Source organism: Trichormus variabilis 0441 (assembly GCF_009856605.1).
Classification (GTDB): Bacteria; Cyanobacteriota; Cyanobacteriia; order Cyanobacteriales; family Nostocaceae; genus Trichormus; species Trichormus variabilis.
Map to the genome: position 1 here is coordinate 2,300,001 of NZ_CP047242.1, position 115,343 is coordinate 2,415,343.

103 protein-coding genes and 2 riboswitches (1 of these 105 only partly in view) are annotated in these 115,343 nt (G+C 41.3%); of the genes, 39 read left to right on the plus strand and 64 right to left on the minus strand.

What is annotated here, in order from left to right:
• On the minus strand, positions 1 to 711 hold the 5' portion of the coding sequence (locus GSQ19_RS09370) for a class I SAM-dependent methyltransferase (protein WP_011317678.1). 72 nt of this gene lie to the left of the window's left edge; only the first 711 of its 783 coding nucleotides appear in the window; it begins with the start codon at positions 709 to 711; its stop codon lies beyond the left edge, outside the window.
• 107 nt (positions 712 to 818) lie between these two features.
• Here GSQ19_RS09370 and GSQ19_RS09375 point away from each other — a divergent pair, with 107 nt between their 5' ends.
• On the plus strand, positions 819 to 1,706 hold the full coding sequence (locus GSQ19_RS09375) for a LysR family transcriptional regulator (RefSeq protein ID WP_011317679.1): 888 nt from the start codon (positions 819 to 821) through the stop codon (positions 1,704 to 1,706).
• Here the strand turns inward: GSQ19_RS09375 and recJ are convergent.
• The 3 genes from recJ to GSQ19_RS09390 all read right to left on the minus strand — a co-directional run bounded on the left by recJ (position 1,703) and on the right by GSQ19_RS09390 (position 5,604).
• On the minus strand, positions 1,703 to 4,021 hold the full coding sequence (recJ, locus tag GSQ19_RS09380; protein ID WP_011317680.1) for a single-stranded-DNA-specific exonuclease RecJ: 2,319 nt from the start codon (positions 4,019 to 4,021) through the stop codon (positions 1,703 to 1,705). The two genes, GSQ19_RS09375 and recJ, sit on opposite strands and share 4 nt — an antisense overlap.
• 20 nt (positions 4,022 to 4,041) lie before the next feature.
• Positions 4,042 to 4,683, minus strand: a complete 642-nt coding sequence (locus GSQ19_RS09385) for a GNAT family N-acetyltransferase (protein WP_011317681.1) — start codon at positions 4,681 to 4,683, stop codon at positions 4,042 to 4,044.
• A gap of 72 nt (positions 4,684 to 4,755) precedes the next feature.
• On the minus strand, positions 4,756 to 5,604 hold the full coding sequence (locus GSQ19_RS09390) for a PD-(D/E)XK nuclease family protein (RefSeq protein WP_011317682.1): 849 nt from the start codon (positions 5,602 to 5,604) through the stop codon (positions 4,756 to 4,758).
• Positions 5,605 to 5,710: 106 nt separating this feature from the next.
• Here GSQ19_RS09390 and GSQ19_RS09395 point away from each other — a divergent pair, with 106 nt between their 5' ends.
• Positions 5,711 to 7,915, plus strand: a complete 2,205-nt coding sequence (locus tag GSQ19_RS09395; protein ID WP_011317683.1) for an EAL domain-containing protein — start codon at positions 5,711 to 5,713, stop codon at positions 7,913 to 7,915.
• Between the two features lie 181 nt (positions 7,916 to 8,096).
• On the opposite strand, the gene GSQ19_RS09400 is transcribed toward GSQ19_RS09395, so the two are convergent.
• The 4 genes from GSQ19_RS09400 to GSQ19_RS09415 all read right to left on the minus strand — a co-directional run bounded on the left by GSQ19_RS09400 (position 8,097) and on the right by GSQ19_RS09415 (position 10,634).
• Positions 8,097 to 8,300 (minus strand): hypothetical protein, encoded by a 204-nt coding sequence (locus GSQ19_RS09400; RefSeq protein WP_010997231.1) that lies wholly within the window; start codon positions 8,298 to 8,300, stop codon positions 8,097 to 8,099.
• 12 nt (positions 8,301 to 8,312) lie between these two features.
• On the minus strand, positions 8,313 to 8,876 hold the full coding sequence (gene def, locus GSQ19_RS09405) for a peptide deformylase (protein WP_011317684.1): 564 nt from the start codon (positions 8,874 to 8,876) through the stop codon (positions 8,313 to 8,315).
• A 94-nt stretch (positions 8,877 to 8,970) separates the two neighbouring features.
• A complete protein-coding gene (locus GSQ19_RS09410) occupies positions 8,971 to 9,975 on the minus strand; it encodes a DUF2278 family protein (RefSeq protein WP_011317685.1) in 1,005 nt (334 codons plus the stop codon).
• 494 nt (positions 9,976 to 10,469) lie between these two features.
• Positions 10,470 to 10,634 (minus strand): hypothetical protein, encoded by a 165-nt coding sequence (locus tag GSQ19_RS09415; RefSeq protein WP_011317687.1) that lies wholly within the window; start codon positions 10,632 to 10,634, stop codon positions 10,470 to 10,472.
• Between the two features lie 187 nt (positions 10,635 to 10,821).
• Between GSQ19_RS09415 and psbP the strand changes: the two genes are divergently transcribed.
• Positions 10,822 to 11,367 (plus strand): photosystem II reaction center PsbP, encoded by a 546-nt coding sequence (gene psbP, locus GSQ19_RS09420; protein WP_041456005.1) that lies wholly within the window; start codon positions 10,822 to 10,824, stop codon positions 11,365 to 11,367.
• 146 nt (positions 11,368 to 11,513) lie between these two features.
• Here the strand turns inward: psbP and GSQ19_RS09425 are convergent, their stop codons facing one another.
• Entirely contained in the window at positions 11,514 to 12,125 is a 612-nt protein-coding gene (locus tag GSQ19_RS09425) for a PEP-CTERM sorting domain-containing protein (RefSeq protein WP_011317689.1), read from the minus strand.
• Between the two features lie 89 nt (positions 12,126 to 12,214).
• Between GSQ19_RS09425 and GSQ19_RS09430 the strand changes: the two genes are divergently transcribed.
• A complete protein-coding gene (locus GSQ19_RS09430; RefSeq protein ID WP_011317690.1) occupies positions 12,215 to 12,808 on the plus strand; it encodes a nucleoside triphosphate pyrophosphatase in 594 nt (197 codons plus the stop codon).
• 185 nt (positions 12,809 to 12,993) lie between these two features.
• Here GSQ19_RS09430 and lpxD read toward each other — a convergent pair whose 3' ends face one another.
• The 20 genes from lpxD to mutL all read right to left on the minus strand — a co-directional run bounded on the left by lpxD (position 12,994) and on the right by mutL (position 39,114).
• A complete protein-coding gene (gene lpxD / locus GSQ19_RS09435) occupies positions 12,994 to 14,043 on the minus strand; it encodes a UDP-3-O-(3-hydroxymyristoyl)glucosamine N-acyltransferase (protein WP_011317691.1) in 1,050 nt (349 codons plus the stop codon).
• Positions 14,044 to 14,108: 65 nt separating this feature from the next.
• The gene (locus GSQ19_RS09440; RefSeq protein WP_011317692.1) at positions 14,109 to 15,083 is read right to left on the minus strand and encodes a glycosyltransferase family 2 protein; all 975 of its coding nucleotides are present in this window, start codon (positions 15,081 to 15,083) and stop codon (positions 14,109 to 14,111) included.
• A gap of 129 nt (positions 15,084 to 15,212) precedes the next feature.
• Positions 15,213 to 16,484 carry a lipopolysaccharide biosynthesis protein gene (locus tag GSQ19_RS09445; protein WP_011317693.1) on the minus strand — a complete coding sequence of 424 codons (1,272 nt, stop codon included), beginning with the start codon at positions 16,482 to 16,484 and terminating at the stop codon, positions 15,213 to 15,215.
• A 53-nt stretch (positions 16,485 to 16,537) separates the two neighbouring features.
• Entirely contained in the window at positions 16,538 to 17,494 is a 957-nt protein-coding gene (locus GSQ19_RS09450; RefSeq protein WP_011317694.1) for a glycosyltransferase family 2 protein, read from the minus strand.
• 39 nt (positions 17,495 to 17,533) lie between these two features.
• Positions 17,534 to 18,490, minus strand: a complete 957-nt coding sequence (locus GSQ19_RS09455; RefSeq protein ID WP_011317695.1) for a glycosyltransferase family 2 protein — start codon at positions 18,488 to 18,490, stop codon at positions 17,534 to 17,536.
• A gap of 23 nt (positions 18,491 to 18,513) precedes the next feature.
• Positions 18,514 to 19,695 (minus strand): glycosyltransferase, encoded by a 1,182-nt coding sequence (locus GSQ19_RS09460; protein ID WP_011317696.1) that lies wholly within the window; start codon positions 19,693 to 19,695, stop codon positions 18,514 to 18,516.
• A gap of 229 nt (positions 19,696 to 19,924) precedes the next feature.
• Positions 19,925 to 20,875, minus strand: coding sequence for a glycosyltransferase family 2 protein (locus tag GSQ19_RS09465; RefSeq protein ID WP_011317697.1), 951 nt, complete (start codon positions 20,873 to 20,875; stop codon positions 19,925 to 19,927).
• A gap of 54 nt (positions 20,876 to 20,929) precedes the next feature.
• The gene (locus tag GSQ19_RS09470; protein ID WP_011317698.1) at positions 20,930 to 21,874 is read right to left on the minus strand and encodes a glycosyltransferase family 2 protein; all 945 of its coding nucleotides are present in this window, start codon (positions 21,872 to 21,874) and stop codon (positions 20,930 to 20,932) included.
• Between the two features lie 42 nt (positions 21,875 to 21,916).
• The gene (locus GSQ19_RS09475; protein WP_011317699.1) at positions 21,917 to 23,047 is read right to left on the minus strand and encodes a polysaccharide pyruvyl transferase family protein; all 1,131 of its coding nucleotides are present in this window, start codon (positions 23,045 to 23,047) and stop codon (positions 21,917 to 21,919) included.
• A 10-nt stretch (positions 23,048 to 23,057) separates the two neighbouring features.
• Entirely contained in the window at positions 23,058 to 24,323 is a 1,266-nt protein-coding gene (locus tag GSQ19_RS09480; RefSeq protein WP_011317700.1) for a lipopolysaccharide biosynthesis protein, read from the minus strand.
• Positions 24,310 to 25,722, minus strand: a complete 1,413-nt coding sequence (locus GSQ19_RS09485) for a glycosyltransferase family 4 protein (RefSeq protein ID WP_011317701.1) — start codon at positions 25,720 to 25,722, stop codon at positions 24,310 to 24,312. Before GSQ19_RS09485 ends, GSQ19_RS09480 begins: the two co-directional genes overlap by 14 nt.
• Positions 25,719 to 26,711: a glycosyltransferase family 2 protein gene (locus GSQ19_RS09490; protein WP_011317702.1), complete on the minus strand. Its 993-nt coding sequence runs from the start codon at positions 26,709 to 26,711 to the stop codon at positions 25,719 to 25,721. Before GSQ19_RS09490 ends, GSQ19_RS09485 begins: the two co-directional genes overlap by 4 nt.
• Positions 26,712 to 26,745: 34 nt before the next feature.
• On the minus strand, positions 26,746 to 27,711 hold the full coding sequence (locus GSQ19_RS09495; RefSeq protein ID WP_011317703.1) for a glycosyltransferase family 2 protein: 966 nt from the start codon (positions 27,709 to 27,711) through the stop codon (positions 26,746 to 26,748).
• Positions 27,712 to 27,820: 109 nt separating this feature from the next.
• Positions 27,821 to 28,900, minus strand: coding sequence for an acyltransferase family protein (locus GSQ19_RS09500; protein WP_011317704.1), 1,080 nt, complete (start codon positions 28,898 to 28,900; stop codon positions 27,821 to 27,823).
• Between the two features lie 172 nt (positions 28,901 to 29,072).
• Entirely contained in the window at positions 29,073 to 30,482 is a 1,410-nt protein-coding gene (locus tag GSQ19_RS09505) for an O-antigen ligase family protein (RefSeq protein WP_011317705.1), read from the minus strand.
• 2 nt (positions 30,483 to 30,484) lie between these two features.
• Positions 30,485 to 32,668 (minus strand): GumC family protein, encoded by a 2,184-nt coding sequence (locus tag GSQ19_RS09510; RefSeq protein WP_011317706.1) that lies wholly within the window; start codon positions 32,666 to 32,668, stop codon positions 30,485 to 30,487.
• 105 nt (positions 32,669 to 32,773) lie between these two features.
• Positions 32,774 to 33,964, minus strand: coding sequence for a glycosyltransferase family 4 protein (locus GSQ19_RS09515; RefSeq protein WP_041456617.1), 1,191 nt, complete (start codon positions 33,962 to 33,964; stop codon positions 32,774 to 32,776).
• A 71-nt stretch (positions 33,965 to 34,035) separates the two neighbouring features.
• Positions 34,036 to 35,250: a glycosyltransferase gene (locus GSQ19_RS09520; protein ID WP_011317708.1), complete on the minus strand. Its 1,215-nt coding sequence runs from the start codon at positions 35,248 to 35,250 to the stop codon at positions 34,036 to 34,038.
• A gap of 618 nt (positions 35,251 to 35,868) precedes the next feature.
• On the minus strand, positions 35,869 to 37,164 hold the full coding sequence (hisD, locus tag GSQ19_RS09525) for a histidinol dehydrogenase (protein ID WP_011317709.1): 1,296 nt from the start codon (positions 37,162 to 37,164) through the stop codon (positions 35,869 to 35,871).
• A 258-nt stretch (positions 37,165 to 37,422) separates the two neighbouring features.
• Positions 37,423 to 39,114 carry a DNA mismatch repair endonuclease MutL gene (mutL, locus tag GSQ19_RS09530; RefSeq protein WP_011317710.1) on the minus strand — a complete coding sequence of 564 codons (1,692 nt, stop codon included), beginning with the start codon at positions 39,112 to 39,114 and terminating at the stop codon, positions 37,423 to 37,425.
• Between the two features lie 354 nt (positions 39,115 to 39,468).
• Between mutL and GSQ19_RS09535 the strand changes: the two genes are divergently transcribed.
• A complete protein-coding gene (locus tag GSQ19_RS09535) occupies positions 39,469 to 42,576 on the plus strand; it encodes a DUF4912 domain-containing protein (RefSeq protein WP_011317711.1) in 3,108 nt (1,035 codons plus the stop codon).
• A 211-nt stretch (positions 42,577 to 42,787) separates the two neighbouring features.
• On the opposite strand, the gene GSQ19_RS09540 is transcribed toward GSQ19_RS09535, so the two are convergent.
• A complete protein-coding gene (locus GSQ19_RS09540; RefSeq protein WP_011317712.1) occupies positions 42,788 to 43,084 on the minus strand; it encodes a hypothetical protein in 297 nt (98 codons plus the stop codon).
• 118 nt (positions 43,085 to 43,202) lie between these two features.
• Positions 43,203 to 43,985, minus strand: coding sequence for an ABC transporter permease (locus GSQ19_RS09545; protein WP_011317713.1), 783 nt, complete (start codon positions 43,983 to 43,985; stop codon positions 43,203 to 43,205).
• 48 nt (positions 43,986 to 44,033) lie between these two features.
• Here GSQ19_RS09545 and GSQ19_RS09550 point away from each other — a divergent pair, with 48 nt between their 5' ends.
• A complete protein-coding gene (locus tag GSQ19_RS09550) occupies positions 44,034 to 44,444 on the plus strand; it encodes a DoxX family protein (protein WP_011317714.1) in 411 nt (136 codons plus the stop codon).
• 79 nt (positions 44,445 to 44,523) lie between these two features.
• On the opposite strand, the gene aroF is transcribed toward GSQ19_RS09550, so the two are convergent.
• Entirely contained in the window at positions 44,524 to 45,396 is an 873-nt protein-coding gene (gene aroF, locus GSQ19_RS09555) for a 3-deoxy-7-phosphoheptulonate synthase (RefSeq protein WP_011317715.1), read from the minus strand.
• 1,064 nt (positions 45,397 to 46,460) lie between these two features.
• Here aroF and GSQ19_RS09560 point away from each other — a divergent pair.
• The 3 genes from GSQ19_RS09560 (at position 46,461) to GSQ19_RS09570 (ending at position 49,233) form a co-directional block, all read left to right on the plus strand.
• A complete protein-coding gene (locus tag GSQ19_RS09560) occupies positions 46,461 to 46,955 on the plus strand; it encodes a hypothetical protein (protein WP_011317717.1) in 495 nt (164 codons plus the stop codon).
• A gap of 425 nt (positions 46,956 to 47,380) precedes the next feature.
• Positions 47,381 to 48,034 (plus strand): pentapeptide repeat-containing protein, encoded by a 654-nt coding sequence (locus GSQ19_RS09565; protein ID WP_011317718.1) that lies wholly within the window; start codon positions 47,381 to 47,383, stop codon positions 48,032 to 48,034.
• A gap of 254 nt (positions 48,035 to 48,288) precedes the next feature.
• Positions 48,289 to 49,233 (plus strand): class I SAM-dependent methyltransferase, encoded by a 945-nt coding sequence (locus GSQ19_RS09570; protein ID WP_011317719.1) that lies wholly within the window; start codon positions 48,289 to 48,291, stop codon positions 49,231 to 49,233.
• Between the two features lie 179 nt (positions 49,234 to 49,412).
• Here the strand turns inward: GSQ19_RS09570 and GSQ19_RS09575 are convergent, their stop codons facing one another.
• Positions 49,413 to 49,904: a hypothetical protein gene (locus GSQ19_RS09575; protein WP_011317720.1), complete on the minus strand. Its 492-nt coding sequence runs from the start codon at positions 49,902 to 49,904 to the stop codon at positions 49,413 to 49,415.
• Between the two features lie 301 nt (positions 49,905 to 50,205).
• Between GSQ19_RS09575 and GSQ19_RS09580 the strand changes: the two genes are divergently transcribed.
• Entirely contained in the window at positions 50,206 to 51,723 is a 1,518-nt protein-coding gene (locus tag GSQ19_RS09580) for an FAD-dependent oxidoreductase (protein ID WP_011317721.1), read from the plus strand.
• 184 nt (positions 51,724 to 51,907) lie between these two features.
• On the opposite strand, the gene GSQ19_RS09585 is transcribed toward GSQ19_RS09580, so the two are convergent.
• Positions 51,908 to 52,111, minus strand: a complete 204-nt coding sequence (locus tag GSQ19_RS09585) for a chlorophyll a-b binding domain-containing protein (RefSeq protein ID WP_011317722.1) — start codon at positions 52,109 to 52,111, stop codon at positions 51,908 to 51,910.
• A 44-nt stretch (positions 52,112 to 52,155) separates the two neighbouring features.
• Positions 52,156 to 52,359, minus strand: a complete 204-nt coding sequence (locus GSQ19_RS09590; RefSeq protein ID WP_011317723.1) for a chlorophyll a-b binding domain-containing protein — start codon at positions 52,357 to 52,359, stop codon at positions 52,156 to 52,158.
• A 512-nt stretch (positions 52,360 to 52,871) separates the two neighbouring features.
• Between GSQ19_RS09590 and GSQ19_RS09595 the strand changes: the two genes are divergently transcribed.
• A complete protein-coding gene (locus tag GSQ19_RS09595) occupies positions 52,872 to 55,994 on the plus strand; it encodes a hypothetical protein (protein WP_011317724.1) in 3,123 nt (1,040 codons plus the stop codon).
• A 242-nt stretch (positions 55,995 to 56,236) separates the two neighbouring features.
• The gene (locus GSQ19_RS09600; protein ID WP_011317725.1) at positions 56,237 to 57,775 is read left to right on the plus strand and encodes a phytoene desaturase family protein; all 1,539 of its coding nucleotides are present in this window, start codon (positions 56,237 to 56,239) and stop codon (positions 57,773 to 57,775) included.
• A gap of 25 nt (positions 57,776 to 57,800) precedes the next feature.
• Here the strand turns inward: GSQ19_RS09600 and GSQ19_RS09605 are convergent, their stop codons facing one another.
• Positions 57,801 to 58,751, minus strand: a complete 951-nt coding sequence (locus tag GSQ19_RS09605; RefSeq protein ID WP_011317726.1) for a class I SAM-dependent methyltransferase — start codon at positions 58,749 to 58,751, stop codon at positions 57,801 to 57,803.
• A gap of 131 nt (positions 58,752 to 58,882) precedes the next feature.
• Positions 58,883 to 60,073: a sensor histidine kinase gene (locus GSQ19_RS09610; protein WP_011317727.1), complete on the minus strand. Its 1,191-nt coding sequence runs from the start codon at positions 60,071 to 60,073 to the stop codon at positions 58,883 to 58,885.
• A 357-nt stretch (positions 60,074 to 60,430) separates the two neighbouring features.
• A riboswitch (cyclic di-AMP (ydaO/yuaA leader) is annotated at positions 60,431 to 60,655 on the plus strand.
• Positions 60,656 to 60,752: 97 nt separating this feature from the next.
• On the opposite strand from GSQ19_RS09610, the gene ntrB reads away from it, so the two are divergent.
• The 10 genes from ntrB (at position 60,753) to GSQ19_RS09660 (ending at position 71,366) form a co-directional block, all read left to right on the plus strand.
• Positions 60,753 to 61,604, plus strand: a complete 852-nt coding sequence (gene ntrB, locus GSQ19_RS09615) for a nitrate ABC transporter permease (RefSeq protein ID WP_011317728.1) — start codon at positions 60,753 to 60,755, stop codon at positions 61,602 to 61,604.
• Between the two features lie 37 nt (positions 61,605 to 61,641).
• Positions 61,642 to 63,084, plus strand: coding sequence for an ABC transporter substrate-binding protein (locus tag GSQ19_RS09620; RefSeq protein ID WP_011317729.1), 1,443 nt, complete (start codon positions 61,642 to 61,644; stop codon positions 63,082 to 63,084).
• A gap of 63 nt (positions 63,085 to 63,147) precedes the next feature.
• Positions 63,148 to 63,984: an ABC transporter ATP-binding protein gene (locus tag GSQ19_RS09625; RefSeq protein WP_011317730.1), complete on the plus strand. Its 837-nt coding sequence runs from the start codon at positions 63,148 to 63,150 to the stop codon at positions 63,982 to 63,984.
• A 16-nt stretch (positions 63,985 to 64,000) separates the two neighbouring features.
• Positions 64,001 to 64,227: riboswitch (cyclic di-AMP (ydaO/yuaA leader) on the plus strand.
• 126 nt (positions 64,228 to 64,353) lie between these two features.
• The gene (locus GSQ19_RS09630; RefSeq protein ID WP_041456007.1) at positions 64,354 to 64,986 is read left to right on the plus strand and encodes a universal stress protein; all 633 of its coding nucleotides are present in this window, start codon (positions 64,354 to 64,356) and stop codon (positions 64,984 to 64,986) included.
• A 109-nt stretch (positions 64,987 to 65,095) separates the two neighbouring features.
• Positions 65,096 to 66,433: an ArsB/NhaD family transporter gene (locus GSQ19_RS09635; protein WP_011317732.1), complete on the plus strand. Its 1,338-nt coding sequence runs from the start codon at positions 65,096 to 65,098 to the stop codon at positions 66,431 to 66,433.
• 148 nt (positions 66,434 to 66,581) lie between these two features.
• A complete protein-coding gene (locus tag GSQ19_RS09640) occupies positions 66,582 to 67,175 on the plus strand; it encodes a hypothetical protein (RefSeq protein ID WP_011317733.1) in 594 nt (197 codons plus the stop codon).
• A 209-nt stretch (positions 67,176 to 67,384) separates the two neighbouring features.
• Positions 67,385 to 69,178, plus strand: a complete 1,794-nt coding sequence (locus GSQ19_RS09645; protein ID WP_011317734.1) for an OmpA family protein — start codon at positions 67,385 to 67,387, stop codon at positions 69,176 to 69,178.
• Positions 69,179 to 69,193: 15 nt separating this feature from the next.
• Entirely contained in the window at positions 69,194 to 69,691 is a 498-nt protein-coding gene (locus GSQ19_RS09650; protein ID WP_011317735.1) for a Rab family GTPase, read from the plus strand.
• On the plus strand, positions 69,692 to 70,102 hold the full coding sequence (locus tag GSQ19_RS09655) for a hypothetical protein (RefSeq protein ID WP_011317736.1): 411 nt from the start codon (positions 69,692 to 69,694) through the stop codon (positions 70,100 to 70,102).
• Positions 70,103 to 70,271: 169 nt separating this feature from the next.
• Positions 70,272 to 71,366, plus strand: coding sequence for a TRAP transporter substrate-binding protein (locus GSQ19_RS09660; RefSeq protein ID WP_011317737.1), 1,095 nt, complete (start codon positions 70,272 to 70,274; stop codon positions 71,364 to 71,366).
• Positions 71,367 to 71,604: 238 nt separating this feature from the next.
• On the opposite strand, the gene GSQ19_RS09665 is transcribed toward GSQ19_RS09660, so the two are convergent.
• Together GSQ19_RS09665 and GSQ19_RS09670 are read right to left on the minus strand one after the other, a co-directional pair.
• A complete protein-coding gene (locus GSQ19_RS09665; RefSeq protein ID WP_011317738.1) occupies positions 71,605 to 72,942 on the minus strand; it encodes a TRAP transporter large permease in 1,338 nt (445 codons plus the stop codon).
• Positions 72,926 to 73,480 carry a TRAP transporter small permease subunit gene (locus GSQ19_RS09670; protein WP_011317739.1) on the minus strand — a complete coding sequence of 185 codons (555 nt, stop codon included), beginning with the start codon at positions 73,478 to 73,480 and terminating at the stop codon, positions 72,926 to 72,928. Before GSQ19_RS09670 ends, GSQ19_RS09665 begins: the two co-directional genes overlap by 17 nt.
• Positions 73,481 to 73,617: 137 nt before the next feature.
• Between GSQ19_RS09670 and GSQ19_RS09675 the strand changes: the two genes are divergently transcribed.
• From GSQ19_RS09675 to GSQ19_RS09690, 4 genes are all read left to right on the plus strand, one after another.
• Positions 73,618 to 73,854 (plus strand): hypothetical protein, encoded by a 237-nt coding sequence (locus GSQ19_RS09675; RefSeq protein WP_011317740.1) that lies wholly within the window; start codon positions 73,618 to 73,620, stop codon positions 73,852 to 73,854.
• A gap of 94 nt (positions 73,855 to 73,948) precedes the next feature.
• Complete coding sequence (locus GSQ19_RS09680; protein ID WP_011317741.1) at positions 73,949 to 74,443, plus strand: GNAT family N-acetyltransferase; 495 nt, start codon at positions 73,949 to 73,951, stop codon at positions 74,441 to 74,443.
• 121 nt (positions 74,444 to 74,564) lie between these two features.
• Positions 74,565 to 75,059, plus strand: coding sequence for an ureidoglycolate lyase (locus GSQ19_RS09685; protein ID WP_041456620.1), 495 nt, complete (start codon positions 74,565 to 74,567; stop codon positions 75,057 to 75,059).
• A 137-nt stretch (positions 75,060 to 75,196) separates the two neighbouring features.
• A complete protein-coding gene (locus GSQ19_RS09690) occupies positions 75,197 to 75,646 on the plus strand; it encodes a hypothetical protein (protein ID WP_011317743.1) in 450 nt (149 codons plus the stop codon).
• 256 nt (positions 75,647 to 75,902) lie between these two features.
• On the opposite strand, the gene GSQ19_RS09695 is transcribed toward GSQ19_RS09690, so the two are convergent.
• From GSQ19_RS09695 to GSQ19_RS09710, 4 genes are all read right to left on the minus strand, one after another.
• Positions 75,903 to 76,895 carry a mechanosensitive ion channel family protein gene (locus GSQ19_RS09695; protein ID WP_011317744.1) on the minus strand — a complete coding sequence of 331 codons (993 nt, stop codon included), beginning with the start codon at positions 76,893 to 76,895 and terminating at the stop codon, positions 75,903 to 75,905.
• 235 nt (positions 76,896 to 77,130) lie between these two features.
• Complete coding sequence (locus GSQ19_RS09700) at positions 77,131 to 78,420, minus strand: DUF389 domain-containing protein (protein ID WP_011317746.1); 1,290 nt, start codon at positions 78,418 to 78,420, stop codon at positions 77,131 to 77,133.
• Between the two features lie 430 nt (positions 78,421 to 78,850).
• Positions 78,851 to 79,534, minus strand: a complete 684-nt coding sequence (locus tag GSQ19_RS09705; protein WP_011317747.1) for a uracil-DNA glycosylase — start codon at positions 79,532 to 79,534, stop codon at positions 78,851 to 78,853.
• 171 nt (positions 79,535 to 79,705) lie between these two features.
• The gene (locus tag GSQ19_RS09710; RefSeq protein ID WP_011317748.1) at positions 79,706 to 80,800 is read right to left on the minus strand and encodes a tetratricopeptide repeat protein; all 1,095 of its coding nucleotides are present in this window, start codon (positions 80,798 to 80,800) and stop codon (positions 79,706 to 79,708) included.
• Positions 80,801 to 80,980: 180 nt separating this feature from the next.
• Here GSQ19_RS09710 and GSQ19_RS09715 point away from each other — a divergent pair, with 180 nt between their 5' ends.
• Positions 80,981 to 81,643, plus strand: a complete 663-nt coding sequence (locus GSQ19_RS09715) for a class I SAM-dependent methyltransferase (RefSeq protein ID WP_011317749.1) — start codon at positions 80,981 to 80,983, stop codon at positions 81,641 to 81,643.
• Here GSQ19_RS09715 and GSQ19_RS09720 read toward each other — a convergent pair.
• Positions 81,636 to 81,989, minus strand: a complete 354-nt coding sequence (locus tag GSQ19_RS09720; RefSeq protein ID WP_011317750.1) for a hypothetical protein — start codon at positions 81,987 to 81,989, stop codon at positions 81,636 to 81,638. The genes GSQ19_RS09715 and GSQ19_RS09720 overlap by 8 nt on opposite strands.
• Positions 81,990 to 82,184: 195 nt before the next feature.
• Here GSQ19_RS09720 and GSQ19_RS09725 point away from each other — a divergent pair, with 195 nt between their 5' ends.
• Positions 82,185 to 82,547, plus strand: a complete 363-nt coding sequence (locus GSQ19_RS09725; RefSeq protein WP_041456009.1) for a VOC family protein — start codon at positions 82,185 to 82,187, stop codon at positions 82,545 to 82,547.
• A gap of 140 nt (positions 82,548 to 82,687) precedes the next feature.
• Positions 82,688 to 83,431, plus strand: a complete 744-nt coding sequence (locus tag GSQ19_RS09730) for a DUF561 domain-containing protein (RefSeq protein WP_011317752.1) — start codon at positions 82,688 to 82,690, stop codon at positions 83,429 to 83,431.
• A gap of 315 nt (positions 83,432 to 83,746) precedes the next feature.
• On the opposite strand, the gene GSQ19_RS09735 is transcribed toward GSQ19_RS09730, so the two are convergent.
• The gene (locus GSQ19_RS09735; protein ID WP_011317753.1) at positions 83,747 to 84,895 is read right to left on the minus strand and encodes a DegT/DnrJ/EryC1/StrS family aminotransferase; all 1,149 of its coding nucleotides are present in this window, start codon (positions 84,893 to 84,895) and stop codon (positions 83,747 to 83,749) included.
• Between the two features lie 265 nt (positions 84,896 to 85,160).
• Between GSQ19_RS09735 and GSQ19_RS09740 the strand changes: the two genes are divergently transcribed.
• Together GSQ19_RS09740 and GSQ19_RS09745 are read left to right on the plus strand one after the other, a co-directional pair.
• Complete coding sequence (locus tag GSQ19_RS09740; RefSeq protein WP_011317754.1) at positions 85,161 to 85,937, plus strand: ABC transporter permease; 777 nt, start codon at positions 85,161 to 85,163, stop codon at positions 85,935 to 85,937.
• A gap of 58 nt (positions 85,938 to 85,995) precedes the next feature.
• The gene (locus tag GSQ19_RS09745; RefSeq protein ID WP_011317755.1) at positions 85,996 to 87,837 is read left to right on the plus strand and encodes a tetratricopeptide repeat protein; all 1,842 of its coding nucleotides are present in this window, start codon (positions 85,996 to 85,998) and stop codon (positions 87,835 to 87,837) included.
• 134 nt (positions 87,838 to 87,971) lie between these two features.
• Here GSQ19_RS09745 and GSQ19_RS09750 read toward each other — a convergent pair whose 3' ends face one another.
• Together GSQ19_RS09750 and GSQ19_RS09755 are read right to left on the minus strand one after the other, a co-directional pair.
• Positions 87,972 to 88,769: a hypothetical protein gene (locus tag GSQ19_RS09750; RefSeq protein ID WP_011317756.1), complete on the minus strand. Its 798-nt coding sequence runs from the start codon at positions 88,767 to 88,769 to the stop codon at positions 87,972 to 87,974.
• Positions 88,770 to 88,960: 191 nt separating this feature from the next.
• The gene (locus GSQ19_RS09755; protein WP_041456622.1) at positions 88,961 to 89,323 is read right to left on the minus strand and encodes a four-helix bundle copper-binding protein; all 363 of its coding nucleotides are present in this window, start codon (positions 89,321 to 89,323) and stop codon (positions 88,961 to 88,963) included.
• 653 nt (positions 89,324 to 89,976) lie between these two features.
• On the opposite strand from GSQ19_RS09755, the gene GSQ19_RS09760 reads away from it, so the two are divergent.
• Positions 89,977 to 90,732, plus strand: coding sequence for a TspO/MBR family protein (locus tag GSQ19_RS09760; RefSeq protein ID WP_011317758.1), 756 nt, complete (start codon positions 89,977 to 89,979; stop codon positions 90,730 to 90,732).
• Between the two features lie 247 nt (positions 90,733 to 90,979).
• Here GSQ19_RS09760 and GSQ19_RS09765 read toward each other — a convergent pair whose 3' ends face one another.
• The 4 genes from GSQ19_RS09765 to GSQ19_RS09780 form a co-directional block, all read right to left on the minus strand.
• The gene (locus GSQ19_RS09765) at positions 90,980 to 91,291 is read right to left on the minus strand and encodes a clan AA aspartic protease (protein ID WP_199312886.1); all 312 of its coding nucleotides are present in this window, start codon (positions 91,289 to 91,291) and stop codon (positions 90,980 to 90,982) included.
• A 50-nt stretch (positions 91,292 to 91,341) separates the two neighbouring features.
• A complete protein-coding gene (locus GSQ19_RS09770) occupies positions 91,342 to 91,614 on the minus strand; it encodes a hypothetical protein (RefSeq protein WP_011317760.1) in 273 nt (90 codons plus the stop codon).
• Between the two features lie 143 nt (positions 91,615 to 91,757).
• Positions 91,758 to 91,958 (minus strand): hypothetical protein, encoded by a 201-nt coding sequence (locus GSQ19_RS09775; protein WP_011317761.1) that lies wholly within the window; start codon positions 91,956 to 91,958, stop codon positions 91,758 to 91,760.
• 275 nt (positions 91,959 to 92,233) lie between these two features.
• Positions 92,234 to 92,416 (minus strand): hypothetical protein, encoded by a 183-nt coding sequence (locus tag GSQ19_RS09780; protein WP_011317762.1) that lies wholly within the window; start codon positions 92,414 to 92,416, stop codon positions 92,234 to 92,236.
• Between the two features lie 249 nt (positions 92,417 to 92,665).
• On the opposite strand from GSQ19_RS09780, the gene GSQ19_RS09785 reads away from it, so the two are divergent.
• Positions 92,666 to 93,643 carry a hypothetical protein gene (locus GSQ19_RS09785; protein WP_011317763.1) on the plus strand — a complete coding sequence of 326 codons (978 nt, stop codon included), beginning with the start codon at positions 92,666 to 92,668 and terminating at the stop codon, positions 93,641 to 93,643.
• A gap of 96 nt (positions 93,644 to 93,739) precedes the next feature.
• Here the strand turns inward: GSQ19_RS09785 and GSQ19_RS09790 are convergent, their stop codons facing one another.
• The gene (locus tag GSQ19_RS09790; RefSeq protein WP_011317764.1) at positions 93,740 to 96,211 is read right to left on the minus strand and encodes an ATP-dependent Clp protease ATP-binding subunit; all 2,472 of its coding nucleotides are present in this window, start codon (positions 96,209 to 96,211) and stop codon (positions 93,740 to 93,742) included.
• Between the two features lie 473 nt (positions 96,212 to 96,684).
• Positions 96,685 to 97,239, minus strand: a complete 555-nt coding sequence (gene rimI, locus GSQ19_RS09795) for a ribosomal protein S18-alanine N-acetyltransferase (RefSeq protein ID WP_011317765.1) — start codon at positions 97,237 to 97,239, stop codon at positions 96,685 to 96,687.
• Positions 97,240 to 97,331: 92 nt separating this feature from the next.
• Between rimI and lysA the strand changes: the two genes are divergently transcribed.
• The 3 genes from lysA (at position 97,332) to uppS (ending at position 100,617) form a co-directional block, all read left to right on the plus strand.
• Positions 97,332 to 98,726, plus strand: a complete 1,395-nt coding sequence (gene lysA / locus GSQ19_RS09800) for a diaminopimelate decarboxylase (protein ID WP_011317766.1) — start codon at positions 97,332 to 97,334, stop codon at positions 98,724 to 98,726.
• A 179-nt stretch (positions 98,727 to 98,905) separates the two neighbouring features.
• Complete coding sequence (gene cdaA / locus GSQ19_RS09805; RefSeq protein WP_011317767.1) at positions 98,906 to 99,871, plus strand: diadenylate cyclase CdaA; 966 nt, start codon at positions 98,906 to 98,908, stop codon at positions 99,869 to 99,871.
• Positions 99,868 to 100,617: an undecaprenyl pyrophosphate synthase gene (gene uppS, locus GSQ19_RS09810; RefSeq protein WP_011317768.1), complete on the plus strand. Its 750-nt coding sequence runs from the start codon at positions 99,868 to 99,870 to the stop codon at positions 100,615 to 100,617. The genes cdaA and uppS overlap by 4 nt, the downstream gene beginning before the upstream one ends.
• Before the next feature lie 80 nt (positions 100,618 to 100,697).
• Here the strand turns inward: uppS and GSQ19_RS09815 are convergent, their stop codons facing one another.
• Positions 100,698 to 100,970, minus strand: a complete 273-nt coding sequence (locus tag GSQ19_RS09815) for a DUF3143 domain-containing protein (protein ID WP_011317769.1) — start codon at positions 100,968 to 100,970, stop codon at positions 100,698 to 100,700.
• A 20-nt stretch (positions 100,971 to 100,990) separates the two neighbouring features.
• Complete coding sequence (locus GSQ19_RS09820) at positions 100,991 to 101,503, minus strand: J domain-containing protein (RefSeq protein ID WP_011317770.1); 513 nt, start codon at positions 101,501 to 101,503, stop codon at positions 100,991 to 100,993.
• Positions 101,504 to 101,686: 183 nt separating this feature from the next.
• On the opposite strand from GSQ19_RS09820, the gene GSQ19_RS09825 reads away from it, so the two are divergent.
• Positions 101,687 to 102,580 (plus strand): RpnC/YadD family protein, encoded by an 894-nt coding sequence (locus GSQ19_RS09825; protein WP_011317771.1) that lies wholly within the window; start codon positions 101,687 to 101,689, stop codon positions 102,578 to 102,580.
• An 18-nt stretch (positions 102,581 to 102,598) separates the two neighbouring features.
• Here GSQ19_RS09825 and GSQ19_RS09830 read toward each other — a convergent pair whose 3' ends face one another.
• Positions 102,599 to 103,594, minus strand: coding sequence for a DnaJ C-terminal domain-containing protein (locus GSQ19_RS09830; protein WP_185478827.1), 996 nt, complete (start codon positions 103,592 to 103,594; stop codon positions 102,599 to 102,601).
• A gap of 199 nt (positions 103,595 to 103,793) precedes the next feature.
• Entirely contained in the window at positions 103,794 to 105,860 is a 2,067-nt protein-coding gene (dnaK, locus tag GSQ19_RS09835; RefSeq protein ID WP_011317773.1) for a molecular chaperone DnaK, read from the minus strand.
• A 398-nt stretch (positions 105,861 to 106,258) separates the two neighbouring features.
• Here dnaK and GSQ19_RS09840 point away from each other — a divergent pair, with 398 nt between their 5' ends.
• The gene (locus GSQ19_RS09840) at positions 106,259 to 107,107 is read left to right on the plus strand and encodes a M28 family peptidase (protein ID WP_011317774.1); all 849 of its coding nucleotides are present in this window, start codon (positions 106,259 to 106,261) and stop codon (positions 107,105 to 107,107) included.
• A 6-nt stretch (positions 107,108 to 107,113) separates the two neighbouring features.
• Here GSQ19_RS09840 and GSQ19_RS09845 read toward each other — a convergent pair whose 3' ends face one another.
• From GSQ19_RS09845 to tyrS, 5 genes are all read right to left on the minus strand, one after another.
• The gene (locus GSQ19_RS09845) at positions 107,114 to 107,680 is read right to left on the minus strand and encodes a Uma2 family endonuclease (protein ID WP_011317775.1); all 567 of its coding nucleotides are present in this window, start codon (positions 107,678 to 107,680) and stop codon (positions 107,114 to 107,116) included.
• Positions 107,681 to 107,701: 21 nt separating this feature from the next.
• The gene (locus GSQ19_RS09850) at positions 107,702 to 108,625 is read right to left on the minus strand and encodes a bestrophin family protein (RefSeq protein ID WP_011317776.1); all 924 of its coding nucleotides are present in this window, start codon (positions 108,623 to 108,625) and stop codon (positions 107,702 to 107,704) included.
• Positions 108,626 to 108,791: 166 nt separating this feature from the next.
• A complete protein-coding gene (locus GSQ19_RS09855; protein WP_011317777.1) occupies positions 108,792 to 109,442 on the minus strand; it encodes a hypothetical protein in 651 nt (216 codons plus the stop codon).
• Positions 109,443 to 109,522: 80 nt separating this feature from the next.
• Positions 109,523 to 110,239, minus strand: coding sequence for an orotidine-5'-phosphate decarboxylase (gene pyrF / locus GSQ19_RS09860; protein WP_011317778.1), 717 nt, complete (start codon positions 110,237 to 110,239; stop codon positions 109,523 to 109,525).
• A 102-nt stretch (positions 110,240 to 110,341) separates the two neighbouring features.
• Complete coding sequence (gene tyrS / locus GSQ19_RS09865) at positions 110,342 to 111,538, minus strand: tyrosine--tRNA ligase (RefSeq protein WP_011317779.1); 1,197 nt, start codon at positions 111,536 to 111,538, stop codon at positions 110,342 to 110,344.
• Positions 111,539 to 111,714: 176 nt separating this feature from the next.
• On the opposite strand from tyrS, the gene GSQ19_RS09870 reads away from it, so the two are divergent.
• Positions 111,715 to 113,637, plus strand: coding sequence for a transglycosylase domain-containing protein (locus tag GSQ19_RS09870; RefSeq protein ID WP_011317780.1), 1,923 nt, complete (start codon positions 111,715 to 111,717; stop codon positions 113,635 to 113,637).
• Positions 113,638 to 113,730: 93 nt separating this feature from the next.
• Here the strand turns inward: GSQ19_RS09870 and GSQ19_RS09875 are convergent, their stop codons facing one another.
• Entirely contained in the window at positions 113,731 to 114,054 is a 324-nt protein-coding gene (locus GSQ19_RS09875) for a DUF1825 family protein (RefSeq protein WP_011317781.1), read from the minus strand.
• Positions 114,055 to 114,166: 112 nt separating this feature from the next.
• Positions 114,167 to 115,129, minus strand: a complete 963-nt coding sequence (locus GSQ19_RS09880) for a J domain-containing protein (RefSeq protein WP_011317782.1) — start codon at positions 115,127 to 115,129, stop codon at positions 114,167 to 114,169.
• Between the last annotated feature and the right edge of the window lie 214 nt (positions 115,130 to 115,343).

A 115,343-nucleotide genomic window follows, 5' to 3' on the forward strand; every position in this document is an offset into this window, starting at 1 on the left:
GTCTTGGAGAGTAGCTTCTACCTTACGAATTAATTGTACTTGTTGGTCTGGAGTTAGTCCTACTAAAAAAGCACTGGCGAACATTTGAATCCAGTTTGCCATACCGAATTCACCTTCTGCTAAGGTAGTGGGACGGTTAAATAAAGCTGCATAGGTAACATCAAATCCTTGTTTTTCTAGTATATTAACGTATTCACCAATGCTGGGAAAATACCAAGGATTTAGTGCTTGTGGGTTATGAATACCAAGGGTTTCTAAAGCATTGTATAAAGCCTCAAGAATGTATTTTATATTACCCTTGCCACCAAACTCAGCTACAAAGCGGCCTCCTGATTTTAATGCTTGATGTATGCTGGCGATCGCTGCTTCTGGCTCTTTTACCCAATGCAGCATCGCATTGGAAAATACGGCATCTAATGGTTTATCTACTCGAAAGTTTCGCGCATCAGCAACATCGAAATGCAAATGAGGATAGTTTTGTCTAGCCTTCTCAATCATTGTGGCTGCATTATCAGTTCCCAAAACCTCTGCACCAGATTGGGCAATTTTTTCCGTCAGTTGTCCAGTACCACAACCTAAATCTAAAATAAATTCTCCTGGTTGGGGATTGAGTAATTGCAGCAAGTCTTCGCCATATTGCCATACGAAACTGTGTTTATCTTGATACAAGGTTGCATCCCAAAAATTTTTTGCTGTCCCAAGATTAGTCATAATTTATGAATTAATGCTTAATAATCACAGTAAAAAATAATTTTAATTATGTCCAATATATTTTTATGGTGTTATTAATATTTAAAAGATATTAATTGCCCTCAAAGATGGAATTACGACACCTACGCTACTTCGTCACTTTGGCAGAAGAACTTCACTTTGGCAAAGCAGCAGAGAGACTGCATATTGCCCAACCTCCCCTCAGCCAACAAATTCGCCAGCTAGAGATAGAATTAGGGTTTGACCTGTTTCACCGTACTAAAAGAACTGTGCGGTTAACAGAGGCAGGACAAGTGTTTTTAGGTGAAGTGCAGCAAATTCTCCAGCAGTTGCAGCAAGCAATTCAATTAGGGCAAACAAGCAGTCGGGGCGAAGTTGGACAGTTGATTGTTGGTTTTGTTAGTTCAGCCGCGTATAACATTTTGCCAATTATTCTCCGAAATTTTCGTGCTTGTACTCCAGCAGTCAAATTAGAATTACACGAAATGACGACAGACCAACAACTAGAATGGTTGAGGGAAGGTGGTATAGATATAGGTTTTATCCGTCCCCCTGTTGAAGAGAACATATTTAACTGGGAGACAATTTTTCAAGAGTCGCTAATGGTAGCTTTACCTGAAACACATCTACTGGCAAATCAATTCAATATTCCTTTAACATCTTTGGGGAATGAGTCATTTATTCTATTTCCGAGAAAAATAGCGCCCGGACTCTACGATTTAATTATCAGTCTTTGTCAACAAGCAGGTTTTAGTCCTCATGTCGCCCAAGAAGCCATCCAAATGCAAACTACCGTCAGTTTAGTAGCAGCAGATATGGGGATAGCTATTGTCCCTGCATCTTTGCAAAATCTACAACGAACCGGAGTAGTTTATAAAAATATCCAAGAAGCCACTGCAAAAGTTGCATTAGCAATGACTTGGCGCAAAAACGAAACATCGCCAACTTTACAGAGATTTCTGCACACAGTTCGAGCGCTTCGGGAGTGTTTTTAAACCCTATTTACCATTGCCATGACTGTAGACAAAGGTACTTCGGCAAAATATTTCTGCTGAAATTGTTCTTCGCTGACGGTGGCTAAAAACTCTGCAATAGCAGTATCGGCGCTGCTGTCAATGATAGTATTAGGACTCCATATAAATTGCAAAGAACGATCTTGTCTTGTGACTGTAAAGCCCCAATATTTTAAAGCTTTGATGCCTAGAAGTAAGCTTCTGTCGCTAATTTTCAGTTTTTCTAAAATTTGTATACGGGTTGCTAATTGATTTGTGCGACTGAGATATTTAGCAATACCAACTAGGGTTAGCCAAATTTCTTGTGGTGGTTGCAGACTGGGTTTAGACCAAGCAAGGACTAATTGTTGATTATTATAGAGCGATCGCCGCCACCAGGCGCGTAAATCATCCCAATTCATGGGGCATTCTTCTAGGATGAGGGACTGGGTATTGGGTGCTGGAGATTGAGGACTAGGGAGGTTGCGCCAGTCGAGAATTTGGGTTGAGTGTTGGGTTTTGAGTTCTGAGTTAGGGTTGGGACGGACGGCGATTAATCTGATTTCGTAGCGTTTTTTAAAGGTGTTGTAGTCTAATTCCGCTATGCAATCACATCTACCTATGGGTAATTCATCTTTGTAATGTCCCCACCAAATACCGGGAAAGGGATTTTTGCTGGAGTCGTCACGGATATCAAATTCGGCTTTAATATACTGTACTTTTTTGCCTTGCGAATCTTGTTGATTGCGATGCCAAGCATTTTCAAACCAGCAATTTTGAATCAAGAGTTTGGGAACAGGGTTGCCCATACCGCAAGGTTCTAGCAATTTTAATTCTAAAAATAACTCTTTACCTAAGTCTGCAACTGTGACTGCTATATCTGCTTGTACTGTTGGGGTGAGATTGACACTACCTAAGGTTTGCCGTAGTTGCTGATTAATTGCTTGGGTAAATAGGGGAATATTTTGGGCTAACAAACTCAACCCAGCTGCAAAGGGATGTCCGCCAAAACGATGTAATAGATGTGCTTGGTGCTTCACCAATTGATATAAATCAACAGAATTCACTGAACGGGCTGAACCACGGGCGAGGGATGGGGAAGAATCTTGCTCATTCTCTAGTCCCTCAGTACTTAATAAAATTGTGGGGCGACCTGTTTCTTGGGCGACTTGTCCGGCGACTAGGCCTAATACGCCTGCTGGCCATTGGGGGTCTTCGAGGACGATGACGCTGGTGGTGGATAAGTCTAACTGTGTAAGTTTTTGGGTGACTTGTGCTTGTACGTCTTTCTGTAAAGATTTACGCCTGGTGTTGGCTAGTTCTGTGACTTCAGCTAATTGATGACAGCGATTGATATCACGACTGGTTAATAGTTCTACACAGAAGCTAGCATCACCTTGAATACGGCTGACAGCGTTAATGCGTGGCCCTAAACCAAAAGAAATATCTGTGGGGCGATCGCCACTCCTCTGGCACAATTCTAATAATCGCCCTACCCCTGGTCTACGCCTGGCTGCTGGTGGTTGTTGAAAATCGGCTTGCAGTCTCTGAATACCCAACTGTGCTAAATAACGACAATCTCCACTTAGTTGTACCAAATCAGCGATTAATCCGACTGCAACTAAATCGAGTAAATCTTCTAAAGGATTTTGGGGTACATCAGGTAAGGATTTATAAAGGGCTTCTATTAATTTATAAGCTACTCCCACACCTGATAAATGAAATAGCTGATGTTCGTTGGGTAAATAACGGGGGTTAATAATTGCTGTGACTGGTGGACGTTCTGGGGGTAAGGTGTGATGGTCTGTCACTATGATATCTATACCTAATTTTTGGGCATAGATAATTTCATCAATATTTGTACTACCTGTGTCGCAGGTGACGATTAATGTACAACCTTGCTTGGCTAAATTAGCAATACCAGCTTCATTCAATCCGTGGGATTCTTTGAGTCGATTAGGAATGTAATAATCTAACTGTTGATGTTGCTGAAAAAATTGCCCTAAACCATCCCACAAAACAGCAGTTGCAGTAATTCCATCAGCGTCAAAGTCTCCCCAAATGGCTATTTTTTCACCTTTGTTGCGTGCTTGTTGTAATCTTGCCACTGCCAACTGTATCTCTTGCCCAAACTCAAAGGCGCTAGCTGGTTGATAAGTTTTAAAGTTAATAAAGGCTGCTAATTGAGATTCTTGTTTTATTCCTCGTTGCCATAATAATTGTGCTGCATATATCCCTTTAGATGTAGCTGCATACTTCTGCACGGCTTGGATAAACCATTCTGGTGGTTGTTCGGTCGCTGTTATAATCCACTGCATTGAATTAATTTTAAAACTTATTAAAGTGGACTTTGTTCATCACTAATTTGATTTTCATTGATTAAGGGATTAATGACTACCTCGTTAGCAACTCCATCCGCTTTACGCGCCCGAATAGCAGGACGAGAACGCCTATAACCTGCTCTCTCAGCTTTTTGATGTTCGTAGTCAATGAGTCTGCCATAATAGGGATGCTTGCTTAAATTCATGGATAGGAAGATATGTTGGCGGATATTACCAAAACCTTTGCGGTTGAAAAATTTAACTGCTGGTGTATTTGTGGGGTCAGTATCTACTAGCATAAATCGCGCCCCATCTTCAATCATCCGAGCCACAACTTTATCAACTAATTTGTCAGCAACTCCCTGACGTTGAAATTTAGGATTTACTCCTAGCCATAAAATGTATCCATAAGTCCAAGATGCCTTTGTAATAATAGTTCCTAGAATAAATCCTGCTAGTTCTCCATCTGTTTCGGCAACTAAACAGTATTCTGGATCTGTGTTATATAGTCCAATTACTTCCCATTCATCCCAAGTACGATAAAGGTAAGGATATAAATCACTAGTAAATAGTTCTTCTCCTAAATGATATACAAGGGCTATATCATCTATGCCTAATTCGCGCACGTAAATAATATCATTTTCAGCAAAGTTTGCCATAATTTTGTTAAAAAATAGAGGCTCAATTAGTCTATTGACATGGAAAGAGATATATATTTTAAGTACTTTTTCCTAAATTGATACTTCTTCAATAGCGTCAAGAGCAGGGAAAGATTTATTGATTGCTTGTGCTGTGATTTCCAGAGAATTTGATTCGCTACTATTTAGTTTATGACCGACTGTCGGTAGGAGGCGATCGCACTTTTTAGCAAATTGGCAATAATCACAGGCTTTACTATTTACTGGTACTTGGGGAAATAAAGTTCCTTGTTGATAATTATTTAGCCATTTAGTTAATTGATCTAGTAATTGATGAAGTTTTTTCGCTGTTTGAGTGTGTAAATTATGACTGTAAGTAAATTGAATATTTTGAGGTTTACCTTGAGATTGTACAAACCAGTAAGTCATCGAAATATTTTCGGGTGAGTATTGGCTAGTTTCAGCTAATACATACATATATAAACGCGTTTGCCAATTCTGGGCTAATTTGCGTTTGTCTGGTGGTTTAGGGTATGTTTTCCAGTCGAAAATTTGGGCTTGTTGGTGGTCTGCAATTAATAAATCGTAGATAACCGTGAGTAAATAGTCTTGAAATTGTAGAGTGCGGTAGTGTTCACTTTCTCGGAAAGTTTGTCTATCGGTTGCTGGGGTAAGAATTTCTGGTGCTGCATTAGCAAAACCAGACATCCAGTTTTGTAGTTGGGTATCAGCTTGCAAGAAACTATCAATTGGCAAACCCATTTCTTGTTGCTGCATTAACAAGTGAAAGCGGCTACCTAAAGTTAGTTTGTCCGTATGGTCGGGATCTAAAGGTGAGTTGAGTTGTTCTAAGTGGGTATGTTGAAATTTACGCGGACAGGTTTCGAGTAAATTCAGTTGTCCTTGGGACAGACGTATTAATTGATTGTCAGTTGTCAGCATAATCCTATTTTAGAAGCGATCGCCTGACTATAACTAATAGGATTTTGGATCTGAGATAAACACCAAGTGGGAATAATAAAGGAATCGGTTTGAGCAAAGTATTTTTATGAGCAAAAAATCTCCCAGAGCCAAAGCTTGTAGCTGTCACAATATTACCTGCTGTCCCGCAAAAGAAGCAGGCAAACTATTTCTCTGGTTTCCCATTCCCCATACCCTGAAAAAAGTCACTGATTATTTACAAAAGTTGGCGATTAAGTTTGAATTGATGGGTGAAAGACCAGGTTTAGGTCTAGGTTGTAGAGCTGGACAAGCCCAAGAGATTGCTCATAGTGTGGCTCAAATCCTGACATCAAGAGAATTGAAAGAGACACAAGTTCTATTCATTCGCGGTGCTATCCAACCGCAACTCCAAGATTTTAGTGACATCTCATCATTACAACGCTTTGTCAAGTTTAGTCAATCCGATTGGTTAGTAGAAATGCTGGCTCAGGAAAGATTCACCAGTCACTTTCAACCAATTGTCTCAATGAAGAATACATCAGAGATTTATGGATATGAAGCATTATTGCGCGGACTAGATGAACAAGGGAATTTAATACCGCCACAGCCCATTGTGGAGTTAGCAACCGAAGCTGGACTTCTTCCTCAACTCGACCGAATTGCTCGCCTGAGTACAATTGCTCAATTCAGCAGTCATCAAGTGAGTGGGCAAATTTTCATTAATTTTGCACCAACGGCGGTTTATGATCCAGCATCTTGTCTTAAAAGTACAGTAGAAGCCATTGATCAAGCAGGTATTTCTCATGAGCGGGTGGTATTTGAAGTTGTAGAGTCAGATAGTCCTCAGGATTTAGATCATCTCAAAGCTGTTCTCAAGTACTACCGGGATGCAGGTTTTTCTATAGCCCTTGATGACCTTGGTTCTGGTTATTCCAGTCTCAACTTACTACATCAATTACGTCCAGATTTTATTAAATTGGACATGGAATTAATTCGAGATGTGCATCAAGACTTATACAAAGCTTCAATTACCGAGAAGCTGTTAGAAATAGCTCAAAAGTTAAATATTCGTACCGTTGCTGAGGGGATTGAGTGCATTGAGGAACTAAATTGGGTACAAGAACGAGGTGCAACTTTTGCTCAGGGCTATTTAATTGCTAAACCTGATATAGTACCTGTGACAACAACACCGCATTTTGATACAAATACATCAACTCTAGTTTTGCATTGTTCTAAGCAGGTTGAGCAGTTTGTCCAACACCAAAGTGAGTCTGAGAGAATTGTTGCTGCTGTTACACAACGTATTCGACAATCGTTAAAGTTAGAGGAAATTTTGCAGACTACCGCAGATGAAGTGCGTCAGCTGTTTGAGGTAGACCGAGTATTAATCTATCGATTTGAGCCAGACTGGAGTGGATTAGTTGCTGTAGAGTCTTTAACGGAAGGATCTATGTCTATTCTGGGGTTTCATATCCTAGATACGTGCTTTCAATCTACCCATGCGGCTTACTACCAACAAGGCAATACTAGGGCGATGGAAGACATTGAAAATGCTGGACTGTCGCCATGTCATCTTCAGCTTTTGCAGAGTTTGCAAATTAGGGCAAATTTGATTGTGCCTATCTTACAAAAAGAACGTTTATGGGGACTATTAATCGCTCATCAATGCACTAGCACCCGACAATGGCAGCAATCTGAGATTAACTTATTTAACCAGCTGGCGAGTCAGGCCGCGATCGCTATTCAGCAATCGGAACTTTATCTACAATTACAGCAAGCAAATCTGGAATTACAGCGCCTTGCTTGTTCAGATGGTCTGACCCAAGTAGCAAATCGACGCTGCTTTGATAATACGATCGCCTTAGTGTGGGAGCATTTAGCACGAGAGCAGGGTTCGTTATCTTTAATTTTGTGTGATGTCGATTGCTTTAAGCTTTATAACGATACATTAGGACATCTGGCTGGAGATGATGTACTCAGGCACGTAGCTGGGGCAATTTCTCGGAGTGTGAAAGGCCCTAGCGATTTAGTTGCTCGGTATGGTGGCGAAGAGTTTGCTGTTATTTTACCCAATACTGATGCGGAAGGGGCGATCGCTGTTGCTAAAGAAATTCAGTCTAATGTGAGTATATTACAACTGCCTCATCCTAGTTCTCAAGTTAGTGAACTCATTTCCTTAAGTCTTGGTTTAGCTACTACTATTCCCGATAGCCAGTCGTCTCCGGCAATTCTAATTGCTGCTGCTGATCAAGGACTATATCAAGCAAAAGCCCAAGGCAGAAATTGTCTAGTTCAGGTGGAGAGGATATGAATCAGGGATTGACGTAATCAGGTTTTTTGCTGGGGTAAGTTGCCAGGTCTCTACACCCCTAAACCCCTAAACCCAGTCTCAACAAAAAATCCGGATGCGTAAGCCCAAATAAAAATAAAAGGTGAAAGAAATGAATTTTGCCTTTTAGTTCATCCTTTCACCTTTTTTATGTACCTGATGCTTATTTAATGTTAGCCTTTGCGTCCCTCACTGCGGCAAGAAAAAATAATCCTGTCAGAGGAATGCTCAAACCCAGGATAACTGCGGTGGTTTGGAAGCCTAAATCTGGTTGTCCATAACTGAGTTCAAACACCGAGCCAACAGCTGCGATCGCGCTTATGCAAGAGCCAGCGAGAAATAAACCGCTTTTTGGAGTTAAATACACTACTAATCCACCCTATGCTACTGGTTTCACTGCCTGATACGAGAAGCCATTTTTAGATAACTCTTGTGCCAAAGTCAAGGAATTATCTACGCGGTCTACAAATACTACACCGTTGAGGTGATCCATCTCGTGTTGAATGCAGCGTCCGAGTAGGTCAGTAGCTTTTAAGGTTTGAGGACGGCCATTTTCATCTTTATAGGCAACTTCTACCACTTCTGGGCGTTTGACATCCATATAAACTCCCGGAATGCTCAAACACCCTTCTTGGGCGCTACAGATTTCGCGGCTGACTTGTTTAATTGTGGGGTTAATTAATACCAGTGGCGGGTTCGCCGGATTATCAGGTTCGCAATCGATGACAATGAGTTGTTTGTTAATTCCTACCTGGGGTGCAGCCAAACCAATGCCATCATTGCTGTACATCGTTTGCAGCATATCGCGGATCAATTGCCGGGTTTCATCATCTACTTTGGTGATCCGCTTTGCTGGTTGACGCAGCACGCGATCGCCTAAATAGTGGAGTTGCAGAGGTGGATTTTTTAACTTTTTTTTCTCAACAGCAATTTCAGAAGGCATGACTTTTGTCGGCTAGATTGTGCAAATTCCTACTGACCTAATTCTATCAATTTAGTCATTAGTCCGTAGAGACGTTGCACGCAACGTCTGTCACTCAAAACAGAATTGTCCAACCTTGCTTTTGAGCCTGTTTTCTGGTGTAGGAAACACCGTCAATCTTGATGCCTTTCTCATCCAGGAGAGTAATAATACCACCATTGTTGTCTAATTGAATACTATTGCTATCAATAGGTATTTTGACAACTTCACCTGAATTAATTACACCATATAGGTTTTGTTTGCGCTTATTCCTATCTGCTATTGACCAACTATCCAAGTCTACTTTCTGAGGTGAAATATTAATTAAGGTAATCGTCTCTTTTGCTACATCCTCACCTGGGGGATTAACTAATGCAGCTACAATTCGCACGGCTCCAGTTGTGACAGTTGGTGTGATGATCTCTATATCGTCTATTCTGTTACCGGTGGTATCATCGGTGTGGAATGACTGAGACTGGAAGGCTAAGAAAATACCTACCCATTGATTTCGGGTTGGGTAGTGAATCAGTAGTCCGCCATCTTGCCAAACACCGTTGTCTTTTTTAAATTGGGCGGCGTTACCCTGGTTCATGTGGATGTCATGAATACCATTTCCTGGAAGAAACCCGAAATATTTGTCTTTGATATCCATTTCGGGTCCCCATCTTTCACCAAAAGGATAGAGGACTGCATCTGTGGAAGCGATCGCCCGTGCAATGTATAATTCCAGCAATTCATTGAGGTCATTATCAGGCCCCGGCACATCATAGGGCAAAGGCTTCATCTGTTTGGGGTCAAACAAATTACCCCGAATGTAGTCTAAAGCAATTCCCCCCGATTGGCGTGGCAACTCATAAAAGCCGAAATCTAACTCTAATAATTCTTTAGTTATGGGATGGGAGAAATTTTCATCCACAAGATAAAGCAATTCTGAAGGGCTTTGCTTTGATTTGACGTTGATAGCAATTCGGTGCTTTTGTTTGTTGTCCGTTACAAGTATTTGGTAATGGGGACTAGAACCTTCACCCAATTTACGATTTAGCGCACGACTTTTTAATACACCATAATTCTTTAAGGGCATTTATTTCTCCTAACTTTTAGGGTGCAGAATGCTACAACTGGATAATTGCTGGTTCACTAAGTTAATTACTAGGTATTGCTGGAATTGGCTAGTACCCAATAGGGTGATTTTTTGCTTTTATGTAGTCAATTAGCCACACACCAACCCTAAGCAATGGGGATAAGCATCAAAATTCGTAGCTAGTAATTTTGCTCCTCGATAAGTTCTAAATACTGATTTGGCCGTCCCTTGCAGATTTGCCACTAGTCTTTGATCCTCAGCATTTGCTTCTCAGGCTAGACTCCACCACGTATTATTTTGCATCAGTAACTGGGTAATTTTTAGACTGCAAGTGCCATCAATACATTCATTATGAGCAACTGATTGTACTGAGAAATTAGAAAGAACTTGAGAAGAATTTAAATAACAAGTTAGATTCTGGAACTTATAGCGTTTCTTCACGAAGATGTGCTTTATTTGTGGACTGTAGAGACATTGCATACAACGTCTCTACATCATTTATTTGGTGCAACTTCATAGAGAATTGGTATTTGAGAGATATCTTCTCTTGTTTCTGGTAATTGCTCCTGATTAATTAAAGAATATTGCTGAAACCAAACTTTCATATCTTTTGGTATCGTAGCAGGAGAAAACCAAGGCAATTCGTTACCTGTGAGCATAATATCAAAGTGTTGAGTGCTTGGTAGTGAACGGGGAATTCAAAATTACCTCCTACCTGTAGGGTATGTTGAATTGATTTGTTCCCAGTCCTTCTTGGTCATGCGAAGCGATCCAGTTGATGGGACAATAAAAATGAGAAATCATGCCTACCTTCATATTGCTTCCGGCCTAAAGGAATCTGTAAAGATGTGGAAAAGAATTGTATTGACGTTGCTATTGGTCTTGAGTTTTAGCTTGAGTAATCCTGATGTAGCCAAGGCTGCTGGATTCAAAAGCTTTGTAGACACTGCTGATGGCTATGAGTTTTTATACCCTAATGGCTGGTTGCAGGTAAAAGTTGCTAACGGCCCTGATGTGGTGTTTCACGATTTAATTGAAATTTCCGAGAATATCTCTGTTGTCATTAGTCCCGTTCCCGATGACAAAAGTTTGAAAGAACTGGGTACACCAACGGAAGTAGGTTACAAATTGGGAAAAGCCGCTTTAGCACCTCCTGATTCTGGTCGCTCGGCTGAACTGGTCAACGCTTCTGAGTACGAATCAGAAGGTAAAACATACTACCACCTTGAGTATTTAGTAAAGCTTCCCAATCAGCAAGAACGACATAACATCGCCAGTGTGGCTGTTAGTCGTGGTAAACTTTTTACCTTTAACGCTTCGATTCCTGAAAAACGTTGGCGAAAAGTTAAAGGGACTATGGAAGATGTGGCGAACTCTTTTGTAGTGTATTAATAGAAAGTAGGAAATAGCTGTTGAGGGTTGAATGTTATCAATAATCAGGTAAATATATCAGGTCAGTTGTAAGACTTGATTGGCACAAAAAATAAACTCCTTCAATAATTAATTGAAGGAGTTACTTTAAGCCTTTATTGATAATTTTAGGAAATTTTTTTGAGCTGCTGGAGCTTAAGTTTGAATCTTTGGTTATGTTTGAGTACTGAACCAGCGCCGAGAGTCCCAAGGGCGATTAAGCTGAGGATAGAATTAGGTTCAGGGACGTTGATGATGGTTGCAGAAAAACTAATGGGTAATTCGCTATCTTCGCTTCCTAAATTTTCAAAACCTGGCGTTAAAGGCGGCACTGAAAAAACCTCTAAATAGCCGGGTGTGGGCAAAAAACTAGCAAAAAATGGACTAGCATAATTTCCGCCTAAAGTTGAATATCCAAAACCGTCACCAGTTAACTGCTGAGTATTCAGACTAATTAAATTGTCAACCCCAAAAGGTTCGTTTCCCGGTATTGCAGTCCCCACAGGTTGCAAACCAGTAATTGTTTCGCCATTTCGTGTACCAGCAATTTCCAAAATCTCGTAGAAACCCAAATTATCAGGGATGTCATTAGTTTTAAAAGTACCTTTTGCTACTATGCCCGAACCAGAATAACTCCACTGCCAAAGTAAAGTAGAGGCAGAGGCGGCTTGCATATTCCCAAACAGCCATCCAGATGAAGCGGTGATAGCTGTAGCAGATAGTAGAGCTAGATTTTTCATTAATGTCGCTATTATGATTGCAGATATTGTGAATGATTTACGTATGTATGGGATTTTCCCACTATTTGTTTTTCACCTAAGTAAATTTTATGAAAACTACACAATTTATACTAGCTTCTGCTTCTCCGGCGCGTCGCCGTTTGCTCCAAACTGTGGGTATTGAACCAATAGTTAGCCCTAGTGATTTTGATGAGTCGCAAATCGAAGAAACTGAACCCGGAAAGTTAGTGCAGATTCTCGCTCAATGTAAAGCGGAGACGGTAGCGCCACAGTTTCCATCAGGGTTGGTGATGGGGTGCGATTCGGTATTGGCTATTGATGGTAAAATTCACGGTAAACCAATAGATGCGGATGAAGCGATCGCTCGTTGGCAATTGATGCGAGGTCAGGTTGGCGACCTCTACACAGGCCATGTTTTGATTGACAATTTACAAAATCGCACTTTAGTCAAGTGTCAAGTAACAAGAGTTTACTTTGCTAATATTAGCGATCGCACTATTCAAGCCTATGTTGCCACAGGTGAACCCCTCAAGTGTGCAGGCGCTTTTGCTTTGGAGGGTTTTGGTAGTTTATTTATAGAAAAAATCGCTGGTTGTCACAGCAATGTTATTGGGTTGAGTTTACCCCTACTTCGACAAATGCTAGAAGAGTTAAATTATGATGTCACTGATTTTTGGAAGTAGTTAGCACTTACCCATGAAACGAAAAATCAATGGTTTGGAGAATGGTATAGGGGTATAAATCAATTCAAAATTCAAAATTCAAAATAAATGTTTGAAACCCCTACACCCCTACACCCCTACACCCCTACACCCTTACCCCCTTACACCCAGTCTCAACAGATAACCTGGGTGCGTAAGTTTTATAATTACCTTTTACCTTCCTCCTCTAATTGACGTTGTGATTGTCTAAAAGCTTGGTACATATCTGGTAAGCGGCTATAGAGTGCAGCGATTTTGAGATACATTTTGTGAGGAATAGCCGGAGTACCAGAAACAACTTCTCCTGGCTTAACATCGTGGAGAATACCTGTTTGAGCAGAAGCAGTCGAGCCGTCACCCATTTTTGCTTGATTAGCAATTCCCACTTGTCCTGCCAAAATCACGCGGTTGCCTAATTTTACACCTCCAGCCATACCAGTTTGGGCGGCGATCGCACAGCCTGCACCAATTTGGCAACCATGAGCAATCTGGACTAAGTTATCAATTTTGGTATCGTATCCCACTCTGGTTTCTCCCACTGAAGGGCGATCAATGGTAGTGTTACAACCTATATCTACGCGATCTTCTAAAACTACATAGCCTGATTGTTCCATTTTGTACCAACCAGTGCGGGTAGGAACAAAGCCAAAGCCTTCCCCACCGATGACAGCACCACTGTGAATAACGCAATCTGCACCAATTTGGCTGCGTTCTTCAATAGTGCAGTTAGCGTGTAAGATGGTGCGATCGCCTATTTTTACACCTGGGTAAATAACTACGTTGGGGTGAATAATTACACCGTTACCAATTTCTACCCCTGGTTGAATCACGACATGGGGGCCGATGTAAACATCATTGCCAATTTTGGCTGTGGGGTGAATGACGGCTGTGGGATGAATTTCTGGGGTTGGGGTGTATGGTTGGTAGAATAGAGCGATCGCTTTAGCAAACAACAATCGCGGTTCTGGTGTCGCCATCCAAACAATACCCCGCTCTTGGGCTTGAGCCTGCATCGCTTCATTTTGTGGCAAAATCAAAGCACTAGCATTTGTCTTAGCGATAAAAGATGCAAACTTTGCACCTTCTATATAGCTGAGAGTACCACTTGTGGCTTCATCAATAGCTGCCATCCCTGTAATTTCAGGGTCATTGTTTGGATTTTGCGTGAGGCTATAGTTTGTCACCTCTAGCTTTGATATGATGTCGCTAAATTTCATGTTGAGCTAACTACTAAAAAGTTACTGTTACTGACAGTTGATAACTTGCTAGTTTATCAGTTTCACTACGGCTGTACTTGGAGATTTTTTATCTGCTTACTTTTTTTGATAAATTGCAACAAACGGCTCATCAATTTCGGGGAAAGTACTATAACTAATGAAATTTTTATGATTAACTTATATGTATATATCTCCTTGATAGTTTGGGGTCTTGAGCGAATATAACCCAGCAAATTGCCGATTACATACTTAATATCAACGGTTCCGTTATTATCAATACTGTCTAGATATAACTCTACATTGTATCTATAAATATTAGATAAACTATGATTTTTCAGGTATTGCGATTCTAAAGGAAGTACTTTCATCGCTTTATCTAAAATAGCCAAACTAGCTTCCCGAATTATTTGTAATTTGAATGACTTGGATGTAACAGAACGGCGATAAAGAACTTGATGCTGTTTGACTACAACAAAAGGCCATTTATATGCCAAGCGCAACCAATAGTCCCAATCTTCACCTGATCTCAATGTAGTATCAAACTCTCCTACCGATGCTATTGCTGCTTTACGAATCAGAGGATTCGAGCCATTGGTGAGAAAATTCGCTAATAACAAATCTGTATATATATTCCCTTCATATAAAGGTTCAAAAGGCTTTAATAATTCTCCTTTATCATCAATTGTATAAGTCCAGCTATAGGCTACACCAGCCTCTGGATGATGATTTAAAGCAGCTAATTGTAATTCAAGCTTATCCGGTGTCCACAAATCATCAGCATCAAGAAAACTTATAAAATCTCCTACTGCGTGAGAAATGCCATGATTGCGAGCGCCAGAAGCTCTACTATTTTCATATGAATAAACTTTCAAGCGCGCGTCATCAACATTTTGTAAAACTTCTACTGTTCTGTCTGTAGATCCATCATTGATCACAATGATTTCCAAATCTGAGAATGTTTGTTGTAGAACTGAGTTAATCGTTTCTAAAATTGTGCGCTCAGCATTATAGGCGGGAATAATTACAGATATTTTAGGCATATTTATTGTCAATCTCCACAATATAAGTTCAGCAATCAAAAAACTATATAAGAGCTTGTTTAAAAATTAGCTCACCACAAATCAACTATGCCAGATAACTCTCAACCTAATTACCTTTAAAGCATCTCTCTAAACCTTGCTCAAAGTGTGAGTACGATTGTGAAAAATATACCTATAACTCCATAAAACAGACGCAGGAATAAACAGTACATGAGATAATAAAACACCCACAGCTACCCAAAACACACCCCACTGAACTGTTAATAATACTGCGGCGGCAAAAAATATAGTAAATAGAAGATTAATATTTAAGTTAATATTTGTTTTATCTACAGCATTGAGTAAAAGTGAATTAGCCCATCCAAATACTCTAGGGATAACTGATAAACAAATTAAAATCAAAATTGGTACGGCTGTCGTCCATTTTTCGCCAAAGACTATTGGCACATATATAGGAGCTAAAATAGCTTGGGCTAGAATAATTGGTATGACAAACGATAGAATCTTTTTTAAACTATTGACATATCTTTGCTTAAATTCTGCCAAATTTTCTCTGACTGCACATATATAAGGAAATAAGGCAGACATAAATGTATTAATCACATTTATACTAATACCAGAACCAGCATTGAAGGCGAAAAAGTAAATTCCTAATTGTTCTGTACCTAGAAACTTACCAACTATTAAATAATCTAAGTTATTTCTGATTTTATTCAAAAATTCTACAGCCAGAATATTTTTTCCAAAACTGGTAACTTCTCGCCATTTATCGAGAGAAAATTTTGTCGGAGGTCGCCAAGAGTTATTCATCCACGTAACAATAACCCAAACAGGAGTTGAGAAAACTATAGGTAAAACTATAGCCCAAATCCCCATACCTAAAAGAGCAAACACAACTGTAATCACATTTCCAACAAATGCTTGGATAGCATTACATAAAGCTGTAATCTTTAGATGGTTATCGCGTTCAATCAGAGCAGAATTAATCATGTAAATAGGGTATATCAGGTATACAACAGCTAGGGTACAGATAGGGAAGACTAGTTGTTGATTACCATAAAATTGAGCGATGGGAAATGCAGCGATACATTGGCACAAGAAAACTGAAATACCCAGAATGAGATTTAACCAAAATGAAGTATTACATATCGTGTTCAGATCCTTTTCATCAGCTTGAATAATCTTTGCGCCGATACCACCTCTGAGAGTGAAGACATTGGCAAATTCAAAAATTGTGTAGATGAGAGCCATTGCTCCGTAATCTTGGGAACTAAACATTCGCGCTAGAGTTACTGTCGTTCCTAAGCGAAAAATACGATTTATCAACTCTGCTGTTCCCAACCAACCTACATTGCGGATAAATTGACTTGATAATAGTTGTTTTATCTTTTTCATTAGCATGAGTAGCCAGTTGATATGAGCAGGTGAAATAAATACATGAACAAATAGCAAGATTAGGTTGCAGCGCCTAAAACCAATCTACGCAAGTTACGAATGAGCGATCGCAGGTTATCATAGCCTTGAGAGCCTAATAACTGCATAATCACAATAGCTACACTCAAACGTAAGAAATAGGCTGTGAAAAAAATCTGTGGGTAATGTAAAAGAGCTTGGCGACGATATTTGATTGCTTCCTGGTGATTCTTTTCATCCATACAAGTCCAAGCTGTATACAAATTTATCCACCCGTAGCTCCGGTTTCGCAAGTATAGTAGTTCTGTTGGGACAGTCTCAAAGGTTTTTTCAAAAACTCGGCGGATATTTTTGAGCATCTTCGGACGATTTTTGCTCATACTTTGTGAATGTCGGCGGTAGAGTGTGAGGGGTTCCTTGACAACCGCAAAGTGATAATGAGCCGCCAGTCTAATCCACATATCGCGGTCTTCCGAACTGGTCAATTCTGTGTCAAATAAGCCTACTTTGTCAAAACAAATACGACGCACCATCGCCGAACTACCGTTAGATATTTTGTCATTGACAACCATTTGTTCCCAGACGTACCCTTCGACATCGGAAGCGACTATCACACCTGTAGGTTTACCAGTTTCATCAGTCCAAGCTGTCCATGTATAAACTAAACCAGCTTGTGGAGAATTATCTAAACATTTCACTTGCTTTTCTAATTTACTTGGTAGCCATAAATCATCAGCATCGATAAAGGCTATATATTCTCCAGATGCGTGATTAATACCTGTGTTACGCGCTCCCGATAAGCCTTGATTTTGTTGGGAAATCACTTGCACTCGTGGGTCTGTGATTTGTGTAGTCCAGGCAATAATATTATCTGAACTCCCATCATTAATAATTAAAATTTCTATATCAGTAAATGTTTGTTGTAAGACACTCTCCACTGTGGCGGGGAGGTATTTCATCGCATTATAAGCAGGAATAACAACTGATACTTTTGGCATAAGTTTGGAGGTAATTTCAATGCGGAATTATGCAGGAGTTTAAGGTATGAGTGCTAAGATGTTTCTTCGCAAAGCTCGACTGATATTTCTGACTCCATCCAAGCCAGAAGCACCAAAGAAACGAGTTACCAGTATGGCAAATTTTTGAGACAGACCAGATTTAGAATAAATAACTTGAGGGTCGCTATTATAAGCTTGTTGACGATAATAAATAGCTTGTTCGTAATTTCTATTATCTAAAGCTCTCCAGGCGAGATATAAATAAACTAAAGCATAGGCACGTTGTTTTAAATTTTGCAATTCTGGTGGTACAGATTTAAAGGTTTTTTCGATGACAGATTGGTTTTCTCGAAATACGCGATCGCAGTTTTTTGACATACTACTACGATGTTGTCTATAAAGGGTTAATGGTTCTTTAATTAGGGCAAAGTTATATCTAGATGCAATGCGAATCCACATATCCCAATCGGATGAGCCACCCATTTCGGGGTCAAATAAACCTATTTCTTGAAAACAAAGCTTCCTGACTAAAGGTGAACTACCACAGACAACAGTAGGACATTGAATAATTTGTTTCCAGATATTACCTTCAGCATTAGTTTTCAGTATGGTTCCTGTAGATTCTCCTGTTTCATCAACTAGCATTACCCAAGTATCTACTAAGCCAATTTCTTGATTTTCATCTAAGCAAGATACTTGTTTTTCTAGTTTGCTTGGTTCCCAGAGATCATCTGCATCCAAAAATGCTATGTATTCACCTTGCGCTTGCATCACACCTGTGTTGTGTGCGCCTGTTAAACCTTGGTTTTCTTGGGTGATAAGGCGGATTCTGCCATCAGTGAGACTAGAAACCCATTCAACAATATTGTCAGAGCTACCATCATTAATTATCAATACTTCAAAGTCGGTAAATGTTTGAGCAAAAACAGTTTCCAGCGTTGTTGGTAAATAGTCCATAGAATTATAAGCTGGAATCACTACAGAAACTTTGGGCATAATGTTTAGTTCTTGAATGTAATTTAATGATTTTGTTGATCACCTTGAATAGTTTTTAAAATCAACTCACGGTACCTTAAAGCTATGTTTTCCCAACTGAAACCCAAAGCCTTCTGACGCGCTCTCACTTGCCAATCTTGAGTTAAAATCTCTCTAATAGCCGCAGCATATATATCTGGATTCGTCACATCACATAATCTACCAGCATCACCAACAATCTGACGACGCATTTCGTCATCGGTAGCAATTACAGGTAAACCACTAGCCATTGCTTCCACATAAGCCAATCCAAATGGCTCATCAATTGAGGGTAGAGTAAATACATCAGCACTACGATAAACTGTCGGCATTTGTTCATAGGGAAAACTTTGAATCTTAAAACGCTCTTTCCCTAATAACTCATCACCCTTAGCTTGAAAGTAATCACGGTCAATACCATCGCCGCATAATAATAAACTGATTTGGGGTAAACGGGCTACTGCCTCCATAGCTAATCCAATGCGCTTATGGCTATGACGTTTGAGAGATGCGACACAAAGAACAATAGGTTTTGGCAGACCAAAATTGATGTAATTTCCTACTGGAGTAAATCTATTTATGTCTACACCATTAGGAATAATGCTCACCTTTTGCTGAGGTTGTACACTACGTACAAATTCAGCCATTGCTTCAGAAAACACAACTAATTGATCAGGATGAAACCGCAAATTACGTGTTAATGATTTACCTCCTCCCAATAAGCCGACGTGTTCGGTAAAAAGTATTGGTGTACCTTTGATAGCTCTCACAAAAGCTGCCATAGCCATCCCGCCATAGTCATTACAAGGAAATATCAAATCAGCAGATTTAGTTAATAGTTGAATAGCACAGGGGAAAAAATTGCTGAGATGTTCAATCACTATTTCAGGATGGCTAGCAAACCTAGAAAGTAGTTTAGAAATAAGCGGATGGCGGACAATGTTAAAGGCTTGAGTGCGTGAAATACCACCAGATGGAAAGGAAAAAGAGCCACAGTCAGCGCCGCTCAAAAGTTCCACATTGAAGTACGAATTAAGATGTCTTGCTAACTCTATGGCAAAAATTTCTGAGCCACCACTCCAATTTACTCCCGCACTAGGATGTACTAATACAACTCGGTAACGCTTTTGGTTTTCTAATGGTGATAGATGATTTTTGCTTGTAGAGTTAATTACTTGTTGTGTCATGTTTTGGCTGCGTCATGGATGTGCAGTTGGCGTGAATGTTGCGCGATGACATACAGTCACCTATATTGCCGTCGGCATAAATTACTAAATGAGGATGGATGATGATATCATTAGTAATTTCTGTCCGCGTCTTGAATCACGGCATAGATTTTAAAACATCACGGCCAAGGTCATTTTATCCAGATATTAAAAGAGCCTTATACCCCTAAGAGGCAGATATTTTTCTTGATTATTTAATCATTAGTGGTTTATTTTTATTTCTTAGGATATATATTTTAGTTAATATCCATTTTTTTATCAGCCAGATAATTAAATCCTGAGCATAATTTGCTAATAAAATTGGCGGGTGCAAGCGAATTGCCTGCCATAATTTTTCTCTAGCATGACGGACTGCCTCAATATTGTTAATATTCTGCTTAAGGTATTGTTGTGTAGAATATTGATAAATCCAGGCCAAACTCTGATTTTTTAAATATTGCAGTTCCGGTTTTACAGACTGAAAAGTTTTTTCAATCACTAATAATCCATTATCTTCCATATTTTTAACTTTAGTAGATGACATGGAAGTGGCAGATTGGCGATAAAAAATTTGATGTTTGCGAACTACAACAAAATTCCAATCGGCTGATAAACGTAACCAATAATCCCAATCTTCACAAGCCTTATAGTTAGAATCAAAATCTCCTACAGATTCAATGGCTTGCTTACGAACTAGGGGATTTGAACCACTAGCAAGAAAATTATTAACTAACAAATTAGCTTGGACATCACCCTCAAAGAATAGGGAAACACCAGGGATTGAAGATTTTCCCTGCTCATCCATAAAATAAGTCCAACTATAAGCAACTCCCGCCTCTGGATTTTGTTGTAATGCTGCTAATTGCAATTCTAATTTATCTGGTGTCCACAAATCATCGGCATCAAGGAAAGCAATAAATTCCCCACTTGCAAGAGAAATTCCTCTATTACGTGCTACTGGTAAACCACCATTTTCATAAGAAAATATCTTCAATCGCTCATCTTGAATATTCTGAATTAACTCTAGAGTCCTGTCAGTAGAACCATCATTAATAATAATCAACTCAAAATCTGAGAATGTCTGTTGCTGAACAGAAGATATTGTCGCTAAAATTGTGCGTTCAGCATTATAGGCAGGAATAATTACAGATATAGTAGGCATAAGTATTTCCGGATAATTTATTTTTTTGGTGTTCTCTTAATTGACAAATCCTCTTTAAGTATTGTGAGATTTTTCAGGAATATCAACCATGTGAAATTGTAATAATATCCAACTTTTAATAAGTTTTCTTATGAGACCATGAGTGTAGTCTTCTAAAAGGTTTTTTGGATAGAGAGTAATAGCCATTTTTAATCTTTTAGCGGCTAGTTTAATATCAGCGAGTTTATCACTGTTATATTTCAAACATTGTTGAGCCGTAAATTTGTAAACCCATGCTAGACTTTGTTTTTTTAGATGTTGTAATTCTGGAGGAGCTGTATTAAAAGCTCTCTCTATGACAACAGAACTATACTTTTCCATAACATCTAATTTAGATGTCATAGCAGTTGGGGACTGACGATAGATAATTTGTGCTTTTTTAACTAAAGCAAACTGCCATTTAGCCGCTAACCGTAGGTAAAAATCCCAATCTTCGCAAGATTTCAAAGTCGGATCAAAAAGTCCTACAGAGTCAATAGCTGCTCGCCGAATTAGAGGATTGGAACCGTTCTGCAAAAAATTCTTGACTAGCAGTTCAGCATAAACATCACCTACAAATGAATTAGATTCGTCAGCATAAGAATCTGCTTCATTTGCAAATTTATAATAAGTCCAACTATAAGCTAATCCTGCTTCTGGATATTCTTGTAATGCAGCAAACTGAAGTTCTAGCTTATCTGGTGTCCAAAGATCATCAGCATCAATGAAAGCAATAAATTGACCTACAGCGTGGGTAATACCGCGATTACGAGCTACGGGTAAACCACCATTTTCATAAGAAAAGATTTTCAAGCGATTATCTGGAATATTTTTCACAAGCTCAAGAGTCTTATCTGTTGAGCCATCATTGATCACAATGATTTCAATATCTAGGAAGGTTTGCTGTTGAACGGAAGCAATGGTTTCAATAATTGTTTTTTCACCATTGTATACAGGAATGATTACAGATATTATTGGCACAAAATTTAGCCTCCCTAATATTGCCACATCTACACTGGTTAATTAGTTTTTAGCAATTTCAGAAATCTCAATCAATTCCCGAACTGTATCGGCTATTTTTTCAGGATCTTTGACAAAACGACAAAAGGGGATTTGATATGTCCAAGCCTCATAAAAAGCTTCATTTTTGTGGTAGGAATTAGGGAGAAAAATATGGGGAATTCCCATCAAAGTAGAAAGAATATGACCATGTAGCCTATTTGTAATAATTAATCGATGTTGTTTGAACTGGTAAACTCCCTGATACATATAACTCCAAGCTTTGCGATGTGATTCAGGGTTATAAGATTGAGAAAAAGCAGTAGTATAGGGATGGAAATATTTCCAGATTTGACGAGTAATCCATTCATCAGGAAATAATTTGCCTTGTTCCCAACCGTGGAAGACTCTGGCGAAACTTTGAATTACAGCATTATGTGGTAACTCTTTGTAAGAGTCACTCTCATATTTATAAGAAGCCCAATCTTCTACTATTAAATTTGGCAAGTCGAGGGTATGAGGAGAACCAGCTTGATTTAAATTTAATTCTTTATCGTTTCTAAAATGATAAAGAATAGAACTTTTATTTTGATATGCAGCAGCTATCCCTGGAGTGTTAACTAATTGAAACGCTGCATCAGGGGATTTAATAATCCGACAATTAGAGAAATAATTTGTTGCTAACTGATAACTGTAGTTATCCCGAACAAATATAGTTAAGTTTGGGTGTGAATTGAAGATACGAGCAGCCTTGATTAAATTATCTTCTTCTTGGAAATAAATACTTTGGGGGAAAATGATAATTGGGTTTTCTTTGTATTCAGATATAATATACTCTCTAAAATTCTGAAACTTTAGCCATAAATCACCCAGATTTCCTCCTCCATGTAAAAAAATGGGAATTTCACATGAAGATTTGCATTTATCCATTTCTTGGACTGAGAAATTTTCAACACTGGCATTATAAGTAATTTGGGACTGGCGAGTGTTGTGCAAATAAAGCAATTCTCCCAGCCAAATTAAGTTGTCACCAATGTTTGCATGGTCAGGATAATCTAGAAGAATACATTGTTCAAAAGGCTCTATTTTACCTAAAGCTTCATGTAAGTAATTTTTGATAGTTTCTGGTGTTGTGAGATTAAGGACTTGTATCATGTGTTATTACCTATAGAGTAATGAATTGTTTTTTGTAAAAAGTGCGGTTAACAACCCAAATGTTAAAGATGGGGGCTATGAATAGTTGGCAGATAACAACTGCGATCGCTACATAAATAATTCCTCCATGCACTGATATTAATAGTCCAGTAGAAAATAGGATTGTGTAGATTAAATTCCAATAGAGAGTTAAGCGGGTTTTGCCCATTGCGTTAAGCAAAAGAAATGTAGCTCTACCAAATTGTAGGCTTAAAGCAGATAGACAAATTAGCATCAATACTGGAATAGCAGATGACCATTTCTGTCCAAAAATAATTGGAACATAAATAGGAGCTAAACAGGTTTGCAATAGAATTAAAGGTGTGATTACAAAGTAAGCTTTTTTCAGGCTGCTAAAGTATCTTTCTTTGAGGTGGCTTAAATTACTCCGCACTTCGCAAAGGTAAGGAAATAATGCTGAACCAAAGGTATTAATCACGCTCATGCTAATACCCAAACCAGCATTAAAAGCAAAATAATAAATACCTAATGCTTCAATACTTAAAAAGCCACCAATAATGAGATAATCTATATTTCCTCTTAATTTACCTAGTAATTCAATCGCTAATAAGTCTGCCCCAAAACTAATAACTTCTTTATATTTGTCTAATTTAAATAATTTAGGTGGTCGCCAAGAATGATTTCTCCAAGTGATGATAATCCAGACTGGAGTTGTCAACACCATAGACCAGACTATAGCCCATACACCCATACCCATGAGGGCAAAAACCACAATAATGATATTGCTTAATAATGATTGAATAACGTTACATAATGCTGTAATTTTAAGTCGATTTTCCCGTTCAATGATGGCAGAATTAACCAAAAACAAAGGAAACATTAAATAGACTAAACCAACTGTACAGATTGGCAAAACCAACTGTTGGTTTTTATAAAACTGAGCAATCGGAAAAGCAGCAATGCACTGGAGTAAAAAAATCGCTATGCACAAAATCCAGTTCAACCAGTAAGATGTGTCACAGATAGTTTTCACATCCTGCTCATCAGCTTGAACAATCTTTGCGCCAATTCCGCCTCTGAAGGTGAAAACAGTGGCAAAATCAAACACTGTATAAACAACCGCCATTAATCCATAGTCTTGGGGGCTGAACATCCGCGCTAGAGTGATGGTTGTTCCCAGGCGGAAGATGCGATTGGCTAATTCTGCGGCTCCTAGCGCGCCAGCATTGCGAATAAATTTGTTTGATAGTGACTGCTTGAACTTACTGATGAGCATGATGTGAGTTCTGACCTAAAATAAAATCTCGTAGTTGTTTGCCAACTATTTGCGGTGCAAAGTAACTCTCTACACGCTGTCGCGCACGTTTACCTAACTCCCGTCCCCAGGCTTCATTGTCGAGAACTTGCGCGAGTGCTTGCGCTAAGGCTGTCGCATTTTCTCGCGGTACGACTAGGCCGCCAGAAATGTCTCCACCTGCAAAAATGTCCGGTACACCAGGAGCGTCAGCCGCTACTACTGGGAGACTACAAGCCATTGCTTCCAAAGGTGCAACGGGAAACCCTTCTTGGCGAGAGGGGAGGGTGTAAACATCAGCAGCCGACAGATAGCGCTGCATGATAGAGCGATCGCTCACAAATTCATTCAGCCATAACACGCCTTTTAGCTGCATACTGGCAATACGCTGTTGCAATTGTGCGGCATCGCTACCTGTACCTACAATTAGTAGCCGCAGGTTAATATCTGGACGCTGATTGCAGATTTGCTGCCAAGCTTCTAGTAATATATCTAGCCCTTTGCGCTCTATCTCTACTCTGCCATGCCAAACGACTACCCTTGCATCCAGGGGAATATCTAGTTCTTTTCGTGCTTGCAGGCGATCGCTTCCTTGCCAAGTTGCTATGTCTACAGGGTTGAAAATTTGCCCGATTTTGCTAGCGCCAATCCCGTAAGCAGATTGGATGCGCTGAATCTCGGTTTGGGTAGCGACAATGACACCCGCGCAGTTGCGAAAAGATAGATGTCGCCAGGGAACTTCCAGCCAACTCTGAGTGCGATCGCCTCCTTGGAAGGTAGCGAACACGGGAATACCTGTCATTTTTCCCAGGAGTGTACAACTATCGAAGCGGGCATACTCATATTCTTGACACAAAATTGCTTGACAGTTCTCGCGTTTTAGTTCCTCAGCTAATAACCCCAGTGGTGTACAGAGGTAGGTTCCCACACTTTTCGCCAAATCTTTCACAGGTGTCAGCAAAGAACGGCGAATGGGATTGTTATCTTGAATCTCCTTAAAAGATTGAGCTGTACTAGCGCCGTAAACATTCAGAGATTTACGCCGCAAAGCGCGGTAAGGACGATATGTTTGGGATGGAGGTAAAACGCAGATTTGGGTATTGGTGGGTATATGAGTAAAGCGTGATGGGCGCTCAACACGGGCGGAAATGCAAAATAATACCGTCCGCACACCAGCTTCCTTGAGAGCGTTGATATAGCCAAACATCCAGCTACCGACGAACTCCTGACAGAAAGTCTCGAAAGAGATATTAATGCTATCTAAGAAGTCGTCGATCAAATCGTAACAGTGGAGTAAGGCGATCGTTGGTTCGGAAATTTGTAATTCTTTTGTATTTGTGTTCTGTGGCTCTGCAAGTTCGTGATTCAGAATATTTTTCATGCTTCTAACCTCGGAACATTCAGAGAAATACGTTTTTTCGTTAACTGCAAAACATAATTAGTCACCTGTGGGGGAAAAATCTTTTTCAAGAGAAACTTGATTAATAACTTTTGAGTTGTTTTCTCTAGTAAAATCTTTTGATTTAACCCAATTGCTGCCAACAAATGTTGTTGCGCTTGGCTAATTGCAAACTTGTCATCACGATGTTGAATATACAAACTTGAGCAATAGAGATGAAAGCTACTCATAGTATATTTTTTCAAATATTGTAGTTGTGGTGGTGCTGCTTGATAAGCCTTTTCCATTGCTATGAGACAGGCTTCTTTCATCACCTCAACTTTAGATGACATTGCCCCAGGAGTCCGACGATAAAATATTTGGTATTCAGGGACTACAACAAAATCCCAATTAGTTGCTAGGCGCAGCCAATAATCCCAATCTTCACAAGATTTGAGCATCGGATCAAATTCGCCTACTGAATTAATTGCTTCCTTACGTATCAACGTATTTGAACCACTGTGAATAAAATCACTCACTAACAGATTTTGATACACATTTCCGGTAAAAGAATATGGAGATGATGGCAAATATGCTAAAGGTTCTCCTTGTTCATCTACATCCATAAAACAAGTCCAACTGTAGGCAACTCCAGCTTTTGGATGCTGTTGCAAAGCTTTTAATTGCCTTTCCAGTTTATCAACAGTCCATAAATCATCTGCATCAAGAAAAGCAATGAATTCTCCAGTTGCATGAAGAATACCACGATTACGCGCTACTGGTAATCCCCCGTTTTTATAGTTAAAAATTTTTAACCGTTCATCTTTGATACTTTGGATAATTTCTGGAGTTTTATCTGTAGAACCATCATTAATAACAATGATTTCCCAATCAGTAAAGGTTTGGTTTTGTACAGATTCGATTGTTTTTTTAATAGTCAATTCTGCATTGTAAGCAGGTATGATCACAGAAATTAATGCCATATTTTTCATGAATAATAACTAGCTTCGGTCTTAATTACTCTCATTACTTTTGTAAAGCTAACTTGACACGCCGCATAGTGTGAAATAATGGCAGCAACTTACTATAGCCATCAGCCCCAAACCATCGCATGAGATTAATAGCTATACTCAAGCGGATATATTCTTGGGAAAAGCGTAAACTGGGATAGTAAACCAAAGCTTGCTGACAAAACTCACGAGATTTTTGATAATCTTTCTGAAGACTTTGTAGTGGCTTCCAAGCTAGGCAAAGGTAAGTAAAACCATAACTTTTATTTTTTAAAACCTGTAAATCTGGTGATGCAGTTGCAAAAGCTTTTTCAATAACTATGGCAAAACTTTGTGCCATTGCTTCCCAATTTTTAGAAGCACTATTTGAGCGTTGTCTGTAGTAAACTAAAGCTTCCTTAACAACCTTAAAATCATAACTTGTGGCAATACGTAGCCACATATCCCAATCTTCTACATAAGAGCCTAAATTGCGGTCAAATAAACCTATTTTTTCAAAACAGATTTGACGTACCATAGCCACGCTACCACACTCAACAATATTATGTTCAGTCAACTGTGGCCATACATAACCTTCTACCTGGTTTTTAAATATTTTTCCTGTTGATTTACCCTGCTCATTAATATAAGCAACCCAGGTATAAACCAAACCAACTTCTGGATTTTCATCCAAAACTTTTACTTGTTTTTCTAATTTAGTCGGCTCCCAAATATCATCAGCATCCAGAAATGCAATATATTCGCCTGAAGCATTCAGAATACCAGTATTTCTTGCTCCTGCTAATCCTTGATTTGCTTGAGAAATTAATTTGATTCTAGGATCTAAAATTTGAGAGATGAATTCTTCAGTTTTATCAGAACTACCATCATTAACAACTATCACTTCAAAATCGTTATAAGTTTGCCTGAGAACACTATCAAGTGTCTCTGGTAAATAAGGCATGGCATTGTAAGCAGGAATGACTACAGAAACTTTTGGCATATCTTAAAATTCTCCTGAATATAACATTTCCTAATCTGCTGAAGCACCGATTACACCACTAGTAAATTAGGCAATCTCCCCGCCCCTTTGCGTTTAAAAACATAAACGCTCAAGCATTAGCAGTTTTTCTAGGTTGAAAAGTAAGGATTAATGGTTTTTCAATGAACGAATGAACCAAACAACCAAACACAATAGATATTGCAGCAATTAAAAGACCAATACTATTTAAAACAAAAATATTTTCGGTCATACTGGGATAAATCTTTTGGATAAGTTTGCTAATATTATTAATCGCAAATCCATGTGCCAAGTAAATAGAGTAAGAAGCATCACCTAAATATACAAGTAAAGGAGGAACCTGAATATTTTTTGTGTTCTCTAGAGAAACACAACCTAGCACAAGCAACATAGAAGGAATACCAAAGGTAATGACTTGCGACAGATTGACAATTTGATGGTGATAATTAATTGCCGACAATGTGTAAAGAAAAGCGCCCACAGAGATTAAAACCATACCCCATTTAATTTTGGATCTAGCAAATAAATATGCTGCCAAGCAACCCAAGGCAAATTCCAGATTATAATGACTGAAAATGAACTTAAGAAATACGCTATCTGGTGGTAAATTCAGTAATCCCCAAAAATTACCGAATACACCCAATAGCCAAACACCAACTATGGGGAACGAAATTCTAGTTGGTAAAGCAATTAATAAAGCAAAAATTATATAGAATAAAATTTCATAGCTTAAAGTCCAGCTTACCCCCAAGAAACTACTCGAAAGAACTTCTTGCTGTTGGGGAAACAAGGTAAATGCTTTGAGCATCTCAATTAAGCTTCTTTCTGTGCTGCTGGGATTATAAGAAAAGCTAAAAGAAGCTAACAGTTTTAGGCTAAGAAAAACCCAATATATGGGGTAGATACGTAAAAATCTTTTGAATAAAAATGTAAATGTTTTACTTTTGTTAGCGATATCTTTTTTGTGAACATACAAAATAATAAATCCACTCAAGACAAAGAAAAAGTCTACACCAGAACCACCGAAATTAAATATTTTGAACCAAAAATTTTGACCAAAATTTTGGTTAAAAATCAAGTCTCCATGTGCAAGGACTACCAGCACTGCTGCTAACCCCCGCAATACTTGGATAGTATAAAGTTTTTTCTTAGGTTGAGAATTATCTGCCATGATGTTTCCTTATTCTTAATCTATTTAATCTGGAATTTGAGAATTTTTATTTGTTAGTTGTTTTTTCCTTGTGGATGGAATTTTTATACCAATTTGAAAAAAGAATGTGACAGATACACAACCCCAAACGCTTGTTATGCCTTAATTCTTAATTTTGAATTTTGAATTCCTATTATGTTGTTGGCTTGGTATTCCAATCCCAACCCGCCACCGCCAGCAAAGTAAACCAATAAAAAAACAACATGGTATGACTCCAAACATTTTCGGTAATCATCCCCACAGGAATGGTTAAAATAAGTGCTAATAAAACCAAGCAAAGACTATTCTGTGTTTTATTAGAGAGCGATCGCCTCATTAACTGGACAATTCGCCCTATCTGTACGCCAAAGAAGGCTATAAAGCTGACTAAACCGACAATTCCACCTTCTGTTAACGCCCGGACATAATCGTTATGGGCATATAAACCATTACTGGCAATATGCGTAGTCACGCCCAACCCGTAACCGAACAGTGGGTACTGTTTCCAGGCTTCGAGTAATTCGTGCCATTGGGCAATTCGCCAGTTGAAGCTGTTATTGTCGCTATAAGACAAGAGAATTGCTCGCCATATATCTATATCTGGGTTGAGCAATGGTGTTTGTGCTATTGATCCCAGCCGTTGTTGTCCAAACTCTGTACTACCAAATAGAAATATCACTAAGCCGAAGAAAAACGCCGCACCGATAAGCTTCAATAAACTTAATCTGGGAGCAATTAACACCAGCATAAATACAGCCAACATCATCAAGCTAAACAAGGCTTTGGTGCTGACATAAAAGAAAGCCAATAAGCCCAGCAACAGCAACCAAGGCCAGCGTACTTTGGTAATAGTTAGCTTCCAGGTAGTCAGCCCAATAAACAATAACAAGAAGGTAGCAAAACTGTTGGGATGTCCAATACTGCCTCTAATGCGAGAACCTTCAGACAAAACCCCTCCAGACAAAGGTGCAAACTGGGATGGCAAAATCCCAGGCACAAACATTTGTAAAAATGCGATCGCCAGAGGAATGACTAAAGCCCAAAATAGGAGATTGATTACTGTTTGGGGGTGAGTCTTTTCCTTTAGCTGCATGACTAGTAAATAAAGCATCAGCCAGGAGAACAAGCGAACCCATTCCCGCAAACTAGTAGCAAACACCGCGCCATCCAGTCCTAGTCCACCTATAGGTAAAAGAACTAGCCACATTGTTTGGAAAATTACCCAAGCAACGAAGAACCACAAAAACCAATCGGTGTGGACAGTACGCTTTTGCAACAACAGGACGACTACATATAGTAAGGTGAGGATATCGATAGCGATCGCAAACGCAGAGGGTAAGGGCGGAGAAACAATACCATCTATGGCACTGCGAATAATCAAAGCGCTCAATACGGCTTGTTCTAGGTTTTTAAAAAAGAAACCCAGTACCACTAATGAAACTACCGCTAAACCAGGTAAAACTGGACTAGCACCAGCAGCAAACCCGGCAATCAAACCGACGATTAGCACTACAAGCCAGATGGCTAGAGCAGAAAAGTTAATTGAGCGCTGATAATTCCTCATCTTCAGTTCGACCTAGAATCATTAGCGGAATTTCTGGCGCTACTACCCAGAGATGTTAAACGTCTCAAAGGTCTAGATAATATCGAGGGATATTCCTCTGATGGGTAACGGTAGTATTTTTCTGTACCACTTGTCATACCATTGACCACTACCCCCAAAACGGGAATGCGATTTTGGTTGAGTTCTGATACGGCTCGTTGTAATACCTCCTTCAGGGTAAAACCGGGGCGTGTGGTGAGGATGACTCCATCACTCATCTGACTCAAGGTGGAAGCATCAGCGCAGGCGCTCAAGGGTGGAGTATCAATAATGACTAAATCGTAGCGTTGGGCTGCTTCTGCCACTAGCGCTTTCATCGCTGCTGACTCTAGGATCTGGGAAGGTCTTCCCCTTAACTCTCCGCAAGTCAACACCGAAAGATTTTCTATGGTTGTTGACTGCACCGCACTGAGTAAAGGTCTAGTCCCATCAATTACATCTGTAATTCCTGGTCTGGGAGGTAGATTAAATAAGGTATGTTGTGAGGGTTTACGCAAATCTGCATCAATAATTAATGTCCGTCGAGATAACATGGCAGAGACCGCAGCCAGATGGGAAACAATAACTGACTTACCTTCTCCAGCCAGGGGGCTGCTGACAACTATTACCTGCAAATTGTCCACATTGCGAAACTCTAGATTCTTCAGCAGCATCCGGTAAGGTTCCACCAAACCCAAGTCATCAAGAAATTGTTCTGCCGGTTCTAGACTCAGTTTGGTAGCAGGAAGACGGGGTAAAACTCCCAACAATGGTAATTGCAGTAACTCCTCCGCTTCTGTCGCATCGCGCAGAGTATTATCCATGAGTTCCAGTAGCAATACCAACCCTACCGCTAAGATGCTGCCAAAGAACCCAGCAATCACAAGTACTACTGTACGTTTCGGAGATGTGGGTAACTCTGGGGCTACAGCCGTTTCGATGATGCGGATGTTGCTAACTTTCTGCGCCTCCGCAATCTGCGCTTCTTCTAGTTTGCTTTGGAGAAACTTCAGTGATTCGGCGGCTTCTTCCCGTTGACGTGTCAAGACGGTTAACGGTTGCTGTTGAATGGGGATGAGTGCCAAACGACTTTGAATATTAGCTCTCATTTTCTGGATAGCATTCAGCTTATTTTCTACGGCTAAACGCGTAATATCGTTCGTGATTAAATCAGAAATAAGGGTTTGACTAATTTGGTCATTAGATAAATTGTTGAAATTAGCTGTTTGGTTACTAGAAGATACCCTAGCCATTTGCTGTCCATACAAAGCCCGGATTTCATCCCTTTGTTGGACTAGATCCAAAACTGTGGGATGGGCTTCTTGATATTTGGTACGCGCTTCTATGAGTTTGGTTTCGATATCAGTTAACTTAGTTCGCAATACCTTGAGTTGTTCGTCTTGCCCTTCTCTGACAGAGGCATAAGCGGTATTGATATTTTTCGCATCTGTCACTTGGCGTAAAGATGCGTCACGCGATCGCGTCTCTTGGAGTTGCACCGCCAAGATGCGTTCTTGATTTTCCAGTTCCGCTAAACTATTTACCAAACTCCTGGTCTGATCATCTGTGGCGACAACGCCGCTTTGCTGTCTGTATTTGGTTTCCGCGAGTTCTGCTTGTAGTAGCCTTTGACGCGCTATAGGTACTTTTTCGGCCAAAAATTCCCTGACCTTAGTAGCTTCAGAACTGATGGTTTTGATATTTTCCTCCACCATCGCCTGGGATACAGCATTGAGAATCTGCGCTGCTTGATTTGGATTGGGACTTTGATATCTCAAATCTAAAATGTTAGTCGCTGGGACTATAATCACTTTCAAATTTGAGCGAATATCCGAAGCTGTTAGTGGTTTTTGTGTGGAACTATCTTTTATCGGCGGATTGAGTTTAGAAATAGCTAGTTGCAAGACTGTTTGTGACTTCAGTAACTCTGCCTGATCTGCTAAGGGGTTACGTCCAATGGCTGTAGAGTTTATCTGGGTCAAGTCACGCCCCAATTCAGACACACTCGCCTTTTTATCATCCAACATCAATCGTGCTGATGTTTCATACAAACGTGGTGTCACCGCCAAGTAAGCAAATGATGCTCCGATGACAGATGCAAACACAGTCACCGCCGGAAAGCCTCTGCGTCCCAAGACCCCCAATAAGGTTGAAATGCCTTTTCCCATTACATATACCTGTAATTCACAATACTCTACAAGAAGGCTTGCACCTGTGTGGTGAAGAAGCCAGAAATGAGAATCTTCTGGACTCTGACTTCTGGATGTGTGCAATTATTCTTTACTGCCAACTCTGGCTAGACTAACTTCTCTAGAATTCGCTATACCGACTGGTTGAGATGAACTTAACAGCGTTTTGTATAGTTTGAGATTTTCCGCAGTTATATGCTCCCAACTATAATTTACTTGAATATTTCTTTGGGCATTTTTAGCCATTGCTGCTATTTGTTGGGGATGATGAATTGCCCAATCCAAGGAACTCACTAAAGAGTCTGTATTACCAGCCATAAATAGGGTTCCCATGCCTCCATTAATCAATTGTTGGTGAGGCAGAATATCGCTGGCTACTACTGGAACACCTTCCTGCATAGCTTCCAGCATTGCTAAAGGTAATCCCTCTAAATCAGAGGGTAAAACAAACATTCCCGCACCGCGAACAATTTCCCATAAACGAGAGCCGCGCAGTTCACCTGCAAAAATAATATTGGGATTATTAGCGACCTTTTCTAATAATTGAGAGGTATAAGATTGAGTATCGCTAACACCTCCGGCTAATACTAGTTTCCATCCTGGTGCTTGTAATTTAGAGAAGGCTTCAATCAGCAAATCAGGACGCTTTTCGGGAACTATTCTGCCAACAAATATCATGTAACGCCCAGGCTCTAGACCCAGTTGTTTACCATAGGTAAAACTGGGGTCTGATTCACCGTAGCTGGCGGGAGCGTTGGGGATATAAACTGTGTCCCGTCCATAGGTTTCGGCAAAGTAGGTTTTGAGAGCATCAGAGACAACAACCATGCCGTGAGCAAAACGGACGGCTGCCTTTTCTCCACTTTGAATTAGCCGAGTCGAGAAACTACCCCATTTGGCGCGTTGCCAATCTAAACCTTGACAAGTAACTACAATTTTCGCTGAGTTGGCAACTCTGGGTAGGAAAGTGAACAGAGAGGGGCCAAGAGCATGGAAATGTACAATATCATATCTCTCTGCGGTTGCAGCGATCGCTCCTAACGCAGAGGTGATGAATGCGTCTGCTCCTCTAGCAGCTATCCCAGGTAAGGAAATGACTCGCACACCTTGAAAATCATAATTTCCCAGCCAAGAAGTGTCTGTATATGAAGAACGGGCGAATAAATCCACACTATGACCTTGTGCAACTATCCGAGGATATACTTCTGCACAGTAATGCTCAATGCCACCCTGTTTAGGAGGAAGACCTTTTGCACCAATTACAGCAATTTTCATAGTCATGATGTTGAATTCTTTGATGAGGGAACACACTAAAATTAAAGACAGTTGGGAAAACTGTCTGTTTGTCAGCTAATGACCGAGAACTCTTTTAATTCCCAGCGATTTAACATATCGCCATAAACATCTCTCACGACAGTACGCGCAGCATAAGGTTGTGCTGTACGGATACAAGCCTCAATGGGATAATCTTGTGGTTTTAATAGTATCCGTCGTAAGCCATCGGCTATAGAATCCGGTGTCCTTTGCTCACAAACAATACCACTATCACAATGAAGTAATTTAGGAGTTTCACCGCATTTAGTTGTTACCACTGGCGTTCCACTAGCCAAGGCTTCTAAAACAACTAAGGGTAAACCTTCATAAGCACTGCTGAGAACAAAAGCACTACTCAAGCGATGTAATCTAGCCAATTCTTTTTGTTTCAATGCTCCCAGCATTGTCACCTGACTGGATAAGCCTAACTGTTCAATTTCCTGACGTACTGGAGTTGCTAATTCTCCATCGCCTGCTATTAATAGGTGCGTGTGGGGTTGATTTAAAGCGGCGAAAGCACGTACTAACAACACGGGATCTTTTTGGGGATGCAGTCTTCCAGCAAACAGAATAAAACGTGTTGCTGGGTCTAGTCCCATCTGCAATGCCAATTCGCGCCGATTCGCTTCTCTTTGTGGCTGACTCCCAGAATAGAAAACCTCGTTATCAAAGGAGTTTTTGACGAATGCCACACGGTCTTGTAATTGGGGATAACGCTGGCGGTAAAACTGTGCAGCATCAGTGTTACAAGACAATATCTGACTAAACTGGCGGATTAATATACTCTCAAGAGCAAAGTAAGCTGCTGGAAATCTGCGCCACAGTATGGCTTGGCGATCGGCCACAGTTGCCATCTGTGTGTGAATATCATTGTGAATAAATATCGTTTTTTCTCCCTGCCAGTTCATGGCTGCCAAGCTTGGCTCAAGCCGATGAAAGTGCATAAAATCTGATGACAGGGAACGGCCTAATAATGCCGCCGTATATCTGACTGTAGTCGGAATTAAACCTCTAACGTTATCGTCTTCTAACTTGAGAATCGGTAAAAAGCTAACTTCTCTACCTGCAAATTCTGCATCTTGCCATTTACCAAGGGGCTGACTAGAATCGCTAGCTGTTCCCACTAGCCGCACTTCAAAATCACTAGGAGCATACTTGATAAACGTGTTGATTAATGTCTGAATTCCTCCAATAGAAGTTTGCCAGGGATTAAACTGGTAAAAGATGGTTAGAACTGGTTTACGCATTACTCACACCCTAGGCGATATCATCACCCCGCAAGTTTGCAATCTAAGTCAATAGGGAAAACACTGCAAAATAGTTGTAAATTTTATAACTACTTTACATAATAACACACAGGTATATGGTAGTATCTCTAGGTTGAAAAGTCACTGTATCATTCCACTCTTTATAAAAACTTTACATTTTAGAGAGTATATACACTTGTAAAACACTTATGCAACACATAGGACTACTATTTGATTTGTGAATTATATGTAGGATGGGCAAAGCCTACCTTATCAGGGTTTTGGTGGGCATTACTCACCCTAAAGATACTTATGTTTGTTCAATAATCAAATCGAATTCCTAGAGAATTTAATTTCATTAATTTAAATCAACTTCATCATAACTTCATCAAGTTTGTGTATTTGTGCGGAAACAGGCTTATTGTCTTTTGTATTTGCCTGTACTTTGCTTTTTTCTAATTAAATGTGCTGACAGTATTAATAGATTCATTGGGGGATTGGGGATTGGGGACTGGGGATTGGGGACGAAATTTACTCCCTGGCTCCCGTTCGCGTAGCGTCCCGTAGGGAAGTTCGTCGGGAGGGAAACCCTCCTTGCGACTTCTCTTCCTGCCTCCCCTACATATCGTTCAACCCTTGCAAACGCACAGCCACACTACCTGCGTGGGCTGGTAAACCCTCGGTTTCTGCAAGAGTGACGGCGGACTGGCCTATTGCCTGCAATGCTGCTTGATTGCATTCTAAATAGGTGATTCGCTTGAGGAAATCGTAGACACTTAAGCCGGAAGCAAAGCGGGCAGAACGGGAAGTTGGTAATACGTGATTGGGGCCACCTAAATAATCGCCGATCGCCTCTGGGGTATAACGACCTAAAAATAAACTACCAGCACACTTAATTTGACTAGCTAGCAATTGGGGATTATCTACACACAGTTCTACGTGTTCTGGAGCTAGTTGATTGAGCAAAGGGATACTTTCGGCTAAATCCCTAACAATAATTACTGCCCCGTGATTTTGCCAACTGCTACTGGCTACTTTGGTGGTGGGTAAAGTGGTCAAAATTTGCTCAACTGCCCCAATCACTTGCTGGGCAAAGGATTCAGAGTCAGTAATTAAAATTGATTGAGCGCTGGGATCATGTTCAGCTTGAGATAATAAATCCCAGGCGATCCATTCTGGATTGTTTTGGCGATCGGCGACAACTAAAATTTCTGAAGGCCCGGCAATGCTGTCAATCCCCACAGTCCCAAATACTTGGCGTTTGGCTTCAGCAACGTAGGCATTACCAGGCCCCACAATTTTATCCACTGGGGTGATAGTTTCTGTACCGTAGGCTAACGCCCCGACTGCTTGCGCCCCACCTATACTATATATTTCTGTCACGCCGGCAACTTGGGCAGCAGCCAGGACGGCGGGATTGATTTCCCCATGAGGCATAGGAACAGTCATAACTATGCGTTCTACACCTGCAATTTTGGCGGGCAGGGCATTCATCAAAACCGAACTGGGATAACTGGCGCGTCCTCCAGGGACATAAATTCCTACTTGCGATAAAGCTACCCAATTTAAGCCTAGTTTTACGCCTACGGTGTCGGTGTAACCGATATCCTGGGGTAATTGTTTTTGATGAAAAGAACTAATACGTTCAGCCGCTAGTTCTATGGCTGCTTTCACCTCAGCTGAACATTTCGCTGCTTGTTCGGCAATGAAAGCCGCACTCAAATGATGAGAATGGGGACTATAGTGATCAAAACGACTGGTATATTCCTGAACTGCGGCATCACCATGCGCTTTCACATGAGCGAGTATATCGCGTACTGTACCACTAACATCAACCGTTGCTTCTCGGCGATCGCTCACCAAGCTTTGAAATCTGGTAGAAAATTCTTGGTCGGTTGTTTTCAAGACTAGCATGGACAGTATCTCTGGGCTAATGCCTGTTTGCAGTAAGGACAATATTTAGTGTAGAGCGATATTAACCCTGAGTGGAAGTCAAATGCTGACTCCATCTGATAATTTTCATCTTGACTGTTGACTGGTCACAGATACCCAGTTTGTATGCAATACACTTTGACCTCTCTCCTGCGAGGAGAGAGGCTTTGAGTCTTACTCCCCTTCCCTTGTAGGGAAGGGGCTGGGGGTTAGGTCTGTATTTGACTCAATTGCAAACCTCTATATACCGTGACTTTTGCCAATCACCCAATGACGACGGAAAAACCGAGATAAGGAAGACTCATCTAAGGACAAATAAATCGGCCGACCGTGGGGACAGGTGCGGGGGTTGCGAGTACGTTGCCAATCGTCTAGTAACTTCTGCATTTCTGGTAGACTCATGGGAGTACCGTTGCGAATAGCACTGCGACAGGCGACGGCTACTTGGGCTGTTTGTAAGTCACCTCCCCAACTGAGTTCTAAAATTGCTTCGGCACAGTCTTCACGTTGTTGTAACATTGCTGGCAGGTTACGCACTGCCCAAAGTTGTTCGCCAAAGATGTCAATATCTAAACCGATGCGTTGCAGTTGAGCAACTTGGGCTGGGGATAGCTGATAAAGAATAATTGGTGGTTCAACGGGAATAAGTCGCCAGTTATCACACAATTGTTCGTATAAAACTCGCTCATGGGCAATGTGCTGTTCTACTAGCCACATTCCCCCAGAATGTTCTGCGACTATATAAGTGTTACTGACTTGGGCTACTGCTTTTAAGTAGTGCTGAGTGTTGTCTGCTGGATTGGCGTTTTGAGGATTAAAGTTATAGTTCCCTTTTTCCTCGGCGGCTTTGAGTAGTTGACTCACTCGCGTTGTCTGGACAGATTCTTTTATATTGGCAGCACTAATCCGTAGTGTTTGGTTAATGGCTTGAGTTACTTGTTCTTGCCAATAACTCAAATCGTGGAGGTAAATTTCTGTTTTGGCTGGGTTGCGGTTCCAGTTGATTTGGTCGGGGGAAATCAGAAGATGGAGAAAACAAAGGGGGTAGCGATCGCGTGGTAATGTTCTGTGGAATGCTGCCAAAATTGTTTGTTCTAATTCTGGCGACTTAATCATCCGTCCGTTAATTGCTACCCGCACCCAATCTGGACGATGGCGGTGACAACGGTCTGGCAATCCTACAACTAGGGAAAGTGTTGTGGCGTTTGCCTTGTTGTTGGTGCTGAGTTGTGGGTTTTCTGGGTTGGGTATCTCTAGCTTAATTTCTTGTAAATCACCGGGGCGTAGTTGGGGGAGGAATTGGGGTATGAGTTGTCCGGCTGTGGCGGCGGGGGAGATGGTGAACCAAATCCGGTCATTTTGCCAAACTTGCCAGGTGGTTTGGGGATGACAAAGGGCGATTTGTTGAATTGTGGCTTGCACAGCTTTCATTTGCTGTGCTGTTGTGGGTAAGCCTTGACGACGAGCCGCACAACTGGCGAATAAATTCGAGACTGTGACTACTGTACCAGGAGCGATCGCTGTCGCTTCAACTTGAGTTGCTTCCCCATTATCACCATAAACCACTCGCCAGCCCACATTTTCGGGGGCGCGACTGATAATTTCTACATCTGCTAGTGTCGTTAAACTATGTAGTGCTTCACCCCGAAATCCCAAACTATGAATTTTCCACAAATCTGCACTAGAACGAATTTTACTGGTGCTGTGGGCTGAAGCGGCTTGTTGCAAATCATCTAAGTTCATCCCGCAACCATTATCTGCCACACGAACACGCCATTGCTGCGGCCATAAATAAACTACAATTCTGTTTGCACCTGCATCCAAGGAATTTTCTACCAATTCCCGCACTACAGCAGCAAATGAGTCGATGACCTCCCCTGCTGTAATGAGGTACACGACTTCTTGAGGTAAAGCTTGAATAGTAGATGCCATAAACTATAGTTTATAACTTTTGGTACAGCAGTCAACAAGAGGCATGAAGCAGGAAGAGAAGTCGCAAGGAGGGTTTCCCTCCGGGCGAACTTCCCTACGGGACGCTACGCGAACGGGAGCAGGGGGAAACTTTCTCGTCATCTCCCAGCAAAGCTGCCCCTTTTGCTCTTTTTGACCAGTTTTTGCTAAATTTTGCAGATTAATTAAAATTAAAGTATTCAATCATACTAAGTAAATTAACAATGTGGGAATAAGTATTGACACCAGATGTATAATTAGCCAGTTTATTCCTGTATAACAAGATAAATTTAAAACTTATTCGTTTTCTGTTCCCTGTACCTGAATAGGAGCATTATGTGGCAAAAGAATAAACAAGATAGTGGCATAGTGAATCTGGCATTATTGTTTGCCTTAACAACCACCCCCATCGCAGCAAATTTATTATTGTCAGCCCCGATGCTGGCACAGTCGGAGACAGACACCCCCAATTTTGCGCTACCGCAAACTGTGGAAAACGGAACGACAGTGCGGATTGATGGCTCCAGTACCTTGATAGCGGTGAATCAAAGCTTGAAACAGGGTTTTGAGCAACAGTTCACTGGTACAAGAGTAGATGTAGCTACTAATGGTACAGAAGCTGCACTCAAATCTGTATTAGCTGGAAATATTGATGTGGCGGCTATTGGTCGTGGTTTGACCCCGGAAGAAAAAGCCCAAGGTTTGGAACAGGTAAGGTTACATCGGGAAAAGATAGCCATTATTGTTGGGGAAGAAAATCCCTTTAAGGGCAGCTTGACCGATCGCCAATTTGCCAGAATTTTTCGCGGACGCATTACTAATTGGTCACAACTGGGAGCGCCATCAGCCAAGATTCGGGTGATTGATCGCCCTAGCACCAGCGATACCCGCGAAGCATTAAATAACTATCCAGTTTTCAAGGCTGCTAAATTTGCTACAGGCTCGACGGCAACTCAGGTAACAGAAGACAACACCGCCGAAATTATCAAACAGCTAGGTAAGGACGGGATCAGCTACGCCAGAGCCAATCAAATCTCTAAATTGCCTGGTGTGCGGGTACTTAAATTACACGACACCCCACCAGATGATCCTAAATATCCTTTTTCTCAGCCTTTAGTTTACGTTTATAAAAAGAATCCTAGTCCAGCGATCGCCTCTTTTCTCGGTTTTGCTTTAGCGTCACCAGGACAAAAGGCAATAGAAACGGCAAGAGTAGCTGAAGCAGAAGCGATCGCCAAAGATGCAGCCCAACAAGCATCCTTCACAACCGCCAATTCTCTGGCTCCAGCAGCCAGTGCTTCCCCCACAGCAGAAACCACACCAGCAATCAATTCCTCTCCCATTCTGGAAAGCCCACCCACAGCTAACACTTTTCCTGATACTGCCAGTACCAGCACTAATGTGAATCAGCCTGCGATCGTATCTACCCCAGAAACACCTAGATTGGATCGCTCCTTGTTATGGTGGTTATTGTTGCCAGTAGGGGCTATAGCTGGACTATTGTTGTGGTTTGTCAAACGTTCATCTGCGACTAAAGTATTAGAAAGCACTACAGAATCCATTGCTGGTGATACGGAAACACCTGCCACTGAACCATTAGGAGAAAGCCGCAATGGGCTACATCCCAACCTAAGTGATGGCAATACTGTAACCGCAGTCCCAGGAACAAATGCAGTAGCATCCCCCACCACAACTACCACGGCTGTAGCTGATCAAGAGCCGAAAAACACCAATTACACAAGTAATTATCAAGTAAAAATCCCGCCTGAATTGGAGCAATCACCTTGGGATATGGAAGCACCCGCATCTGTGGTTAATACTTCCTATCCCCAAATGATCGAAGTCGGGAAAGCCCCCACTCATGCAGAAACCCAAACAACAGATATCGCCCCAGAAATCCCCGAAATCTCATCAAATGGGGATAATCATCACCCAATCACAGAGGAACAACCCCAGCCACCAGAGAATTTAGCAGATCAGACTCATAGGGAGCCAGAAGATCACCAAGAACCCGAATTAACAACCTATCCAGTCAGCGAAGATACATCGGAGATAGTGGATTCACTGCCAGAATTGCCAGACTTTGAGGCGATTTTTGCCGATGAACCAGAAGAAAATAGCGAAGTCGCTAACAACTGGATAGCCCCAATTACAGAACAGACAAATATCTCATCTGTTGATGGACAAGTTGAGAAAACTACAACAGCGATCGCCTCGGCTGAATTACCTGAACAACAGACAACACAAGAAGTAACAACCACACTGCCAAAGTTTGCCGATATTCCCGAAGATGCCCTCAATTTGGTAGCCGATGCAGCCGAAATTCATGAAGGTGGCACACTAGAAGATCCAGATTATCTCACTCCATCCAGTTTAGGGGCTTTAGCCGGTGGTGCAGTCTTAGCAGGTGTAGGGGTACAAACCTGGGTTGGTAAACATGATGTAGAGGAAAGTGACACATCCACAGTGCCAGCATCACCCAACACTCCTGAAGTAGCCACAACTGACGAGTTAGAAGATGGGGAAGAAGACAGTAATATTGTCCTCAGACCCCGTAACCCTGAATGGGCTTACGTTTCTTGGTATATTTCACCTAGTGATCAGCAGAAGTTTCAAGCTCAAGGTTCTTCAGAATTGGCATTGCGACTTTATGACATTACTGGTGTTGATCTGAGTTACCAAAATCCCCACCAGGCGCAGCAGTATGAATGTGAACCAGGAACAAGCGATCGCTATGTACCCATTCCGGCAAGCGATCGCGATTATATAATTGAAATTGGCTATCTAAGCAGTGGTGAACACTGGACTACTATTGCCCGTTCTCCTAGCGTCCGCATCTTTGATCGTCTACATATAGACTCTCTGTCCCCAAATTTACCAGCAATAGACGAAGCCAGCAGTGTTGTCTTCCAGCACCGGACTTCCAAATGGGCTTATGTAAGTTGGGACATTTCCGCAACTCATCAGCAATTACTCAAGGATGCAGGGATTTCCCAGCTAGCACTACGGCTTTATGATGCCACCAATATTGACCTGAGTTACCAGCGCCCCCAATTGGTGCAGCAATATGAATTTGATGAAATCACCCGCGATCGCTATGTGTCAATTCCCCAGAGCGATCGTGACTACATGACAGAAGTGGGTTACTCTACCCCAGAGGGTGAATGGGTAACTATCGCCAGTTCCCATACTGTTCGTGTCTTTAGTAGTCCTCAAGGAGATTTTTGGTTCTTAGCAGATACTGAGTTAATTATCCACGGAGCCACAGATCCAGGTGCAACAGTCAATATTGCCGGTAAACCAGTCACCCTCAAATCTGACGGCACTTTTCACCTGCGTGTCCCCTTCTCTGAAGACTTGCTAGATTATCTGATCACCGTCACTAGTGGAGAACAAAGAAAAACCATCCGTAAGAAGTTTGTTCAAGAAACTTCAGACAGCTAAAACAGCGATGGAGTTATCTGGGATTGGTAATCGGTAATGGGTAATTGAAACTTCTGCTCAATTACCCATTACCTACTACTAGGGAACACCAAAAAATAAATTATCCAAAATTGATGGTTTGGTAGGGTGCGTCAGTGCGATAGAACCTAGCTTTACTCAGAAATTATTCATACTGACGCACCCTACTTCCTCTTTTTTTATCTGGAAGTCCCTAACATTCTGGTAAATTTTTCTCAGCATAATTGCAATCAAAATGAATTAAAGCATCTCTTGTAGAGGTAAATGCTCTAGTTGTGGTGTAGGGGCTACTGTCATAACTTGAGTCCCGTAACCAGATTTTTAGATAGTAACTTTTGTTATCATTACTAGACCATAATTCGTAACGATACTTACCTCCTGTTCCCTGACTGCTGAGGTAGTCAGCTAGGGCTAGACTTGATGTCCCTAAAACGCTAAATACTGTCAGGAATGGAATTATAGCTAGTTTGAGTATTTGGTTCAGTTTCATAAATGCACAAAAAAATTACTCCCTCTACTTTCATTCATTTATGTATATTTTTAGTTCAGTAATAATCTTGAACATTGTGTGAAAATATCGTAATCTACCAGCCAAAAATTAGCGCTCACTAACTCGAAGCGCTGGTATAAAATCGCAAAGCAAAACTCCAAAACTTGCTGGAAGCCCAAAAAAGCACCGTAGCCAAGACTAATGCACCTATTAACCAAGGAATTTCTACTCTACCTAATATGACTTCGGCTGGCACTGTGGTTAAAAATGTTACTGGAACGATAAAAGTAAAGAAAAAGCGATAAGCCGCAGGATAAGCCACCATCGGATATCGACCCGCCTCTAACAACCCCCGTAACACCTCAGTAGCATTATATATTTTTATAAACCAAATGCTAGTTGCACCTAGTATAAACCAAAGACTGTAAAGAATTATCAAGCCACAAAACAAGGGGATAATGCTTGGTAGATAGTTAGTAATTCCCAAGCCAAGGCGTTTACCGGCATAGCCAATAATCACTCCACCAAAAATTAAATCTGGTACTCCCCAAGGGGATATGGTGTGGGTGGAAAGCCAAAACTGACTACGTATAGGTTTGAGCAGAACAAAATCTAAAGTCCCTTCTTGGACATGGCGAACAATACGGTTGAGATTGGGAGCGAGAAAAGTAGCAGAAAAGCCTTGCAGTAAAGTAAAAATTCCCAACACTACTAAAGCTGCTTCCCATGACCAGCCACTAAAAGTATAGCCATTGCGGTAAAACAAGAATAGTCCAAACAGGCTGCCTGCTAAATTTCCTATACTACTGAGGGTAGCGATAAAGAAGTTTATACGATATTCTATCTCAGCAGCGATCGCTGCACTCCAAAATAGTTTTAGTACTTTCAAGTATCTTTGCATTTTGCACCCGTAACCCAATTTAACTACCTGAATCTGGAGCTATCTACCATGTTAAAAACATACCTTCCTTTGATTGCTCGTTCTTTTCTGGCTGTGATTTTTATTTACACTGGTGTGAACAAAGTCTTTAACTTTGCCCAGACTAGTGAATTTATGGCTAAAGCCGGACTACCTATCGTAGGGGTACTACTAGTTTTTACTATTGCATTTCAGATATTAGGCGGGTTGTCTATTATTCTTGGTTATAAGGCAGAAATTGGTGCAATTTTACTCATCATTTTCCTCATTCCTGCTACCATCGTGTTTCATAATCCCTTCGCTGATCCTGGTCAATTCAATAATTTCTTCAAGAATTTGTCCATTATTGGTGGACTATTACTCATCCTCGCCTATGGCTCTGGCACTCTTAGTTTAGAAGCAAGCGATCGCTCTTCTTATGCCTCACAGCCAGAGGAATAAAACCAGATGGGATGAGGGAGAAGAAACAGGGGAGGAATCAATTCAAAATGAATAATCGCTCCCCACTCCCAGGAAAAATTTAAGCCACACAACAAATAGGGGTAGGCTTGAAACCCACCCCTTTTGTTTCTGATATAGTCCGTCCCACAGCTAAAGCTACAGGCTTTAAACTATCAACCAAACTCACCATATCTTCTAGAGATAAAGCCTGACGGGCATCAGAAACAGATTTTTCTGGTTCTGGATGACACTCAATAATTAAACCATCTGCACCACAAGCCACAGCCGCCTTAGCTAAAGGTGCAACTAGTTCCCGTTTACCCACAGCATGGGAAGGATCGACAATCACAGGTAAATGAGTAATTTGCTTGAGTGCTACTACTGCTGCTAAATCTAAAACGTTGCGGGTGTAATTATCGAAGCTACGGATACCTCGTTCACACAGCACCACATCAGGATTACCATGACTGACAACATATTCAGCCGCCATCACAAATTCTTCTATTGTCGCGGCTAAACCACGCTTGAGAAGTATTGGTTTGCCCGCTTGTCCTAAGGCTTTGAGCAAATCGAAGTTCTGCATATTGCGGCTACCCACCTGCAACATATCAACATGGGTGGCGATCGCCTCAATTTGAGCAATTGACATCACTTCAGTCACAACGGGCATATTGTAATGCGATCGCACCTGAGCTAAAACATCTAATCCAGCCTCTCCCATACCTTGGAAAGCGTAGGGTGATGTACGCGGTTTGTAAACACCACCCCGCAACGCCTGCACAGAAGAGCCTTCTAAGCGTTGGGCGACAGTCTCCATTTGCTGTAAGCTTTCCACTGTACAAGGGCCACCGATAATGACTAATTCCTTCCCACCGAAAGCAACTGTTTCTGAGATTTGAACAATTGTCTGGTGATTAGGGTGAGACTGGGAAACGAGTTTAGCGTTAATCATGGTTGGATTCTCCTAAAGGCTTGGGGATTGGGGATTAGGGATTAGGGATTGGGGACTGGGGAGTTATTATCAATTTTGAATTTTGAATTTTGAATTTTGAATTTTGAACTGATGACTCCCTGAACTGTTGCAAACAAAAAAGCCCAGAACCTTTGGGTTCCGGGCGCGTATGATTTATCGGCATGACGCTATTTACCCGGAACTTGCTCTGGGCCAACAGTAAAAGCTATAAAACCAGCTAATAAAATAGGTCATGACGATGAAATTTTACTCCTGAAAAAACAAAAACCGCAGAGTTAGCTCTGCGGTTCACTGGGCGGTTTCCATTGGGAAACTTAATTCACACCCTGTGAACCGCCTTACGCCAAAAATAAAAATAATTACTGCTGCTGATTGTATGCACGATAGTAAGCGAGAATTATATGTATTACGTTACCTTAGCACAAAGATAACAGAAGAATTTGGTAGCGTCAAGACCAGCAAAACTTCTTGAAAAACGATAAACTCAGTACAAATCTGAGACGAAAAACCTTTTCCTGGTAGATATATAGCAGGATGCTTATTATTAATAGACTGCTCTCAATTTAGATCAATCTTATTGTTTAGGTAATGAGTAATCGATGAGTATAACTATCAGTAAATCAAACTATAACATGAGCCTATAGAGGTATTTTTACACAAAATTATCGGATTTATGTATTAAATGCAGTACACCCTATTACAGTATGGCGTAAATAAAATTTCTCACCCACAAGGGGATGAGGAATTTGGTAGTAGGTCATGGGTAATGGGTAATTGGACTATTACCTATTACCTATTAACTATTACCAAAGCGGTGGTGCGGTTATCCCTCTCCTTCCACAAAGGGATGGAGTTTCCCGCCGCTTTTATAAAAACCCATTTTTCATCAAGTAAATACTTACGCTGTATTCATTTTAAATTTTGTTATCCCAGTCTTTCCTGTTCTCAATCCCCAACGAGAAAGCTAACGCCAAAATGAAGGAAACTCCGAATACTCTGTTAGCTCACTAGTCCCTAATTCCTATTTTCAAGACAGTTTGATTATGTCCAGGTCTAAACTCTTTACCAAACCTTTCGATACTCATGATGTTTATCCCTGTCCGGTTTGTCGAGTAGGGAAAATTTCTCACATACCATTGATGGAGGCGATGGGTTGTGATTTCTGCCACGAGATTTTTACTGTAAATATAGAACAGCAGCAAATTAAGATGCCTTCTCGTCAACCTCCTCTTGTTTGGCGCTGGAATGGCTTTAATTGGGCGGAAGCTCAGTTAGAAGGTGTAGAATTAGGTTGGGGTTATGGGTTAGCCGCCACCATCTTTGTCTTACTGCCTACAACTTTAATTGGCATTGTCGCTTATTATTTCCCACCGACAGCCCATGATCCTCTCACCTGGCTGCCTTATATTTGGACAATATTAACTTTCTTGTCGCATTTATCAATTATTATTTGGATTTTTATAGAAGTTTATCAAATTCCCGTAGCCGCATATTTTCGAGCTATCACTAGGTGGAGAAATAGGCAAGCCGAAAGATAATTGCTGAAGCCTTCAGAATCTAGAATAGAGCAACAAGTAAATTTGGATTTCCATACTCATTGCTGATTTCTGAATTCCTATCTCTGGCCTAGCAGGGAAAAAAGTTATTGATAGACTGAGTTTGCTGCGATAGGCTTATATAATGTCTGAGTACTAATGTTTTACCGTAGCATCTAAACTATGTAGGACTTACCCATGAAAACCAAAGATCAAGGGTTTGGACAAGGGTGTAGGGGTATAAGGGTATAAATGCTTGAAACCCTTACACCCCCGTACCCTTGAACCCTTACACCCGGTCTCAACAGATAACCTGTTTGCGTAAGTCCTACTATGTAAAAGTGACTATGGAACTGCCCAGTCCCTATTGGTAAATATGGAGGGCTTATATCTCTCATAATTAAGTTGATTCGCCACTAAAACATCTTATGAGCGAGCTGGAGCGGTATTATAGGGTATTGGAATTGGAAGTAGGGGCTACCCTTGAGGAAGTTAACCAAGCTTATAAAGATTTGGTGTTTGTGTGGCATCCCGATCGCCTACCCAAAGATAATGTCCGCCTACAACAAAAAGCACAAGATAAACTCAAAGCCATTAACGAGGCTCGTGAAAAATTACGCTCGTTAAATGGCAATGGTAAGGCTCATCATGTTTATCACCATCGCCCACCGGAACCCCCAAAATCCTATCAAGAAACCCATCAGCCACAAAAACAAAACTCAGACTTGAGTGGCAAAGATTTTAGTCGAGCAAATTTGAGTAACAAAGATTTATCTGGCAGAAACCTCAGCTATGCGAACCTGAGTGGTGCTAATCTCAGTGACACTTTTATGCACAAAGTGATTCTCAGAGGCGCGGATTTGTCAGAGGCCAACTTGTTTAGAGCTAATTTACTCTTAGCTGACTTAAGAGAAGCGAATTTGCGCTCTGCGAACTTAATTGGTGCTGATCTGAGTGGCGCTGACTTGCGGGGTGCAGACCTCACAGGCGCGCGGATTCGTTCAGGCGATCGCTTGCTGGTAAAGTTGATAGGCGCAAACTTAAGTGGTGCGATTATGCCTGATGGACTTATTCATCGTTAATGATCTGTGCTGAGTTGGGAATTCTTGCTTTAAGCTAAATTTCCCATTGATCAATCAGTTATGTAGTTAAAATCTATTTCAATTCCTAACGGGGATTGATACGAAAGACTCCATCCCCCTGTGGGTGGAGTTTTCGGTAATAGGTAATTGGTAATAGGTAATTGGTGATAGGGACAACATTTAACAATCACCCGTTACCTATTACCAAATATTGTGGCTAAATTGTGGCTTACCCAATACTCAGACAATAATTTATGAACAAAAACACAGTAAAAGTAGTTAAAAATGAGTCATTTCCACCAGGAGATTATGTTTCGTCTGGATTTTCTACTATCCAACCAGATTCATGTTTTCCTAATATGATTTTGGGCAACAGATATGATTCTTTGTGGTTTTATCTCCGGCGCAATATTGCCCATAACTTTTATGTTGATCAGCGCCGTCAAGAGGTGGGATTTGTTAGCAGAGATGAGGCTCACATTTTATACAATACAGCTTTAAAATTTCAGGGGAAAAAAGCTTTAGAAATAGGTTGTTGGATGGGTTGGTCAGCTTGTCATTTAGCTCTAGGAGGAGTGGAGCTAGATGTCATTGATCCTATGCTCGCTGAACAATTGTTTAATGAAAGCGTGACAGAATCACTGAAGTTAGCAGGGGTGAAGGAATCAGTAAATCTCATACCAGGATACAGCCCCCAAAAAGTAGAAGAGATAGCAAATCAATTTCAACGTAAATGGTCGTTGATTTTTATAGATGGTCATCACGAAGCACCAGCCCCACTTAATGATGCAATTATTTGTGAACAACTTGCAGAACCAGATGCTTTAATTTTATTTCATGATTTGGCTTCTCCTGATGTAGGGCAAGGGTTAGATTATTTGAAAGAGAAAGGTTGGAACACAATGGTGTATCAAACCATGCAAATTATGGGAGTTGCATGGCGAGGTAATGTTGAACCTGTAATACATCAACCAGATGCTAATATTGACTGGCAATTACCGCCGCACTTACAAGATTATGTTGTTAGTGGTGTCAGTCAAACTGTAGGAAAAGATAGGTTAGGAGAAATTCTCAAAACACTCCAACCCTATACATTATTAAGTAAAGCCCAGTTATTCTCGCTTTACAGTCACGTCAAACAAGCATATGCTTATCTTTTCTGGCTACCGCAGATGCTAATCAGGCGATCGCTAAAATGAAATGGAAAACGACTAGGTTGAGCTTACAGTAGCTCTATCTACTATAAATAAAGCCATCTGTAGGGACACAGAGGACAAGAAATAGGCTTGAGAGGCTTTTAGTATCAAAATTTTATTACTAAAAGATGTCCTTATCTATCTAAAAATTGCCATACCACTACAGATGGCTTTCTCTGTGGTTAGCTTTTATATATTTTGATAATTGGTGTTATCTTTGGGCGATAGGGATTGCTAAGGTTTAATTTATAGAAAGCTCGAAATATATTTTCGTCTTTGTTACCTTTTACAGTAACAATATAAGTTGCAGCCTGGTCAGAAAGTTTTTCCACTTTTTCAATCTGTTTATTTTGAATCATTTGGGTTTCGGTTATTTTCTTGGTTTTTTGAGAGTTAGTATTAAACAAACAAAAAATACCTGTAGAATTGGGAAGTTTTAGCACTTGTAAAAAATATTTTTGTTTATTAGCATTGAAACCCGATGTGAAGTATATAGTTGCGCGGCTTTGTAGAGGAATTTTTTGAATATTTTGTGGCGTTCTCCGATGATAGCGACAATTTCTATCAATTATTGCTTCACCCGCAATCACAGGGGTTGTAAATATTGCTATATAACTGGAAAACAATCCTATAATTGTTAAATTCAATACAATATTGCTTGACAATTTCAACATGAATATAACTCCTCAAATTATCTATGATGATGGAGTCAATTGATCAGAAGTTCCTCAGCTTATTAAGTAACTAGATAATAAGCACTTATATATTATTTGCGAGTATAAAAAGATATTTAAAACATTAGCTAATATTTAATTAATAAAATCGGCAGTAGTTTATTATATTTATGATTACTCGCTTTCTAAGCTAATGCGTGCCTAAATTGCATAACTAGCGTAGTCGAAGTATCAACAGCCCTCACGATGGATTATGCAGCTTTAAAGCAGAATAGCTTATTAAATCTTTATCTGTATAAGTATGCCAGAAAATCAATCAACACACGAAACAACGAAAGAACAATCTGTATTACAACAATCTCCATTTCCTACTGATGTAGATTCACATATATACGATGTTATTGTTGTGGGTGCTGGGCCTATTGGCTTGGCCACAGCTATCGGTTTATATAAGCGGGGTATCGAAAACATTATTGTATTAGATCAAACCCGTACTTTTCGTCAAGTTGGTCAAGTTTTGGATCTTCTTCCCAATGGATTAAAAGCTCTCAGATGTTTGGATAATAATGCTTATGAAGCAGTGAAAACAGCCAGTATTACTTTTGCGAAGTCTCAGCCTAAATCTCAAAATAAAACAGCACCTGATACTGCACAAAAGTGGCATTGCAGAAATTTAAAAGGACAGATAGTTTACTCCATTCCCCTCGATTTTGATCAATGGGTTCAAGATTATGGTGAAGGTAGATTAACAATATCTTGGTACGATTTGCAAACAGCTTTAAGAAACTTACTGACCCAAGATCAAGTTAAAGCTAATCACCGTTGCATCAATATTGTAGATGAGCCAGAGAGTGAATATGTGCGGTTGGATTGTTTATCTGATACTACACTAGAAGCCAATCCCTATGCTCATTGGAATGACACAAATTTGGAAAATTCGGAGAATAATGTTCAACAATCGGTGGCAAAATCTTTCCGAGCTAAACTAATAGTAGCCGCAGATGGAATTAACTCGACAATCCGTAAAGTTCTTTATCAAGATAGTCCTAATCAAGATTTCTCCAAACCTGAATACTCTGGGTTTGCTGCTATATTTTGTCAAGGTCTTGATGATATCCCCAAGGAATTAGAAATAGAACTAGAAGATAAGTTTTTACAAGGCTCAACAATTGTGACCATCTTTGATGGTGAAGTATCTAAAAATGCGGCAGATGATACACCAGATATCAGAATATTGTTATTCCGCAGAGCTAATCAGTTTGGATATGTCGTACATTTGCCTGTAGCTTTGGAGTATTTGCAAAATCCACCTAATAATTCTTTACAAGAATTAGTTATTCAGGTATTTAAACAAGCGGGATTTCCCGATTCCCTAAGACAATTAGTTCTTTTATCTCCATCAGATAATATAAAACAGCGTCCATATTATGTGCATCGCGTCACTAATTTAGATTCAGATAATAGTATAAATATATCTTCTCAAATTCAACCCAAATGGAGTGCTGGGCGAGTTGTATTAGTTGGTGATGCAGCACATGGAATGCCCCCATTTATGGCTCAAGGTGCTAATCAAGGATTGGAAGATGCGTTAATATTAGCCACACTAATTGCTAAAATTGCCCAAGGTAATTATTGGCATAATCAACAAGCTATAGATACCGCATTTGAGAAATATGAATCGCTTCGTCGCCCATTAATGGCTTATGTGCAACAGGCGACATTAAAACGTTCTCCTTATGCTTCAGAAGAACACTGGCAAAGTTACTCTCAACAAGTTTATCAGCGTAATTTTGATGAAATACTGGAGGAGTTGTTGTAATAATTCATGCAGAAAAATACCCGACCTCGCTAACAAATCGGGTATTGATGCTGTGATTTTAATCAGGACTGACGCAAGTGTCGCAATTGGTAGTTGGTGCGTGACGCTATAAGTTTCATAACTAGGTTCAAGTTTTCTCGCTGCGTCACACACCCTACAGGAAAAATATGCCAGTTGCGTAAGATTAATATCTGATGAGGTGTAATACATCGCGTAGGACGCTATAGCCTGCTAAATCCCACAATAGATAAGCGAGAAACCCAATCATTGCTAAGCGACCGTTCCATATTTCGGCTTGTGGTGTCCAGCCGAATAGAAAAGCATTACGGTCTACACCGTTATATGCGGGTGCAACAGGTGGTAAATCAGTGGATGGACGAGTTTGCATCGTTGTTCCTCCTAGATAAAGTTGATGTTCGACTACGAAATTTTTTAGTAACCGATGAGGTGTAATACATCACGCAGGACGCTGTAGCCTGCTAAATCCCACAGCAAATAAGCTAGAAATCCAATCATTGCCAAACGTCCGTTCCATATTTCCGATTGGGGAGTCCAGCCAAATAGAAAAGCGTTGCGGTCTACACCGTTGTATTCTGGGGCAACTTTTGGTAAGTCAGTAGTAGAGCGAGTTTCCATTTTTTTATCCTGAATAATTGCGTTACTTAACTTTACTTTAGCTATTCATCAATAAGATGCTTTCTGTCGGTGGGTACAAAGTATAGCCACTTCCAGGGGACTATTGCTGAATACATTTCAATGCTGTCAAATACACCTGAAGGAGGTGATAAAAATCATATTTGTAAATAAATGTAAATTCATCAAAGCATTTCACCAAAAAAAAGCTTATTTAAATAAATATATTCACGGGAATCAAGCAATTAAAAATAAATCTAGAATAAGCATGATTAGCAAGGCTTTTCAGTTGATATTCAGATGAAATTAAAGGAAAATTGCCATCTTTAAATAGTCAAAGTTCTATCCACCGCAGGATATATGTTTCAAACTTTGGGAGGATGTTCTGATGTACTAAATTCTTGGATTCTGTAAGCAAGAAGATTTGGGTATTGCGATAGATACAGAAATTACAGTCGTAGCTGACAAAATTCTAAATCCATCCAAATTTAAATTGCTTAGAAGAAGGAAATACAATGTTTCAAGGTACGGAAATTATATTGGAAATGTTCAAGCCCCCATTATGGGTGGCACAAATTCCAGTCGAGACAACAGGTATTACACCAGCACAGGCATCGGTTTTAACTTCTGGCCCGCGCTTTTTCGTGGCTTTGCTTTCTGGGGTGATTCTCGCCTTTGCCTTCCAGTTAGTATTAACCAACCTCTCTGTAGCCGCAGGTATTTCCTACCTGGGGCGTTCATCTGACTCAGGGTCAGATACGGGGGAAACAGGAAGCTTTGGGGGGACGATTCGCAAGATTGGTACAGCTGTGGGGCTGTGGACACTAATTACTGTGACGATCGCCTTATTAATTGCTTCTTTCTTGGCGGTCAAACTCAGCTTAGTAATTCTAGACCCTAGATTGGGGGCAATTCTCGGTCTGGTGATTTGGGGTGCATACTTCCTGCTGTTAGCTTGGGTGAGTTCTACTACAGTTGGTTCCCTCATCGGCTCGGTAGTTAACACTGCCACTTCTGGCTTTCAGGCGATTATGGGGACAGCTACCGCCGCATTGGGAGCAAAAGCCGTTAATCAACAAGTTGTAGCCACAGCCGAAGCCGCCGCCGCAGCCATGCGTCGGGAATTAGGCAGTGCCATTGACCCTCTCAGTATCCGCGAAAACATAGAAGATTATATTGAAAAACTGCGTCCACCAGAGTTAGACATATCCAATATTCGCAGTGAGTTTGAAAAGTTACTGAGTGACCCTCAATTAAAAGCGATCGCCGGTAGTCCAGACTTACGTAATATTGATCGGCAAAAGTTCATTGATTTAGTGAGCAGCCGTACCGACCTTTCCAAACGAGATGTCAAGCGGATAGCTGACACCTTATACAATGTTTGGCAGCAAACAGTAACTCAGCAACAACCCACCCAAGACCGTTTGGGTGAGTTGGTCGATTATCTGAAATCTCTGCCACCGGGAAAAGCTAAGACTGATGAACTCAGCGCCAAGCTGGACAGATTAATTGCGGAAAGCCGTTCCGCGAAGGAAGCAGACCAAAAATCTACAGCAGTCGGGCCAATTCAAAGCACCATCCAGCAAGGTATATCCGCATTAACTGGGATTGCTTTGGGGAGGACGGATTTATCTGATTTGGATGTGGAAAAAATTTGGCACGCACTCACCACAGCTAAAGATAAAGCCACAGATCAAGCAGGTAAATTGGGCTTACCTGTGTCATCACAACCATATAGCCCCATTCGGGCGGATGTGGAAAACTATCTGTCTAACACCTACGCTTGGCAATTGAGTGAGCAAAGAATTGCAGAAGAATTCCGCGATGTCATCCATGACCCAGCAGCCGATCCTGGGACAGTGCGTCGGGAACTAGAACGTCTTTCCCGCAATGACTTTGTGAACATCTTGCAACAACGGGGACTACTTACCCAAGCCCAAATTCAGCACATCGCCGACCAGCTAGAAGCTGTACGTCAGTCAGTACTGGTGATGGTTACAGCTGAAGAAGAACGAGAAATTACCCAAGATTTGCAACGCCGAATCGAAAGTTATTTGCTGGTGACAAATAAAGCAGATTTGACATCAGAAGGGATTGAGAGAGATTTCCCGCCCTTGTTACAAGATGCAGATGCAGATCATGAAACCCTGACTCGGCGACTGGCAATAATTGACCGCTACTCCATGCAGCAGATATTGTTAGAACGCAATGATATGCAGCCAGGGGAACCAGACAGAATTATTGATGATTTGGAAAGACAGCGCGATCGCGTCTTGTTAGAGTCGAAAAACTTGGCAGACCAAGCCAGATATCAAGCAGAAACCCTGTGGTTAAATGTGGAGTCATATCTGCGTAACACTGGCAAAGGAGAATTAAACCCTGATGCTATCCGTGCCGACCTGAAAACACTATTAGCAGATCCCCAAGCTGGAATCTCGGCAATTCGGGCGCGTTTGTCTCGCTTTGACAGGGATACATTGGTGCAGTTGCTCAGTCAACGTCAAGATATTAGCGAAGACCAAGCCCATCAAATTATTAATACTGTGGAAGAGTCTTGGCATAGTGTCCGCCACACACCCCAAATAGTAGCAGACAAAGCCAAAGAGCAATACGACTCCGTAACCACAACTATTTCTGATTACCTACGCAAAACTGGCAAAGAAGAACTTAACCCCGAAGGGATTCAACGGGATTTAAATAGACTGTTTGAAAATCCCCAAGAAGGTGCAGTTGCTTTACGTCGTCGTTTATCCCAAGTAGACCGGGACACCTTAGTAAAATTACTCAGTCAACGCCAAGACTTGAGCGAACAGCAAGTCAATGAAGTGATTGACTCAGTACAAACTTCCATCCGCAATATTGTGCGCGCGCCGCGTCGCCTAGCTACCCGCACTCAACAACAGGTGCAGAACTTCCAAGCATACTTGACAGAATACCTGCGGCAAACTGGTAAGGAAGAATTGAATCCAGAAGGCATTAAACGTGACATGCAGTTATTACTGCATGATCCACGCGTTGGGGTAGAAAGCTTGAGCGATCGCCTAGCCCATTTTGACCGTTCCACAATTATTGCCCTGTTGAAGATTCGAGAAGATATCAGCGATGAAGAAGCAGCCAGAATTGCTGACAATATAGTTTCTGTAAAAGAGCAATTTGTCGAACAGGTGCGGAATATCCAACGGCGGATTCACGACGTAATTGACGGGATTTTTGAGCGCATCCGTCACTACCTCAACGCCTTGGAACGTCCCGAACTCAACTACGATGGCATTAAGCGGGATGTTCGCACCTTATTGGAAGACCCACAGGCCGGATTCGATGCGTTGCGCGATCGCCTATCCTCATTTAACCGCGATACCTTAGTAGCGATCGTCAGTTCCCGCGAGGACATCTCAGAGGAAGATGCTAACCGCGTAATTGACCAGATAGAACGGGCGCGCAACACCGTATTACAACGGGCTGAACGCCTACAACACGAAGCCCAACGCCGCCTGGAAGAAGTGAAACATCAAGCCCAACGGCAAGCCGAAGAAACCCGCAAAGCTGCCGCTACAGCTTCTTGGTGGTTGTTTGCCACCGCAGTGGTTTCCGCAGTTTTCGCCGCCTTAGGAGGAGCGATCGCTGTTGTTCTGGTGTAGGTAGACAAATTTTCTCCGCTAAATTTCTCACCTCCCACACATTGGGAGGTTTTTTTAGGTAGGTCTGGGGATTGGGGATTGGGGATTGGGGACTGGGGACTGGGGATTGGGGATTGGGGATTGGGTGAAAAGTCCTGTTGTGTCTAGGTTGCATAATCTATTTTTTGAATTTTGAATTTTGAATTTTGAATTGTATATTGGATGGGGAAAAATGAAACGCAGATAAACGCGGATAAACGCGGATGAAGCAAACAGATGTAGTAGTTATTGGTAGCGGCGTTGGGGGGTTGAGTTGTGCTGCGTTGCTGGCACGTTATGGGTTTGATGTGACTGTTTGTGAGAGTCATTCGATTCCTGGTGGGGCGGCGCACGGTTTTGAACGTCAAGGATTTAAGTTTGATTCGGGGCCTTCTCTTTACTCTGGGTTGTCTTATAGTCCTTCGGTTAACCCTTTACGGCAGGTGCTAGATGCAGTTGGTGTTGATTTGCCCTGCGTCACTTATGATACTTGGGGCTGTTGCTTACCTGAAGGTGATTTTGATGCTGCGGTGGGTGCAGAACAATTTTGTGAAGTGCTGGGGAGACTGCGGGGAGAGGCGGCGGTGGCTGAATGGCGGCGGTTGCAACAGGTGATGACACCACTAGCCCAGGCGGCGATCGCTCTCCCCCCAGCTGCATTACGCTGGGATATAGGCGCAGCTCTCACTATTGGCCGATTTGCTCCCACTCTGGCTAAACAATCTGCAAATTTTTTCAAGTTAACAGGGCCTTTCTCTCGCATTATGGATGGGGTTGTTCATGACCCTTTTATTAGTAACTGGCTGAATTTACTGTGTTTCCTCCTCTCTGGACTCCCAGCGTCGGGAACCAATGCGGCAGAGGTAGCATTCATGTTCGCTGATTGGTATCGCCCAGGAGTAGCTTTAGATTACCCCATTGGTGGTAGTGGTGCTTTAGTTAATGCTTTGGTAGAGGGATTTAAAAAACACGGTGGGGAATTGCTACTTCATACCCATGTTGAACAAGTATTAGTAGAAGGTAACAAAGCGGCGGGTGTCAGGTTGGGAGATGGGCAAGAAATTCGGGCGCGGCGGGCGGTCGTGTCTAATGCTTCGGTGTGGGATACGCTGAAGTTATTACCGGAGGGGGCTGTATCTCAAAAATTCCGCAGCCAACGCCAAGCCACACCCGAATGTGATAGTTTTATGCACCTGCATCTGGGTATTAATGCCCAAGGTTTACCCCCAGATTTGGCTTGTCATTATATTGTGGTGAATGATTGGGAATTGGAGATTACTGCACCCCAGAATGTTATTTTGGTATCGATTCCCTCAATTCTTGACCCGTCTTTAGCACCACAGGGTAAACACGTAATTCATGTATATACCCCTGGTAATGAACCTTACACACTGTGGCAAGGGATGGACAGGAGAAGTCAAGAATATGAACAACAAAAGCGATCGCGTGCCGAAGTGATGTGGCAAGCTGTAGAACGTATCATTCCTGATATTCGCTCTCGTTGTGAAATCCAATTGGTAGGTACACCCCTGACCCATGAGAGATTTTTACGCCGCTATCGTGGTTCCTACGGCCCCGCAATTTCCGCCGCCTCTGGTTTGTTTCCTGGTCATGGTACACCCCTTCCAGGGTTGATGTGCTGTGGTGATTCCACATTTCCCGGTATCGGTCTGCCAGCCGTCGCCGCTAGTGGGATGATTGTGGCTAATACCCTAGCTCCAGTCAGTCAGCATTTGGCGATGCTGGACAGAGTTGGCCTTTAAACGTGGGGATACGCGGAGTGTGTGTTTAAATTGGTTTCCTCGCAATAATCGTCCGGTGTCTAGGGTCACTGGGGACGGTGACTGGTGGTGCAAAACCTACGGCTTGTAGCGCGGCTTCGATGTCAAAGGTGTAGTAGTCATCACTCCACGGCTCAGTGCTTTTCATGAGGGTGAAGAGGACAGGGGGAAGATTTTGGATGACAGGCGATCGCGGGTTATTATCAACTAAAGCAATATAACCACCAGGACGTAATAACCGTTTGGCTTCGGCGAAAATTTCCTGACTGACGTAGCTAGGAAGTTCATGGGTAACAAACTGGATAGTAACCAAATCAAAAGATTTATCGCTTAAGCCTGTGTTTTCGGCTCTAGCATGAAGCCATTCGGATATTTCACTATTAACATCCCTAGTTTTAGCTACAGCTAGCATATAGGGAGATAAATCCAAACCCACAGTCCTGACTGGATACCTCTCCCGGCGTTGGTAATAACGATGCAGCGCCAAAGTAGAAATACCCACTGAGCAACCAATATCTAAAATATCTCTGACTTGCTGGGGAGCGTATGTTTCTAAAGCGTCATGAAAAGTGCCTCTGAGCCTATCATGAGCGGCTTCCCAAGTGAGGTTTTCTTGCGGCCATACCCGCAACGCCATTGCATAGGTAGCTGATTCAGTTTCAAAAGCAGCGTCCCAGCATAAATTACCTTCTGTGTAAGCGTGAAAGGGTACTTTATAGTAGTCGGGATAAATCACATGAGGGTTCGTCACCGCCGCCAGCAGTTTTTTTGCAGGTGATGCTTGGAGTGCTTCGTAGTTCTTACGCCAGGGAATACCGTTTTTTTCGGCCGTTTTGATGAGGACTTGTCTAGCCTGTTGTTTCATTACCCCGTAAATGGGTTTAGTTTGAATCAACAAATTCACGAAATTGGAGAGTAAACTTTCACCAGCCCAGTCTGGCTTGCTCTTGTTGTCCATCAGTTTGAATATAATGAGGCGATAATTGCAACCACATCTATTTTAAAGTTGAGGCGGCTGGCAGGAGAATTTCGTGCAGGAAAATTTATTGATCGAGCTTAAAATTCTATTTCCTTTTGGTTGATAGTCGCTCAGGTTTTTAATTTTAAAGGTAAAGTTACAGTAAATGTGGAACCTATTCCTTCTTTTGAGACTAAGTAAATTTCACCTTGTAATAGCTTCACTAACCGCGCAACGATTGCTAACCCTAAGCCTGTACTGTCAGGAAGGTAGGGACGGTCTTTGGAACTAACGCGAAAATAAGGTTCAAATATCTTAGTTTGGTCTTTTTCGGCAATGCCAATTCCTGTATCAGAGACAGCGATCGCCCACTTTTGATCATCTACTGTTTCACAGACTATACTAATATTTCCTGACTCTGTATAGCGAATTGCATTACTCACAAGATTGGTAATAATCTGTTGTAATTGAAAACCATCTGTAATTATTTCACTAGGTGCTTGTACCCAATTAACTAAAATTGCTAAATTCTTCTCCGCCGCTAAAGGTTCCAGCATCTCACAAACATTGTTAATTAAGTCTCGAATATTAATTGGTGCCGATTGTAACTGAATTTTACCGGCTTCATACCGCGATAGTTCTAGAACATTATTAATTAGCCGTAATAAAAGTCTGCCATTACGCAATACGCGCTCAATATGTTCTATATTAGTGGTGTTATCTCTTTTTTCAATTTCTCGCCTTTGTTGTCGTAAAAATAAATCTGAGTAACCAATAATTGCCGTTAGTGGGTGTTTAAGTTCGTGGGCTAGTTGTGATAGTTTATCTTCATTGCTAGTGACTAAACGTGTTAATTCTTCATTATGAAGCGCCAATGAGGCTTGCAAATGTTCTAATTCCCGTAAGCGTTCCCCAACATAACTATGAAAACATCTGGCGATCGCTTCATCAATCACCGCATCAATTAAACGCATATAACGAATAATTTCAGCAGGTGTTCCCTGTAATAAATCGGCTTCTATAGTATCAAATATAACTTTTCTTAATAGTCGATATTCACGGGCAATTTCTGACGGATCAAAACCCTGTTCAGCCCGTAGTAATCCGTGCTGCCAACTGGCCGTCACAATAGATTTGATATCACTCTCTTGGGATTGTGAAAGTACTGTGACCATTGCCTTAAAAACATCAGGAATATGGTTTTTAATGGCTGTGTATGATAAATCATCAGCGCTTTCTATCTGTCTATCCTCACGCACTGCCACAACCCATTGGGCGATGATGATGTTAGTATTGTCAGCCAGTACTTGACTAAATTCCATTATTTTAAATTCAGCTATGAGATAGAGGAATTAATTCTATATGAAATTAGTTTAACGAGGAGAGCGGACATTATCGCAATCAGAGAGAAAATTCACCTACCAAGTGATAGATATTATTGATAACTCAGTAAAAATTCTGATTAACTCCCAAGCAGATTGATTATTACCAGTTGCTAAACATAAATAGGTATCCTCGTGCTTAACTGTGCTTGGTTATGATACTAATCAACTACGGTTATTGATTACGGAAAATTTTCATACTCAGTTACCTGTTTGTAATGATGTCAACAACATTTACAAATTGGGGATTGTTTTTCTGTAAAAAAGATGTTAAGTTTACCTCTACTATTATCTATTCGAGTAAGTCAGCCTAATCCAACCCATCATAGTATTTAAGGTTGGAGCGGAGGAACCAACTTGTGGGGCGTATCTCACAGAGAGTGTCAACTAAAGAGTCAAGAGTTAAACATTAAATCTAGCTAAAATACTGAACTCAGCACTCATTACTCAGCACTTGCAAGAGAGGGGCATCTCTCAGCCCTAGCCCGTCAGCTAACTTCGTAGGCATTGAGAGGAGACTGAAGAGGCAGCATTTGATAAATGTTTTGCTCTCATCAGTGTCCGAGGCTGGTACTGCTCATTTTTTCGTACCTGCACTTAACTCTGTTGGGGTGGCGCAATGATATTTCAATTAAATTTAGCAGCGATCGCAGCTGTTGCAACTCAAGCTGCATGGAAAACAGCAAAACCAATTTTGCTTAGGGATGTAGTCATACTTCCCGCCTTGGGATTCTTAGGAATTATCTTGTTGTGGTGGGTTATTGCCCTGACAAATCATGAACTAATGCCCACTCCACCAGAAGCGTTAGTTGCCAACCTGGACTATATACTAAACCCCTTTTATCAGAGAGGCCCCGGTAACTTGGGGATTGGTTGGTTATTGATAGCCAGTTTACGACGAGTCTTGATTGGTTTTCTGTTAGGTGCTGTAGTCGCCATTCCCTTGGGATTTTTGATTGGGATGTCTAGACCCGCGATGTTAGCACTCAATCCGATCATTCAGATATTCAAACCCGTATCCCCCTTAGCTTGGCTACCCATCGCCTTAGCCATCTTCAACTTGGCAGATCCTTCAGCCATCTTCGTCATCTTTATCACCTCCCTCTGGCCGACTATTATCAATACCGCCTTAGGAGTAGCCAGCGTTCCCAAAGATTATTTAGACGTAGCGCGAGTACTAGAAATGCCCCGTTGGCGGCGAATTACCAAAATTATTTGGCCAGCCAGCTTACCCTATATCTTTACAGGCTTACGCATCAGCTTAGGCATTGCTTGGCTAGTCATAGTTGCAGTAGAAATGCTTACAGGCGGTATTGGTATCGGCTTCTTTGTTTGGGACGAATGGAGTCGTTTAAATCTCAGTTCAGTATTTCTCGCCGTCTTCATCATTGGCTTAACGGGACTAATTCTAGACTTCGCCGTCGGTAAACTGCAAGAATTTGTCACCCATCGTCCCACAACAGCTAAATAACAAAAACTGATATTGCTGAATTCATCCCAGCCACAACATGAGCAATCATAACTGGACTAGAAGAGATTTTATCAAAGGCGTAGGAGCCACCACCGCCGGCATTACCCTATCTGCCTGTAACCCTTCAGGAGATAGATCCGCCACAGGCCTAACCCAAGAAGCCCTAACCATCAAGCCAGTAATCAAATCCAGCGATTTAGAAAAACCCGATTTGATTGTGGGATACGTTCCTGTAAATGATTGTGCGCCATTTGCGATCGCCTGGAAAAAAGGCTTTTTTCGCAAGTATGGCTTAAACGTCCAACTCAACCGCGAAGCCAGTTGGGCTACCTCCCGCGATGGCTTAATTTTTGGTCGTCTTGATGCTGCACCTGTAGTATCTGGTGCAGTCACCAACGCCCGTATAGGTGCAGAAGGCGCACGTCACGCGCCCTTATGTGCAGCCATGACAATCCATCGTCACGGTAACGCCATGACCATGAACAAAGCCATGTGGGATTTTGGCTTGCGTCCTTGGTATGAATATCAAGAAAAATATGGCGATGGTGCATTAGAAGCCTTTGGACGGGACTTTCGGGGTTACTTTGAGAAACAACCACCAGAGAACAAAGTTTGGGCTGTAGTTTTAAGTTCGGCAATTTACGAATACTTCGTCCGTTATGTATCGGCTGCGGCTGGTGTTGATCCCCTCAAAGAATTTCGCGTGATTATTGTTCCACCACCCCAGATGGTGACCAATGTACGAATAGGGGCAATGCAAGCATACATGGTAGCAGAACCTTGGAATACCAGAGCAATCACAGGTAACGAAGGCATTGGTTTTACTTTTGCCCAAGGTAAAGAAGTCTGGCTGGGACACCCAGATAGATTATTGGGAGTAATGGAGTCTTTTATTGATCAATACCCCAAAACCTACCGTTCCTTGGTCAAAGCCATGATTGAAGCTTGCCAATATTGCAGTAAACCGGAAAATCGCCAAGAAGTCGCTGAACTAATTACAGACCGTTCCTTCACAGGTGCAAGACCGAAAAATAAAAATTTACCAATCACTAAATTGACCGCACCAGGAATTATCGGTTCATACAACTATGGCGGATTTGATGGCAAAGACCGCACCATTCCCGCCGCAGACACGACAATTTTCTACGACATTCCCGACAACCTGCCCAAACAACCAGCCGAACACTCTACATTTTTATGGAGATCCAGAAGCCTTTGGTTAATGACTCAAGCCGCCCGTTGGGGACAAATCAAAGAATTTCCCAAAAATGCTGAACAATTAGCCGAAAAAGGCTGGAGAACAGATTTATATCGCCAGATAGCCGCAGAAATGGGAATTCAATGTCCCCAGGATGATTACAAAGTTGAGCCACCGGAAGTATTTATAGATAAGAAAGGTTTTGACCCCAGTGACCCTGTTGGCTATTTGAATAGTTTTGCAATTAGGGCTAATGCGCCCACTCGTTTTTTCCTGTCTTGAATTGAGAATTAGAGATGGTGATTTTTGTTGATATATAGTTAAAGATTTCTAGGAGCATTTGATATGAAATATACACCACCAGTAGTAGATAATCATCAAAAAACTAAGTCTAGCTCTAATTTTTTAGAAATTGAGAATTTAGTTAAGTCTTATCCAACACCAGATAAAGGTAACTTTGTTGTTTTAGATGGGGTAGATTTAACCATTGGTGAAAACGAATTTATTTCAGTAATTGGGCATTCTGGATGCGGTAAATCCACTTTATTAAAAATTGTAGCGGGCTTAGAAAAAGCCACTTCTGGCTCAGTTAGGCTTGACGGTAAAGAAATTCACAAGCCAGGTGCGGAAAGAATGATGGTATTTCAAAATTATTCCCTCCTACCTTGGTTAACAGTCAGAGAAAATATCAGTCTAGCCGTTGATGAAGTGTTAAAAAATGCTAATAGAGCCGAAAAAATTAGCATTGTGAACGAACACTTGGCAATGGTAAACTTAACCCCGGCAGCAGATAAATATCCTGATGAAATCTCTGGAGGTATGAAACAAAGAGTAGGGATTGCCAGAGCCTTAGCAATTCGTCCAAAAATGCTGTTAATGGATGAACCTTTTGGCGCATTAGATGCTTTAACCAGAGGTAAATTACAAAGACAAGTATTAGATATCTGGGAAAATAATCGCCAAGCAGTAATGATGATTACCCATGATGTCGATGAGGCAATTTATATGAGCGATCGCATCGTATTAATGACAAATGGTCCAGCCGCAAATATTGGAGAAATATTAGAAGTACCGTTTTCCCATCCACGGGACAGGTCTGCTATGCGTAACTCAAAAGAATACTTTGAACTTCGTAATCATGCCTTAAATTTTCTCGACAAATATTTTGCTCAAGAAGATTAAAGTAGTTTATTATCTCTTTAGTGGGTAGCCTAATTCAAATTAAGTTTGCAATCATTTGGAGCGGAGGAACCATGTTATGGGGCGCATCTTGCAGAGAGTAGCTAACTAGAGTAAAAAGCGAAGAGTAACCAAGTATTCAACTCATTACTCATTACTCATTACTCATTACTCAGCACTCTTAAAGAGAGACACCTTCCAGTCTTAGCCCGTCAGCTAACTCCGTCGGCAATGGAAGGAACCCCCAAGACTTTGGCTTTTATACCAGTTGTTATTGGGGTTTCCTTACGGATATAAATGTCCGTTTTACCCTGCTTCTCATTGATGTGTTCATTAAGTTTGGGAGAAGTTAAAGCTGTGAAAATTAAGCCAATGTTAGCACGCCTGCAAAGTGCTATGGGTCGTGATGATTTAATTGACCAAATGGTGTTATTACCGGAACCCCGAAAAAAAGGTCAAACAACACAATCAATCAACTTAATCGTTGGTTATGACGCTTCTCCTAACAGCCATACAGCACTAGATATAGCTTGTTGGATTGCCCATCAAACAAGGTTAGCGACTAATCAACAAGTCACAGTGCAAGCTGTTTATGTAGTGGAAGATAGCAACACCAAAAATCGTTCTAATATTTTAAGCTTTGCTAAACCCTTGCCGACAATAGAATTGCCGCTAGGTGAAACAAAAAAATCCAGCACCTCTGTAATTACTCAACCAAAACTGACAGGAATTAAGTCATATCTTCAAACACAAACACTAACACCTCTGCAAGAAGCAGATAGAATTATTTGGCAGGCAAGAAGTTTGGCTGAAGAATGGCAAGGTTCATTCAAATCTCATCTACGCTTCGGTTGTGTAACTACAGAATTGAGAAAAGTTGCGGAATTTGAAGCTGCCGATATCTTATTTGTAGGTTGTAAATCTGTTTATCATCCTCTCATTGAAACCTTAGGTTATAATTTCCCCTGTGCTGTCTTAGGAATTCCTGAATGTATAGATGAATAATTCTGACTTTCAGAAGTTATTTATCTAAATGAAAATGCAGAGAAAAGTCACCTATTATAGGGTGACTTTTTTCGCTATTACAAAATAACATCAACTGCAAGAGGTAGGCGTGGAAAACTGGCAAGCACTCCTAAGTGTCATCGTATTTATCAGCGTCATTTTTCTCATTATGACGGAATGGGTGCATTTGACTATTGCAGCCTTATTAGGAGCATTATTATTAGTATTTACTAATGTGATGACTTTACAAGAAGCTGTTGCTTACATCGGTAATAGTCATGGCACACTGGGATTATTTTTTGGGGTAATGGTTTTAGTTAGAGCATTTGAGCCTACTAAAATATTTGATTATCTAGCAACCCAAATAGTGATATTAGCTAAAGGCGATGGTAAGCGTCTTTTACTCGGTATTGTTGCCATTGTCACTCCCATTTGTGCAGTGTTACCAAATGCAACAACAGTGATGTTGTTAGCGCCACTAATTCCACCAATGGCACAAGAAATAGGGATAAATTTTGTACCTTTATTGATATTGATGGTTTTGATTGCCAATAGCGCTGGATTGCTGACATTAGTAGGCGACCCAGCGACATTTATTGTGGGTGATGCTGTCAATATAAGTTTTATAGATTATCTATGGAAACTTAGTTTAGGTGGTGTGATTGCAGTCGCTATGGTGACTCTTACTTTGCCATTGTTATTTCGCAAAATTTGGTATACAAAATTAGAGAATCTAGAAGAATTACCACACCCAGAAATTAATCATCCACGAGTTTTGAGTGTGGGTGCAGTAATTGTCGCTTTTGTCCTACTATTTTTTGTGATTGGAGAATCTTTGCCAATACCGATTTCTCCGGCGGCTGTGGCTTTGTTAGGTGCAGCGTTGGCTTTACTACTATCTCACCATAGCAAAATTGATACAGTCAACAATATTTTACGTGACGTAGACTGGAGTACATTAATATTCTTTATGAGTATTTTTGTACTGATTGGCGGGTTAGAAAAAACAGGTGTAATTGGTGGTTTATCAGGGATATTGGCGACTATTTTAGGAAAAAATATTCTCTTGGGTTCTCTGGTATTGTTGTTTCTTGTAGGAATACTATCGAGTGTCGTACCTAATATTCCCTTGGTAGTGGCGATGGTTCCCCTACTTAAGCAATACATTGTCACTGTAGGATTAGCACCCGCAGAAGTTTTAGCAAGAGACTTTCAAGGACAATTTCCCCCAGAAGTTTTACCACTGTTTTACGCCATGATGTTTGGTGCAACCTTAGGCGGAAATGGTACCTTAGTCGGTGCATCGTCTAACATCGTGGCGGCGGGAATTTCCGAACAGCACGGACGACGCATTTCTTTTAAAACTTTTCTTCACTATGGTATTCCAGTCACAATCTTACAACTAATGGCCTCAGCATTGTATGTATTAATCCGGTTTCTGATTTAGCAGGATTTATTTATATTCAGTGAAAATTAGATGTGTTTATACTTGTACAGAGTGTAATTACACACTCTTGCCTAGAATGCTATTATTTAGAATGATATGCAGGAATAAATCTTGTATATCTTTTTAGTATTAATCAGGATTTTTATCTATGAATCCAACCGAAGCTTCTACCGAGAATAATGAAAGATCATTAGAAAATGGTAGCATCAATTCAGCAATAAACAAACAGCAATTCCGTACTAGTGTTAGTGAAAGTAATAATTTAGACAAAATCAGAGAGATTCTCATTGGCAGCCAAATGCAGGAACTTGACAAGAGGTTTACTGGTTTGGAAGAACGGATAGTTAAAGAATTATCTCATGTACGAGATGAAACTAAAGAGCGCTTGGATGCTTTGGAGGTATATGTAAAAGCGGAAGTTGAAGTTTTAAGCGAAAGTATAAAAAATGAGCAGTTGGAGAGAGAATCTCATTTAAAAGCAATTACGGAAGAATATAAATTCCTCAATACATCATTAGAGAAGAAACTGGTTCAGTTTGCTGAACAAACTATTAGTAATCAACGTAATCTACGCGAACAAATTCTGATTCAATCGAAAAACTTACAGGATGAGATTAGACAAAAATATGAAGAAATAAATAGTTTGATAGAAAAAGAAACTCAGCAACTAAGTCATGATAAAGCTGACCGTACTCATCTGGCAGATTTATTCACAGAAATTGCTTTTCGGCTAAATAAATAACAGCATTATCCAAAATTTCATTATCTCAGCAGAACAGCATAAATATTTGCAGGTTGGATAAGGCAGCGATTGTAAGGGTAGTAAAGAGTTTTTTAGCCCAGTTTATTCATCTGTTCCCTGTTCCCTATTTCAAGCTTCAATCTAGCATACTTAGGTACTGAAGAATCAAAATTATTTAATTATAGAGTGTAGTTTGGGGGATTATATTAGTGGATAATGATGCAATAGATCCTAGCAGTCAAGTATCCCCTGATCATGACTTATCCTTAGTTAAGGAAATTACTAAAGTTGATGATGAACTCAGTAAACTTCGTAGTTTGTTGTTGGGAGTTGAGCCAGCTAAGCTTAACCACTTTTATGAACTATTAGATAACCCACAAATCAGACCAGAAGATATTAGCCGCTTACTTCCAGAAGCTGTGATCTTAAGATCGCAGCAAGATAAACAACTAATTACAGCCATGATTTCCATTGTTGAAGAAGCGATTCAAGTTTCTGTTCAACAAGATGAAAATATACTTTCAGAAGCTTTTTTTCCAGTCATTATTCCTGCATCTCGGAAAGCGATCGCCTCATTGCTTGATGAAATGATGCAATCCCTTAACCAAACTCTAGAGCATAGTTTTTCCCTAGAAAGTTTGCAATGGCGACTAGAAGCGAAACGCACAGGGAAATCATTTGCAGAAATAGTTCTACTGCGGACATTAGTCTATCGAGTAGAACAGATATTTTTAATACATAAAAACACAGGATTATTGTTGCGACATCTTGTAGCCAGTCAAGTAACCAGCCAAGACCCAGATTTAGTGGTTGCGATGTTGACTGCTATTCAAGATTTTATCAAAGACTCTTTTAGTGTTCAAAAAACAGATCAATTGCAAAGTTTGCATTTTGGAGAACTGCGAATCTGGATTACAGAAGGGCCACAAGCATTATTAGCAGCGACAATCCGGGGTAATCCTCCCCAAGAATTGAGATTAGGTCTGCAAACAGCAATTGAAAAAATTCATCTCAAGCTGAGTAGAGAGATGAAAGACTTTGCTGGGGATGCAGAACCATTTCAAGTATGTCAGCCTTATTTAGAATCTTGCCTAATCAGTCAGTATAAGTCTGCGTCAAAAAAAAGTTACAAATATGCTTGGACTTTTTTAGGTATCGTGGCGATCGCCTGTGGGATTTGGAGTTTTTTTGCTGTCAGAGAGCAATTACGTTGGCGTGCTTACTTGGAAGAACTCAACTCTCAACCGGGTATTGTGGTAACTGAAACCAAACAGCAGTTCGGTAAATATTTTATCTCTGGATTACGTGATCCCTTGGCATCAGATCCCCATACCTTACTACAACAAACAAAACTCAATCCGCAAACAATTGTCAGTCATTGGCAAAGTTATTTATCTTTAGAACCCCAGTTGATGATAAAAAGGGTCAATAAATTACTCCAACCCCCACCTACTGCATCACTAAAAATTGACCAGAATGGTGTTCTCTATGCTGTTGGCTCTGCACCCCGTCAATGGATTTTAGCCACACGTAAATCATGGTCTGTCATACCCGGATTAACCCAATTTCAAGATCAGGATCTTGTAGAAAGCGAATTAAAGGAATTGGCATTATACCAAAGTCAAATTGAGCGAGCCATTGTCTTTTTTCCAGAAGGTTCTCAAGAAATTATTCCTAGTGAATTATCTAAATTAAATAACTTAGCATTAGCAGTTAAAAAACTTTTAGCCGTTGCTAAATATCTAGAGAAAGATGTATATATTCAAATAATAGGACATACTAATACAACTGGTACGGAATCAAGGAATGCTCAACTGAGCGAAGGACGCAGTCAAAGAGTTTTATCTTATCTATCTTCTCAAGGTATTAGCACCAGCCAGTTACAAGTATTAGGAGTAAGTTCTAGCCAACCTTTGCAGCCAGAATTGACAGATGAAGGTAAAAAATTTAATCGCCGAGTGTCCTTCAAGGTCATAATTATGAGGGTTGAACGCTCGAAATAAATCAAACTCAAGGGTATGATTCAAAGAAAGATTTGTATGGTGGGTGCATTTGCTACTGGTAAAACTAGTTTAGTAGCTAGATTTGTTTATAGTATTTTTTCGGAAAAATATCAAACTACTGTTGGAGTCAAAATTGATAAAAAAATTGTTAATCTCCCGGAAAATCCCGTTAATTTAATCATTTGGGATATTTACGGGGAAGATGAATTACAGAAATTACAAATGTCATATATGCGGGGTTGTTCTGGCTATTTATTAGTAGTAGATGGAACTCGCAAAAATACATTAGAAACAGCTTATCGTTTGCAGAATAGTTTAGAAGCTAACTTTGGTCGAATTCCTTTTGTTTTAGTCATGAATAAATGGGATATAACTGACGAATGGGAGGTAGATCCGGCTGAAATTAATTCTCTAATAAACAAAGGGTGGAATGTAGTAGAAACCAGTGCTAAAACTGGAATAGGAGTAGAGGAGGTTTTCCAAATTTTGGCTCAAAAAATTATGGAGACATAAATGCTAAATATACCTAATCCAGTAATTAACTATCTGCTGGATATGATTTTTATGGAGCGATCGCCTGCCTATTTTCTAGTAAAAAAAGATGGAAGCCTATCCACATGGGGTGGTGATATAGCTAAATATGGATTTACACATCTTTGTCAGGGAGAAAAAATTAATGAGCAGGCCTTTTTTTTAGAAGGGTTATTACCACTTGATGATATTCCTTTGTTTTTACCCCATATCAAAACTAATAATGGAATTGCCCTAGACATTCATCTCTTTCCTTCAGATGAAGGGGATTGGGTACTATTATTAGGTAGTACTTGGGATGAGAAATATATATCGTCAATTCAGCAAAGATTTCATGATTTTAGTTTGTTTTACCAATTCTGTATGAAGACACGCCAAGCTAAGTCAAACTGATAGATAGCCTTTCATTTTACAAAGTTTTGCGTTTGTAGGTGCATCTGTCGAGTTCCAAGGTGGTATATTTTTTGCTCTCTTGAATTAAGAATAAGCAAAAAATGGCAAAAAACTGATAAAGTTCTGTATCAGCCTGGATTTGCATCATTTCCCTAACTAACACCAAACTATGAAACGCCGAGAAGTTTTGAATACTGCTGCGATCGCCACAGCAACTACAGCTTTAGTTTCCTGTACCAAAACTAGTACATCTTCTGTGCAAGCAGGATTACCAAATGTGCGCTGGCGGATGACGACTAGCTGGCCTAAGTCTTTAGGGACTTTTATTGGTGCAGAAACCGTTGCCAAAAGAGTAGCAGAAATGACCAATGGGCGTTTCAAAATTACACCATTTGCGGCGGGGGAATTAGTACCAGGCTTGCAAGTTCTCGATGCTGTACAAGCTGGAACTGTAGAATGCGGTCATACATCTAGTTACTATTACATCGGTAAAAGTCCAGCTTTAGCTTTCGCCACCTCTGTACCCTTCGGTTTAAATGCCCAACAACAGTATGCTTGGCTTTACCAAGGTGGTGGACTAGCGGCTATCCAAAAAATTTATGCTAATTTCAACGTTATTAATTTTCCGGCTGGTAGTACCGGCGCACAGATGGGGGGATGGTTCAAAAAAGAAATTAAATCTGTGTCTGATCTCAAAGGTTTGAAAATGCGGATTCCTGGTTTAGGCGGACAAGTCATGTCCCGTTTAGGTGTAAATGTGCAAGTATTACCAGGAGGCGAAATTTATTTAGCTTTAGACAGAGGTGCAATTGATGCAGCCGAGTGGGTAGGCCCCTATGATGACGAGAAACTAGGTCTGAATAAAGCTGCCCAATTTTACTATTATCCTGGTTGGTGGGAACCAGGCCCAACTTTGGATGTATTAGTTAACCTGAATGCTTGGAATCGTCTACCAAAGGAATATCAGGAAGTATTCAAAACGGCGACTGTAGAAGCTAACTTAACAATGCTCAATCAATATGATGCTTTAAACGGAGAAGCACTTTCCAGGTTACTAGCAAGTGGGACAAAGCTCGTTCCCTACAGTCCAGAAATTATGCAGGCATCTCAGAAAATTTCTTTTGATATTTTTGAAGAAAATGCTAGTAAGGATGCAGCTTTCAAACAAGTTTACGAACAGTGGAAAGCCTTCCGTAAGCAGATTTTCGCCTGGAATCGGGTTAATGAATTGAGCTATGAAAATTTTGCTAGTTCTAGTCAATAGTCAATGGTTTTTTTAGAGGGTGTAGGGGTGTGAGGGTGTGGGGGGAAGATATCTTTCATCTATGACTGTGAAATTTTTTCATTGGGACTGCCTGAAAATCAGTAGCAGTGTAATTCATATAGCTGTCGCCAGTAGTGTTATGACATCAATAGATGATACAACCTAGACACAACAAGACTTTTCACCCAATCCCCACTCCCCAGCTATACAAAAGAAAACTGCTGTATTGACCAATCTTTTAACTTCCCAAAGATGGTAAAAAACTAACAATTCCGGGGAAAATAATGATTAACAGCAGGACTAAAAGTTGTAGCAAAATAAAGGGTATGACACCGCGATAAATGTCTGATGTGGTGACTTCTGGTGGTGCTACACCTCGTAAATAAAATAGGGCAAAGCCAAAGGGGGGTGTAAGAAAGGATGTTTGCAAATTTGCCCCTAAAACCACACCGTACCAAACTAAGTCAATGCCTAACTTTTGGGCGACTGGAACAAATAAAGGTATGACAATAAAGGCTATTTCAAAAAAGTCGATGAAAAATCCCAAAAGAAATACTACCGTCATGCTGACAAACAAAAAGCCGATTTTGCCACCAGGGAGATTAGCTAGGACATCGAACATGAATTGATCGCCGTTCAATCCCCGGAAAACTAAACTAAATGCTGTGGAACCAATGAGGATAAAAACTACCATACTGGTGATGCGTAAGGTAGTATCGCAGACTTGGCGTAATGATTCTAAAGTGAATTGACCATTAGCAGCTGCAAGAGCGATCGCCCCAGCACAACCTACTGCACCTGCTTCTGTTGGTGTAGCAAAGCCAAAAAAGATACTCCCCAATACTAATAAAATCAGTATCAAAGGCGGTATCATCACCTGTATAACCCTTTTTCCCAATGCTTTACCGCCGATTTCTCTCACTTCGGCAGGTAAGGCGGGAGCTACATCCGGTCTGATGAAAGCCACAATTAATACATGAAGGGCAAAAGCACTTGCCATCATCAAACCAGGAATCACGGAACCAATGAATAAATCCCCTACCGATACGCCCAACTGATCGCCTAATACTACCAACACCACACTCGGCGGGATAATTTGTCCCAAGGTTCCCGATGCAGCAATTACACCAGTAGCTAATTCTTTGTTGTAGCCATAGCGCAACATAATCGGTAGAGAAATCAAACCCATTGCCACCACCGTGGCTGCTACTACACCAGTGGTTGCGGCTAATAATGCCCCTACTAAGACAACAGCTAAAGCTAGTCCACCCCGCAAGCGTCCTAACAAAATACCCATTGTTTCTAAAAGTCTTTCCGCAATGCCCGATTTTTCTAACATTGCCCCCATGAAAATAAAATAGGGGATTGCTAACAGGGTATAGTTAGCCATAATGCCAAAAATGCGCTGTGGCATGGCTGTCAGAAATATAGGGTCGAAGACACCTAAACCAATTCCCAACAATCCAAATAAAATCGCTACTCCACCCAAAGCAAAAGCTACTGGGTAGCCTGAAGATAATAGAACTAAAGCACCAGCAAACATGACTGGCCCCAACCATTCATAAGCCAGCGTCATGATTTTCCTCCTGGGGTTCTAGTCTGCCTTGGATAATTGCTAAGTTTTTAATTGCTTGGGAAATTCCTTGAATAATTAACAACACAAAGCCAACGATAATCATGGCTTTAATGGGGTAGCGGGGCAACCCACCAGGATCGGGCGATAATTCACCAATCTGCCATGATGCGACGATAGTATCCCAAGAAACAAAAATCACTATGATGCTGAAGGGAATGAGAAAAAATATGGTTCCGAGAAAGTCTGCGATCGCTTTACGCCGACGTTGCCAATTACTATAAAAAATATCAACGCGGACGTGTTCGTTATGCTTCAGGGTATAAGCTGCCCCTAAGAAAAAAATTACATCGAAAATATACCACTGAGCTTCTATATAAGCGTTGGATGTGAGGTTGTTACCGCTAATGCGCCCTAAATATCGCCCGACAACATTCCACACGCCTAGTATGACCATGACTAATACCAACCAACTGGTATATCGACCTACGCGTTCTGTAAAGGCATCAATTATTCTCGATATTTTTAACAGTTTTTCCAAGGCTGCTTTTACCTATATAAACTCCTGTAAAAGTAGTTTACAGCGCAATCACGGAGGTAAATCTGCTAATTTTGTGAGAATTTGCCATGTAGACAGATGAGCAGAGATGAGAAAAAATTATCATTGCTTCCTACTCCGTGGAAGTAGTAAAAGAACGGGTAGCCATCGACTGTAATCGCATTACAGGCAAAGATTTAGAGAGGCGATCGCTCAAGACATTCAACTACAAATCAAATACAATCCCCAAGCTCCCGTTAATAGTAGGTATTTCTCCTCCAAGCACTCCTGCGGATGTTTTGGTGTGTGTCCAAGCCGCTAGTCAAAATTTACCGGAAACCAGACGACAAATTGTCCAAGTAATTAACCAAAAGTGAAACATGGCTCAAGAAACTTGATATCCTGACATTAGAACATGAGATCACACAACTCCTTGTCCCAGCAGTAATCTCTCAACTATAAAATTTCTGTATGAATGCCAATGAAATATTTTTGAGACCTGCTGAAAAACAAGATGCGTGGGTACTGAGTGCAGTTCATATTGCTGCTATCAAGGCTCTACCTACAACTTTTTACACCCGCCAAGAATTGTTAGCTTGGCGTAATCATCTGTCTAAACCAGACGGTTCTCATATTCTCAAAAGGATGAAATCAGAAACATTCTGGGTTGCAGTTGAGGGCAATAATATTGTCGGATTTACTAGTTATATTGTTGATGAATTAATTGCCTTATATGTACATCCTCATTATCAAGGTAGAGGAAATGGCAGAGCCTTAGTAGAGCATTTTTTCCATCAAGCTACTCAGCAAAAAGTTGATAAAGTTATCACAACTGCTAGTCTTTATGCTGAAGGATTTTATTTACGTTTAGGATTCCGTGCTATAGAAAAATCTCCTCACCAATTGAGTAAAGGAGTAATAGTTCCTGTTATCAAAATGAGTAAAGAATTAATTAAAATTACATAAGTTGTTAGTCCAATCTACCTTACCATGATTGTAGTAGGCAATGCTTATCTTAATTCTTTCTGCATCAGTGCAGGCTACACCAACAACATTAAATTATATTACCAATTACCACGAATATTATATGAATACATCACAAAACATCCAAAAATTAACAGCAGAGTGGATAACATCAGAAAATTTTCAACGTTATGGACAAGTAATTTTTCCCAGTTCAGATGGTAAAGCTTTTGATGCCGAAGATGCACAATTAAATTTACAGAATGGCATACCCCGCTTTTATATTATGCAACTGCAAAAACGGGGTCGGAAGTTTCATAAAATTACTCGCCATCTCCAATGCACTCAATGTTTAGGTTCTCTAGAAGGTAAGGACTGGTTAATTGCGGTTTGTCCTCCTGACAATGATGTAGATATACCGAGGTTAGAAGAGATTGCGGCTTTCCGCATTCCAGGGAATTGTTTTATTAAATTAAAGCAGGGTACTTGGCACGCCGGGCCATATTTTGACCATGAAGTTGTAGATTTCTATAATTTAGAACTTGCTGATACTAATGTGGTTGATCATTTCACCCATGATTTTCTTAAAAGTCATCAATTAGAGTTTGAGATGACTTAGGTAAATTCTGGATATTTGCTGAGGTTAGATAGCACTCCACTAGGCTACTATTCTGCATAAGTATTGATTCGCTGAGTGCCGAAAATTTCTTAAATTGACTCGGCGATCGCAACCCAAAATTATTTATACTGGATAGTATGTTTAAGAAACTGCCTTTTGCCTTAGTTGCAGCTACTATTTTTGTGGTCTCGATAGACCATCCCAGCACCACATTAGCCGGAACTTGTGCTTCTAAATGTGGCTCACGACCACTACAGTTTACACCAGGGCAACGAATTCGCTTAGAAATTATCAATAAGACATCAAATTTAGTCGAGCTAGAAAGAGTCCAAGGTGCGCCTCCCATTCGCCTACAACCTCAACAAAAACTGCAATTTCCACAACAGGACGATTCCCAACCGAATCTTTCGCTGGTTTTTTGGGATGAAACGGGTGCGCCATTACAAGCTGTTGTTTCTCGACCAAACTTTGGCACTCTACGTGTAGAATTTCACCCTACTTGGCGTTACCCAGGCAATGGCCTCCGACCGACCGAAGGTCATCGCTCTCTCTATATACTGAATGATGGACGGATAAACGTATTTTGAAACCGACATGATGATTTTGGAAGTAGCGATGCTCAATATCAAAAGTGGCGCAGAGCAGCAACACTCACCATTGAAGCAACCGCAACTTCCAACAGCAATGTCTGATAACACGCCGCTTTGCGTCTACGCGCTCCGTCAAATCCATCAGTGTAAACCCACCAATAATCAATTTCTACCTTGTCTGTACTGATATAAGTAAAAACTAGAGTAGAGTTAATCCCACAGTTTGCTAATCTTGACGTTTTTTATGGTTGGGTTAAGAATCTACTTTGCCGTTGCTATCTTTTGAGGAGCGCGCTTGAGCAAGTAACCTGAGCGAATCACTGACACCGCGAGGCTTAGGTACTTCGCTTTTCCCAGATGGCCAACCTTCACGCTGACGGGAGCGGTTTCCATCTGTCTCTTCGGTTTGGTCGTGAAATAAAATTTGTTGTGTTGGGAAGGGTAAATCAATGCCGTTAGCAACAAGCGTTTTCTTAATTGCAGAGATTACCTTGTCCCGTGAAGATAAATCATCTGCCCTGCGTGGTGGTTTGATCCACCAACGCACACGAATGTTGACGGTACTTTCGGCAAGTTCCATCGCCAGTACATCAGGAGCAGGATCTTTTAAAACTTCATCTATGCTGTGCAGCGCATCTAACATCAACTGCTTGGCTAGGTCAATATCATCGCCGTAGCCAATACCAACATCGTACTCTAGTCGGCGGTGATCAAAAGCAGTGTTGACAGTTACCGAATTAGTAAATAACTCAGAGTTAGGAATAACAATTCGCCGACCGTCATAAGTTCTAATTGTCGTTGCCCGTGTCTCGATATTCTCTACAGTCCCCTCAAAGCCTTTAAATACAATTTGGTCATCAATTTGAAAAGGTTCAGTTAGCAGAATTAAAATCCCAGAGAGGAAGTTTTGCAGAATATCGCGGAAGGCAAAACCAATGGCAACACCACTAATTCCCAAAAGTTGCACTAAATCACCTGCTCTAAATGTGGGAATCACAATGGAAAGAGCAATAAACAATCCAATCAAAATTGTTACACCTTGCGCGAGCCTTCCTAATACTAATCCCAGATTTCGTGCAGAATGACGATTGCGAGTTAATCGCTTGACTAGTGCCTTAATTCTGCTAGCAATAAACAAAAATATTAGAAAGACAATCAACGCTAAGACAATATTGGGTAGCAAAGCCATAAAACCGTTGATCATGCTTTGAACCTTATCCCACGCTGCGGAGATTTCTGCATTCATGAACTTTCCTCATTCAATTTTGGTTTTTAGATCAGTACTTATACAAAGAGACTTTTTGCTGTGAGAGGGTGTAAATGAATAGTGCTAGCTACACAAAACCAAACATCAGTATTGGCGTTTCTAGCCAATCTTCTAACTGTTGCAATAACTGTTGCAAAACTTCGCTGCGTTCTTTTTCTAGGGCTTGTTTTCCTGAAAGCATAGTCATTAGTCATTAGTTTTTTCCCTTACACCCCTACACCCCCGTATTTAGTGGAGGAGTTTCTAGCACCCTGACATCAACTAAAGGTGTGACATTAAAATCTTGCTGCAATAATTGAGTTTGAATTGCTTGGGTAAGGCGATCGCGAATTTCTTCACTAGATGCTGTAGCTTGCGGTTGACGCTGCACATAAACCACAGATAGTAAGGTATCTTGACCTGCAATATTGGCGCGTGTAAAGCGCACATTCGCCTCAACTAATTTTGCTAAACCCACTTGCTCGACGGTTTTTTGCACCTGAGCGTTAGCACGTTGGGCTAGGCTAGAACGTTGGAGATTGGGAGAATTAATAAACTGCCAAGTGAGTAAACCAGTCAAGGCGATGGCCGTGACGACCAAAGCAAGAAAGAATACTTGTTTTTTACCACGCTGATAACGAGTCCCTTGAGCAGACAGCCCAAAAATTCGGAACAAGAGGGTTGCTGATAAATTAATGCCGCATAGTTGCAACAACAGCAAAAATACGCCAGAAATTACCATGTCCCATCTGCCAATTGCACTGGACATACCGATAATTCCCGCAGGTGGGGCTAAGGAAGCCGCAACTAACATTCCTGTGGCTGCACCAGATACTAAACTACTGCGCTCTGACTGTACCAAGTTGAGTGCGCCTGCTGCTCCAGCTGCAAGTGGTAAAATTACTGCCACTGCTGAAACTTGGCTATTGTCCAACATTAAACTTGTAGGAATTTCTTGCCTGAGTATCAGACTCAGTAACCAAGTAGTAAAAATTGTCACCAATAAAGCTGCAAAATATCGTAAAATACTCCGACCCAGGAGTGAGCGATCGCCCCAAGCAGTAGCGATCGCTGTATTCATTGCTGGGCCTGCAAACGGTGCAATTAGCATCGCCGCTACGAGCAAGTAAGTTGTATTCGTGTACAAGCCAATCCAAACTACAAAACCTGCAACTGAGGCGTAACTCAGAAAGCCTTGCCAAGAACCAACACTCTGCAAACCGGAAAGCAATATCTCAATCGGGCTACGTTCTTCAACATCTACAACTTGCTGTGGTGCTTCTGATGCTGGCGGTTGCAGAGCCATCACACCAGTTGGGATGAGTGTGATATATACTTTGGGTAAGTTTTGCAATTCCTCTATAACTTTCCCTACTTCTCGATTAGAAACGTGAACCATCACTATATCGATCGGTTCGTCTGCATTCCCTTCAAATCGTGCCAAATTTGAGCCGTTATGGGATTTGGCAATGTCAATCGCTGCTTTTCCGTTGCCTCTTGGGACTTGGATCATAAGTTGACGCATTTTCACCTCCTGCCGCTAACCATCTTGCTTTTTCAGGTGATAACTCTACTACCCAAAGAAGTATTTTCTGAAAAAGAACATTTGATTATCGCCAGAAGATGAAATGAAAAAGTACAGTTTATTAGATGAAAAGTAGCAATTTGAAACAATATTTGTAATTACTTTATTGTTTTATTTACTAATAAAATATAAAGAGTTTTTAAATGGAATTAGGAGTTATCCCTGCCTGAAAAAATAAATTATTTTCACACCATCTATAGTAACTCTGGTGTGAAAGCTGACCGGAACAGCAAATTATGTGAACAAGGGCGATCGCTCAAATAGTATATGTAGGGATTGGTAATAAATAATAGTAAAAAACAATCACCCATTACCAAGCAAAGTAACCATATCGTCAATAATTAGCTGAACACGAAGAAAGCTTTTTAATTCAATTGCTTTCCCGTATTTCATCGTACTTAGCCCGTACTGCTCGTATATCTTGCCACATTAACCATTTAGGGCTACCTTGCTCCTTAGAAGGGTTACGCAATAAATAAGAGGGGTGGAAAATGGGCATACATAAATGCCCTTCCCACTCTATCCACTGGCCGCGAATCTTGGTAATGCCGCGTTTATCACCAGTAAGACCTTTGACGGCGGTTGCACCTGTGAGCAAAATGATTTTGGGGTTAACAAGGCGTATTTGTTCTAATAAATATGGTAGACAAGCAGCCATTTCATTAGGGGTAGGAACTCGATTATCAGGTGGTCGGCACTTATTAATGTTAGCAATATAAACATCATGCTCAGTAGTCAAATCTACTGAGGCTAAAATTTTATCTAGCAACTGCCCTGATCTACCGACAAAAGGCAGGCCTGTTTCGTCTTCATTTTGACCAGGTGCTTCTCCAACGACCATAATAGGTGCTTTGAGGTTGCCTCTGCCGACCACAGCATGGGTACGGGTGCTACCCAATTCACAACGCTGGCACTGATTACAATGCTGTGCCAACTCGGTCATATTGGTATACGTTCCAGGTGGAATGGGAATTTTGGCATCTGTGGGAATCAAATCTTGTTGGTTAAAGTTTGATTCTTCGTTAAAGAGGCTGAGTTGGATTTCGCTACTCATGAAAATCTGGATAATTGGCCTAGTGACAGCTAATTTGTGTAAATTTAATGGGCTATAACTTTCGTCAGATATCTCTTAGACAGGTACTGTTACTGAACACTGAATATTGACTAGATTCTTATTGTATCAGTGAATTCTAGGGATGATGCAGCTAAATGAATCGTATGTAGTTTAGGTACTGGTAGATGTTCCTCGTTCATATTGCATGGCTTTGGCATAATCCCCTAAGGCATAACAAGCTATTTTCAGACTGGCAAGAGCTTGTTCTTCAATGCGTTGGTCTTTGATGCTTCTGGCTAACAATAGGCGTGCTTCATAGTATGTAATGGCTCTGCTATGGTCACCTAGAGCTTCACAGGCAACACCTAAACTACCAAGAGACTGTTCTTCACTACGCTTATCTTTGAGTTCTCTAGCTAATTGCCAGCGTTTTTCATAGTATTTAATAGCTTTAGCATAATCACCGATCGCATAGCAAGCATTACCCAAGTTTTTCAATACTTGAGCAGCACTACGAGGATTATTTAAAGAGAGTGCTATTTTGACGCATTTTTCGTAGTAGGCGATCGCTTTTGGGTAATTATCCAAAGCATACCAAGTATTGCCTAGATTTTTCAGTACTTGTTCTATGCCCCAGCTATCTTTGAGTTCTTCAACAATGATGAGGCTTTGTTCTTGATAAGCAATTGCTTGATTAAAATTACCAGAAGCTTTATATACTAATCCTAAATTATTTAAGGCTGCAACTTGACTCCGTTTGTCTTGCAACGTTTGAGTTAGTTGCAAACACGCTTCAAGAAACTCAATGGCTTTGTTATAGTCGTTCAGATGACGATAAGCATTACCCAAATGAGACAGTATTTGCATCCTTACTGATAAATCTGGGGTGTCTGTCAAGGATAAACATTTTTGACAGTAACAAATAACATTTCTATAATCTCCTGAGGTGTAAGCGATTAATGCCAGCAACGACAGGACTTGTTCTTGTTGTTTGACATCCCTGGCTAGCTGAAACATCTCTAGGGATTGTTGTAAAGACTTGATGGCTGCTATTAAGTCTCCAGCCTGCTGTTGTTGAATTCCTTGCCGCAGTAACTTGGATGCTTCTGATGAGTGATTGTCGTTTTCTGGAGGAACCAATGATTCTTTCGGTTCACCTTGGTCAAATTCGTGAGTAATCGTGTTGCGCCTTACTTGTTTGGGGTATTTGGCAACTTGCACAGGAACCTTATTGTTGATGCTGTTGTTCCCTTCACCGTTTGACATTGACCAATTCCTGATAACTGGGGTGACGTATTTAGTATTCCCAAAAATTAGCCGCTTCTTTCATGCAAAAGACTGATAACTGTTTTCATCTCGGTAAAATAACTAGTTCAATTCCCCATCCATAGCCTCAGTGTCCCTATTTCTTGCTAGTTTTTACTTATATAAATAGAGGTATTAGCAATGCAGAGACAACTAGAACCAGAAGTGATGGATAGTTGGGAGGAAGCTAGTGAATATGATGCAATGGATTTTACTGAGGTAAATAATGCTTTTGCTGAAGAGGCCGTGGCTTGTGGTCCATCAGAACATGGTTTAGTCTTGGATGCGGGTACTGGTACTGCACGGATTCCGGTTTTAATCTGTCAGAAACGTCCTCGGTGGCAGCTAGTGGCGATTGATATGGCTGAAAATATGCTACAAATTGCTACACAGCACGTCCAACAGTCTGGGTTACAGGAACATATTCGTTTGGAACTGGTGGATGCGAAACGTTTACCTTATGAGGATGGGATATTTGATTTGGTCGTTTCTAACAGTCTAGTTCACCATCTGCCTGACCCTTTACCTTTTTTTGCCGAAATCAAGCGCGTTTGCAAACCTCAAGGTGGTATTTTTATCCGTGATTTATTTCGTCCTGAAGATGAAGCAACGATGAATGCTGTAGTGGCAAGTATTGGGAATGAATACGATGACTATCAGAAAAAATTATTTCGTGATTCGCTCCATGCCGCATTGACATTGGATGAGGTTAATCAACTGATTATAACAGCAGGGTTAACGGGAGTAGAGATTTATCAGTCAAGCGATCGCCACTGGACGGCTAAACGCAGTTGGACTAATTAGAAATATCATGCTGTTCGGCTTCCGCTAGCCAGCTTAGTCTATTGATTGGTGTTTTTGTCTGCCAAATTTGTTCAAACTCGGCTCTTGTAATACCAAACTCTAATAAATCTGCTTTACTGAGGGGTTTGTCACACAACATTCCATAATTATCGGCAAAATGGTTGTCATCATAAAACAAGACATTACCGTTTTCGTAAACTTCTATTTGTCTTGTAGCGCATAAATCGTTACCTACTTGTATTACTTCTATAAAGTAGGTACTAGTACCCCAAGTATCAAACTCTCCTCCAAGGGTTTCATCCCAGAACCATTTACAGTATTTCTTTTCCTTGGTTGATAAAGACATTATTTTTTGCTCCTGTTATAGAGGCTAATATCTTCAAGGTACTCTAAAAGAATATGCTTGTGTGTCTGAGTCAGGATATCGAGAGAAAGTAAATGCCGACCAATGCACAAACACTATCGAAATGAGGAGGGCAAAACAAAATTCTACAAGGCATTCTAGAGTTAAACCTAGAAACTATGTTGAAGGGAAAAGATGATGACAATCTCTTTAAATCACACTATAGTTCCTGCTCATAATAAAGAAGCATCAGCACAGTTTTTTGCTCAAATTTTTGGTTTAAACGTCGAATCTGTCGGTCATTTTGCGGCTGTGCGAGTTAATGACACACTTACGCTTGATTTTGATGACAGAGGAACATTCGAGTCTCACCATTATGCCTTTCAGGTCAGTGATGCAGAATTTGATACTATCTTTGCCAGAATCAAACAAGCTGGTCTGGAATATAGTAGCGACCCCATGCACCACAACAAGGGAGAAATCAACCATAGGAAAGGAGGGCGTGGTTTTTATTTCTACGACCCAAATGGTCACAATTTAGAACTATTGACCCGTAGCTGATAGTTATTGAGTGTCCTTTCTTACTCAGGTTAAGTGATTGCAATCTCAAGATGCAATCATCTTTTTTTCAATGAATTAGTTCGTCTTTATCTGAGGGGCGGTAGAATAAACCTAATTTTCGTAGCTTCAACAGAATAACTATGGCTATGTCTTCTACACTACAACGGGCATTTACCAACGGCCGTGTACTGAAAGTAATTAGTGGTTTGAACAACTTTGACGCTGATAGCGTTGCAGCTATTATTAAAGCTGCTGAACTTGGTGGTGCGACTTTTGTAGATATTGCCGCCGATGCTGGATTGGTTCGGTTAGCTAAAAGATTGATTAATTTACCAGTTTGTGTATCAGCAGTAGATCCAGAAAAATTTGTCACAGTCGTAGAAGCTGGTGCAGATTTGATTGAAATCGGTAATTTTGATTCTTTTTACGCTCAAGGACGCAGATTTGAGGCTGCGGAAGTATTGGCGCTGACTAAACAAACCCGCGCTCTCTTACCCGAAATTACCCTGTCTGTGACTGTTCCTCATATCCTAGAACTGGATCAACAGGTACAGCTAGCTGAAGAATTGGTAAAAGCTGGAGCAGATATCATTCAAACCGAAGGCGGTACAAGCAGCCAGCCTACTCACTCTGGAAGCCTGGGATTAATTGAAAAAGCTGCTCCCACTTTGGCAGCAGCTTATGAAATTTCTCGTGCTGTATCAGTACCAGTATTATGTGCTTCCGGCATTTCTAATGTTACTGCACCTCTGGCGATCGCATCTGGTGCGGCTGGTGTTGGTGTCGGTTCTGCTATCAACCAACTCAATAGCGAAGTAGCAATGATTGCGGCTGTACGCGGCTTGGTTGAAGCTTTGGGAACTGTTGATCGTGTAATCGTCTAGTTAGGAATCAGGGACATGGGGGAGAAATATCTAAAATAATGTGAGTTCGATAAATTCGGAAGAACCCCTCTCCATAGCTTGCTTCCCGCAGGGTACCTCTCCCCGACGCGGGGAGAGGCTTAAAACCCTGATTATTTGGTACTCAGTTATAGATTTTCAGCCCCTTCCCTTGTAGGGAAGGGGTTGGGGTTAAGTTCCGTCGAATTCACGTTAAAATATGTTCCCCAATCCCCAATCCAAGGAAAAAGTCAAAAGGTACAAGATTTTTTCTTTTGCCTTTTGACTTTTGACTTTCTACTTTTTTCTCCCCAACACCTACAAAAGAATATCCTTCAACGCATAAATTACTTGATCTTGCTGTTCGGTTGTTAGTTCGGGAAACATGGGTAAGGATAAAACTTCATTGCAAGCTTGTTCTGCAACTGGTAATTGTCCTGGCTGATAACCGAGATATTGATAAACTGGTTGCAAATGTAAAGGGTAGGGATAGTAAACCATCGAGCCTACTTGCTTTTCTTGCAAGCTATTTTTTACCGCCTCCCGGTGTGTGGCGCTATTACCGTTCCTTCCTGCGGTGATGACGCGAATAGTATATTGATTCCACACGCTCACGCCACCAGCTAGTTCTTGCGGGGGGATGATACCGGGAATTTGACTGAGATATTTTTGGTAATAGGCGGCGATCGCTTGTCTTTGGCGATTCCAAGTATCAAGATAAGGTAGTTTAATCTGCAAAATTACTGCTTGAATCGCATCTAAGCGGCTATTAACACCTATTTCTTCATATTGATAACGATGTCTCTGTCCATGTTCCTTGATGATCCGCACCTTGGCAGCAATTTCTGGATCGTTGGTTGTAATCGCGCCACCATCACCGCAAGCACCTAGATTTTTGGTGGGGTAGAAGCTAAAACAGCCAATATGTCCAATACTACCGACTTTTTTGCCGTCCCAAGTCGCGCCTGTGGACTGAGCGCAATCTTCAATTACTGCGATATTGTGAGCTTGAGCGATCGCCATTAGCGTTGTCATATCCACGGGCTGTCCAAATAGATGCACTGGGATAATCGCTTTGGTTCGGGGTGTAATCGCCGCCGCTACTTGCTGTAAATCTAGGTTAAAACTTGTCTCATCGATGTCAACAAATACCGGTTTTGCACCTACGGCGCTGATCACTTCAGCCGTAGCGACAAAGGTGAATGGTGTAGTAATTACTTCATCGCCTGCACCGATTCCTAAGGCGCGTAAAGCTAGAAATAGAGCGTCTGTACCAGAATTACAAGCGACACAATCAGTAACGCCATGATAAGCAGCAAATTGTTGCTCAAAACTTTCGACTGGAGGGCCACCAATATAACGCCCAGAAGCCAGTGCTTCTACAACGGCTCTGCTGACTTCGGCTTCTATGGAAGCATATTGCTGCTTGATATCAAAGGCGGGAATCGAACTTAGGCTTTGGATCATGAGTTTTCATTTTGTCTGGAGATACAAAGAATACATTCCGACTGTCAATTTTGACTGGGGAAATTTTTCTTTAAAGAAATTTAAAAGGACTGTCGCTCTAGATACGCATTAAACAAGAATTATTACTGAAGTAATTTTATGGGTAAGACTTAGAACAGTGGTAAGTTATGAGTGCCTGTTCGACAACTGACATAGTGATTAAGTTGTCAGTGGTTAGTGGTCAAAAGAGTTTTGAACTGTTGACTAATTAGGAGGTGGAGAAGGGATGCAGGGTTTGATTAGTTTGGATTTAGTTGATTTGGTGATGGCGGTGGGATTGATGGCGATCGCTATTGGGTTGTCTGCTTGGGAAGGATTGGGGCTAGAGTTGAATTTAGCGATCGCTACTGGCAGAACTATCCTACAGTTATTGGTTTTGGGGTATGTTTTAGACTTCATCTTTGCTCTAGACAATCCTGGGGCAGTTTTGGCGATTTTGGGGGTGATACTGACGATTACGGCGATTGTCGCACGAAATCGCATCAGTCAGAAAATTCCTTATGTATTACCTCTGGTATGGGGAGCAATTTTTATCAGTACTGCCCTGACAGTGTTTTACACCACCTTCTTAATCATTCAACCAGATAGATGGTACGAGCCGCGCTATGTAATTCCCCTGGCGGGGATGGTGTTGGGTAATGCGATGAATGCGGCGGCGATCGCTGGAGAACGGCTTGTCAGTTCGATGAACTCTTTTTCCACGGAAATCGAAACCCATTTGAGCTTAGGAGCAACTCCAGCACAAGCTGTCAGTCAGTACCGCAAAGAAGCAATCAGAGCCGCATTACTCCCCACCTTGAATCAAATGATGCTTGTCGGGATGGTAGCTATCCCCGGAATCACCACCGGACAGTTACTCGCAGGGATTAATGCCCTGGATGCGGTATCTTATGAGATTGTGATTATCTTTATGGTTGCGATCGCCAACCTACTCACAACTGTTTTACTAACCAAAGGATTGTGTCGGCAGTTTTTTAATTCTGCGGCGCAGCTAGTAAGGTGAGTAGAATAAGGGGTGTAGCCTAAAATTAAAATTAACGTGACGTTTTCTATTAGCTAAAGTGACAGAATCTTTGCCATTGCGCGATCGCTATCTTGCTCTCATCGATGAAATTGTCCAGATGACTCTCCAGGGCAAAATTAGTTCTGTGGAGATGGTCTATCAAATGCTGCAAAAAGGTATACTGGCTGGGACGGGGGAAGTGTTTGAGTTAGTGTTGAGCGATCGCCTCAGTACCAGTCAAGCTCAGGTGGATAGCGAACAAGATGAGTTGAAGAAAGCTAAGGCTAACCGGAGTTTACGGGCGATTAAGACGATTCAAAGTCAATGGCAAAGATACGCCGAGCAGAATAAAGCCACGGAAGCGATCGCCTCAGCCGTGCAGGAAATCACTACAGCTTCAGCAAGCGATCGTTTAGCTACATTTTTACGTATTATTGACCCTAATTTAAAAAATCCCCTCAATCTGTCACAACTCCAGCAATTAGGCAAATCATTACAACAATTCGCCCAGTTTGCTCCTGATATCCAGCAAATATCACAAGGAATTACCCGTGGTGTAGCAGCTTGGCAAAGGTTACAAGAACACCTAGTTAGCTGGATGTATGAGTCAAATCAAGCGTTGGGGTTTGGTGGTGTACCGGGAGAAACAGGCCCTTGGGCGACTTGGGCAAAAAAAGTTAATAGTGAATTACCCCAAGCGTTATTTCGTAGCCTAGCTGTAGAACAATCAGCCATCCCATTTGTAGAGCAGCATAATAATATCACTCTCGCTGACTGGGTGGAAATCGCCTTAATTTTCCAGTATTTGCAACGAGGGTTAGTTAATTGGTTCGACCAGCAAGCATACAATATTCAAGCAGGATCAAAGTTGTCGATTTCTACTTTCTTGACTTTTGCAGTGCTTTGGAGTCAGTTAGCAAGCGGTTTTCAAGGTAAAGCCGAATATAGCAATGGCTGTTCGCAAATCATGTTGCAAACTCTGCGAACCTTTGCCCAGCGTCCCTATTTTCCTCTTTACGGCGGGATTTTTGCGTCGTTTTCTGGTAGTTATTTGCGGGATGCTTTAGATTATTTGGATGAACCCTTACGCAAAGTTGAGCGAACCCAAGAGAAAGCGCGAATTTTGACGCTATTAGGCTATTCTCGGCGTGCTTTAGGACAGTATCAGCGTTCTATCAAGTTTCACGAGCAAGCATTGGAAATTGCCAGGAACGCAGGCGATCGCCCTTGTGAAATCGCCAATCTCAATCACCTCAGCCGTACCTATGTACAAGAGCAAGATTATGCTGAGGCGATCAATAATAGTCAGAGAGCATTAATGTTGAGTAGGCAAGCAGGTGATAAGACAGGCGAGACTAATGCACTGGTAAATCTAGGTTACAGCGAAGTGATGCAGGCGCAAAAGCTGGAGCAAGCAGAGCCAGAAACCTATGAAAGGGCAATTAGTTATTTAGAACAAGGGTTAAAGTTATCAGAAAAATCAGGTGATATTCAAAGTAAAGCTTTATGTGTCAGTAGTTTAGGTATTGCATATTTAGTTATTGGTCAACCACAAGATGCTATTAAATATTTAGAAGATGGTTTTAAAACAGCACAAATTTCTGGTGATTTGTATCTCCAAGGTCGCAATTTAGCTTATCTTGCGGAAGCTTGTTATCAATTACAAAATTTGGAAAAAGCCGTTTATACTGGCTGTCTAGGAATGTATTTATTAGAGCAAATTGCCTCCCTAGAATGGCGACAAGCAGCCGGATTATTGACTATTTTACAAGGACAAATTGGGTTAGAAGCCTTTCAAAATTTACTACAGCAAAGCCGCAGTAGAATCATATCAATTATTGGTGTGGATGGATATGATTACATTCCAAAATTGTTAGCACAGTATCAGGAGGATATATAACTTCACAGCCCATGAGACTGCCTCCCCCCATGTGTTTGGCTGTATTTAATCTTGAATTTTGTTGGCGTAGCCTTCCCGTAGGGTATTTTGAATTTTGTTGGCGCAAGCCTTGCCGAAGGCTATTTTGAATTGATTCACTCTATTTCTTCACAGCGAATTAAGAGCTTTTCCATCGCTTCTGCTAAAGAAATTAAATCATTCCATGAAGAACCACTAACTAAACTCTGGGCGTGAGCTAGTCGGTTGCGTAATTGTTCAGCAGATTTTAAAAACCGTTCACCAGCGCGTTTTGATTTTAGTTCTAGTTGTTCCAGCAGTTCTGGCTGATGTAAAACTAACTCTCGCTTGTCACAAAATTGCAGGTAATCTAGTAAATCTGTGGCTTCGTTTCTTTCTTGACTCTCACGCCACAACCTGCGCGCAACTTCTAGGCGATCGGGTTTGAGAACTTTCTGCCAAGCGTCTTGGGGATAGTAAAGCCTTACCAATCTCAGCAGATTCATTTCTAGCAAAGTAACTAAACCAAAGAGCAACATTCTCACAGGCGCTTTCTGCAAGTCACCACAGGTAACAATCCCACTCACCTGATTGCAGTCAAGGACAAACAAACGCGGGTTCTGTTGCAGGATGGGTAGTAACTTCATCAGTGGCGTAGAAATCGCAATTAGTTCCTTGGGATGAAACACTCGCTGATAGTCACTGCACTTACCCGATTTAACCTGCACCAAACTAGCGCGTTCAATATAGCCTGTGATTGTATCACCCGTTTCCACACCAACAACATCAAAATCTTGCGATCGCATCCACCCCAACACTTCTACTACCTCCGCCTCTGCTGGTACAGCTTTCAAGGCTTCAGCCACATATTCAATTGTGATATTGTTCTCAAACAAGCTCCGCAAGTCTTGGGAACGGGATTTTAAGTGTTTCATCTACCCTTAGCCACAGACGTAATTCGTAATTCGTAATTTAACCTGAATATGATGATTGTCGCGGCTACTTAAACAACACTCTCGCGCTCTGGGTGGAAATTTCCAAACCCTCTTCAAACTTCAAGCGCCCAGACTAAACAGCCTGAGCGCTTGAATATTAGGTTGCAGGGGAAATCTGCTAAGTTATGAAATTAAGCAGGCATCATTTGCATGGATCTGCAAGCTTCTGCACATTTGCGACAAGCCATTGCACAGTCCATCATCATTTGATCATCGCTCATTTGCTCACAAGCCATTGCACAGCGATCGCACATTTCCGCACACAGCATACAAGTGCGTCCCATAAATTCGGAACCACCCATCATCATATTCACGCACATCATGCACATTTCTGAGCAGTCGCGCATCATCCCCATCATGCTCATGTCCATCTGCATACCGCCCTTGGTCATGCAGTAGGTCATGGTTTCCATGCACATTTTATGACAATCCATACAAGCTTTCATACAGGCTTGCATTTCGGTAGTCATAGATTCAGTCATCATCATCATCATCATAGGAAATACCTCGTGAATCTTTGATGTACAAATAGCCTTTTACAAGGACTACTCATAACAGTAACCATATCTTTTTAAGGAATCAATAGTACTTTCAACATAGAAATTTATAAGCCTACTTTCCCGATTGAATTACTGGTATTTTAGCCTTAAACCACAAGGATTTTGGGTGATGCTTGCGGAAGTTCTTACCAATCAAGCCTCGCAAACACCTGTAACCGATGAGGATTGGTTAAGACTCGCCAAAATTTTCACCCAGAATCAAACATTGAAGTTAAAAATTACTCCATTTAAAGTCATATTTTTTTGACAAAAACCTTGAAAAATATTTATTAATTTATATGAAGACATATTTTATTAAGTTACATCATCCTCAAGCTAGATGTTAAAAACTATAAAAATCATATTTGAATATTGAACAAACGTCAGTATTTGTAGGGTGGGCAATGCCCACCATATCCGGGTTTTGGTGGGCAATGCCTACGTATAATTCAAAAATCAAATAATAGTCCCATATAAATTGCAAAAAATTAATTACGAAATCCAAAATGTAAAATCTTTTAAAATAGTGATAAATATTATTTTTAGGTATTACATCATCATATAATAAATTATTGTTAATAATTACAAATTACTGCACTTGCTTAATTATGAATAAATCCCAAAACAGTGGAATACTGGAACAACTTGTCAACACAATAATGGGTGTAAAAACTGGTAATCAACAACAATCACCAAATACATCAATAGCGGCTACACAAGAACTAGATATCAAAGCAGTTGTAGTTTATAAACTAGGAACTATCCTGCAAATAGGAGCTATGATTCTTGCGTTGATGGGAATGGAACAACTAATCATCTTGATAGATAACAATTCTTCTTTTCCCAATTGGTTTAGCACTTTATTAACGGCATTATTTTTCATCCTATTAAGTATTCGTTCCCGAATTTTTTCTCTCTTAGATAATACCCGTTCTCGTCAGACCTATGACCAAGTAATTAGACCAAGATGGTCTCCTCCACCCTTAGCATTTCCCATAGTTTGGATGATAATTGCTGTTTTGCGGGTAATTTCTTCAGTATTAGTTTGGCAGCAAATGAATCACCAATTTTTAGTAACACCTTTCATTCTATTTGTAGTACATCTAGCTTTAGGAGATACGTGGAATACGATTTTTACCGTAGAACGAAGACTAGGCGCAGCTGTTCCTGTAGTGATTTTAGGCCCCTGGTTATCTGCGTTAGTAGTGACAGCAATTTATTGGCAAACTAGCCCTGTAGCAGGAATGATTTTATCTTTCTCTTGTGTATGGCTAACCGTAGCGGCTGTATTGGTATTGAGAATTTGGCAGTTAAACGGATCTGAGCCATTGTATCCTGTAAAACTCACACCAGTGGAAGAATAAATACTCAAAATTCACCTTAATCAGGTTTCGAGTCACACATTCAACAAATATTAAAAAGGGTAGGGAAGCATTAATTCTCTACCACTTAATTTATGAAATTAAAACTCTAATATATTGCTGTTATATTTAACTATAGGACTAGTATTTGATTTCTGAAATATACGTAGGGTGGGCATTGCCCACCACAACCATGATACGGTGGGCAATGCCCACCCTACAGATACTAATATATTGCTGTTATATTTAACTATAATTCTTCAATCTTTACTAAACCACCTTCTGTAAATTGGATCGATAGTTCATAGCCATCAAGTAAAGCAGTTCCTAATAATGGCAGCCTTCCTGTTGCCAGCACATGAATTTCTCTTTCTTCTCCATTCCAAATAATGGAAGCTTGATGGACTGGTAACAGCACTCGGCTATTATCTGCTAAATTTGCATACATATCATAAACAAAAGGAAAACCCAAGAGATTAACTGCTGCTGGAGGTAAAGAGAGAAACTCGGTAAAACCTGTATCAATCACAAATTCAATTGTAAAGTCAGGTTGATTTGGCAATCGAAATATCACATTGACAGTTGGACGCCCATTTTTGATAATACCAGTGATCACTGGTAATCACGCTCCATTTCTCCACTAAAAGATGCAGCAACTTTATAACCAATGCGAATTCCAAAAAGTCGAGCAAATCTGTTTTTACTTCGTAGATATTTTGCTGATTCTATCCCCGTTTTATCAACTGCATACTCACCTGTTTCTATGTCAATAATTACCATCTTACCGATGTTTTCTTCTGTTTCTACTTGTTGACGAATGTTATTGTCATATAATTCTTTGGCACGTTTAGCAACTTCTTCGCTGCTTAATAGAATAGCTTGCATTTGTTAATCCTTTTGCGTGATTATATATTTCTTATCTTGATTACAAGTATAGTTTATTCCTTCTCAAGCCATTGCTCATAACCACACACCAGCAATCTTTCCTTTACATTAGCAATAGCATCAAGTTTGAGAACATCAATAAATTAACAGTAATTGCTGACTTGTGTTGATCTTAGCTTATCAAAAAAAGGTATAATTTCTCCAGATGCTATTTCTTGACGTACCATCTCCGCTAAACTATCCCATTGATAATCTGTGGTAGATTGAAAGCGAATTCGCCAATTTTCTTCTTCTAGTGGTAATTTTTCAATTTCTGCGATCACACGCTGTAGTAATTCAGTCATAGTTTAGTAATTTGAATGGCTTTTTACCATTTATGATATTGACTATTTTAGTTGATGATAATGCGATCGCACTATTCCACAAACAGCGATACCTACATTCAGCTACCCTAAAAGCGATAGCGCACCATAAATCATTGAGTCGGTAGAGTTAGTAGCGTGCGTCAGTAGGAATAATTTCTTGGTGTAGCTAGGGTTTCTTGCACTGACGCACCCTTGTATATTAAAAGAGGCTCAGTAATTCCATCAGAAGCTAAAACAGGAATAGTCCACATTAATCATGAGGATAATTCGTCCATCCATTCTTGATAACCACAACTAAGTAAAACTTTTTTTAAATTATTAATAGCTTCAGCTTTAGGAATATCAATTGACTGTACTCGGTATACATCATTGAGTACAAAACTATAATTTTGTCCAACGTAATAGGCGATAACTTCTGCTAAGTTCCTATCTGACATTTCCTCACTTAGTAGTGCTAAAAGCGATTCATAATTTTCTGCTTCAATACCATTAGGGAAGGCATATTAGATTAATTTATAGGTTGGCATATAACAAATATTACAGAGATGATATAATTTATGTTTTGCTGATTTATAGTATCTACTCAATTCAGTGTAAAACAAATTCTAAAAAGTTTAAATTTTAAGCATTTTAACCAGTAAATTAAGCTTGCCATGCTATTCAACTATGGTTAAATTTTGAAAATCATGAATGATACAACTCAACAATTTTTACACGAATTAAAAAGGGTATACGTTAAGGAATGTTTTCACAGGGATGAAAATTGTTCTGAAAAGATAGTAAAAGCACATTCAATTCAAAATAATAAAATTTTAAATAAAATTTCATTAAATGGTAATGTTTACTGTTTTTCTCTATCTGAAGATGATGAGCATCATCTTCAAGTTGTTTTAGCTAAAAAAGGAAGAAAAGTTGCAACTATTTTTACAGGATTTTGTAGCTATCATGATAATGCAATATTTAAACCTATAGAAGAACAAGATTTTCAAAAAAACAACTACCAACAAGAGTTTTTATTTGCATATAGAGCCTTGGCTAAAGAATATCACGCTAAGAAAGAGCTTATTAAAAGACTTGAGAAGGTAAAAGAAATTAGTGATTTAAAAGAAAAATGGCAAATACAACAATTAGATGCACTTTTGATAGGTTCCCAAATAACATTGAATAAACTAGAAGATAATAAGCAAATTTTTAATAGTGTATTAAAGCAGAGAAACTTCGATATAATTGGAACACGAATAATTAAACTACATGGTGAATGTCAAATTGCAGTATCTTCTGTTTTTGCTATAGTAAATGATTTAAATGGTAAAAATATACACAATACAATTGAATTTGTAGATTTAAATAAAGAACTCAAACTCCTTTACGTAACAATCTTTCCACAAGGTGGTAAAACATATATTTTGTTTAGTTATTTGCGAAGACACAGAAAATACTTAGCACCAGTAATTAGACAAATTGCTAACCGAAGTATAGCTGAACAAAAGAAGATTATTTCAAATATGATAGCGGTTTATGTTGAAAATTTAGCGTTATCACCAAATGCTTGGGGGAAAATGTCTGATTCTGAAAAGTCTATTTTTTATGAATTAAATATGGAAAATGTATTTTCAACTGGGAAAAGCTTAATTAAACTGAAAAATATAAACTTATTTACTTAATCTTATTTAATAAATGTAAGTAATAAGAAAAACGGTAGAGGATAAATTCCTTTACCGTTTTCTAATTTTTATTTGAGACTCAATCCCAAACTTTAACTATGACTCAACACCTTGGGGTAATAATTCCCGGCGCTGTTGAGAGGTAACTTGTACATTGCCGTTGTCGTCAATATCAATGAGGGCGACATCGCCATCTTTGATGCGGCCTGACAGAATTTCTTCTGCTAGGCTATCTTCCAACAAGCGCATAATTGCCCGGCGTAATGGTCTTGCACCGTAGCTCGGACTGTAACCTTCTTCGATGAGTCTGCCTTTGAAGCGATCGCTTACTTCTAAAGTTATACCTTTTTCTGTGAGGCGACCAAACACTTCTTTCAGCATAATGTCCGCAATTTCCGTAACTTCGGCTTTGCTCAACTGACGGAAGACGATAATCTCATCTAGACGGTTGAGGAATTCAGGACGGAAGTATTGCTTCAGTTCTTCGTTCACCAAGGAGCGAATGCGGTTGTATTGTGTTTCGGTTTGGTCTTCGGAGAACTCGAAGCCGATACCGCCACCACCTTTTTCGATTACCTTGGAACCGATGTTGGATGTCAAAATCAGCAAGGTGTTTTTGAAGTCCACGGTGCGTCCTTTGGCATCTGTTAACCGACCATCTTCTAAAATTTGCAGCAGCATATTGAAGACATCGGGGTGGGCTTTTTCGATTTCATCAAATAGCACCACAGTATAAGGACGACGGCGCACAGCTTCGGTTAATTGACCACCTTCGTTATAACCAACGTAACCTGGAGGTGAACCAATCAACTTGCTGACGGTGTGGCGTTCCATGTACTCGGACATATCCAAGCGGATCATTGCTTCTTCGGAACCGAAGAAGTAGGAAGCCAAGGATTTCGCCAACTCAGTTTTACCTACACCAGTCGGCCCGGAGAAGACAAAGCTAGCAATGGGTCGGTTGGGATTTTTCAAACCGACACGAGCGCGACGGATAGCCCGTGACACTGCTTTCACCGCATCTTCTTGTCCGATTAAGCGCTGGTGCAAGGTGTCTTCCATGTGCAGCAGTTTTTCGGATTCGGATTCGGTGAGCTTGTTGACGGGAACGCCTGTCCACGAAGCCACGATGTGAGCAATGTCTTCTTCTGTAACGACGGGTTCTTGACCTTCAGTACCAGAAGCATTGGTTTTGCTTTGGGCGATCGCGCGGATTTCGGCTTTGATTTCCATTTCCCGATCGCGCAGTTCCCCAGCTCTATCAAAGTCTTGGGAACGGACTGCATCATCTTTTTCTTTTAAGATTTGGCGCAGTTCTTTATCTAACTCTTTAGCTGCGGGGGGCAACTGAGAGTTCATCAACCGCACGCGCGAACCAGCTTCGTCAACCAAGTCGATGGCTTTGTCTGGCAGATAGCGATCGCTAATATAACGATCAGATAATTTTGCTGCCGCAACTAAGGCTTCATCGGAGATTTTCAGCTTGTGGTGTTGCTCGTAGCGATCGCGCAAACCATATAAAATTTCTATTGTTTCATCGACGGAGGGTTCACCGACCATCACTGGCTGGAAGCGGCGTTCTAGCGCTGCGTCCCGTTCGATGTGCTTGCGGTATTCATCTAAGGTTGTCGCACCGATACATTGCAATTCACCTCTTGCCAAGGCTGGCTTGAGGATATTTGCCGCATCGATTGCGCCTTCGGCCGCACCTGCACCGATGAGGGTGTGTACTTCGTCTATTACAAGTATTACATTACCCGCTTGACGAATCTCATCCATGATTTTCTTCAAGCGTTCTTCAAATTCACCCCGGTACTTGGTTCCCGCTACGAGTAAACCGATATCCAGTGTCACAACACGCTTATCTTCAAGGATGTCGGGGACATCTTTGTTAGCGATGCGTGATGCTAGACCTTCGGCGATCGCGGTTTTACCAACCCCAGGTTCACCAATCAATACGGGGTTATTTTTTGTCCGGCGACCCAAAATCTGAATCACACGCTCGATTTCCTTGGCGCGTCCCACCACAGGATCAAGCTTGTTATCAGTTGCCATTTGGGTCAGGTTCGATCCGAATTCATCCAAAGTAGGTGTTTTGGTGCGTCCCGATTGCCCGGTCGCCGAAACCTCTGCTGTTTCTCCCAGCATTCGGATGACTTGGGTTCTAACTTTAGATAGATCCACTCCCAGGTTTTCTAGCACCCTGGCTGCCACACCTTCCCCTTCCCGGATCAGGCCCAACAGCAGATGCTCGGTGCCAATGTAGTTATGGCCTAATTGGCGCGCTTCTTCTAGGGATAGTTCCAGAACCCGCTTTGCCCGTGGCGTAAACGGAATTTCCACGGCCACAAAGCCTGAACCCCGGCCTATGATTTTTTCTACCTCAATGCGGGCATCTTTGAGATTGACACCCATCGATTTCAGCACCTTGGCCGCAACTCCCGTACCTTCCCCGATCAGACCCAGGAGGATCTGTTCGGTTCCGACGAAGTTGTGACCTAAACGGCGGGCCTCTTCTTGGGCCAGCATGATTACCTTAATGGCTTTTTCTGTGAAGCGTTCAAACATGGCATTTTTCCCATCACCTGCGTCGTGCCGGTACGCTGATTTTAGCACAGGCTAAGAGTTTGGATGTCTGTATCCAAAGATAATCAGCATCCAACAGCTATCACACAAGTTGACGGCTTGATTATTATTTGTTTATTACTGCCGCCCTGCCAACTTTACTGAGGAGTTTGAGTTTATCAGCATTTTTGGGCTTGAATAAAATACAAACGAATATTAAATTTGTGATTTTATTAAACGATCACAAATATCCATCATTAGCACAAACAGGGTACTCCAATCAAGAGTATCTCTAATTAAATTAGTTATCTAAAATCAATAATATTCTTTTATTAAATATTCTGATAAATGAATTTCAGCAAAAATAGATATTTTCTCATTAACTTAGTTGTTTTCCATATCGACAACTAAGCCAGGTTATGTGTTGGGAGGGGAAGAAGCAGGGGGAGCAAAGAAGAATAACTATGGACTAATGACTATCGACTATTGACTATCGACCAAGAATATTTTTGCAAGCCATCTTGAATAATAGTTTTCCAGTGCGCCAATGTCTCTTGAAACTGGGGATATTGTAAGTCTGGAAGCCAGAGTATGAGGGCATCTTCACCATTATCTTGGTAATAAGCACGCCGCCTTCCTGCTGTTTGGAACCCAAATTTCTGGTATAAAGATATTGCTGCTTCGTTAGAGGCTCGGACTTCGAGGGTGGCTCGTTCTAGGCCGCGATCGCTAGCTGTTCTCAATAGGAAATATAATAAAGCCTGTCCTAAACCTTGATGGTGATATTGGGGATGAACAGCCAAAATTGTAATGTGGGCTTCTCCGACAATTGACCAAAAACACCCCATACCCAAAAGTTTGATCGGGGAAGAGGGGGAAAATAAACCTAGTAAATCACTGTTGGGACTATCCAACTCTCTTTGGTAGCCCTCCATAGTCCAAAGTCCACCAAAACAGGCTTGATCTAGTTCGAGGATTGCACTTAAATCCTTTGAGGTGAGTGATTGAAGTTTTAATTTTGATGAGATCACTTTTATTTGGATAAGATTACAAACCCTTTGTAAACTGGGATCGGGACAGTTAATTCACGCCCGTAATTTGAACAAGGACAATTTATATAGTTATGGTATCGACTCACCCGGCTGGGGTTCAAGATGCTGGTACTCAGTATCTACCTCAAAGGCGCAACACAAATACAAATATTTCGCCCAATCAGGAACTTTTACCTCTAACTGCTAAAGCTAACAGTCAAGGAAACCTGGAAATTGGTGGGTGTGATGTCACAACTCTCGTTGAGCAGTTTGGTTCACCTCTATATATATTAGATGAAGAAACCCTGCGGACAGCTTGTCAGCAATACCGGGATGGCTTCCAAAAATATTATCCTGGAGAATCTCAGGTATTGTATGCTTCTAAAGCATGGAATTGTTTAGCTGTTTGTGCGATCGCAGGCTCAGAAGGTTTAGGAATTGACGTAGTTTCTGGAGGCGAACTCTACACTGCTCTAGCTGCTGGTGTGAGTCCCGCTAAAATTTACCTCCACGGGAATAATAAATCTCGTGAGGAATTAATTTTAGCAATTGAATCTGGTGTCACCATCGTTGCAGATAATTGGTACGAATTGCGTACATTGGCAAGTTTAACCCACACAGATCAGCCAGTTCGGATCATGCTACGACTGACCCCAGGTATAGAATGCCATACCCACGAATACATTCGCACAGGACACCTGGATAGTAAATTTGGTTTTGACCCCAACGACTTGGCTGAGGTTTTTGAATTTGTCAGCCAGCAACCAAATCTCAACTGCGTAGGATTACACGCTCACATTGGTTCGCAAATTTTTGAGCGCCAACCCCATCGGGATTTAGCGGCTGTCATGGTGCAGTGGTTGCGGGATGCCAATAAATATGGTTTGAATGTCACCGAATTAAATGTTGGTGGCGGTTTGGGAATTAAATATGTAGAATCAGACGATCCACCAAGCATTGATGAATGGGTAAAGGCAATTTGCGAAGTGGTGCAATCTGCTTGTGCAGCCGAAAACTTACCTTTACCAAAGCTATTATCCGAACCAGGGCGATCGCTCATTGCTACCAGTTGCGTCACCGCTTACACTGTTGGCTCATCTAAAACAATACCGGAAATCCGTACCTACGTTTCCATCGACGGGGGTATGTCTGATAATCCACGCCCAATTACTTACCAATCAGTTTATCGGGCAGTAATTGCCAATAAATTATCTGTTTCCCATACAGAAACAGTTACTATTGCGGGTAAGCATTGCGAATCAGGGGATATTCTGATTAAAAATGCCCAACTACCAAAAACTGAACCAGGGGATATCCTCGTAGTTATGGCAACAGGTGCGTACAATTACAGTATGGCCTCGAACTATAACCGCCTACCCCGACCGGCAGCAGTTGTAGTGGCAAACGGCGAAGCAAACTTAATTTTGCAACGCGAAACTTATCAAGACTTGATTCGACAAGATTGTTTACCAGAAAGACTTAAATAGTCAGTGGTCAATAGTCAGTAGTCAGTAGTTAAAAAGACTGACAACTGACAACTGACCCTCCGGGTGACGCTCGTTCCTCGCTAACGCTGCGCTACCGCCAGTTACTCATGGGGGAAACCCCCAAGACCGTACTGGCTCACAACTGACAACTAACAAATGACTATTAGAATCCAGATGTCATGAGAGATTTAGGGAAGCAATGGCTGGCAAACCTGGGATGGTCACAGTCCTTGCTGCTTGGGACTCTGGATATTGTATTGGTGCTGGTGTTGACCTACATGATACTAGTGATCATTAGTGAGCGCCGGACACTGTGGATGGTGCGAGGATTCATCGTGTTAATGCTGGCTTCAGCACTTAGTGGTAGATTTGGTCTACCACTGCTAAATTTTGTGCTGGAAAAATTAGTGATTGGCTGTGCTGTAGCAATGGCTGTTGCTCTCCAGTCAGAATTTCGGCGATTTTTAGAACAACTAGGGCGTGGTGAATTCCGACAATTATTGCAACCAGCCAATCTAACCATTCCCAAGTCTGATAGTGTAATTGATGAAATCGTGGAAGCGGTAAAGGAACTCTCGAAAAACCGAATTGGAGCTTTGCTAATTTTGGAAACCACTGGCCCCATCGACGAACGAGATTTTTCTGTCCCTGGAGTCAAACTCAATGCGGACGTTTCCAAGGAACTGATACAGACAATTTTTCAGCCAAAAACCCTATTACATGATGGAGCAACATTAATTCGTGGCTCAAGGATCGTATCTTCGGGTATAATTTTACCGCTTTCGGGACGCACAGCCTCACGCCAGTTGGGAACACGCCATCGGGCAGCAATGGGGATTACTGAGCGGGTCGAAAACTGTATCTGTGTCGTTGTATCAGAAGAGACGGGTTCTATTTCCTTAGCGGAAAGGGGAACTCTAAATAGACCCCTGACAATTAGGAAGCTCAAAGAGTCTTTAGAGGCTCGATTGTCCCCGATAGTAGATCGGGAAGCCGTTGCTCCTGGCTTGTTCAGTTTGGGTCGTCAGATTGGTGAAAAGACACTAGCACTGGTTTCACGTTTACCCGGTTTACCACGTCTTCGACGTGCCACGCGTAGTTTACTTCCCCGTAGGGATAAGACCGCTTCTCAAGATAAAAAATGACAATACAACAAACTGAACTGCAAGAATTGCCCCTGGATTTAAAACGAGAACTACTGCCCAAACACGTTGCAGTAATTATGGATGGCAATGGTCGATGGGCTAAACGTCAAGGTCTACCCCGAATTATGGGTCATAAACGAGGAGTAGATGCCCTCAAGGATCTGCTACGTTGCTGTAGAGACTGGGGGATTCAGGCGCTGACGGCTTATGCTTTTTCCACAGAAAATTGGAAAAGACCACAAGAAGAAGTAGAGTTTCTGATGACTCTGTTTCAGAGAGTTTTACGTCAAGAACTGCGGGAAATGGTCGAAGAGAATGTGCAGATTCAGTTTGTGGGTAATTTAGCAGCTTTGCCGCGATCGCTGCAAGCAGAAATTTCCCGTTCTATGGAAGCAACTAAAAATAATCGCGGTATTCGGTTTTCTGTCGCCACCAATTATGGGGGACGACAGGAGATTTTACAAGCTTGCCGGGCGATCGCTCAAAAAGTCCAGCAAGGTCTGCTACAACCAGATGAAATCGATGAAGAAGTATTTGAACGCCACTTATACACAGCTGGTATTGCTGACCCAGACTTATTAATTCGTACCAGTGGCGAAATGCGCCTCTCAAATTTCTTACTATGGCAAATGGCTTATGGGGAAATCTATATCACTGATACTCTCTGGCCGGATTTTGACCGTACAGAGTTTCACCGCGCCTTATGTGCATATCAGCAAAGAGAAAGACGGTTTGGGAAGGTTTAGGAATTGGGGATTGGGGACTAGGGATTGGGAATTTCTCCCCCTGCTCCCTGCTCCCTGCCCCCTGCTCCCCCATCTCTCTCTTACGGGCCAGAAAATACTGCTTGTTCAATATCTTCTCGACTGAGGGAATATTTAAACGCGCGTTGAATATCTTGGCCATTTTCCCCAGCTTGGACGTAGCGGACTACAATTTGCTCAACATCAAGCCAAAGTTCAGCTTGCCAACTGGGACGCTGTACACGCCAGCAGTGTAATTGTGTGTCATCTTGTTGACAACCTTGGTCTTTTAACCATTGTTCAATTTGTGGTAGAGGATGGCTGTATAAGGGAGTTTTAGCAGGGATAAGAGACATAATTATTCAAAATTCCAAATTCACAATAAACTACAAATTTGTGACAAATAAGTAATTGATTGTTGTAGTGTAGCTGTTGATTGTTGTAGGGGTGTTGGGAAAAGTGCATCACCACGAATAAAGGCGATGGTAATTGCTAACAGTAGACACCCAACTAACGTTAAACCCAAAATAAATAAAGCAAAGATTTCGCCGGAAGACAGGGGGCGATCGCTTGCATCCAGGTAAGCTGATTTTGAGTAATCGTAAGTATAAGAGGCAGGACGATTTAAGTCGGCCGGTGCTTGAATTACCCCAAAACGAGAATAGCCTATTTTTAAGTCGTAATTTAAACGCCTGTCTGGGTTACTCAGAGTGGCGTAGGCTTCATTAATTTGCTGAAATTGTCTAGTAGCAAGAGCAGCAGGCAATTCTGTAGTATCGGGATGATAACGCTTGCTCAGTTCCCGATAAGCACGGCGGATATCGATTACCGATGCTGAGGGATGCAGTCCTAGCAGAGAATAATATGTAGGCTCGCTGCTTTTTGGCATTGCACCGTTCTGATTCACGGCTGTTTGATTCACTTTGCAATCAAGTTTTTTCTAATATTGTAAACCTGCCATTAGCAATAAATGTCAAACTTCCATGTCTGAATGTCTCTATAGTGAAAGCTTCAAGCAGGGAGCTTCTTTAAGTTACGATAAATTTCATTGCTTGAGTGCATTCACCACATAATGACTAAAGCCGCAGACATCAGCACCAAAAAATTAATCAGCCTAGCACCCAACAACTGGGTAAGATGGGTAACACAGCTTTCTGATGTTGTCGCTGGAGAAATTCTCAGTTCTGACTTTCAATGGATTAGTCGAGAGAGTGATGTTTTAATTCGTGTCACCAGTCCTGAATATGGTGAATTTCTAGTCCTCAACGAATTACAATTACGCTATCAACCCCGAATGCCAAGACGGATGAGGGCTTATGCCGCACTGGCAGAAGAAAAATATAATTTACCCACATACCCCGTTTTAATCAATATTCTCAAAACTAGTAACGAAGAAGTACCCACAAGCTTTACATCAAATCTTGCAGGATTACGGGCTATACAAGATTATCGAGTCATTAATCTTTGGGAAGTTGATGTGAATATTGCTTTCCAACAACCCTTACCTTCCCTACTTCCCTTTGTACCCCTTCTTAAAGGTGGTGAGAATGAGTTAATCATTCGAGAAGCATTGCAAACGCTTCGTGCGGACGAACAACTCAATCAGTTAGAAACAGTCCTAGCTTTTTTTGCTACGTTTGTGTTAGAGAGTGCCTTAGTTCAAGAAATTATGAGGTGGGATATGGCTGTTTTACGTGAGTCGCCTTGGTATCAAGAAATTTTGCGAGAAGGTGAGATACGTGGTGAAGCACGCGGTGAAGCACGCGGTGAAGCGCGCGGTGAGGCACGCGGTAAACTGCTAGGATTGATGTCCGGTATTGAAACTAATTTAGAAGCAAAGTTTGGCCAAGACGGTTTAGAATTATTGCCACAAATTAGCCAAGTTGAAGATTTAGCCACCTTAAAGGAAATCTTACGCAAAATCGTTGCTGCCAAAACAATTGAAGAATTGCGGCAGATGCTGTAGTGTTATTGCTCACATATATTAAATTAAATCAGCGCGGGGTTTAAATGTTTCAATTTGCCGGAGTTTTTCGTAAAGTTCTCGTTCTTCTTGACTGATAGTTTTTGGGGTAAGTATTTGAATTTCTACTAATTGATCACCGCGTTTACCGTTATCGCTGGGGTAGCCTTTATTGGCTAGGCGGAATCTTTGACCAGACCTAACTCCTGGGGGAATGGTCATTTTCACGGGACCATCTAGGGTTGGTGCTTCTACCTGTCCTCCTAAGACAGCTTCGCTGGGAGTGACTGGTACTTGGCAGAATATATTAGTACCTTCCAGTTTAAATAATGGGTGAGGTTCGACAGTAATTTTTAAGTAAAGGTCGCCGCCGCTTATGCCTTGATTACGCAGGCGGATGGTTTGACCGGTTACCATCCCTGGGGGCATTGTCACTTCTAGCGATCGCCCATCTTCTAAACGAATACGTTCATTACCCCCAGAATAAGCTTTTTCAAAGGGTAAGGTCAATCTTGCTTCAATATCCCGACGGGCTGGACGGGCGGGATTTTTGGGAACTGTATATTCAACTCGGCTTTTTGGCGAACGAAACGGATCGGTTGTCGTGTTGGTACTTGCACCATTTTTACTATCTCTACGACTGCCAACACCGATAACTTGATTGAGAAAGTCTTCAAAATTGGTAAACTGGCTGGGATCTACATTTTCGTTACCGTTGCGTTCTCCATTACGACTATCTCCCCAAGCCTTGGATTTAGGAGTTTGTTTAGGAAAGCCTTTCTGTTTCCAATAACGGCTAAACTGGTCATATTGTGCGCGTTTAGTCGCATCGGAAAGCATTTCATAAGCTTCGCCGATGATTTTAAACTTTTCTTCTGCGTCTTTATTCCCCGGATTGAGATCAGGGTGATACTGTCTTGCTAACCGTCGATAATTCTTTTTAATATCTTCATTCGTAGCATCTTTCGTTACTCCCAAAATCTCGTAATAATCACGAAAATTCTGCAAATTCTGCATATTCATTTATTTAACTTTTAAATTTTAGATTCTAGATAATTGTTACTAATTACCAATTACCAATTATCAATTACCAAATCCGCATTCAGGCAGAAGAGGAGATGGGAATCAATTCCTTAATTTTGTTGGCGTAGCCTTCTCTAGGAGATGCTACGCGATACCGTAGGCTATTTTGAATTGATTCCTCCCTATTCCTCATCTATAGCCAATCATCATCATCGTCCCAATTATCTTGATAGCTGGGGCGGGGTGATTTACGAGGAGGGCGGTTGCTGTCATAGGAAGGACGGCTGTCTCGTCCGTAATCTCTGCCATAGTCTCTGCCATAATCTCTGTTATTGTAAGAATCGCGTTCTCGATAGCTATCTCTGGGAAGGTCGCGTTCCTTGTCTTTATCGCCGACAAAAATGTCTTTGATTGTGGCAAATAAATCGTCGTCTTCGTCCTCAGCATAATACTGACGAACTTCTCGATTTAGCTCATATAGAGCATCTTGCAGGTCGGCGTAAGCTTGGTCAATCCCGCGATCGTCATTTTCTTTGAGACTTTCCTTCAGTTCCCGGCTAATATTATCGATGCGTTGGCGACGGTTACGGGCAAACTGCATCCCAAATTCTAAAGCGACTTCTCTAAGTTGGCGTTCGCCTTGGAGAATTAAAGCTTCAGAACGGGTACGTTTTTCTACTCTCTCTTTGCGTTCCCGGTCAACGTCAGCATATTTTTGGGCTTCTTGAATCATCCGGTTAACTTCTGATTCACTTAAAGTAGAAGCACCTTGAATAGTGATACTCTGTTCTCTACCAGTGGTTCTATCTAAAGCTGTTACCTGTAAAATCCCGTTGGCATCGATATCAAATGCTACCTGGATTTGGGGAATGCCTCTTGGCGCTGGGGGAATGCCGTAGAGTTTGAAACGTCCGAGAGATTTGTTATCACCAGCCATTTCCCGCTCGCCTTGGACTACGTGAATTTCCACGGAGTTTTGGTTATTTTCGGAGGTGGAGAAAATATCAGAACGACGGACGGGGATAGTTGTATTGCGGGGGATGAGTTTTTTCATCACGCCACCGATCGCTTCCAATCCCAAAGATAAGGGTGTAACATCTAGCAGCAGCACATCTTTGAATTCTCCTGCCAAAATCCCCGCTTGAATGGCTGCACCCATCGCCACCACTTCATCAGGGTTGACATTTTCGCTGGGTTCAATGCCAATTAAGTCCCGCACTAGCTGTTTTACCATTGGCATTCTTGTCGAACCGCCAACTAGTACCACTTCTTCAATATCATCAGGTCTGAGTCCGGCATCTTTTAGCGCCCGTTTCACGGGGTTGCGGACACGTCCTAATAAGTCAGCACACAAACCTTCAAACTGGGAACGCGTCAGCCTAGTTTCCAAATGTTTGGGGCCGTCTTCCGTGGCTGTAATGAAGGGTAAGTTAATATCAGTGATGCTGACGGCAGAGAGTTCGATTTTAGCTTTTTCCGCAGCTTCCATCAAACGTTGCAAAGCTTGGCGATCGCGTCTTAAGTCTACACCTTCTGTTTCTAAAAATTGCTCTGCTAACCAATCCACAATCTTTTTATCAAAGTCATTCCCCCCCAGTTGGGTATCTCCACTGGTGGCTTTAACTTCAAATACGCCATCCCCAACTTCCAGAATTGATACGTCAAATGTACCGCCACCCAAGTCAAAAACTAAGATGGTTTCCGTATCACCCCTATCTAACCCATAAGCTAAGGATGCAGCTGTTGGTTCATTGAGAATCCGCAACACTTCTAAACCGGCTATTCTGCCAGCATCGCGGGTTGCTTGTCTTTGAGAATCATTAAAATAAGCTGGTACTGTAATGACTGCGCCTGTAACTGCTGCACCTAAATAAGCACTGGCATCATCTGCCAATTTTTTCAGCACCATTGCCGAAATTTCTTCGGCGGCAAATTCCTTATTCAGACGAGGACAGGCGACTTTAATATTGCCAACATCATCTTTGCGAATTGTATAAGGTACACGCTTCGATTCTGGGCTAAGTTCGTTATACCTGCGCCCAATGTAGCGTTTCACGGCAAAAAATGTATTTTGAGGGTTAAGGACTGTTTGTCGCCGTGCCATTTGCCCAACTACCCGTTCACCATCTTTGCTGAAGCCAACGACCGAGGGGGTTGTTCGCATTCCTTCTGCATTGGCAATCACCACCGGCTTGCCACCCTCCATCACGGCGACTACTGAGTTGGTTGTACCCAAGTCGATGCCGACTACCTTGCCCATGCCTTACTCTTCTCCTACTGTGTCTTACTATATATATTATGATTGGGCAGAACTACCTCTAGCTTTGTGCTACAGGGTAAACTTGCCTCAATGGTATAACAGTCATCATTAAGGCAAAAAGTGGAAGAATTATAGCTTGAGGATTTAGTTGCAAGACTAGGATAACATTGACAATGCTTAGTATGTTCTAGCCGTTGTAAATGTTGTAGTCTCATCTGTGAACCTCTTTACATCTTCAAGTTGGGAAACCCACCCTTATCTTAATTGCTATGTGTGTCATTTGTTTTTGAATCAGGTTCAATACAATAACCCAAGAGTATGTTGACTTAGTATATGAAAGCCAGGGACTACTGACCACTGACCACTGACAAAATAGATATTACAATTGTTCTAAACACTTGAATTTAAAAGCCAGATTACACAATCATTTAATACAGGTAGCACGAGAACGTGATCCTTATCTAGCAACGGCGGGACATTTCTTTGTCCAAGAATACATTCGCCAAGAATTTGCCCAGTGGGGAAGTGTGGAAATCCACACCTTTCAAGTAGGAAATAAATCCTTTAACAATCTCATACTCAATTTGCCGTCCCAATCTATAGGGAAAAAACAGGAGCTACCACCTATTTTAATTGGCGCACACTATGATGGTGTACCTGGAACGTCAGGGGCTGATGATAATGCTACAGGTGTAGTAGTTTTATTAGAATTGGCGAGAAAGTTTGCGGCTGCACCAGCTAAATATCCTCTGCGGTTGGTGGCATTTGATATGGAAGAATATGGCTTGTTGGGTAGTACTGATTATGCAGGCTTATTACGTCAACAACAGCAGCCGTTACGCTTGATGATGTCTTTAGAAATGCTGGGATATCGGGACTGTACACCCGGTTCGCAGAGATATCCTGCACCATTAGAAAAATTTTACCCCAATACAGGTGATTTTATTGCTTTAATTGGTAATTTACGCACTATCCCCGACTTAATCGGCATGAGTCGCCATATCCGCAAAGCTGGTATATCCAGCCAGTGGCTACCAGTACCAAATCGAGGCTTGATTGTTCCCCAAACCAGATTAAGCGATCATGCACCATTTTGGGATGCGGGTTACCCAGCAATTATGGTGACAGATACAGCCTTTTTGCGGAATCCTCATTATCATAAGCCCAGTGATGCGATCGCCACTCTCGATTTAGATTTTCTCACAGGCGTGTGCGAAGGCTTAGAAATCAGTATCCGGCGGCTGTGAACAAGCTTACTTCAATCCCAATTTTAGCCATCCAAATAATTGCCCAACAGTCAATTGTAAATCCAGAAAATCGGGTACAGGCAAAATCTCATCAAATTGCCGTTTTATTTCTGGTAATTGATTGGGTAAAAAGCAAATTACTGCTTTTTCTGCTGGATCAATCAGCCATCCTAAACTAGTTTGATGGCGTAAACAAAAAAGTATATTATCTGTGACTCGCGTTTGCGATTGATCAGGCGAGAGAATTTCAATTGTCCAATCGGGAGGAATTTCAAAAGCATTAGCTACCTCGCCATCTGCATCTAAGGGGATTTTCTCCCAACGAAATACAGCAATATCGGGAACAATTGAACGTCCAGAAAATGTACACCTCAATTCTGGAAAAGCGTAAGCGGTTTTGCTGGGAAAGCCTACCTCATTGATACCATCTGCAAGTCGAATCTGTAGAGTACTATGCTTTCCTTGGGGCATGGGTTTTTGGTATATATAACCATCAATAAACTCATTGGAGGGTTTTGTCTCTGGAAGTATTAAAAATTCAGCAAGACTCAAAAGTTTACTGGCTGTTTGCATAAGTTTTGCTTTGCCAATTTTTTATATTATGACATTTGAAGTTTCACCCAGATCATGAGAACGCACATTGGGAGATAAACTAGTTAAATCATCAATATTTCGCTTCATTGTGTTACAGATGGCATCTAATGGTAAATCGTTAGGATCATAACCAAAAGGATTTTCAATCTCTAAACCGATCGCTTCAATGCCAAATAAAGTAAAACTCACTAACCCCACAACTAAACCTGTCCACCAACCCAAACTCTCTACCATTTGAAAAGGTAAGAGAAAACAATATAATAATAATAATTGCTTAAGATGAATAGAATAAGCTAAAGGCATCGGTGTTCGGAGAATCCGTTCACAAGACCCTAGATTATCAACCAAATTGTTTAATAGTTCTTGTATAGATGTTAATTGATAAGTGTTTAAGCACTTGCGAGTATATTGCTGTTGTAAATAATCTCCAATCCAGAAGGCTACTTCTAACGGCGGATTATTCATACTCTTAAGTTTGAAATATCGAGAAGTGGAGATTAAGTCTTCAAGTTCACTATTTATAGGTTCTCCGCGCAAATGCAATTTAGTAGCCACAGCAAAAGCGACTAATAAGTTCAAAACTGATATTTTAGCTTCTCTATCCTTTGGTGAAATTTCATCCACAGATACCCAAATTTGTCTAGCCAAATTACGCGTGTTGTTGACTATAGACCCCCAGGCTTTCCTACCTTCCCAAAAACGTTCATAAGCAGTGTTTGTCCGAAACACTAGTAATAAACCTAAAACAATACTAGGAATAACACTACCTAAAATTGGTTGGGATACAGGAATTTTTAGTTGATAAAGTAAAGTAACTAATACCCCGAATAAAGCGCAGCAAATAACGCGTTTGTAAATTGCGCCAATAACTGAGCCTCTAAGTTGAAAAGCTATTTGAAACCAGCGTTTTCTCTCAACAGTCATCTCATTAACCTAAAAAATACTGGGCGAACTCATCCAGCAAATGTCTGAATAACTTAAAAATCATAACTCCATAAGTAGCACAATTGGCATTGCGGAATTTACTATGATCGGCAAGATATCTGACTTTTTCAAAAAGTCGGGTATCTGAATCCTGTTTCACAGAAACTCATCGCACACGTATGCTTCCAGCCTGACAATCTCGCAACCAAGTTTTGACACCTTGAGCAATACTACCGTTACTACTATCTCGTGGTGGCGATGGTGGTTGTTGTTGGGGATAAGCACCAGTCTGAGTAAACATCATCACAAAACGCCAGTCGCTAGAAGTTTTCGTCAGTAATAACCAATGAAATTCTTGTAATTCCACTGCTTTTTTATCTATGTACTGTCGTTCTAAGGTAGTAAAGAAAACTTGCTCAACATCTGACACAGATTTCTTTTGCCTATCTGTATTGGAACCCTCAACATTTAAAGGTAAGGGCTGAAACTCAGGTCTACCAGCTATCAACATATAACTATAAATATCACTACTGCGGCGGAGGCGACGACCGCGTTGAGTGGCACGATTCGCATAACTCGGTAAATCGCGCAATAGCTGAGTAGTTAAAGTCTCTAAACTTTGCTGATGACAAACAAACTTTTTCTGAGGCTGTACAGAGGGTTGAGGAGAGAGGTTTTGTGAAAATGCCGTTTTCTCAGAACCATAGGAAACAATCAGCCAAAAACCCAAAGTCAGCAGCCAAAAGCCATAACTTGTCTTTTTAACAAAGTTAAGTGCTGTTAGCCTTATCAGGGGTTGAGCATCGTGCTGAGTCATAAATCCTTCCCCTGCTCCCCCTGCTCCTCTGCTCCTCCTCCTACTCCCCTGCCCCTTTTTCTGCCCTGCCATTTCTACCGTCATGCCACTGTAGTTAACTCTTGAGCAATTCGTTTCCAGGCTAACTCAGGTTCAGCAGCAGCAGTAATGGGACGACCAATTACTAAATAATCAGCCCCGGCTTGGATGGCTTGGGAGGGGGTGAGCGATCGCTTTTGGTCTTTTGCTTCTGCCCATGTTGGACGTACTCCCGGACAAACCAGCACAAAGTCATCACCGCAAATTTGCCGCAACTGCGCCACTTCCTGGGGTGAACAAACAGCCCCATCTAATCCTACTTCTTGCGCCATCAACGCCATATCTAAAGCATATTCTGGCAACTCTACAGGAATTTTCAAATCTAACGCCAACTGTCTAGCAGAAATACTGGTTAACACCGTCACAGCAATTAACTTAGACGGTTTCACCCCAGCTTGTGCAGCCCCTTCCTCTACCGCCTCTTTCGCAGCCTTGAGGGCATCTCTGCCAGAGGTAGCATGAATTGTCATCAAATCCACCCCGTAGCGGGCTGCACCACGGCAAGCCCCAGCCACGGTATTAGGAATGTCGTGAAATTTTAAATCGAGAAAGATACGCTTTTGTCTAGATTTCAGCACTTCTAGAATTCTCGGCCCGGAACTAGTAAACAATTCCAAGCCAACCTTCCAGAAAGTCACCGACTCTAACTTATCAATGAGAGCGATCGCACTCTCCGTATCCGGCACATCCAAAGCCACAATTATTTTGTTATTAGTCATTAGTCAGTTGTCAGTTGTCAGTTGTCATTGGTCAACAGTCTATAGTTATTCTCCTTTGCCTCCCCTGCTCCCCTGCCCCCTGCTCCCTGCCCCCTACTTCTTCTAAAGTACTAAGCGCACAAACTTATTTTTCCCTACTTGTAACACTCGCCCTTGGAGTTCATCTGGCTGCTGGAAGATAGTATCGGCATCAGAAATGCGATCGCCATCTAAGCGTACTCCACCTTCTTGGATTTTCCGTTTACCTTCCCCTGTGCTTTTGCATAGGCCAGTAGCACCGAGTAAATAAGCCAACTTAACAGGGAATTGGGGTACACCAGCTAAGGAAAATTCTGGGACAGCGCCTTCTTTACCGCCACTTTGGGCAGCTTCTTTGGCTTCCTGTGCTGCTTGTTCGCCGTGGTATTGTTTGACGATTTCCCAAGCCAGGAGCATTTGGCGATCGCGGGGATTTGCTGGTAACTTGTCTATGGGTAAATCTGTCAGTAGTTCAAAATACTGTTCCAGCATTTGATCGGGAACACCTTGTAACTTTTGGTATTTTTGTCCTGGGTGTTCAGACAAACTCACGTAATTACCTAAAGACTTGGACATTTTCTGCACACCATCAGTGCCAATCAAAATAGGCAAAAGTACTCCAAACTGGGGCTTTTGACCAAAATGGCGCTGTAAATCACGACCAACAGCAATGTTAAACTTCTGGTCTGTGCCGCCTAATTCCACATCTGCCTCAATAGCCACCGAATCATACCCCTGCATCAAAGGATAAAGGAACTCATGCAGGAAAATTGGGTTCTCTTTCTTATAGCGATCGGCAAAGCCTTCCTTGGCTAACATTTGCCCCACGGTCATGGTAGCAAGTAACTCAGTAATTTTCCCTAAATCAAGCCGGGAAAGCCATTCTGAGTTATAACGTACCTCTAATCTGCCTGGTGTGTCAAAATCCAAAATAGGACGCACTTGGTCGAGGTAGGTTTGAGCATTTTGCTTCACATCTTCCTCTGTTAGTTGACGACGCATCTCAGACTTACCTGTTGGGTCGCCAATACGTGCCGTAAAATCACCAATAATTAACACTGCCGTATGACCAGCATCTTGAAACCCTCGCAGTTTACGCATTGGTATGCTATGACCAAGATGAATATCGGCTCCTGTCGGGTCAATACCATATTTAACCCGTAGAGGTCGATCCGTAGTTGCTAGGCGTTTCTCTAGACTCTCGATGTCGCTTTCAGCATCAGTAGGTTGTGGGAAAACTTCCGCTATCCCACGATGTAGCCAAGAAAAATTTTCCGCCATACTTTAAGAGATTCGCTATTAACTACGTTTTTTACTAGAGAAATTGGGTTGGTTATGTTCACGAGACAAATTGTCCGTTATTTCATCTGCCAAACTAATATAATTGCAAAAAATTAACCACCCTGCTTCAAAGAATGAATTACAGTAATATTTACAAGTGAGGAAGTGAAATCGCCGTGTCGTCTAGGACTTTTGAACAAAAGCAACCGCAACGTCGTACTTCGTCGGGATTTGAGTTTTTTAAAGGAGTAGGCCAGATAGCTGGCGGCACTCTTTTATCACTGACGATGTTGACAAGCTCCATTGTAGCTGGAGGGCTTGTTGGTTTAGCGATCAGTTTCCGCAATTTACCAGATGTCAGACAGCTACGTAATTTCTTCCCATCGGAAACAACTTACATCTACGACATTAAAGGCAAACTACTAGCTAGTGTCCACGGGGAAGCCAACCGCGAAGTTGTACCGTTAGATCGAATTTCCCCCAATCTGAAACGGGCTGTACTCGCCAGTGAAGATAGTCATTTCTATTATCACCACGGTATTAACCCCACTGGTGTAGGGCGTGCTGTCGTCACTAACTTGGTGGCGGGTGGTGTAAAAGAAGGTGGTTCTACCATCACCATGCAGTTGGTGAAGAACCTCTTTTTGACTCGTAAACGCGCTTTTACTAGGAAGTTAGCGGAAGGAGTGCTGGCAATCCGCTTAGAACAAATTCTTACTAAAGACCAAATTTTAGAAATGTACCTCAATCAAGTGTATTGGGGTCACAATAATTATGGTGTGCAAACAGCATCACGTAGTTACTTTAATAAGTCAGCCGAGAATTTAACGATCGCTGAATCGGCGATGATGGCGGGTTTAATCCAAGCACCAGAAGAATTTAGCCCCTTTGCCAGTAAAAAATTGGCAAAACAAAAACAAAAAGAAGTACTGGGGCGGATGCTGGAATTGAACTGGATTACCCAGAAAGAATATGATGACGCTCTCAAGGAAGAACTTACATTCGGCAGAATTAGGTCATTTCAAGGTAGTGCGTTGCCATATATAACCAACACTGTGTCCCAGGAACTAGCGAAAAAGTTTGGTCGTGAAACCTTGTTGAAGGGTGGTATGCGGGTACAAACTACTGTCGATGCTAATTTCCAAACAATGGCAGAAGACACTGTGAAGAAATGGCATAAAACTCTACTTGGTGAAGGATTAAGTAGAAATCAAATTGCCCTGGTAGCTATTGACCCCAGGACTCATTTTGTCAAAGCCCTAGTCGGTGGCGTAGACTCTAGAGCTAGTGAGTTTAACAGGGCTACACAAGCTCTACGTCAACCGGGATCTTCCTTTAAACCGTTTGTTTACTATGCTGCTTTTGCTACTGGTAAATTTGCACCTGATAGCACGGTGATAGATGCCCCAGTGAGATATCGTGATGGTGATAATTGGTATAGTCCTAGAAACTATGATGGTGGCTTTAGCGGTGCCATGTCCATTCGCACTGCCCTAGCACAATCACGTAACATTCCCGTGATTAAACTGGGTAAAACCATCGGTATGAATAAAGTTGTGGAAACTTGCCGCATTTTAGGAATCATGAGTCCGATGGAACCTGTGACCTCTCTGCCGCTAGGGGCGATTGGTGTCACGCCACTGGAAATGGCTAGTGCTTATGCGACTTTTGCCAATTATGGTTGGCAATCACCACCGACAGTGATTGCGCGGATTACTGATAGTAGTGGCAATGTGTTGTTAGATAATACTCCCAAACCCCAGTTAGTGTTAGATCCTTGGGCATCGGCAGCGATTATCGATGTGATGCGATCAGTTGTTACTGATGGTACTGGTAAAGGTGCTGCGATAGATCGCCCGGCTGCGGGGAAAACGGGTACAACCTCATCTGAAAAAGATATTTGGTTTGTGGGTACTGTACCGCAGTTAACAACTGCTGTCTGGATAGGCAGGGATGACAACCGGCAGCTAGCCAGTGGCGCAACTGGTGGTGGTAAGGTTGCTCCTATCTGGCGTGATTTTATGACTAAGGCACTCAAGGGCGTACCAGTGCAGAACTTCAAGCCGCCTTCTCAATTTCCGCGTCCTAAGGCGAATTAAGGGAGTGGGGATTGGGGATTGAGCAAGCATTTTTGAGTCAGTTATCCCCTCTACTCCCTTTGCCCTATCTTGCTCCTAGTCCCCACTTTCTTGTCAAGTCTGTTTCTCCAGTTCAGATTTCATCCTCTCTAGAGTCAGATTCATCTGGTCGAACATCTGTTGAGGAGTGATGCCAAACTGATTTAGTTGAGTCTTGAGCTGCTCTACAGTCATTTGTGCCATAAAGTCTTCTGAAAGCTCGAATCGCTTCATAAAGACGCGATAGCGATCCATCATGGCTTCCATTTGCTCAATAAATAACTTTTTACCTTCACGGTCAAACTTACCGTAGTTGTTGCCTAGTTTAATCAGTGCTTGATAATCTTCAAACAACTGTTTTGCTTCTTGCTGAACTATCTCAGAGTCAAAGAATCCCATGTGCCTCTACTGGGCTGAGTAATATCACTCAGCAGCTTATAGTTTTGCCTCTATTTTTATTCTAGTCTAGGGGATTCATCTTATAAATAAACTTCGGTCTCAGTACGGTTTTTTACCGAGATTTCAACACTTGACTGAGATTAGCTTCTAATTTGGTAACAAATTTGCTCAGTATAGCAGCAATGCCTATAGCTTTAGCCAGTGATGGTGGATCAAGATTATCCATACAGTCGATTTTTAAATATTTGGCATATTTTAAAGCTAGTTCTTGCTGCGGATTTAGTTTTAATGCTTGGCGCATATAAACTTTCGCCATCCCCAGAAAACTCTGTCGTAGATAAACGAAGCCTAATAAGGCATAATAATCGCTGTTACTTGGTTCTAGCTTAATCGCATCCCGTAGTTCCTGCACTGCAATAGCCCATTGACCTTGTTTTGTATACTGAAGGCCACGCTGGTAGTGACGCGGGGCATAATTTATAACTGCGGGATGGACACTAGCTTTCTCGCCTGATGTGATCTCTCTTTCCTGGGGTTCTACTGGTTGAGGGTTTCCCTTGGGCTTTACAGGTGGATTTACTTCCAAAATTAAAGGTTCGGACTTTTGCAAGGATAAGTAAGCTAGATTGAGGGTAATTATTTGTTTAGTTACTTGATGGCACTTGCGGGGAGATTTATACTGAGCTTCAGCATAGGTGGCGATCGCCTGTTGATAAAACGAATCTGCCTGTTGTGCAGACATTGCCATCATTTGCTTGGCTACGGCACTTTGCAGATATAGGGACTTTTTTTTCCAGGCGATCGCTTCTGACCGCAGCGATTCTAAAATGTCCTGACGCTTGTGCTTATTCTTCAATTGCTCGTAAGCAGGGTTAACTAAACAGGTAAAGATTGCTGTGCCTAATTCTTTCTCTAGACTATCGTTGTTAGTGTAGCGGTCAGGATGTAATAGTTTTGCTAAAACGTGATAGCGGGTGAGAATTTTTTTCTCATCAGCAGTCACAGGAATCCCTAACACAGCATAGGGGTCGGAGAGTTGTTTCAGCCATTCTGTGGGGAGAAAAGTCTGTGACATTTGATTAGGATTTGCAGATGAAAACTTTAAGATAGCATCGAGGAGTGGGGATTGGATGCTGGGGACTGGGGTTAGGGATTAATATTTACGTGGGGTTTAAATGAATAAAATATATTTATATTTTGCAGGTGAAATGAAATTTTGTAAGGCCGCATTTATTTAGGTGTTTTGCGACGATCGCACTCTGATTGACAAAACTGTGGTAATGATAGAT

Coding starts and splice junctions, on each gene's coding strand:
- GSQ19_RS09570 (WP_011317719.1), top strand. CDS start 48,289: ATGAACAAAAACACAGTAAAAGTAGTTAAAAATGAGTCATTTCCACCA.
- GSQ19_RS09815 (WP_011317769.1), bottom strand. CDS start 100,970: ATGTCTCTTATCCCTGCTAAAACTCCCTTATACAGCCATCCTCTACCA.
- GSQ19_RS09490 (WP_011317702.1), bottom strand. CDS start 26,711: ATGAAAAATATGGCATTAATTTCTGTGATCATACCTGCTTACAATGCA.
- GSQ19_RS09875 (WP_011317781.1), bottom strand. CDS start 114,054: ATGGGATTCTTTGACTCTGAGATAGTTCAGCAAGAAGCAAAACAGTTG.
- GSQ19_RS09385 (WP_011317681.1), bottom strand. CDS start 4,683: ATGGCAAACTTTGCTGAAAATGATATTATTTACGTGCGCGAATTAGGC.
- GSQ19_RS09550 (WP_011317714.1), top strand. CDS start 44,034: ATGTTAAAAACATACCTTCCTTTGATTGCTCGTTCTTTTCTGGCTGTG.
- GSQ19_RS09740 (WP_011317754.1), top strand. CDS start 85,161: ATGCAGGGTTTGATTAGTTTGGATTTAGTTGATTTGGTGATGGCGGTG.
- GSQ19_RS09455 (WP_011317695.1), bottom strand. CDS start 18,490: ATGCCCAAAGTTTCTGTAGTGATTCCAGCTTATAATTCTATGGACTAT.
- GSQ19_RS09690 (WP_011317743.1), top strand. CDS start 75,197: ATGTTTAAGAAACTGCCTTTTGCCTTAGTTGCAGCTACTATTTTTGTG.
- GSQ19_RS09850 (WP_011317776.1), bottom strand. CDS start 108,625: ATGACTGTTGAGAGAAAACGCTGGTTTCAAATAGCTTTTCAACTTAGA.
- GSQ19_RS09495 (WP_011317703.1), bottom strand. CDS start 27,711: ATGCCAAAAGTTTCTGTAGTCATTCCTGCTTACAATGCCATGCCTTAT.
- dnaK (WP_011317773.1), bottom strand. CDS start 105,860: ATGGGCAAGGTAGTCGGCATCGACTTGGGTACAACCAACTCAGTAGTC.
- GSQ19_RS09825 (WP_011317771.1), top strand. CDS start 101,687: ATGACTAAAGCCGCAGACATCAGCACCAAAAAATTAATCAGCCTAGCA.
- GSQ19_RS09560 (WP_011317717.1), top strand. CDS start 46,461: ATGTCCAGGTCTAAACTCTTTACCAAACCTTTCGATACTCATGATGTT.
- GSQ19_RS09520 (WP_011317708.1), bottom strand. CDS start 35,250: ATGCGTAAACCAGTTCTAACCATCTTTTACCAGTTTAATCCCTGGCAA.
- GSQ19_RS09625 (WP_011317730.1), top strand. CDS start 63,148: ATGAAATATACACCACCAGTAGTAGATAATCATCAAAAAACTAAGTCT.
- GSQ19_RS09390 (WP_011317682.1), bottom strand. CDS start 5,604: ATGCTGACAACTGACAATCAATTAATACGTCTGTCCCAAGGACAACTG.
- GSQ19_RS09575 (WP_011317720.1), bottom strand. CDS start 49,904: ATGTTGAAATTGTCAAGCAATATTGTATTGAATTTAACAATTATAGGA.
- GSQ19_RS09430 (WP_011317690.1), top strand. CDS start 12,215: ATGAAAACTACACAATTTATACTAGCTTCTGCTTCTCCGGCGCGTCGC.
- GSQ19_RS09710 (WP_011317748.1), bottom strand. CDS start 80,800: ATGTCAAACGGTGAAGGGAACAACAGCATCAACAATAAGGTTCCTGTG.
- GSQ19_RS09605 (WP_011317726.1), bottom strand. CDS start 58,751: ATGGACAACAAGAGCAAGCCAGACTGGGCTGGTGAAAGTTTACTCTCC.
- GSQ19_RS09515 (WP_041456617.1), bottom strand. CDS start 33,964: ATGAAAATTGCTGTAATTGGTGCAAAAGGTCTTCCTCCTAAACAGGGT.
- pyrF (WP_011317778.1), bottom strand. CDS start 110,239: ATGACTAATAACAAAATAATTGTGGCTTTGGATGTGCCGGATACGGAG.
- GSQ19_RS09770 (WP_011317760.1), bottom strand. CDS start 91,614: ATGCAAGCTATTCTATTAAGCAGCGAAGAAGTTGCTAAACGTGCCAAA.
- GSQ19_RS09500 (WP_011317704.1), bottom strand. CDS start 28,900: ATGGCAGATAATTCTCAACCTAAGAAAAAACTTTATACTATCCAAGTA.
- GSQ19_RS09415 (WP_011317687.1), bottom strand. CDS start 10,634: ATGCTCACAGGTAACGAATTGCCTTGGTTTTCTCCTGCTACGATACCA.
- uppS (WP_011317768.1), top strand. CDS start 99,868: ATGACAATACAACAAACTGAACTGCAAGAATTGCCCCTGGATTTAAAA.
- hisD (WP_011317709.1), bottom strand. CDS start 37,164: ATGCTAGTCTTGAAAACAACCGACCAAGAATTTTCTACCAGATTTCAA.
- GSQ19_RS09475 (WP_011317699.1), bottom strand. CDS start 23,047: ATGATACAAGTCCTTAATCTCACAACACCAGAAACTATCAAAAATTAC.
- GSQ19_RS09600 (WP_011317725.1), top strand. CDS start 56,237: ATGAAGCAAACAGATGTAGTAGTTATTGGTAGCGGCGTTGGGGGGTTG.
- GSQ19_RS09545 (WP_011317713.1), bottom strand. CDS start 43,985: ATGCAAAGATACTTGAAAGTACTAAAACTATTTTGGAGTGCAGCGATC.
- GSQ19_RS09395 (WP_011317683.1), top strand. CDS start 5,711: ATGAGCAAAAAATCTCCCAGAGCCAAAGCTTGTAGCTGTCACAATATT.
- GSQ19_RS09830 (WP_185478827.1), bottom strand. CDS start 103,594: ATGCAGAATTTGCAGAATTTTCGTGATTATTACGAGATTTTGGGAGTA.
- GSQ19_RS09820 (WP_011317770.1), bottom strand. CDS start 101,503: ATGCCAAAAAGCAGCGAGCCTACATATTATTCTCTGCTAGGACTGCAT.
- GSQ19_RS09655 (WP_011317736.1), top strand. CDS start 69,692: ATGCTAAATATACCTAATCCAGTAATTAACTATCTGCTGGATATGATT.
- GSQ19_RS09730 (WP_011317752.1), top strand. CDS start 82,688: ATGGCTATGTCTTCTACACTACAACGGGCATTTACCAACGGCCGTGTA.
- lysA (WP_011317766.1), top strand. CDS start 97,332: ATGGTATCGACTCACCCGGCTGGGGTTCAAGATGCTGGTACTCAGTAT.
- GSQ19_RS09630 (WP_041456007.1), top strand. CDS start 64,354: ATGTTAGCACGCCTGCAAAGTGCTATGGGTCGTGATGATTTAATTGAC.
- GSQ19_RS09685 (WP_041456620.1), top strand. CDS start 74,565: ATGAATACATCACAAAACATCCAAAAATTAACAGCAGAGTGGATAACA.
- GSQ19_RS09595 (WP_011317724.1), top strand. CDS start 52,872: ATGTTTCAAGGTACGGAAATTATATTGGAAATGTTCAAGCCCCCATTA.
- GSQ19_RS09610 (WP_011317727.1), bottom strand. CDS start 60,073: ATGGAATTTAGTCAAGTACTGGCTGACAATACTAACATCATCATCGCC.
- lpxD (WP_011317691.1), bottom strand. CDS start 14,043: ATGAAATTTAGCGACATCATATCAAAGCTAGAGGTGACAAACTATAGC.
- GSQ19_RS09855 (WP_011317777.1), bottom strand. CDS start 109,442: ATGACTCAGCACGATGCTCAACCCCTGATAAGGCTAACAGCACTTAAC.
- GSQ19_RS09660 (WP_011317737.1), top strand. CDS start 70,272: ATGAAACGCCGAGAAGTTTTGAATACTGCTGCGATCGCCACAGCAACT.
- GSQ19_RS09540 (WP_011317712.1), bottom strand. CDS start 43,084: ATGAAACTGAACCAAATACTCAAACTAGCTATAATTCCATTCCTGACA.
- GSQ19_RS09535 (WP_011317711.1), top strand. CDS start 39,469: ATGTGGCAAAAGAATAAACAAGATAGTGGCATAGTGAATCTGGCATTA.
- GSQ19_RS09665 (WP_011317738.1), bottom strand. CDS start 72,942: ATGACGCTGGCTTATGAATGGTTGGGGCCAGTCATGTTTGCTGGTGCT.
- GSQ19_RS09760 (WP_011317758.1), top strand. CDS start 89,977: ATGAATAAATCCCAAAACAGTGGAATACTGGAACAACTTGTCAACACA.
- GSQ19_RS09720 (WP_011317750.1), bottom strand. CDS start 81,989: ATGTCTTTATCAACCAAGGAAAAGAAATACTGTAAATGGTTCTGGGAT.
- GSQ19_RS09845 (WP_011317775.1), bottom strand. CDS start 107,680: ATGCAAACAGCCAGTAAACTTTTGAGTCTTGCTGAATTTTTAATACTT.
- GSQ19_RS09445 (WP_011317693.1), bottom strand. CDS start 16,484: ATGCTAATGAAAAAGATAAAACAACTATTATCAAGTCAATTTATCCGC.
- GSQ19_RS09780 (WP_011317762.1), bottom strand. CDS start 92,416: ATGTCAGATAGGAACTTAGCAGAAGTTATCGCCTATTACGTTGGACAA.
- GSQ19_RS09650 (WP_011317735.1), top strand. CDS start 69,194: ATGATTCAAAGAAAGATTTGTATGGTGGGTGCATTTGCTACTGGTAAA.
- GSQ19_RS09750 (WP_011317756.1), bottom strand. CDS start 88,769: ATGAAACACTTAAAATCCCGTTCCCAAGACTTGCGGAGCTTGTTTGAG.
- GSQ19_RS09440 (WP_011317692.1), bottom strand. CDS start 15,083: ATGCCTAAAATATCTGTAATTATTCCCGCCTATAATGCTGAGCGCACA.
- mutL (WP_011317710.1), bottom strand. CDS start 39,114: ATGGCATCTACTATTCAAGCTTTACCTCAAGAAGTCGTGTACCTCATT.
- def (WP_011317684.1), bottom strand. CDS start 8,876: ATGCCTTCTGAAATTGCTGTTGAGAAAAAAAAGTTAAAAAATCCACCT.
- GSQ19_RS09465 (WP_011317697.1), bottom strand. CDS start 20,875: ATGCCTACTATATCTGTAATTATTCCTGCCTATAATGCTGAACGCACA.
- ntrB (WP_011317728.1), top strand. CDS start 60,753: ATGATATTTCAATTAAATTTAGCAGCGATCGCAGCTGTTGCAACTCAA.
- cdaA (WP_011317767.1), top strand. CDS start 98,906: ATGAGAGATTTAGGGAAGCAATGGCTGGCAAACCTGGGATGGTCACAG.
- GSQ19_RS09700 (WP_011317746.1), bottom strand. CDS start 78,420: ATGCGTCAACTTATGATCCAAGTCCCAAGAGGCAACGGAAAAGCAGCG.
- GSQ19_RS09790 (WP_011317764.1), bottom strand. CDS start 96,211: ATGTTTGAACGCTTCACAGAAAAAGCCATTAAGGTAATCATGCTGGCC.
- GSQ19_RS09450 (WP_011317694.1), bottom strand. CDS start 17,494: ATGCCAAAAGTATCAGTTGTTATTCCTGCTTATAATGCGATGAAATAC.
- GSQ19_RS09680 (WP_011317741.1), top strand. CDS start 73,949: ATGAATGCCAATGAAATATTTTTGAGACCTGCTGAAAAACAAGATGCG.
- GSQ19_RS09580 (WP_011317721.1), top strand. CDS start 50,206: ATGCCAGAAAATCAATCAACACACGAAACAACGAAAGAACAATCTGTA.
- GSQ19_RS09375 (WP_011317679.1), top strand. CDS start 819: ATGGAATTACGACACCTACGCTACTTCGTCACTTTGGCAGAAGAACTT.
- GSQ19_RS09695 (WP_011317744.1), bottom strand. CDS start 76,895: ATGAATGCAGAAATCTCCGCAGCGTGGGATAAGGTTCAAAGCATGATC.
- GSQ19_RS09775 (WP_011317761.1), bottom strand. CDS start 91,958: ATGACTGAATTACTACAGCGTGTGATCGCAGAAATTGAAAAATTACCA.
- GSQ19_RS09410 (WP_011317685.1), bottom strand. CDS start 9,975: ATGCCCTTAAAGAATTATGGTGTATTAAAAAGTCGTGCGCTAAATCGT.
- GSQ19_RS09755 (WP_041456622.1), bottom strand. CDS start 89,323: ATGATGATGATGATGACTGAATCTATGACTACCGAAATGCAAGCCTGT.
- GSQ19_RS09705 (WP_011317747.1), bottom strand. CDS start 79,534: ATGAGTAGCGAAATCCAACTCAGCCTCTTTAACGAAGAATCAAACTTT.
- GSQ19_RS09725 (WP_041456009.1), top strand. CDS start 82,185: ATGACAATCTCTTTAAATCACACTATAGTTCCTGCTCATAATAAAGAA.
- recJ (WP_011317680.1), bottom strand. CDS start 4,021: ATGCAGTGGATTATAACAGCGACCGAACAACCACCAGAATGGTTTATC.
- GSQ19_RS09590 (WP_011317723.1), bottom strand. CDS start 52,359: ATGGAAACTCGCTCTACTACTGACTTACCAAAAGTTGCCCCAGAATAC.
- GSQ19_RS09510 (WP_011317706.1), bottom strand. CDS start 32,668: ATGGGAAAAGGCATTTCAACCTTATTGGGGGTCTTGGGACGCAGAGGC.
- aroF (WP_011317715.1), bottom strand. CDS start 45,396: ATGATTAACGCTAAACTCGTTTCCCAGTCTCACCCTAATCACCAGACA.
- GSQ19_RS09425 (WP_011317689.1), bottom strand. CDS start 12,125: ATGAAAAATCTAGCTCTACTATCTGCTACAGCTATCACCGCTTCATCT.
- GSQ19_RS09620 (WP_011317729.1), top strand. CDS start 61,642: ATGAGCAATCATAACTGGACTAGAAGAGATTTTATCAAAGGCGTAGGA.
- GSQ19_RS09640 (WP_011317733.1), top strand. CDS start 66,582: ATGAATCCAACCGAAGCTTCTACCGAGAATAATGAAAGATCATTAGAA.
- GSQ19_RS09485 (WP_011317701.1), bottom strand. CDS start 25,722: ATGAAAAATATTCTGAATCACGAACTTGCAGAGCCACAGAACACAAAT.
- GSQ19_RS09880 (WP_011317782.1), bottom strand. CDS start 115,129: ATGTCACAGACTTTTCTCCCCACAGAATGGCTGAAACAACTCTCCGAC.
- GSQ19_RS09735 (WP_011317753.1), bottom strand. CDS start 84,895: ATGATCCAAAGCCTAAGTTCGATTCCCGCCTTTGATATCAAGCAGCAA.
- psbP (WP_041456005.1), top strand. CDS start 10,822: ATGTGGAAAAGAATTGTATTGACGTTGCTATTGGTCTTGAGTTTTAGC.
- tyrS (WP_011317779.1), bottom strand. CDS start 111,538: ATGGCGGAAAATTTTTCTTGGCTACATCGTGGGATAGCGGAAGTTTTC.
- GSQ19_RS09585 (WP_011317722.1), bottom strand. CDS start 52,111: ATGCAAACTCGTCCATCCACTGATTTACCACCTGTTGCACCCGCATAT.
- GSQ19_RS09785 (WP_011317763.1), top strand. CDS start 92,666: ATGAATGATACAACTCAACAATTTTTACACGAATTAAAAAGGGTATAC.
- GSQ19_RS09715 (WP_011317749.1), top strand. CDS start 80,981: ATGCAGAGACAACTAGAACCAGAAGTGATGGATAGTTGGGAGGAAGCT.
- GSQ19_RS09505 (WP_011317705.1), bottom strand. CDS start 30,482: ATGAGGAATTATCAGCGCTCAATTAACTTTTCTGCTCTAGCCATCTGG.
- GSQ19_RS09565 (WP_011317718.1), top strand. CDS start 47,381: ATGAGCGAGCTGGAGCGGTATTATAGGGTATTGGAATTGGAAGTAGGG.
- GSQ19_RS09480 (WP_011317700.1), bottom strand. CDS start 24,323: ATGCTCATCAGTAAGTTCAAGCAGTCACTATCAAACAAATTTATTCGC.
- GSQ19_RS09460 (WP_011317696.1), bottom strand. CDS start 19,695: ATGACACAACAAGTAATTAACTCTACAAGCAAAAATCATCTATCACCA.